The organism is Pseudarthrobacter sp. MDT1-22 (assembly GCF_054511035.1).
Genome location: NZ_JBTNDK010000001.1, coordinates 223,941 through 337,719, shown reverse-complemented (window position 1 = coordinate 337,719; position 113,779 = coordinate 223,941). Strand labels below are relative to the sequence as shown.

Annotated in this window: 113 protein-coding genes, 1 tRNA gene and 1 pseudogene (2 of these 115 only partly in view); 43 read left to right on the top strand and 72 right to left on the bottom strand. The window is 63.0% G+C overall.

Features of this window, described 5'->3' with window-relative positions; all coding sequences use genetic code 11:
- Window positions 1–475, bottom strand: partial view of a GNAT family N-acetyltransferase gene (locus ACX80M_RS01685; RefSeq protein ID WP_459308490.1) — the 5' portion only. Its footprint begins 50 nt before the window's first position; only the first 475 of its 525 coding nucleotides appear in the window; its start codon is at window positions 473–475; its stop codon lies off the left edge, out of view.
- A gap of 119 nt (window positions 476–594) precedes the next feature.
- Here ACX80M_RS01685 and mshA point away from each other — a divergent pair, with 119 nt between their 5' ends.
- The 3 genes from mshA (at window position 595) to ACX80M_RS01670 (ending at window position 4,786) form a co-directional block, all read left to right on the top strand.
- Window positions 595–1,869 carry a D-inositol-3-phosphate glycosyltransferase gene (gene mshA / locus ACX80M_RS01680; protein ID WP_459308488.1) on the top strand — a complete coding sequence of 425 codons (1,275 nt, stop codon included), beginning with the start codon at window positions 595–597 and terminating at the stop codon, window positions 1,867–1,869.
- A gap of 88 nt (window positions 1,870–1,957) precedes the next feature.
- The gene (locus ACX80M_RS01675) at window positions 1,958–3,646 is read left to right on the top strand and encodes a formate--tetrahydrofolate ligase (RefSeq protein ID WP_459308486.1); all 1,689 of its coding nucleotides are present in this window, start codon (window positions 1,958–1,960) and stop codon (window positions 3,644–3,646) included.
- 180 nt (window positions 3,647–3,826) lie between these two features.
- Window positions 3,827–4,786 (top strand): DUF559 domain-containing protein, encoded by a 960-nt coding sequence (locus ACX80M_RS01670; RefSeq protein ID WP_459308484.1) that lies wholly within the window; start codon window positions 3,827–3,829, stop codon window positions 4,784–4,786.
- A 127-nt stretch (window positions 4,787–4,913) separates the two neighbouring features.
- On the opposite strand, the gene ACX80M_RS01665 is transcribed toward ACX80M_RS01670, so the two are convergent.
- The 8 genes from ACX80M_RS01665 to ACX80M_RS01630 form a co-directional block, all read right to left on the bottom strand.
- Complete coding sequence (locus ACX80M_RS01665; protein WP_252608928.1) at window positions 4,914–5,999, bottom strand: inositol-3-phosphate synthase; 1,086 nt, start codon at window positions 5,997–5,999, stop codon at window positions 4,914–4,916.
- 158 nt (window positions 6,000–6,157) lie between these two features.
- A complete protein-coding gene (gene mgrA / locus ACX80M_RS01660; protein ID WP_252598360.1) occupies window positions 6,158–7,195 on the bottom strand; it encodes an L-glyceraldehyde 3-phosphate reductase in 1,038 nt (345 codons plus the stop codon).
- 51 nt (window positions 7,196–7,246) lie between these two features.
- A complete protein-coding gene (locus ACX80M_RS01655) occupies window positions 7,247–9,895 on the bottom strand; it encodes a hypothetical protein (RefSeq protein ID WP_459308481.1) in 2,649 nt (882 codons plus the stop codon).
- A gap of 128 nt (window positions 9,896–10,023) precedes the next feature.
- Window positions 10,024–11,814, bottom strand: coding sequence for a malto-oligosyltrehalose trehalohydrolase (gene treZ / locus ACX80M_RS01650; RefSeq protein ID WP_459308479.1), 1,791 nt, complete (start codon window positions 11,812–11,814; stop codon window positions 10,024–10,026).
- On the bottom strand, window positions 11,811–14,165 hold the full coding sequence (gene treY, locus ACX80M_RS01645; protein ID WP_459308477.1) for a malto-oligosyltrehalose synthase: 2,355 nt from the start codon (window positions 14,163–14,165) through the stop codon (window positions 11,811–11,813). Before treY ends, treZ begins: the two co-directional genes overlap by 4 nt.
- Window positions 14,162–16,417, bottom strand: coding sequence for a glycogen debranching protein GlgX (gene glgX, locus ACX80M_RS01640; protein WP_252576151.1), 2,256 nt, complete (start codon window positions 16,415–16,417; stop codon window positions 14,162–14,164). The genes treY and glgX overlap by 4 nt, the downstream gene beginning before the upstream one ends.
- Window positions 16,418–16,483: 66 nt before the next feature.
- The gene (locus ACX80M_RS01635) at window positions 16,484–18,103 is read right to left on the bottom strand and encodes an NAD(P)H-hydrate epimerase (RefSeq protein WP_459308475.1); all 1,620 of its coding nucleotides are present in this window, start codon (window positions 18,101–18,103) and stop codon (window positions 16,484–16,486) included.
- 37 nt (window positions 18,104–18,140) lie between these two features.
- Window positions 18,141–18,488, bottom strand: coding sequence for a holo-ACP synthase (locus tag ACX80M_RS01630; protein ID WP_252567578.1), 348 nt, complete (start codon window positions 18,486–18,488; stop codon window positions 18,141–18,143).
- A gap of 136 nt (window positions 18,489–18,624) precedes the next feature.
- On the opposite strand from ACX80M_RS01630, the gene ACX80M_RS01625 reads away from it, so the two are divergent.
- Entirely contained in the window at window positions 18,625–18,852 is a 228-nt protein-coding gene (locus ACX80M_RS01625; protein WP_200950725.1) for a helix-turn-helix domain-containing protein, read from the top strand.
- On the top strand, window positions 18,845–20,140 hold the full coding sequence (locus ACX80M_RS01620; RefSeq protein ID WP_459308472.1) for a type II toxin-antitoxin system HipA family toxin: 1,296 nt from the start codon (window positions 18,845–18,847) through the stop codon (window positions 20,138–20,140). The genes ACX80M_RS01625 and ACX80M_RS01620 overlap by 8 nt, the downstream gene beginning before the upstream one ends.
- Here the strand turns inward: ACX80M_RS01620 and ACX80M_RS01615 are convergent.
- Complete coding sequence (locus ACX80M_RS01615) at window positions 20,133–21,287, bottom strand: hypothetical protein (protein ID WP_459308470.1); 1,155 nt, start codon at window positions 21,285–21,287, stop codon at window positions 20,133–20,135. The genes ACX80M_RS01620 and ACX80M_RS01615 overlap by 8 nt on opposite strands.
- 10 nt (window positions 21,288–21,297) lie before the next feature.
- A complete protein-coding gene (gene glmS / locus ACX80M_RS01610; protein WP_459308468.1) occupies window positions 21,298–23,190 on the bottom strand; it encodes a glutamine--fructose-6-phosphate transaminase (isomerizing) in 1,893 nt (630 codons plus the stop codon).
- Window positions 23,191–23,278: 88 nt separating this feature from the next.
- Here glmS and coaA point away from each other — a divergent pair, with 88 nt between their 5' ends.
- From coaA to mscL, 3 genes are all read left to right on the top strand, one after another.
- On the top strand, window positions 23,279–24,244 hold the full coding sequence (coaA, locus tag ACX80M_RS01605) for a type I pantothenate kinase (protein ID WP_459308466.1): 966 nt from the start codon (window positions 23,279–23,281) through the stop codon (window positions 24,242–24,244).
- A gap of 5 nt (window positions 24,245–24,249) precedes the next feature.
- Window positions 24,250–25,116, top strand: coding sequence for a M15 family metallopeptidase (locus ACX80M_RS01600; protein ID WP_459308464.1), 867 nt, complete (start codon window positions 24,250–24,252; stop codon window positions 25,114–25,116).
- A gap of 65 nt (window positions 25,117–25,181) precedes the next feature.
- Window positions 25,182–25,571 carry a large conductance mechanosensitive channel protein MscL gene (gene mscL / locus ACX80M_RS01595; RefSeq protein ID WP_104062597.1) on the top strand — a complete coding sequence of 130 codons (390 nt, stop codon included), beginning with the start codon at window positions 25,182–25,184 and terminating at the stop codon, window positions 25,569–25,571.
- Between the two features lie 60 nt (window positions 25,572–25,631).
- Here the strand turns inward: mscL and glmM are convergent, their stop codons facing one another.
- Both glmM and ACX80M_RS01585 read right to left on the bottom strand, forming a co-directional pair.
- On the bottom strand, window positions 25,632–26,993 hold the full coding sequence (gene glmM, locus ACX80M_RS01590; RefSeq protein WP_459308461.1) for a phosphoglucosamine mutase: 1,362 nt from the start codon (window positions 26,991–26,993) through the stop codon (window positions 25,632–25,634).
- 97 nt (window positions 26,994–27,090) lie between these two features.
- Complete coding sequence (locus ACX80M_RS01585) at window positions 27,091–28,980, bottom strand: DUF6541 family protein (protein ID WP_459308538.1); 1,890 nt, start codon at window positions 28,978–28,980, stop codon at window positions 27,091–27,093.
- Window positions 28,981–29,120: 140 nt separating this feature from the next.
- On the opposite strand from ACX80M_RS01585, the gene ACX80M_RS01580 reads away from it, so the two are divergent.
- Both ACX80M_RS01580 and ACX80M_RS01575 read left to right on the top strand, forming a co-directional pair.
- Window positions 29,121–30,359, top strand: a complete 1,239-nt coding sequence (locus ACX80M_RS01580) for a bifunctional glycosyltransferase family 2/GtrA family protein (protein WP_459308459.1) — start codon at window positions 29,121–29,123, stop codon at window positions 30,357–30,359.
- Window positions 30,360–30,499: 140 nt separating this feature from the next.
- Window positions 30,500–32,290: a glycosyltransferase family 39 protein gene (locus tag ACX80M_RS01575; protein WP_459308457.1), complete on the top strand. Its 1,791-nt coding sequence runs from the start codon at window positions 30,500–30,502 to the stop codon at window positions 32,288–32,290.
- Between the two features lie 316 nt (window positions 32,291–32,606).
- Here ACX80M_RS01575 and rpsI read toward each other — a convergent pair whose 3' ends face one another.
- Both rpsI and rplM read right to left on the bottom strand, forming a co-directional pair.
- A complete protein-coding gene (gene rpsI / locus ACX80M_RS01570; protein WP_056344277.1) occupies window positions 32,607–33,113 on the bottom strand; it encodes a 30S ribosomal protein S9 in 507 nt (168 codons plus the stop codon).
- Window positions 33,114–33,151: 38 nt separating this feature from the next.
- Window positions 33,152–33,595 carry a 50S ribosomal protein L13 gene (rplM, locus tag ACX80M_RS01565; protein WP_015937805.1) on the bottom strand — a complete coding sequence of 148 codons (444 nt, stop codon included), beginning with the start codon at window positions 33,593–33,595 and terminating at the stop codon, window positions 33,152–33,154.
- Between the two features lie 297 nt (window positions 33,596–33,892).
- On the opposite strand from rplM, the gene ACX80M_RS01560 reads away from it, so the two are divergent.
- From ACX80M_RS01560 to ACX80M_RS01470, 19 genes are all read left to right on the top strand, one after another.
- Entirely contained in the window at window positions 33,893–34,558 is a 666-nt protein-coding gene (locus tag ACX80M_RS01560) for a prepilin peptidase (protein WP_459308455.1), read from the top strand.
- Window positions 34,559–34,878: 320 nt separating this feature from the next.
- The gene (locus ACX80M_RS01555) at window positions 34,879–35,070 is read left to right on the top strand and encodes a Flp family type IVb pilin (protein WP_459308453.1); all 192 of its coding nucleotides are present in this window, start codon (window positions 34,879–34,881) and stop codon (window positions 35,068–35,070) included.
- Between the two features lie 96 nt (window positions 35,071–35,166).
- Complete coding sequence (locus tag ACX80M_RS01550) at window positions 35,167–35,361, top strand: Flp family type IVb pilin (RefSeq protein WP_459308451.1); 195 nt, start codon at window positions 35,167–35,169, stop codon at window positions 35,359–35,361.
- A 135-nt stretch (window positions 35,362–35,496) separates the two neighbouring features.
- On the top strand, window positions 35,497–35,862 hold the full coding sequence (locus ACX80M_RS01545) for a TadE/TadG family type IV pilus assembly protein (protein WP_459308449.1): 366 nt from the start codon (window positions 35,497–35,499) through the stop codon (window positions 35,860–35,862).
- The gene (locus ACX80M_RS01540; protein WP_459308447.1) at window positions 35,850–36,902 is read left to right on the top strand and encodes a pilus assembly protein TadG-related protein; all 1,053 of its coding nucleotides are present in this window, start codon (window positions 35,850–35,852) and stop codon (window positions 36,900–36,902) included. The genes ACX80M_RS01545 and ACX80M_RS01540 overlap by 13 nt, the downstream gene beginning before the upstream one ends.
- 48 nt (window positions 36,903–36,950) lie before the next feature.
- Entirely contained in the window at window positions 36,951–37,679 is a 729-nt protein-coding gene (gene cpaB, locus ACX80M_RS01535) for a Flp pilus assembly protein CpaB (RefSeq protein WP_459308445.1), read from the top strand.
- Window positions 37,679–38,878 (top strand): AAA family ATPase, encoded by a 1,200-nt coding sequence (locus tag ACX80M_RS01530; protein WP_459308443.1) that lies wholly within the window; start codon window positions 37,679–37,681, stop codon window positions 38,876–38,878. The genes cpaB (ACX80M_RS01535) and ACX80M_RS01530 overlap by 1 nt, the downstream gene beginning before the upstream one ends.
- Window positions 38,875–40,353 (top strand): CpaF family protein, encoded by a 1,479-nt coding sequence (locus ACX80M_RS01525; RefSeq protein ID WP_459308441.1) that lies wholly within the window; start codon window positions 38,875–38,877, stop codon window positions 40,351–40,353. The genes ACX80M_RS01530 and ACX80M_RS01525 overlap by 4 nt, the downstream gene beginning before the upstream one ends.
- Before the next feature lie 2 nt (window positions 40,354–40,355).
- Window positions 40,356–41,297: a type II secretion system F family protein gene (locus ACX80M_RS01520; RefSeq protein ID WP_459308439.1), complete on the top strand. Its 942-nt coding sequence runs from the start codon at window positions 40,356–40,358 to the stop codon at window positions 41,295–41,297.
- A gap of 9 nt (window positions 41,298–41,306) precedes the next feature.
- On the top strand, window positions 41,307–42,185 hold the full coding sequence (locus tag ACX80M_RS01515) for a type II secretion system F family protein (protein WP_459308437.1): 879 nt from the start codon (window positions 41,307–41,309) through the stop codon (window positions 42,183–42,185).
- 261 nt (window positions 42,186–42,446) lie between these two features.
- Window positions 42,447–42,638, top strand: coding sequence for a Flp family type IVb pilin (locus ACX80M_RS01510; RefSeq protein WP_459308435.1), 192 nt, complete (start codon window positions 42,447–42,449; stop codon window positions 42,636–42,638).
- 158 nt (window positions 42,639–42,796) lie between these two features.
- Complete coding sequence (locus ACX80M_RS01505; RefSeq protein WP_459308433.1) at window positions 42,797–43,171, top strand: TadE family protein; 375 nt, start codon at window positions 42,797–42,799, stop codon at window positions 43,169–43,171.
- A complete protein-coding gene (locus ACX80M_RS01500; RefSeq protein ID WP_459308431.1) occupies window positions 43,159–44,196 on the top strand; it encodes a pilus assembly protein TadG-related protein in 1,038 nt (345 codons plus the stop codon). The genes ACX80M_RS01505 and ACX80M_RS01500 overlap by 13 nt, the downstream gene beginning before the upstream one ends.
- A gap of 39 nt (window positions 44,197–44,235) precedes the next feature.
- Window positions 44,236–44,994, top strand: a complete 759-nt coding sequence (gene cpaB, locus ACX80M_RS01495; protein WP_459308429.1) for a Flp pilus assembly protein CpaB — start codon at window positions 44,236–44,238, stop codon at window positions 44,992–44,994.
- A complete protein-coding gene (locus ACX80M_RS01490) occupies window positions 44,991–46,187 on the top strand; it encodes an AAA family ATPase (protein ID WP_459308427.1) in 1,197 nt (398 codons plus the stop codon). The genes cpaB (ACX80M_RS01495) and ACX80M_RS01490 overlap by 4 nt, the downstream gene beginning before the upstream one ends.
- Complete coding sequence (locus ACX80M_RS01485) at window positions 46,187–47,704, top strand: CpaF family protein (protein ID WP_459308425.1); 1,518 nt, start codon at window positions 46,187–46,189, stop codon at window positions 47,702–47,704. Before ACX80M_RS01490 ends, ACX80M_RS01485 begins: the two co-directional genes overlap by 1 nt.
- The gene (locus tag ACX80M_RS01480; RefSeq protein WP_459308423.1) at window positions 47,701–48,642 is read left to right on the top strand and encodes a type II secretion system F family protein; all 942 of its coding nucleotides are present in this window, start codon (window positions 47,701–47,703) and stop codon (window positions 48,640–48,642) included. Before ACX80M_RS01485 ends, ACX80M_RS01480 begins: the two co-directional genes overlap by 4 nt.
- A gap of 7 nt (window positions 48,643–48,649) precedes the next feature.
- The gene (locus ACX80M_RS01475; RefSeq protein ID WP_459308535.1) at window positions 48,650–49,534 is read left to right on the top strand and encodes a type II secretion system F family protein; all 885 of its coding nucleotides are present in this window, start codon (window positions 48,650–48,652) and stop codon (window positions 49,532–49,534) included.
- A 92-nt stretch (window positions 49,535–49,626) separates the two neighbouring features.
- Window positions 49,627–50,091, top strand: coding sequence for an Hpt domain-containing protein (locus ACX80M_RS01470; RefSeq protein WP_459308421.1), 465 nt, complete (start codon window positions 49,627–49,629; stop codon window positions 50,089–50,091).
- A 4-nt stretch (window positions 50,092–50,095) separates the two neighbouring features.
- Here the strand turns inward: ACX80M_RS01470 and ACX80M_RS01465 are convergent, their stop codons facing one another.
- Window positions 50,096–50,899: a response regulator transcription factor gene (locus ACX80M_RS01465; protein WP_252598393.1), complete on the bottom strand. Its 804-nt coding sequence runs from the start codon at window positions 50,897–50,899 to the stop codon at window positions 50,096–50,098.
- Between the two features lie 252 nt (window positions 50,900–51,151).
- Between ACX80M_RS01465 and ACX80M_RS01460 the strand changes: the two genes are divergently transcribed.
- The gene (locus ACX80M_RS01460; protein ID WP_459308419.1) at window positions 51,152–52,819 is read left to right on the top strand and encodes a sensor histidine kinase; all 1,668 of its coding nucleotides are present in this window, start codon (window positions 51,152–51,154) and stop codon (window positions 52,817–52,819) included.
- A gap of 73 nt (window positions 52,820–52,892) precedes the next feature.
- Here ACX80M_RS01460 and ACX80M_RS01455 read toward each other — a convergent pair whose 3' ends face one another.
- The 8 genes from ACX80M_RS01455 to ACX80M_RS01420 form a co-directional block, all read right to left on the bottom strand.
- The gene (locus ACX80M_RS01455) at window positions 52,893–53,786 is read right to left on the bottom strand and encodes a tRNA pseudouridine synthase A (protein WP_252598395.1); all 894 of its coding nucleotides are present in this window, start codon (window positions 53,784–53,786) and stop codon (window positions 52,893–52,895) included.
- Between the two features lie 32 nt (window positions 53,787–53,818).
- Window positions 53,819–54,502, bottom strand: a complete 684-nt coding sequence (gene rplQ / locus ACX80M_RS01450; RefSeq protein ID WP_459308416.1) for a 50S ribosomal protein L17, sunset domain variant — start codon at window positions 54,500–54,502, stop codon at window positions 53,819–53,821.
- A 77-nt stretch (window positions 54,503–54,579) separates the two neighbouring features.
- Window positions 54,580–55,590: a DNA-directed RNA polymerase subunit alpha gene (locus ACX80M_RS01445; RefSeq protein WP_056344331.1), complete on the bottom strand. Its 1,011-nt coding sequence runs from the start codon at window positions 55,588–55,590 to the stop codon at window positions 54,580–54,582.
- Window positions 55,591–55,722: 132 nt separating this feature from the next.
- Entirely contained in the window at window positions 55,723–56,124 is a 402-nt protein-coding gene (rpsK, locus tag ACX80M_RS01440; RefSeq protein ID WP_018769149.1) for a 30S ribosomal protein S11, read from the bottom strand.
- Window positions 56,125–56,175: 51 nt separating this feature from the next.
- Window positions 56,176–56,550 carry a 30S ribosomal protein S13 gene (gene rpsM, locus ACX80M_RS01435; protein ID WP_028275004.1) on the bottom strand — a complete coding sequence of 125 codons (375 nt, stop codon included), beginning with the start codon at window positions 56,548–56,550 and terminating at the stop codon, window positions 56,176–56,178.
- A 176-nt stretch (window positions 56,551–56,726) separates the two neighbouring features.
- Window positions 56,727–56,840 (bottom strand): 50S ribosomal protein L36, encoded by a 114-nt coding sequence (rpmJ, locus tag ACX80M_RS01430; protein WP_009358722.1) that lies wholly within the window; start codon window positions 56,838–56,840, stop codon window positions 56,727–56,729.
- Between the two features lie 69 nt (window positions 56,841–56,909).
- On the bottom strand, window positions 56,910–57,131 hold the full coding sequence (infA, locus tag ACX80M_RS01425) for a translation initiation factor IF-1 (RefSeq protein ID WP_009358723.1): 222 nt from the start codon (window positions 57,129–57,131) through the stop codon (window positions 56,910–56,912).
- 179 nt (window positions 57,132–57,310) lie between these two features.
- Window positions 57,311–58,273, bottom strand: a complete 963-nt coding sequence (locus ACX80M_RS01420) for a P1 family peptidase (protein WP_459308412.1) — start codon at window positions 58,271–58,273, stop codon at window positions 57,311–57,313.
- A 221-nt stretch (window positions 58,274–58,494) separates the two neighbouring features.
- Between ACX80M_RS01420 and ACX80M_RS01415 the strand changes: the two genes are divergently transcribed.
- The 3 genes from ACX80M_RS01415 (at window position 58,495) to ACX80M_RS01405 (ending at window position 61,788) form a co-directional block, all read left to right on the top strand.
- Window positions 58,495–59,454, top strand: a complete 960-nt coding sequence (locus tag ACX80M_RS01415; RefSeq protein ID WP_252567634.1) for a carbohydrate ABC transporter permease — start codon at window positions 58,495–58,497, stop codon at window positions 59,452–59,454.
- Window positions 59,451–60,371 (top strand): carbohydrate ABC transporter permease, encoded by a 921-nt coding sequence (locus tag ACX80M_RS01410; protein WP_252614130.1) that lies wholly within the window; start codon window positions 59,451–59,453, stop codon window positions 60,369–60,371. Before ACX80M_RS01415 ends, ACX80M_RS01410 begins: the two co-directional genes overlap by 4 nt.
- A 70-nt stretch (window positions 60,372–60,441) precedes the next feature.
- Complete coding sequence (locus ACX80M_RS01405; protein ID WP_252598400.1) at window positions 60,442–61,788, top strand: ABC transporter substrate-binding protein; 1,347 nt, start codon at window positions 60,442–60,444, stop codon at window positions 61,786–61,788.
- Between the two features lie 118 nt (window positions 61,789–61,906).
- Here the strand turns inward: ACX80M_RS01405 and map are convergent, their stop codons facing one another.
- The 23 genes from map to rpsJ all read right to left on the bottom strand — a co-directional run bounded on the left by map (window position 61,907) and on the right by rpsJ (window position 75,352).
- Window positions 61,907–62,734, bottom strand: a complete 828-nt coding sequence (gene map, locus ACX80M_RS01400) for a type I methionyl aminopeptidase (RefSeq protein ID WP_252614217.1) — start codon at window positions 62,732–62,734, stop codon at window positions 61,907–61,909.
- Window positions 62,735–62,804: 70 nt separating this feature from the next.
- Entirely contained in the window at window positions 62,805–63,374 is a 570-nt protein-coding gene (locus tag ACX80M_RS01395; RefSeq protein WP_181037244.1) for an adenylate kinase, read from the bottom strand.
- A gap of 5 nt (window positions 63,375–63,379) precedes the next feature.
- Window positions 63,380–64,690, bottom strand: coding sequence for a preprotein translocase subunit SecY (gene secY, locus ACX80M_RS01390; protein ID WP_252598402.1), 1,311 nt, complete (start codon window positions 64,688–64,690; stop codon window positions 63,380–63,382).
- A gap of 221 nt (window positions 64,691–64,911) precedes the next feature.
- Window positions 64,912–65,394 (bottom strand): 50S ribosomal protein L15, encoded by a 483-nt coding sequence (gene rplO / locus ACX80M_RS01385; RefSeq protein ID WP_104062629.1) that lies wholly within the window; start codon window positions 65,392–65,394, stop codon window positions 64,912–64,914.
- On the bottom strand, window positions 65,395–65,601 hold the full coding sequence (rpmD, locus tag ACX80M_RS01380; RefSeq protein WP_056344352.1) for a 50S ribosomal protein L30: 207 nt from the start codon (window positions 65,599–65,601) through the stop codon (window positions 65,395–65,397).
- 3 nt (window positions 65,602–65,604) lie between these two features.
- Complete coding sequence (gene rpsE / locus ACX80M_RS01375; RefSeq protein ID WP_252598403.1) at window positions 65,605–66,333, bottom strand: 30S ribosomal protein S5; 729 nt, start codon at window positions 66,331–66,333, stop codon at window positions 65,605–65,607.
- Window positions 66,330–66,713 carry a 50S ribosomal protein L18 gene (gene rplR / locus ACX80M_RS01370; RefSeq protein WP_056344358.1) on the bottom strand — a complete coding sequence of 128 codons (384 nt, stop codon included), beginning with the start codon at window positions 66,711–66,713 and terminating at the stop codon, window positions 66,330–66,332. Before rplR ends, rpsE begins: the two co-directional genes overlap by 4 nt.
- Before the next feature lie 2 nt (window positions 66,714–66,715).
- On the bottom strand, window positions 66,716–67,252 hold the full coding sequence (gene rplF / locus ACX80M_RS01365) for a 50S ribosomal protein L6 (RefSeq protein WP_056344361.1): 537 nt from the start codon (window positions 67,250–67,252) through the stop codon (window positions 66,716–66,718).
- Window positions 67,253–67,270: 18 nt separating this feature from the next.
- Window positions 67,271–67,669, bottom strand: coding sequence for a 30S ribosomal protein S8 (gene rpsH, locus ACX80M_RS01360; protein ID WP_056344363.1), 399 nt, complete (start codon window positions 67,667–67,669; stop codon window positions 67,271–67,273).
- 78 nt (window positions 67,670–67,747) lie between these two features.
- Entirely contained in the window at window positions 67,748–68,329 is a 582-nt protein-coding gene (gene rplE / locus ACX80M_RS01355; RefSeq protein WP_056344366.1) for a 50S ribosomal protein L5, read from the bottom strand.
- The gene (gene rplX / locus ACX80M_RS01350) at window positions 68,329–68,688 is read right to left on the bottom strand and encodes a 50S ribosomal protein L24 (RefSeq protein ID WP_056344369.1); all 360 of its coding nucleotides are present in this window, start codon (window positions 68,686–68,688) and stop codon (window positions 68,329–68,331) included. Before rplX ends, rplE begins: the two co-directional genes overlap by 1 nt.
- Window positions 68,689–68,691: 3 nt before the next feature.
- Window positions 68,692–69,060, bottom strand: coding sequence for a 50S ribosomal protein L14 (gene rplN, locus ACX80M_RS01345; protein WP_024366126.1), 369 nt, complete (start codon window positions 69,058–69,060; stop codon window positions 68,692–68,694).
- Between the two features lie 921 nt (window positions 69,061–69,981).
- Window positions 69,982–70,290, bottom strand: coding sequence for a 30S ribosomal protein S17 (gene rpsQ, locus ACX80M_RS01340; protein ID WP_056344371.1), 309 nt, complete (start codon window positions 70,288–70,290; stop codon window positions 69,982–69,984).
- Window positions 70,287–70,616: a 50S ribosomal protein L29 gene (rpmC, locus tag ACX80M_RS01335; protein WP_252569497.1), complete on the bottom strand. Its 330-nt coding sequence runs from the start codon at window positions 70,614–70,616 to the stop codon at window positions 70,287–70,289. Before rpmC ends, rpsQ begins: the two co-directional genes overlap by 4 nt.
- A gap of 2 nt (window positions 70,617–70,618) precedes the next feature.
- Complete coding sequence (rplP, locus tag ACX80M_RS01330) at window positions 70,619–71,035, bottom strand: 50S ribosomal protein L16 (protein WP_056344375.1); 417 nt, start codon at window positions 71,033–71,035, stop codon at window positions 70,619–70,621.
- A complete protein-coding gene (gene rpsC, locus ACX80M_RS01325) occupies window positions 71,036–71,878 on the bottom strand; it encodes a 30S ribosomal protein S3 (protein ID WP_056344378.1) in 843 nt (280 codons plus the stop codon).
- Window positions 71,879–72,244 (bottom strand): 50S ribosomal protein L22, encoded by a 366-nt coding sequence (rplV, locus tag ACX80M_RS01320; protein ID WP_056344381.1) that lies wholly within the window; start codon window positions 72,242–72,244, stop codon window positions 71,879–71,881.
- Between the two features lie 38 nt (window positions 72,245–72,282).
- On the bottom strand, window positions 72,283–72,564 hold the full coding sequence (gene rpsS, locus ACX80M_RS01315) for a 30S ribosomal protein S19 (protein ID WP_056344384.1): 282 nt from the start codon (window positions 72,562–72,564) through the stop codon (window positions 72,283–72,285).
- A 12-nt stretch (window positions 72,565–72,576) separates the two neighbouring features.
- Window positions 72,577–73,416, bottom strand: a complete 840-nt coding sequence (rplB, locus tag ACX80M_RS01310; protein ID WP_056344386.1) for a 50S ribosomal protein L2 — start codon at window positions 73,414–73,416, stop codon at window positions 72,577–72,579.
- Between the two features lie 29 nt (window positions 73,417–73,445).
- The gene (gene rplW / locus ACX80M_RS01305) at window positions 73,446–73,751 is read right to left on the bottom strand and encodes a 50S ribosomal protein L23 (protein ID WP_018773664.1); all 306 of its coding nucleotides are present in this window, start codon (window positions 73,749–73,751) and stop codon (window positions 73,446–73,448) included.
- Window positions 73,748–74,371 carry a 50S ribosomal protein L4 gene (rplD, locus tag ACX80M_RS01300; RefSeq protein WP_056344389.1) on the bottom strand — a complete coding sequence of 208 codons (624 nt, stop codon included), beginning with the start codon at window positions 74,369–74,371 and terminating at the stop codon, window positions 73,748–73,750. Before rplD ends, rplW begins: the two co-directional genes overlap by 4 nt.
- Before the next feature lie 4 nt (window positions 74,372–74,375).
- Window positions 74,376–75,026 (bottom strand): 50S ribosomal protein L3, encoded by a 651-nt coding sequence (rplC, locus tag ACX80M_RS01295; RefSeq protein WP_056344391.1) that lies wholly within the window; start codon window positions 75,024–75,026, stop codon window positions 74,376–74,378.
- Between the two features lie 17 nt (window positions 75,027–75,043).
- The gene (gene rpsJ / locus ACX80M_RS01290) at window positions 75,044–75,352 is read right to left on the bottom strand and encodes a 30S ribosomal protein S10 (protein WP_024366135.1); all 309 of its coding nucleotides are present in this window, start codon (window positions 75,350–75,352) and stop codon (window positions 75,044–75,046) included.
- Window positions 75,353–75,787: 435 nt separating this feature from the next.
- On the opposite strand from rpsJ, the gene ACX80M_RS01285 reads away from it, so the two are divergent.
- Complete coding sequence (locus ACX80M_RS01285; protein ID WP_252608631.1) at window positions 75,788–77,239, top strand: GH1 family beta-glucosidase; 1,452 nt, start codon at window positions 75,788–75,790, stop codon at window positions 77,237–77,239.
- A 42-nt stretch (window positions 77,240–77,281) separates the two neighbouring features.
- Here ACX80M_RS01285 and ACX80M_RS01280 read toward each other — a convergent pair whose 3' ends face one another.
- The 11 genes from ACX80M_RS01280 to ACX80M_RS01230 form a co-directional block, all read right to left on the bottom strand.
- Window positions 77,282–77,407 carry a hypothetical protein gene (locus tag ACX80M_RS01280; RefSeq protein WP_256468624.1) on the bottom strand — a complete coding sequence of 42 codons (126 nt, stop codon included), beginning with the start codon at window positions 77,405–77,407 and terminating at the stop codon, window positions 77,282–77,284.
- Window positions 77,408–77,437: 30 nt separating this feature from the next.
- Window positions 77,438–80,923, bottom strand: a complete 3,486-nt coding sequence (locus ACX80M_RS01275) for a hypothetical protein (RefSeq protein ID WP_459308399.1) — start codon at window positions 80,921–80,923, stop codon at window positions 77,438–77,440.
- Between the two features lie 6 nt (window positions 80,924–80,929).
- Window positions 80,930–81,322 carry a hypothetical protein gene (locus tag ACX80M_RS01270; protein ID WP_459308397.1) on the bottom strand — a complete coding sequence of 131 codons (393 nt, stop codon included), beginning with the start codon at window positions 81,320–81,322 and terminating at the stop codon, window positions 80,930–80,932.
- Between the two features lie 55 nt (window positions 81,323–81,377).
- Entirely contained in the window at window positions 81,378–81,719 is a 342-nt protein-coding gene (locus tag ACX80M_RS01265) for a hypothetical protein (RefSeq protein ID WP_252608611.1), read from the bottom strand.
- A gap of 155 nt (window positions 81,720–81,874) precedes the next feature.
- Window positions 81,875–83,065, bottom strand: a complete 1,191-nt coding sequence (gene tuf / locus ACX80M_RS01260) for an elongation factor Tu (RefSeq protein WP_160673126.1) — start codon at window positions 83,063–83,065, stop codon at window positions 81,875–81,877.
- 263 nt (window positions 83,066–83,328) lie between these two features.
- A complete protein-coding gene (gene fusA, locus ACX80M_RS01255; protein ID WP_058931715.1) occupies window positions 83,329–85,443 on the bottom strand; it encodes an elongation factor G in 2,115 nt (704 codons plus the stop codon).
- Window positions 85,444–85,512: 69 nt separating this feature from the next.
- A complete protein-coding gene (rpsG, locus tag ACX80M_RS01250; RefSeq protein WP_011692813.1) occupies window positions 85,513–85,983 on the bottom strand; it encodes a 30S ribosomal protein S7 in 471 nt (156 codons plus the stop codon).
- 1 nt (window position 85,984) lies between these two features.
- Window positions 85,985–86,359 carry a 30S ribosomal protein S12 gene (rpsL, locus tag ACX80M_RS01245; protein WP_011692814.1) on the bottom strand — a complete coding sequence of 125 codons (375 nt, stop codon included), beginning with the start codon at window positions 86,357–86,359 and terminating at the stop codon, window positions 85,985–85,987.
- 333 nt (window positions 86,360–86,692) lie between these two features.
- Entirely contained in the window at window positions 86,693–90,592 is a 3,900-nt protein-coding gene (locus tag ACX80M_RS01240) for a DNA-directed RNA polymerase subunit beta' (protein WP_104062633.1), read from the bottom strand.
- Window positions 90,593–90,711: 119 nt separating this feature from the next.
- The gene (rpoB, locus tag ACX80M_RS01235) at window positions 90,712–94,221 is read right to left on the bottom strand and encodes a DNA-directed RNA polymerase subunit beta (RefSeq protein WP_058931713.1); all 3,510 of its coding nucleotides are present in this window, start codon (window positions 94,219–94,221) and stop codon (window positions 90,712–90,714) included.
- Window positions 94,222–94,517: 296 nt separating this feature from the next.
- The gene (locus ACX80M_RS01230; protein WP_459308392.1) at window positions 94,518–94,988 is read right to left on the bottom strand and encodes a hypothetical protein; all 471 of its coding nucleotides are present in this window, start codon (window positions 94,986–94,988) and stop codon (window positions 94,518–94,520) included.
- A 243-nt stretch (window positions 94,989–95,231) separates the two neighbouring features.
- On the opposite strand from ACX80M_RS01230, the gene ACX80M_RS01225 reads away from it, so the two are divergent.
- Complete coding sequence (locus tag ACX80M_RS01225) at window positions 95,232–96,431, top strand: acetyl-CoA C-acetyltransferase (protein WP_459308390.1); 1,200 nt, start codon at window positions 95,232–95,234, stop codon at window positions 96,429–96,431.
- A gap of 33 nt (window positions 96,432–96,464) precedes the next feature.
- Window positions 96,465–96,962, top strand: coding sequence for an aminoacyl-tRNA deacylase (locus tag ACX80M_RS01220; RefSeq protein WP_459308388.1), 498 nt, complete (start codon window positions 96,465–96,467; stop codon window positions 96,960–96,962).
- 134 nt (window positions 96,963–97,096) lie between these two features.
- On the opposite strand, the gene rplL is transcribed toward ACX80M_RS01220, so the two are convergent.
- The 9 genes from rplL to ACX80M_RS01175 form a co-directional block, all read right to left on the bottom strand.
- Entirely contained in the window at window positions 97,097–97,474 is a 378-nt protein-coding gene (rplL, locus tag ACX80M_RS01215; protein WP_056344416.1) for a 50S ribosomal protein L7/L12, read from the bottom strand.
- Window positions 97,475–97,554: 80 nt separating this feature from the next.
- Window positions 97,555–98,154, bottom strand: a complete 600-nt coding sequence (rplJ, locus tag ACX80M_RS01210; RefSeq protein ID WP_252598412.1) for a 50S ribosomal protein L10 — start codon at window positions 98,152–98,154, stop codon at window positions 97,555–97,557.
- A gap of 296 nt (window positions 98,155–98,450) precedes the next feature.
- Window positions 98,451–99,569, bottom strand: a complete 1,119-nt coding sequence (locus ACX80M_RS01205; RefSeq protein ID WP_252598413.1) for a GNAT family N-acetyltransferase — start codon at window positions 99,567–99,569, stop codon at window positions 98,451–98,453.
- A gap of 8 nt (window positions 99,570–99,577) precedes the next feature.
- Entirely contained in the window at window positions 99,578–100,534 is a 957-nt protein-coding gene (locus ACX80M_RS01200; protein WP_459308385.1) for a GNAT family N-acetyltransferase, read from the bottom strand.
- Window positions 100,535–100,682: 148 nt separating this feature from the next.
- Window positions 100,683–101,390, bottom strand: a complete 708-nt coding sequence (gene rplA / locus ACX80M_RS01195; protein ID WP_058931708.1) for a 50S ribosomal protein L1 — start codon at window positions 101,388–101,390, stop codon at window positions 100,683–100,685.
- A gap of 142 nt (window positions 101,391–101,532) precedes the next feature.
- Window positions 101,533–101,964, bottom strand: a complete 432-nt coding sequence (rplK, locus tag ACX80M_RS01190) for a 50S ribosomal protein L11 (RefSeq protein ID WP_024365990.1) — start codon at window positions 101,962–101,964, stop codon at window positions 101,533–101,535.
- A gap of 130 nt (window positions 101,965–102,094) precedes the next feature.
- Window positions 102,095–102,961 (bottom strand): transcription termination/antitermination protein NusG, encoded by an 867-nt coding sequence (nusG, locus tag ACX80M_RS01185; protein ID WP_252608577.1) that lies wholly within the window; start codon window positions 102,959–102,961, stop codon window positions 102,095–102,097.
- Between the two features lie 116 nt (window positions 102,962–103,077).
- Window positions 103,078–103,362: a preprotein translocase subunit SecE gene (gene secE, locus ACX80M_RS01180; protein WP_056344431.1), complete on the bottom strand. Its 285-nt coding sequence runs from the start codon at window positions 103,360–103,362 to the stop codon at window positions 103,078–103,080.
- 81 nt (window positions 103,363–103,443) lie between these two features.
- Window positions 103,444–103,516: transfer RNA gene (locus ACX80M_RS01175), tRNA-Trp, on the bottom strand.
- A gap of 274 nt (window positions 103,517–103,790) precedes the next feature.
- Between ACX80M_RS01175 and ACX80M_RS01170 the strand changes: the two genes are divergently transcribed.
- Window positions 103,791–105,008, top strand: a complete 1,218-nt coding sequence (locus tag ACX80M_RS01170; RefSeq protein ID WP_459308381.1) for a pyridoxal phosphate-dependent aminotransferase — start codon at window positions 103,791–103,793, stop codon at window positions 105,006–105,008.
- Window positions 105,009–105,151: 143 nt separating this feature from the next.
- Here ACX80M_RS01170 and ACX80M_RS01165 read toward each other — a convergent pair whose 3' ends face one another.
- Window positions 105,152–105,850 carry a LuxR C-terminal-related transcriptional regulator gene (locus ACX80M_RS01165; protein ID WP_210412321.1) on the bottom strand — a complete coding sequence of 233 codons (699 nt, stop codon included), beginning with the start codon at window positions 105,848–105,850 and terminating at the stop codon, window positions 105,152–105,154.
- Window positions 105,847–107,265, bottom strand: coding sequence for an ATP-binding protein (locus ACX80M_RS01160; RefSeq protein WP_459308379.1), 1,419 nt, complete (start codon window positions 107,263–107,265; stop codon window positions 105,847–105,849). The genes ACX80M_RS01165 and ACX80M_RS01160 overlap by 4 nt, the downstream gene beginning before the upstream one ends.
- 124 nt (window positions 107,266–107,389) lie before the next feature.
- On the opposite strand from ACX80M_RS01160, the gene ACX80M_RS01155 reads away from it, so the two are divergent.
- From ACX80M_RS01155 to ACX80M_RS01130, 6 genes are all read left to right on the top strand, one after another.
- Window positions 107,390–108,940, top strand: a complete 1,551-nt coding sequence (locus ACX80M_RS01155) for a PspC domain-containing protein (protein WP_252608562.1) — start codon at window positions 107,390–107,392, stop codon at window positions 108,938–108,940.
- Between the two features lies 1 nt (window position 108,941).
- Window positions 108,942–109,226 carry a hypothetical protein gene (locus tag ACX80M_RS01150; RefSeq protein ID WP_252569547.1) on the top strand — a complete coding sequence of 95 codons (285 nt, stop codon included), beginning with the start codon at window positions 108,942–108,944 and terminating at the stop codon, window positions 109,224–109,226.
- Window positions 109,227–109,229: 3 nt separating this feature from the next.
- Entirely contained in the window at window positions 109,230–109,481 is a 252-nt protein-coding gene (locus ACX80M_RS01145; protein WP_056344450.1) for a PspC domain-containing protein, read from the top strand.
- 197 nt (window positions 109,482–109,678) lie between these two features.
- Window positions 109,679–109,819, top strand: a complete 141-nt coding sequence (locus tag ACX80M_RS01140; RefSeq protein WP_374209980.1) for a response regulator transcription factor — start codon at window positions 109,679–109,681, stop codon at window positions 109,817–109,819.
- A 97-nt stretch (window positions 109,820–109,916) separates the two neighbouring features.
- Complete coding sequence (locus ACX80M_RS01135; RefSeq protein ID WP_252569560.1) at window positions 109,917–110,942, top strand: ATP-dependent 6-phosphofructokinase; 1,026 nt, start codon at window positions 109,917–109,919, stop codon at window positions 110,940–110,942.
- A 90-nt stretch (window positions 110,943–111,032) separates the two neighbouring features.
- On the top strand, window positions 111,033–111,749 hold the full coding sequence (locus ACX80M_RS01130; RefSeq protein WP_252598421.1) for a GNAT family N-acetyltransferase: 717 nt from the start codon (window positions 111,033–111,035) through the stop codon (window positions 111,747–111,749).
- A 37-nt stretch (window positions 111,750–111,786) separates the two neighbouring features.
- Here ACX80M_RS01130 and ACX80M_RS01125 read toward each other — a convergent pair.
- From ACX80M_RS01125 to ygfZ, 3 genes and pseudogenes are all read right to left on the bottom strand, one after another.
- Window positions 111,787–112,889, bottom strand: a pseudogene (locus tag ACX80M_RS01125) (MFS transporter); the annotation flags it as partial.
- 28 nt (window positions 112,890–112,917) lie between these two features.
- The gene (locus tag ACX80M_RS01120; RefSeq protein WP_459308375.1) at window positions 112,918–113,355 is read right to left on the bottom strand and encodes an ankyrin repeat domain-containing protein; all 438 of its coding nucleotides are present in this window, start codon (window positions 113,353–113,355) and stop codon (window positions 112,918–112,920) included.
- On the bottom strand, window positions 113,352–113,779 hold the final stretch of the coding sequence (gene ygfZ, locus ACX80M_RS01115) for a CAF17-like 4Fe-4S cluster assembly/insertion protein YgfZ (protein WP_252598423.1). 658 nt of this gene lie beyond the right edge of the window; 428 of the gene's 1,086 nt are visible here — the last part of the coding sequence; its start codon lies off the right edge, out of view — the gene reads right to left on this strand; the stop codon is at window positions 113,352–113,354. The genes ACX80M_RS01120 and ygfZ overlap by 4 nt, the downstream gene beginning before the upstream one ends.

The following is a 113,779-nucleotide window of genomic DNA, read 5'->3' as shown; positions in this document are numbered from 1 at the left end:
GGTTGAACGCCTCGGGGATGGTGGCGAGGATTTCGAAGCCCATCCCCTGCCAGGCGGCCACCGCGCGGACATTGCTTTCCACCACGGCGTTGAACTGCATGGCCCGGAAGCCCGCGTCCCGTGCCGCGTCCAGGGAGTATGCGCACAGGGCCCGTGCCACGCCTTTGCCGCCGTGGCCGCTGTGGACCATGTAGCCGGCGTTGGCCACGTGGCTGCCCGCGCCGCCCTGGTTGGGGTGCAGTTCGCCGGTGCCGATCACGCCGCCGTCGGGCGTCACGGCCACAAACGCCTGGACGGGGGCATCCTTGAACCAGCGGGCCCGGGCGTCGGCCTCAGTTGTGTCCCGGTCCCAGGTGAACGTCTCGCCGGACCGGATGACGGGCTCCAGCACGGCCCACATGCCGGGCCAGTCGGCGTCCGTGGCGGGGCGGATCGAGTATTCCGCGGAACTGTGCGGTGTTGTGGCTGCATTCACACGCGCCACGTTAGCAGCCGGCCACGTGCCGGGAGGCCGCCCGGGAGCGGCTGGAGTAGTGTTTTACCGAGTGGGCAACAGCGGGGCCCACGCCGCGCCAGCGGTGGGAAGGAGAAGTCATGACATTGATCCGCAGGGTCGCGTTACTCTCCCTCCACACCTCCCCGATGGAGCAGCCAGGCTCCGGCGACGCCGGCGGCATGAACGTCTACATCCGGGAACTGGCGTCCGCGCTCGCCGAGACCGGCGTAGAGGTGGAGATCTTCACGCGCTCCACGTCAGCCAACCAGGCCGCCGTCGAACATCCGGACCCCGGCGTGTGCGTCCACAACGTGCTGGCCGGGCCGCCGCGGAAGATCCCCAAGGAAGAACTGCCGGGGCTGCTGCACCACATGGTGGCCGAGATCGAGCAGATCCGCCAGCGCCAGCCGCACGGCCGCTACGACGTTATCCATTCGCACTATTGGGTGTCCGGAATCGCCGGCCTGGAGCTCTCGGAGCTCTGGGGTGTGCCGCTGGTCCACACCATGCACACCATGGCCAAAGTAAAAAACCTCCTGCTGGAGTCCGGCGAACAGCCCGAGCCACGGTGGCGCGAAGAGGGCGAGCACCGGATCGTCGACGGCGCCGCCCGCCTGATCGCCAACACCACCGCCGAAGCCGGAGAGCTGGTGTCCCACTACGGTGCCGATTACGACCGGATCGACGTCGCACCGCCGGGCGTGGACCTCAGCACCTTCACTCCCGCCTTCCGGGCGCGGTCCCGGGCCGAACGGGGTGTTTCGCCGGAGACATTCCACCTGGTCTTCGCTGGCCGGATCCAGCGGCTGAAGGGCCCGCAGATACTGCTCAAGGCCGCCGCATTGCTGCGGGCCCGGCGGCCGGAGATCGATCTCCGGCTCACCATCCTTGGTGCCCTCAGCGGCAACAAGGACTTCAACCTCCGGCACCTGATCGCTGAGTCTGGCATGGACGACGTCGTCACGCACCTTCCCCCGGTCAGCGCGTCTGACCTGGCGTCCTGGTTCCGGGCGGCGGATGTTGTGGTGATGCCTTCCTACAGTGAATCGTTCGGGCTGGTGGCCATCGAAGCGCAGGCCTGCGGGACGCCGGTGGTGGGCACCCGGGTGGGCGGGCTGTCCCGCGCCATCTGCCATGGCCGGACCGGGCTGCTGGTGGACGGGCACCATGCCAAGGACTGGGCGGACGCGCTCGAAGCGATGTACGACGATCCGGACACCCGTGCAGATATGGGGCGGGCTGCGGCCATCCGGGCGGAGAACCTGGGGTGGAACCGCACTGCCGCCATCACGCTGGAAACGTACCACGCCGCCGTCGAACAGCAGCTGGCCAGCCGGCTGACCCCAACTTCCCCAACCCTCTCTCACCTTTGAGCCGTTTCCCCCCAACCCTCTCTCACCTTTGAATCGTCGGCTGATAGATTGTCGCGCACAGTGTTCCGCACAGAGCCAAAGGACATCGATGTCTGAAAACAAGGTCCTCACCGATCTTGAGATCGCGCAAAGGGCCGCCATCCTGCCCATCGGGGAGATCGCGGAGCGGGCCGGTATCAATGCCGATGCCGTGGAGCCGTATGGGCGGTACAAGGCGAAAATCGACCCCGCCCGGCTGCGGCTCCCCGCGGGAAAGACCGCCGGGAAAGTGGTCCTCGTCTCGGCCATGTCCCCCACCCCGGCCGGCGAGGGAAAGTCCACCACCACGGTGGGACTGGCCGATTCGCTGGCACGGGCGGGCCACAAGGTCATGATCGCGCTGCGCGAACCGTCCTTGGGCCCCATCCTGGGCATGAAGGGCGGGGCGGCGGGGGGCGGCTATTCCCAGGTTCTGCCCATGGACGAGATCAACCTGCATTTCACCGGTGACTTCCACGCGATCACTTCGGCCAACAACGCGCTCATGGCCCTTGTGGACAACCACATTTTTCAGGGGAATGAGCTGAACATCGATCCGCGGCGCGTGACGTTCAAGCGCGTCCTGGACATGAACGACCGCTCGCTCCGAGAGGTGATCATCGGCCTCGGCGGACCGGCTCAGGGCGTGCCGCGCCAGGACAGTTTCGACATTACAGCGGCCTCCGAGATCATGGCCATCTTCTGCCTGGCCACGGACCTGAACGATCTGCGCGAGCGCATGGGCCGCATCACTGTGGGCTACAGCTACGACCGCCGGCCGGTCACGGTGGCGGATCTGGGTGTCCAGGGCGCACTGACCATGCTGCTCAAGGATGCCCTCAAGCCCAACCTTGTCCAGTCCATCGCCGGCACGCCCGCCGTTGTCCACGGCGGCCCGTTCGCGAACATCGCGCATGGCTGCAACTCCCTCATCGCCACCCGCACAGCGCAGCAGCTGGCCGACATCGTGGTCACGGAGGCCGGCTTCGGCGCGGACCTCGGGGCTGAAAAGTACATGGACATCAAAGCGCGCATCGCGGACGTGGCACCGTCGGCCGTCGTGGTGGTGGCGACGGTCCGGGCGCTCAAGATGCACGGCGGCGTCCCGAAGCACCAGCTTAAGGAGCCGAACGTCGAGGCGGTGGCCGCCGGCGTCGGAAACCTGAAGCGGCACGTGCACAACGTCGAGAAGTTCGGCATCGCGCCAGTGGTGGCCATCAACAAGTTCGCCACAGATACCGCCGAAGAGCTGGAGTGGCTGCTCGCCTGGTGCGCCCGGGAAGGCGTGCAGGCCGCGGTCGCCGACGTCTGGGGCCGGGGCGGGGGTGGCGACGGCGGCGATGAGCTCGCGGCGAAGGTCGCCGCCGCGGTGGCGGCGCCGTCGGACTTCCGGCACTTGTATCCGCTGACCCTGTCTGTGGAGGACAAGATCCGGACGATTGTGCAGGAGATCTACGGGGCCGACGGCGTGGAGTTCTCGGTGCCGGCACTCAAAAGGCTGGCCGACATTGAGAAGCATGGCTGGGGCGGAATGCCCGTGTGCATGGCGAAGACGCAGTATTCGTTCACCGACGACGCCTCGCAACTGGGCGCACCCAAGGGCTTCACCATCCACGTGCGCGACCTAATTCCCAAGACCGGCGCCGGCTTCATCGTGGCCCTGACCGGTGCCGTCATGACCATGCCCGGCCTACCCAAGGAGCCCGCCGCGATGCGTATGGACGTCGACGCGCACGGCAACCCAGTCGGCCTCTTCTGACCTATCCCTCTCCCCCACCCCGGACGCTCTCTCACATATGGCGGGTTTCCAACGAACCCTCTCTCACATATGGCGGGTTTCCAACGAACCCTCTCTCACCTTTGGGGCCTTTCCAGGCAACGCTCTCTCACCTGTGGATAACTTCTGCGGGCACCGGCGACTCTGAGGAACAATGCCGGTATGCACACGCAGACTGCGCTTCCCGCCACATTGGCATCCGGCCCGTTCACGCTCACGGACGCCACAGCCGAAGGCGTACCTCGGAATCGTCTCCTTCGGCCCGACGTCGCGCATGTCAGCCGCGGACTGTACCGTCCCGCAGACTGGGATTTCGAACTTGAGGCTGCCGCCCGCGCGCTCTCGGCAGCCACTCCGGGTGCCTGGATCTCGCACGTAACGGCGGCACGTCTTCGCAGTTCGTGCCTTCCACCGTGGCTCTCCGACTCCACGGAACTGCATCTGAGCAAGCCGCGGTCCCTGCCGAGCGTTCGCCGCAAAGGCGTGATCGGACATACGGTGACCGCGGCTGATGACGAGGTCGAATCGGTTGACGGAATCCGCATCAGCACGCGTCCGCGCACATGGCTGGACATGGCCCGCGTGCTGCCGTTGAAGGACCTCATATGCCTGGGTGACGAGTTGATCCGGTTGCCCCGGCAGGCGTTTGAAAACCGCGATGTACCGTTCACCACCATTGAGGAATTGCGCGCCCTGACGGGTCGGCACAAAAACCTCCAGGGAATTGTCCGCGCCCGCGAAGCCCTGGAACTCATGCGAGTCGGAGCGGATTCCGGCCCGGAGACCCTGCTCCGGCTGGCAATGCTCGACGCCGGGGTCCCTGAGCCCCAGCTTCAGCTCACGCTGCGCGAGGCAGACCCGCTGTCGCCGTCGGCGGATCTGGGATACCGCCATCGGCGCGTGGCCATCCAGTACGACGGCGGGCATCACCTCATGCCCAAACAGCAACTCAGCGATCGGCGACGGGACAAGGCCTTCGAAGCCGCCGGCTGGACGGTCCTCATTTTCGGTAAGGAGGATCTGGCCGATGGATTCGAACGCGCCGTCAGCATTCTCAAAAGGGAACTGCGGTCCGCCTGGGTGGATCCCGCGGTCGTGTCCGGCTTTTCGCATTCGATGTAGTGATAGAGCGTCCGCCAGAAACGCCCCAAAGGTGCGAGAGCGTCGCACGGGGCTTTAAACGCCGGACGCTCCCCCACCAAAAAGTGAGAGAGCGTCCGGCAAAAACCCACCAAAGGTGAGAGAGCGTTTAGCGCTCGAGGTCTCCGCGGATGAAGGCCTCGACCTTGTCACGGGCGAGGTCGTCGTTGAACTGCTCCGGCGGGGACTTCATGAAGTAGCTCGAGGCCGAGAGCAGCGGGCCGCCGATGCCGCGGTCCAGGCCGATCTTGGCGGCGCGGATGGCGTCGATGATCACGCCGGCGGAGTTGGGTGAGTCCCAGACTTCCAGCTTGTATTCGAGCGATACGGGGGCATCACCGAAGTTGCGGCCTTCGAGGCGGACGAAGGCCCATTTGCGGTCGTCGAGCCACTGGACGTAGTCGGACGGGCCGATGTGGACGTTGCGCGGTGCAATCTCGGCTTCAACGTTGGAGGTCACGGCCTGGGTCTTGGAGATCTTCTTGGACTCGAGGCGGTCGCGCTCCAGCATGTTCTTGAAGTCCATGTTGCCGCCGACATTCAGCTGGTACGTGCGGTCCAGCGTGACGCCGCGGTCTTCGAAGAGCTTGGCCATAACGCGGTGCGTGATGGTGGCACCGATCTGGCTCTTGATGTCGTCGCCCACGATCGGCACGCCGGCGGCGGTGAACTTGTCGGCCCATTCCTTGGTGCCGGCGATGAACACGGGGAGGGCGTTGACGAACGCCACGCCGGCGTCGATGGCAGCCTGCGCATAGAAGTGCGCTGCATCCTCGGAACCAACCGGGAGGTAGCAGACCATAACGTCGGCCTTGGATTCGCGGAGCGCGGCGACGATGTCAACGGGCTCTTCGGTTGACTGTTCGATGGTCTCGAGGTAGTACTTGCCGAGGCCGTCCAGGGTGTGGCCGCGCTGGACGGTCACGCCGGTCGGGGGCACGTCGGCGATCTTGATGGTGTTGTTCTCGCTGGCCAGGATGGCGTCGGCGAGGTCCACGCCCACCTTCTTGCCGTCAACATCAAAGGCGGCAACAAACTGGACATCGTTGACGTGGTACTTGCCGAACTCCACGTGCATCAGACCCGGGATCGTGGCCTGGGGATCGGCGTCACGGTAATAATGCACGCCCTGGACGAGCGAGGCGGCGCAGTTACCCACACCAACGATGGCAACACGAATCGGATTTGCAGACACGGAGCTCCTTTGAAGACAACTTCAGCCGCCAGGACGGTTAGTACCGGAAAGTACGACGGCGGCACGCTGGCAGTGCGCCATTCGGCGCCTTTTCATCTTACCCAACCATGCGGGGGCCGGGATTGTTCCCGGCCCCCGCCAGTTGAAGCGTTACGTTGTTACTTCTGCTTCCATAGGTTGATGTCCGACTCGACGGCGAACTCGTCGATGGCATTGACCTCGTCTGCGGTGAAGTCCAGGTTGTTGATGGCGGACAGGGTGTCTTCCAGCTGCCGGACGCTGGAAGCGCCGACGAGTGCGGAGGTCACGGAGGAGCCCTCGCCCTGCTCGCGGAGGATCCAGGCGATCGCCATTTGCGCGAGGGTCTGGCCCCGGCCCTCGGCGATCCGGTTGAGCCCGCGGACGCGGTCCAGGTTCTCGGGAGTGATCATGGCTTCGTCCAGGGACTTGTGCTGCGCTGCCCGGGAATCCGCGGGCACGCCGTTGAGGTAGCGGCCTGTGAGCATTCCCTGGGCCAGCGGCGAGAAGGCGATGCAGCCGGCGCCCACCTGCTCCAGGGCCTCGTACAGGTTGGGGCTGCCGTTCTCGGTCCAGCGGTTCAGCATGGAGTAGCTCGGCTGGTGGATCAGCAACGGCGTACCGAGTTCCTTCAGGATCCGCGCGGCCTCGAGGGTCTGCTCCGGAGTGTAGGACGAGATGCCCGCGTACAGCGCCTTGCCCGAGCGGACGGCCTGGTCCAGCGCGCCCATGGTCTCTTCCATCGGCGTTTCCGGGTCCGGGCGGTGGCTGTAGAAGATGTCCACGTAGTCCAGGCCCATGCGCTCCAGGGACTGGTCCAGGCTGGCCAGCAGGTACTTGCGGGAGCCAAAGTTGCCGTACGGGCCCGGCCACATGTCGTAGCCGGCCTTGCTGGAGATGATGAGTTCGTCGCGGTACGGCTTGAAGTCGTCCTTGAAGTGGCGGCCGAAGTTGGTCTCGGCGGCGCCGTAGGGCGGTCCGTAGTTGTTCGCGAGGTCGAAGTGGGTGACGCCCAGATCGAAGGCGCGGCGCAGGATGGCCCGCTGCACTTCGAAGGGCTTGTCGTCGCCGAAGTTGTGCCACAGTCCCAGGGAAATGGCCGGCAGTTTCAGTCCGCTGCGTCCGACGCGGCGGTAGGGCATGGATTCATAGCGGTCTTCCGCGGCTGAATAAGTCATACATACCATCCTGCCATCTGTGACGCGCGCTACAGACCGCAAGGCCCCGGGTTACGTCTCCGGAGCCGGCAGGGAATTGACGACGGCGGCAATCGCCGCGTCGTATTGGGGCGCCTGCAGGTAGTCGCTGTGGCTTACTACGAGGAACTGGTACGTGAAGGGATCCATCTCCTGCGCGTAGGGGTCTGTCCCGACGTTCTCGGCACCTCCCGGACCTTTATAGAGAACCGGGAAGCCGAGGTAATCGGTCTTGCGGTACAGATTCACCCATCGATTCGGACCGGCCCCGAGGACGTGGCTGAGGTTCACGTCGAACTGAACCGCCGGTTCGCCGGTCACAATGCGCTCATCGTCCGGGCTTCCGGCCGCGGTGAGCTTTGTCCGGCCCGCCGGGGCGGTGGCGAGCACGGCCGGACCCAGGAGTTCCGGGAAGAACCGGCCGAAATAGGACCTCAGCTGCGTGCCGTAGGTCAGCAGCCCGATCCGGTTGAAAGGCAAATCCGGCCGGGTTGACTTTAGATGGAACAGGGCGCTTACGGCGATCACCGCACCAAGGCTGTGCGCCGAGATCGCCACCATGCCGGTTTTGGCAGGGGGCGCGCCGTCCGTGCCATCCAGCCACGCCGCAATCCTGGCGGCAAATTCGGGGACCGCCCGCTCGCCGTAGCTGGGGGGACCGAACGGGTGGGCGGTCTTGGGCATAAAGCACATCAGGTCCCAGAGCAGTGCCAGTGGCCGGGAGTTCGGTTTGGCCGACATCACGGCAAGCGCAACAATGGTGGCGCCAGCCGCAGCGAGACCCAGGACACCCATGCTTTCGATCAGCCCGTAAAGCCCTGCCACCGGACCGGAATTCCACCAGTCCTTGAAGGTGCCCAGAATCAAGGCTGACAGCAGCCCCAGGAAAATGAGGACGGCCAGCAGCGACACCACGGCCTCTGCCCGGTGAGCGAGGGACGCGGTCCGCCGGGCGGCCACTAGTTTTCGGCCGGCCGCTTCCTGCTGCGGCAGGGGCGGATCGGCAGAGTAGGCCAAGAGCAGCTCCGAGACGGCGGCTTCCTGCGTATTCCAGGTCATCGATCGCACGGCCCGCCACGTGCACAATCCCCAGGCGACGGCACCCGCGACGATCACTCCCAGCAGCAGCCCGCTGAAGAGCGAAAAGACCGACGGCGGCATCAGGACGTCACCGGCCATGGACCCGTACCGCCACATCCCGTCAGCCGTGGCAGCCCGCCGCTCGAGGTTGCGCTGGAGTACGGTGGCGGCAGCCCCCACAATTGCGCAGCTCAGAATGGTTGCCGCTCCCAGGGCAAGGGTGGAGAAGACCGCCGAGCCCTTGCCCCGCCAGCCGAGAGTCCGTTTGTCGTAGCCCTCCCTTCGGAGCCGGCTCATGGTGAGGATCAGCACCAGCATCACGAACATGAGCCCGGCCGGAGCGGTGCCCAGGCCCAGCATTCGCGTTGCGCCCGGGACCCCGCCGTCGGGAGCACCTGAGAGAACGGCTGCCAGACCGGCCGCGAGGACGCTGATGATGGCTCCGCCGGAAATCCAGCCCATCAATGATGATCCGTCCCGGGACGGCATGTCCGGATTGTCCGGGGACTTCCGGACCGTCTCAATCCCCGCAAGCACCACCGCGCCGGCCGCGACCAGCCACGCGAAGACCATCGCGATGCCAGTCAGGCCGATTCGCCCGGGCGCCATACGAAGGGCGCACTCCGTGAAGAATGTGCCCAGGCTTCCGCAGGCAACGCCATCGATCCGTGTCCAGAGCCCGTCCCAGGCGATGATGGCGCCAACCGCGGCAAGCGCCGCCCACACGTGCAGCCACCCGTTGTAGCGGATCTCCTTACGCGCTTCCCACAGATTCCGGATCATCAGCGTAGGGAGCGCTGCTATTTCCTCGACACTGCTGCCGGCCACTACCTGGGTATCATTGCCGAGGTTCGGCCGGGGGTGGAACCGGGTCCGCGCCAAGTAGGCGATGGCTGCCAGGACGGCCACCGACACGATGGGCATCAGGGCAAACATGACGACGCGTTGTCCGCGGGTCCGGCCGGCCAGGCCGTCCAGGAAGGCCGGCAGCGCGGAGCAGACGCGGCGTTCCTGGTCCGGGACGTCGGCGGGAAAACACTGGACCGCGATCAGGTCCATCGAGACCACGGCCGCCGTCACCACAAAGTACAGGGTCAGACCCAGCGCGAAGAGCCTGATCCGTCCCGCTCCGTCGTGCCCGCGAGGCTTGTTGTCCGCGTAGTCGATGCGCGGTTCCGCCTGCCTGGTCACTGGATCGGTAACCGCCTGCTGCTTAACGGCGGGCAGCGGCCGGCTCCAGTAGGCGGCGTTGGTCAGCCCGAAGGGCATCAGCAGGAACCAGGCCGTCCGTACCGCGGCGTCGGCGACCTTCCCGGCCATTCCTACTCCAGTGAAGCGAGCCAGCCGCCCCCACGAATACGCCTCCACCACTCGGCGGCTGCCACCGTTTGCCGCGGCACCGGCACCTGCGCTTGCACCGGCATCGGAGTCCACAACGGCGCCTTCGGCCCCGGCGCCCACCCCGACTTTGGCCCGGTAAAAGCCCGCGAGCTTGTCACCCCAGGAGAGCTCCACGTCGTCGGGCTTGAGTGACCGCTTCCCCGATCGGAGGAGCTCGTGGGGCGGGGTGTTGCGGATGCCATGGATCCGCAATTCAAGCATGGGCGGAACCTTCGACGCGCTATTCGCTGGGTCACCCATGACGGCCTCCATCGCCCGCACACCACCGAGCCGCCCATCACGGCTGGTCAGTACGCGAATAGTACGCCCGGGTAACTCCAGTGTCTACGTTAACTCGAGGTTACTTCTGCCCCAGTAGTCAGAACCGCCCCACTGTGTGCCGAAAGCAGGAACGCATCCCCGTCCAGCAAAGTGTCCTGGTCCGTTGAAAACAGCACCGTGCCCCGCACACCGTCCACGCGCACAGGCGACGCCGAGAAATTCAGCAGCACCTCCACGGACCCTCGCCGGAAGCGCAGCCAGCCGGCGTCGTCGTCGAACGTCACGTCCGTTTCCGCGAACCCCAGGCCGGCCAGCTCGGGGTAAGCGCGCCGCAGCGCGGTCAACGAGCGGTAGAGCGAGAGGAGGCGCGCATGGTCACCGTCAGCAGCCTCCGCCCAGTTGAGCTTGGAGCGCCGGAACGTTTCGGGATCCTGCGGATCGGGGACGACGGCGGGATCCCACCCCATGCGCTCGAACTCGCGGATCCTGCCCTCCGCCGTCGCCTTGCCCAGCTCCGGCTCGGGGTGCGACGTGAAAAACTGCCAGGGCGTGGAGGCACCGAATTCCTCACCCATAAACAGCATGGGCGTAAACGGCGAGGTCAGCGTCAGCACTGCGGCCACGGCCAGCGGACCGTACGGCAGGGACTGGGACAGCCTGTCCCCGATGGCCCGGTTGCCGATCTGGTCGTGGTTCTGGCTGCACACCACCAGGGCAGCGGGGTGAACCAGCGAGGTGTTGATGGGCCGGCCGTGATGGCGTCCGCGGAAGCTGGAGTAGCTGCCGTCGTGCAGGAAGCCGTCCTTGAGGACCTTGGCCAGGACGCCGAGCGACGCGAAGTCGCCGTAGTACCCAGCGGTCTCGCCGCTGACGTTGACGTGCACCGCGTGGTGGAAGTCGTCGCTCCACTGCCCGGCGAGGCCGTAGCCGTTGGCGTCGCGGGGGTAGATCAGCCGCGGATTGTTCAGGTCCGATTCCGCGATGAGGGTCTTGGGAAGCCCGGTCTCCGCGGAGATCGCATCGCCCAGCGCGCCGAACTCTTCCAGGAGGTGCACGGCCCGCTCGTCGCGCAGCGCGTGGACGGCATCCAGGCGCAGGCCGTCCACGTGATAGTCGCGAAGCCACAGCGCGGCGTTGTCCAGGATGTATTCACGCACGACGTCGGACCCCGGGCCGTCGAGGTTGACCGCATCGCCCCACGTGTTGGCGTCGCCCTGCTTGAGGTACGGGCCGAATCTGGACAGGTAGTTGCCGCTGGGTCCCAGGTGGTTGTAGACCACATCCTGGATGACGCCCAGCCCGGCGGCGTGGGCGGCGTCCACAAAACGCTGGTAGGCCGCAGGACCGCCGTAGCCTTCGTGGACCGCGAACCACTGGACGCCGTCGTAGCCCCAGTTGTGGGTGCCGTTGAATCCGTTGACCGGGAGCAGCTCCACAAAATCGATGCCGAGGTCCGCGAGGTAGCCGAGTTTGTCCGTGGCTGCATCGAGTGTTCCCGCGGGCGTGAAGGTTCCCACGTGGAGTTCGTAGATGACCGAGCCGCGCAGTTCCTTCCCCTGCCAGCCGGCGTCCTGCCAGGCGTAGGAGGCGGGATCGTACGTGCGGGACAGGGCATGGACGCCGTCCGGGAGGCGGCGGGACCGGGGGTCGGGCAACGGGTTCGTATCGCCGTCGAGCAGGTAGCCGTAATCCACGTCGACGTCCGCCGGCGCGTCCGGCGCGGACCACCAGCCATCCGCGCCGGGGGCTCCCGCCACCTGCTTCATGGGGTAGTGGTGCCCGTTGGCGAGCAGCGAGACGGCCGAGGCGTCCGGGGCCCATACGTCGAACCGGCCGGAACCGTGGTGCGTCAGGCTCATGCGTTGTCTCCGTTCACGGGCGCGAGCAGCGCCACAGGGTATTGCTGGAGGATGCCGGCCACCGGCACCGGGCCGGGGCCGTGCGTCCGTCCCGTGAGTTCGTCCCGCATGGCGGTGGAAAGTTCGACGGCGGTATCCCGCCACCCGCCAGCGCGTTCCAGTCCGACGGGAAGCCGCGTCGCAAGGGTCAACGCACCGGGCGCGCCGCCAGTTCTGCTGCCGTCCGCCCCGCGGTCGAAGGCCACCAGGTGGTCCGCCGCAGCGTGGGAAGCCAGAACGGGCCGGTAGCCCTGGAAGAGGTCCGGCCGGTTCCGGCGGAGCCGGAGCGCCCGGGAGGTCACCAGCAGTTTGGTGGCCTCGTCCCGAAAGTCCGCCGGACTCGTGCCGGCATCCAGTGCGGCCAGGGCGGTTTCGCGGCGTTCGAAGTCAAATGCCCGCCTATTGTCCGGATCCGCCAACGAGCGGTCCCAGAATTCGGTGCCCTGGTAGACGTCCGGCACTCCCGGCATGGTCAGCTGGAGCAGCTTCAGGGACAGCGAGTTGGCGGCGGCAAACCGATCCGTCCTGGCGACGAAGTCCTCGATCACCGTGGCGACCCGGGCGTCGTCGAACACTGCATCCACCGCTGCCTTGACCCGTGATTCGAACTCCTCGTCCGGATCCGTCCAGGTGGTGGAGTTGGCTGCTTCCCGCGCAGCCTTCTCCGCATAGGCCTGCAGCCGCTCCCGCGACGCCGGCCACACACCGATGACCGCCTGCCACAGCAGGTTCTCGAATGGGCCGTCGGGCACCGGGGCTAGCCCGCGAAGGGTGTCCAAAGTCGCTGCCCACTGGTCCGGCAGCTCGGCGATGACGGAGATCCGTGCCCGCGTGTCCTCGCTGCGTTTGGTGTCGTGGGTGGTCAACGTGGTCATGGACAGCGGCAAAGACTCCTGGCGCTCGGCCATCCGCCGGTGGAATTCGTCCGGGGCGAGCGAGAAGTGGGACGGGTCCGCTCCCACTTCGGTCAGTGTCCCCAGCCGGGTGTAGCGGTAGAACGCCGTATCCTCAACGCCCTTGGCCATCACCATGCCGGACGTCTGCTGGAAACGTCGGCCCAGTTCAGTCTCGGGCTTCAGCAGCAGGGGCATCAGCGCGTCCAGCACGTCGGCCAGGTCAGGGCGCTGGCGAGCCGCAGCCGCGCATGCCTCGCGCAGCACTTCCTGACCCGTGGGCAGGTACGTGCGGTACACGGGGAAGGCCGCGATGACCTGCGCCAGGGCATCCGCTGCGACGTTAACGGGCAGGCCACCCGACAGGTCTGCGAAGGCAGGGACAAGCCGCGCCAGCCGCAGGATTTCGGACCGCAGCATGCCGTCCGCCACGGCGCGCTTGGTCCCCAAAATCATGGCCGCATAGTCGGCAGGCTCGCCGGAGCGCAGCCGTGCATCCAACGCGTCCAACGCAGCCTCGCCGGCCGGGTCCACCAGCAGGCGGTCCAGGTCGGCCAGAGCGTCGTAGCCGGTGGTGCCTTCGCAGGCGAATTCCGCCGGCAGCTCCTCGCCCGGCTCCAGGATCTTCTCCACCAGGACGTAGGCTCCGCCGCTGAGGTCCTTGAGCCAGCGAAGATAGCCGGCAGGGTCCGCCAGGCCGTCCGGGTGGTCCACACGCAGCCCGTCAACCAGGCCGTCGTCGAACCAGCGCTTCACCTCTGCATGGGCCTGGCCGAAGACCCCGGGGTCCTCCACCCGGATGCCCGCCAGGGTGTTGACCGCGAAGAACCGGCGGTAGTTCAGCTCGCTGTCCGCCCGGCGCCAGGAAACCAGTTCGTAATGCTGCCGGTCATGCACAGCCCGCGGCGAGTCGCCGTCGGCGTATGAACCTGCGGCCAATGGAAAGCGGTGGCCGTAATAGTGGAGCTCGCCATCTGCAACCTCCAGAAGTCCGAGGTCGTCATCGCTGCCCAGGACGGGGATTCGGATCCGGCCGGCACCAAAGTCCCAGTCGACGTCGAACGCTTCCGCGTAAGGCGAGCCACGCCCTTCCTGCAGCAGCGACCACCACCACGGGTTCTGCGCCGGCGAGGCCACGCCCACATGGTTGGGGACGATGTCCACCAGCACGCCCATCCCATGGGCGCGGGCAGCCTCGGAGAGTGCCCGCAGCCCTTCCGGTCCGCCCCGCTCCGGATCCACCGACGACGGATTCGTCACGTCATAGCCGTGATCCGACCCTTGTTCCGCGGTCAGGATCGGAGACAGGTAGACCCAGTCAACGCCGAGTGATTTCAGGTACGGAACGGTCGCAGCAGCATCAAAGAGCGTGAAGCTGCTGCGGATCTGGAGCCGGTAGGTGGACGCCGGAGCCTTCACTTTGCCTGGTCTTTCGGTTTGCTGACCTTTTTCGTTTTCTTGGGCTCGGGCACGGTGGGCGTACTGAGGGCCTCAGTTTCACTGGTGCTGGTCTGCGTCAGGGCAGCCAGCGATGCAGCTACTGAGTGGTCCGGCTCCGCTTCCTGCATCATGTGCGCTCTGAGGACCACCAGTGACTTGGCATCCACAGGAAGGGTCTGGCCGGCTTTCACCGGAGCAGTGTCCGCGTTATGCCCGGCGGTGTCGATGATGATGTCCCACGCCGGTGCGTACTCGTCGTTTGGAAGGGTGAAGTCCACCATGTCGTCGTGCGCGTTGAAGTACAGCACGAAGTTCACGTCGGTAATCCGGCGGCCTCGGGCGTCCTTGCCCTGGATGCCGTCGCCGTTGAGGAATACACCTACCGAGCGGCCGAAACCGCTGTCCCAGTCCTCCGGCTTCATGGTGTCGCCGTCGAGGTCCAGCCATACGATGTCCGGCAGCCGCTCACCTTCGCCTCTGCGGACAGGGCGGCCGTCGAAGAACCTGCTCCGGCGGAAGGTGGGGTGCTTGGCGCGGAGCGCGTTGACGGCGGCGGTGAATTCGACGAGCGGCTGGTCGATGTTCTCCCAGTTGATCCAGGTCAGTTCCGAATCCTGGCAGTAGCCGTTGTTGTTGCCCTGCTGGGTGCGGCCCAGTTCGTCACCGTGCAGCAGCATGGGCACACCCTGGGACAGCAGCAGCGAGGCGATGAAGTTCCGCTGCTGGCGGGCGCGCAGCCCCAGGACAGCCGGATCGTCGGTGGGGCCTTCGGCGCCGCAGTTCCAGGACCGGTTGTGGGATTCGCCGTCGTTGTTGTCCTCGCCGTTGGCGTCGTTGTGCTTCTCGTTGTAGGACACCAGGTCCGCCAGGGTGAAGCCGTCATGGGCGGTGACAAAGTTGATCGATGCCACGGGCCGGCGGCCCGAGTGCTCGTACAGGTCAGCGGACCCGGTGATGCGGGAGGCGAATTCGCCCAGGGTGGCCGGTTCACCGCGCCAGAAGTCGCGGACGGTGTCGCGGTACTGGCCGTTCCACTCCGTCCACTGCGGCGGGAAGTTGCCCACCTGGTAGCCGCCGGGACCCACATCCCAGGGCTCGGCGATGAGCTTGACCTGGGAAACCACCGGGTCCTGCTGGATGAGTTCGAAGAAGGTGGAGAGTTTGTCCACATCGTAGAACTCGCGGGCCAGGGTGGACGCGAGGTCGAAGCGGAAGCCGTCGACGTGCATTTCGGTGACCCAGTACCGCAAGGAATCCATGAGCAGCTGCAGCGAGTGCGGCTGGCGGACATTGAGCGAGTTGCCCGTGCCCGTGTAGTCCATGTAATGCTTCTCGTCGCCCTCCATGAGCCGGTAATAGGAGGCGTTGTCGATGCCCTTGAAGGAGAGCGTGGGGCCCAGGTGGTTGCCCTCGGCGGTGTGGTTGTAGACCACGTCCAGGATTACCTCGATGCCCGCACGGTGCAGGCTGCGGACCATGGCCTTGAAGTCCTGGACCTGCTGGCCCGTGTCGCCGGTGGAACTATAGGTGTTCTGCGGCGCGAAGAAGCCGATGGTGTTGTAGCCCCAGTAGTTGCTCAGGCCCTTGTCTTTCAAGGTGCCCTCGTTGACGAACTGGTGCACGGGCATCAGTTCGATGGCGGTGACGCCCAGCTTCTGCAGGTGCGAGATAACCGACGGGTGCGCAACGCCGGCATAGGTGCCCCGCTGCTCCTCGGGGATCTCGGGGTGGAGTTGGGTCAGGCCCTTGACGTGGGCCTCATAAATGACCGACTTGTGATACGGAATGCGCAGGTTATGGTCGCCGTCCCAGTCGAAGAACGGGTTGATCACCACGCCCATCATCATGTGCGGCGCGGAGTCCTCATTGTTGATAGAGTCCGGCTCGCCCAGGTTGTAGGAGAAAAGTGCCGGCTCCCAGTCCATCTGCCCGTGCACGGCCTTGGCGTACGGGTCCAGGAGCAGTTTGTTGGGGTTGAAGCGGTTGCCGGAGTCCGGGTCGTAGGGCCCGTGGACGCGGTAGCCGTATTTCTGGCCGGGCTGGACCTGCGGGACGTAGCCGTGCCACACATAGCCGTCCACCTCATCGAGCCTGAACCGGGTTTCCACGCCGTCGTCATCGAAGAGGCACAGCTCCACCTTTTCGGCGCGTTCGCTGAACAAAGCGAAGTTCGTGCCGGTCCCGTCAAAAGTGGCGCCAAGCGGATATGCCGTTCCGGGCCAGATTTCCATGCGTGCTCCTCATCGTTGTTCGACCGCGGGTGTGTGGACACAAAACCGCCCCTGCCGGTACAAAACCTATGCCCACGGTAGCGGGTGGGTGTGACTATTACGTTTCCGGCCCGCCGGTTTACTAAGCAGGCTGACTTTATACCAAACGTCAGGTATTGCGTCCGCAATCCGGCCGGCCGTCAGCGGCCCGCTGCCGGAGGCGGCCGCTCCCGCGCGGCCGTGGAGGCTGGCCCCGAGGGCGGCAATCGCCGCCCAGCGCTCGTCCGGATCGATGCCCGCATCACGGAAGCGCCCGACGTCGGACCCCAGTTGGGCGAGCAGCGCACCGATGATCCCGGCCAGGACGTCGCCGCTTCCGGCGGTGGCGAGCCACGCCGTGCCGTCCGCCTGGCTGTAGAAATCCTGGAAAGGCGACGCGACCAGGGTGGTGGCACCCTTCAGCAGGACGGTGGCCTCGGTCAGCACGGCGGCGTGCCGGGCAGCACCAAGGGTGGAAGCCTCGACGGCGGTGCGGTCGGGGGCGGGATCAAAGTCCGGGCTGTCGGGGGACGAGGCGAGCCGCTGGAGGAGGGCCGCCAGCTCGCCGGCGTGCGGCGTGAGAATCACCTGCGGCGCCAGGACCGCAGGCAGGGCGGGTAGCGCCCCGGCGTCGGCGATCACGGGCAGGCCGGATTCCACGGCGTCACGGGCGCGCCGGAGCTGTTCGGTGTCGCCAGGACCCATGCCCGAACCCACCAGCCACGCCTGGACGTGCGTCTCCGCCACGGAGCCGGTGCTGCAGACAACTTCGGGGCAGGACTGCCGCACCAGGTCGGCCACCTCAGGCGGGCCCAGGTAGCGGACCATCCCGGCGCCGGCAGCCAGCGCACCCCGGCAGGCGAGCACGGCGGCGCCTGGATAATCGGCGGATCCGGCCACGACGCCCAGGACGCCGCGGGAATATTTGTGCGAGCGCCTCCCGGGCTGCGGCAGGAGCCGGGCCAGGTCCACCGGCTCAAACCTGCGCAGCGCCGGCCAGGGCAGCTCCTCTTCGATGCCGATAGGCACCACGTGGATGCGGCCGGCGTGATCGGCGCCCGGGTCCGCCAGCAGCCCCACCTTGGCTGCGCCGAAAGTTACGGTCGCATCCGCGGACAGCACCGGCGCATGGGCTTCCCCGGTGTCGGCATCAACGCCGCTGGGGACATCGCACGCCACCACAATGCCTGGCTCTCCTACCGCCAGGCGCAAATCCGAAAGGCCGTTCACGAGATCGGCTTCCGCGCCCCTAAGGCCGCCACGGGCGCCCGTCCCCAGGATTGCGTCAATTACGACGTCGGCACCCGCCACGTGTGCGGCCAGCTGGCTGGCGTTGGAGTCGGCGAGGAGGTGTACGCGCCCGCCGGCGCGCTCAAAGGCAGCCAGCGCCCCGGCGTGGGCCGTTCCGGCGGTGAGTACCGCCGTCGTACGCATTCCCCTGGCGGCCAGGAACGAGGCGGCGAAGAGGCCATCTCCCCCGTTGTTACCCTTGCCTGCGAGGACGGCCACGCTGGCGCCGTAAAGCCGCCGGCTGCGTGCTTGAAGCTCGTGGACCACTGCGTTGGCGAGCCCGTAGGAGGCACGCTGCATCAGAACATCGCCCATCCCGGCAGCCAGGAACGGCTGTTCTGCCGCCCTGATCTGGGTTCCGGTATAGGCGCTGATCATGGTGTCTGGTCCGTCGTTGGGCGGAGCAGTAAGTGACTCAGCCTTCGGCCAGGACCGTGGCGGTGGCGATGCCGCCGTCGTGACTCATGGAGACGTGCCAGCGTTTGACGCCCTTGGACTCGGCCACCGCAAGGACGGTGCCTTTGACCTGGATGATGGGTCCGTGCTGGTCCAGGCCGATCCAGCAGTCCTGCCAGTTCATGCCGGCCGGCGCGCCGAGGACCTTGGCCACGGCTTCCTTGGCGGCGAACCTCGCGGCGAGCGAGCGGGTGTTCAGCTCGCGTTCCGCGGGCACGAACAGCCGGTCCCGGAGCCCCGGGGTCCGCTCAAGCTGGCGGCCGAACCGCTCGATGTCTACAACGTCTACGCCAATGCCAACGATCATGGCGCTATTCTACGGGGACGCTCACCGCCTGCCGCGCACACAGGGCCCCGCCATTACGTTTTCGTAATCACGCTGGTATGATTACGAAAAGGTAATCACCACGAACCTATTACGAGTAACTCATCAAGGAGGCCGCGTGCACGGCGTCATGAAGTCAGTGGCCGACCTGGGCCTGATGGTCTACGGCGTCCGCCAGCGCAGCGGGCTCTCCCAGCGCGAGCTGGCCAGCCGGCTCGGAGTCAGCCAGCGGTACCTCTCCGAACTGGAGACGGGCAAGCCCAAGGTGCTCAACGACCAGTTCTTCGCCGTCATGGAAAAACTCGGAATCGAACTGACGTTCCGGGAGGGCGCCGACCGTGGCTGAAGTGCAGGATGTCCACCTCTACGGCACCGTCGTCTGGCGCATGGTCCGCCACGGCGCGACCACAGTGACGTTCGAATCCTCCGACGCCGGGATGGCCCGGTTCGGGATCGGCTCGCGGATCCTGTCCGCCAACCTGCCACTTGGGCCCCGCCCCTCGACCCCGGAGGCGGCCACTGCGTTCTTCGGTGGACTGCTGCCGGAAGGATCTGGCAGGTCGAACCTTGCCAAACAGGCGCAGGCCAGCCGCGATGATGTCTTCGCGCTGGTGTCGTATGCCGGCCGCGACGTCGCCGGTGCGATCCGCGTCGGTGGGGACCCCGGGGAACCGGCCGAATCCTATGAGGCACTGACCGATGAGCAGGTCGCCGAGAGGTTAACCCTTATCAACGACTATGCGCTTGGTGCCGTGGGCGGCGGCGGCTCTCTGGCCGGATACCAGCCCAAAACCACGCTTGCCCTGCTGGACGGGGTGTGGCACGCGGGGGTCGACGGCGCCGCCTCCACCCACATCCTCAAGCCGGTGGCGGGCGGAAACGAAGGCGCCCTGCACGCCGAGGCGTTCTGCCTGGAGCTTGCGCGGCGGATCGGGCTGACCACGTTCGCCAGCGACGTGCGCACCTTTGCAGGCCGGACCGTCCTCGTCCTGGAACGCTACGACCGCCGCGTCTCTGGCCGGAGCGTGGAGCGTATCCACCAAGAGGACGGCGCCCAAGCCCTTGGCCTGGCTTGGGACACGGACAGCAAGTTCGAAGGTGTCAATGCCGCCGCAAACCTGAAGAACCTCGCCGGACTTCTGCGACGACGCCGGGACATCCTCGGCGCCGGGCCCGACGACCGCGAGACGCTGCTCGCGCACACGGCCTTCAACACCGCCATCGGCAACACCGACGCCCACGCCAAGAACTTTTCCACCCTCCGAAGCCCCGACGGTGCCGTCAGGCTGGCGCCGCTCTACGACGTGTCAACGCACACCCTGGCGCCCAACGGCCAGCTGAACATGTCCCTCCGGATCAACTCCCGCGCCTATCAGCCGTCGTTAACAATGGAGGACCTGGTTGCAGAAGGCGTCTCCTGGGGACTCGATGAACGGCATGCATGGCGCGCAGTCACCGGAACGCTCGAAGAGCTGGCGCACGCCCTCGAACAGGCCGACGGATCGGCCGTCGGGGAAAAAGTGGCACGGTACATCGGCCACGGGACGAGGAATCTTCTGGACGGCAAAGCCGCCGGGATCGGCGGCGTACACCCGTCTTTGGTCACACTCGGTCCAGGTCCTGGCTCTAGCTGAGCCGGCGGTATTCATCGATCAGCGATGAAGGCACCGGCGAGACGCCGGGAACGTCCTTACCGGGACTAGAATTCGGCCTGTAACGGCGGAGCAGAGCTGCGCCATCAAGTTCCCATCGGAATCCGGGGTTGGACAAGGCAGCCTCGTACGCGGCGTCGACCGTGTCCGGGTATTTCGCTGCAAGATCCTCCAGGACGTAACCGGGAACCGTCTTGTCCTCCACATAACCACGCAGGAGTTCCGCAGCCGGGTCCTCCGCATCAGCCGGCGGCGTACGGTGGGCTGCCTCGACCTGCCCGTAGCAGACGAGGAAGGACACACCCATCAGCGGATGATGGTAGAGCGCTACGTCGTCGGACTCTGCCAAATCCGGCGGGAAGGAATCATCCGGTGCGATCTGTTCGGCCGCGGTCACCAGTGCGGAAGCCTCGGGATTTGCAGCGACCGACGCCTCGCTGCAGGCATTCAGGAAACCGCGGTAAGCCGCGATGATGTCGGCCCCGGTACCGCTCACCATATGCGCGTCAAAGAGGTTCAGGAACGTGGTGTGGTGCTCTCCGACGATCCTGCGTCCCTGCTCGACCTTCGCCGGATTATTGAATACCAAGGTGGGAAAGCGTTTGAGCAGGGACGCCGCCAGGGTCTGGACTCCGGGGAGGTCTCGCGGACCGAACAGGCGTATGGTCCCGCTGATGGTCCAGATATCCCCGATGGGCACCAGGCGCGTCATGACGTAGCCGCCTCGCTGGACGACGCTGATCGCTTCCGCCCCGACTGTGGAGTAGGCCGGGTAATCCATTTCATCGATGAGGTTATGCAGGCTAAGCCGGGCACCCTTGCGGGCATCGACGCGGAAGACGCCGAGTACATTGCGCTCCCGCCACCCCTCGTAGACGAGTCGCTCCTCCCGCGCAATGGTCTTATTGGTGCGCAGATAGCGGTCGAGCAGCGGCTCGCGTCCGTCCTGGTCTGGATCATAGAGCAGCGACTCGACGGCCTCCGCCCATTGATCATGCGCCGCACTCCCTAGCCCGGAGAAGTCTGACAACGCCTGCGAAAGACGCCGGGCGAACCCCGGTGAGCAAGCGTAGTCGACCAGCGCTTCCTTGAGGTTCCCCGCCCGGTCCAATAGTTCGTCGATGCCCATCGGTCTGCGGTTACTCTACGGTGACGCTCTTGGCGAGGTTGCGGGGCTGGTCCACGTCGTAGCCCTTGGCCGAGGCGAGGGCCAGGGCGAAGATCTGCAGCGGGACCGTGCTGAGCAGCGGGGCCAGCAGGGTGGGGGTTTCCGGGATGTAGAAGACGTGCTCGGCATAGGCCTTGACGGCCTCGTCGCCCTCTTCGGCGATCACAATGGTCTTGGCGCCGCGGGCCCTGACTTCCTGGATGTTCGAGACGACCTTGGCGTGCAGCGAGTCGCGGCCGCGCGGGGACGGGACCACCACAAACACGGGCTGGCCCTCCTCGATCAGCGCGATCGGGCCGTGCTTGAGCTCACCTGCGGCGAAGCCCTCGGCGTGGATGTAGGCGAGCTCCTTGAGCTTCAGCGCACCTTCCATGGCCACAGGGAAGCCGACGTGGCGGCCCAGGAACAGCACCGACTTCGCGTCCGCCATGGAAACGCCGAGTTCCTTGATCTGCGCCTCGTTGTCCAGGATCCGCTGGATCTTGGCCGGGATCTTGTTCAGGTCCGCCAGGATGTCCTTGATCTCGCCCTGGAACTTGTTCCCGCGCAGCTGCGCCAGGTACAGGCCCAGCAGGTACGCGGCGGTGATCTGCGCCAGGAACGCCTTGGTGGAGGCCACCGCGATTTCCGGGCCGGCGTGCGTGTACAGCACGGCATCGGATTCACGCGGGATGGTGGAGCCGTTGGTGTTGCAGATCGAGACCGTCTTGGCGCCCTGTTCCTTGGCGTAACGGACAGCCATCAGGGTGTCCATGGTCTCCCCGGACTGGGAGATCGAGACGATCAGGGTGTTCTCGTCGACGATCGGGTCCCGGTACCGGAACTCGTGGGAGAGCTCCACCTCGGTGGCGATCCGGCACCAGTGCTCGATGGCGTACTTGGCCACCTGCCCGGCGTACGCGGACGTGCCGCAGGCCAGCACAATGATCTTGTCGACGTTCTTCAGCAACTGCGGGTCAATGCGGAGCTCATCCAGGGTCAGTCTGCCGTTGACGTCCGAGCGGCCCAGCAGGGTCTGCAGCACGGCGTCGGGCTGGTCATGGATTTCCTTCTCCATGAAGGACGGGAAACCGCCCTTTTCCGCCGATTCCGGATCCCAGTCCACGTGGTATTCCTTGCCCTCGGCCGGAGCGCCATAGAAATCGGTGATCTCCACCGTGTCAGCGGTGATGGTGACAATCTGGTCCTGGCCAAGCTCCACCGCGCGGCGGGTGTAATCGATGAACCCGGACACGTCCGAGCCCAGGAAATTTTCGCCCTCGCCCAGGCCCACCACCAGGGGTGAGTTACGGCGTGCAGCAACCACAACATCCGGCTGGTCCGCGTGCACGGCCAGCAGCGTGAAAGCACCCTCAAGGCGCTGGCAGGCGAGCTGCATCGCCTTCGTCAGACCGCCGTCGGACGCAGCACCACCCAGCTTGTTGCGGAAGATATCGCCCAGCAGCACGGCGGCGACCTCGGTGTCCGTCTCGGACTCGAACGCGTAGCCCTTGGCCACCAGCTCACGTTTGAGCTCGGCGAAGTTCTCGATGATGCCGTTGTGGATCAGGGCCAGCTTGCCGCCGTCGGACAGGTGCGGGTGCGCATTCTGGTCCGTGGGACCGCCATGCGTGGCCCAGCGGGTGTGGCCGATCCCGGTGAACGTCTCCGGCAACGGACGCTCCTCCAGCTCGGCGAGGAGGTTGCTCAGCTTGCCGGACTTCTTCCGGGACTCGATGGCACCTTGCGAGACCACCGCAACCCCCGCAGAGTCGTAACCCCGGTACTCCAGACGGCGCAAACCCTCAAGGACTACATCCAACGCACTGTGACCGGCATTCACACGGCCAGCAGAATGGCCCACATATCCAACGATTCCACACATGGGCTCCAGCTTATCGGCAGCCGGGTTGAGATCTACACTTAGGGTGCTCCATTTCGCTCTCAGCCGCGCGAGGGGCAGAATCTCTAAGGTGACTTTGCAACGCAATGAAGCGAACGGTGAGGGTGTCTCCCCGTTCGTTGAGCTGGACCGCCAGACCTGGTCCCGGCTCGCCGCCCAGATGGAGCAGCCCCTTAACGAAGAGGACATTGTCCGTCTGCGTGGCCTCGGCGATCCCCTGGACATGAAGGAGATCCGCGAGGTCTACCTGCCCCTGTCCCGGCTCCTGCACCTTTATGTGGAGGCCGCGGGCCAGCTTCACGCGGCCACCACCACCTTCCTGGGTGAGCAGACCCAGCGCACTCCGTTTGTCATCGGTGTGGCCGGCTCGGTGGCCGTGGGCAAATCCACCATCGCCCGCGTGCTCCGGGAGATGCTGCGGCGCTGGCCCGGCACCCCCAACGTTGAGCTGATCACCACGGACGGCTTCCTCTATCCCCTGGCCGAGCTCAAGCGCCGCCAACTGCTGGAACGCAAAGGCTTCCCCGAGTCCTACGACCGCCGCGCCCTGCTGCGTTTTGTGAGCGAGATCAAGGGCGGCGCCGAGGAAGTCCGGGCGCCCTGGTACTCCCACGTCACGTACGACATCGTTCCGGACAAGGAAGTGGTGGTCCGCCGCCCGGACGTGCTGATCGTGGAGGGCCTGAACGTGCTGGCCCCCGCCCGCCCGCGCCATGACGGCAAGCAGGGCCTGGCGCTGAGCGACTTCTTCGACTTCTCCATCTATGTGGACGCCAAGACCTCCTACATCGAGGAGTGGTACGTGGAGCGGTTCCGCAAGCTCCAGAGTACCGCGTTCGCGCAGCCGGAATCTTACTTCCACCGCTACGCAACGCTCTCCCCCACCGAGGCCGAGAGCACGGCCCGGGACATCTGGAAGCGCATCAACGAGCCCAACCTGGAGGAAAACGTCCTCCCCACGCGTGGCCGCGCCCAGCTGGTTCTGACCAAGGACGCGGACCACTCCATCCGCCGCATGCTTTTGCGGAAGGTTTAACACACGTGTGCCACGTCTGCGTGGCAGGCGGCCCCTCGGGGGCCAGCCGCCGCTCCTTCGCCCGCTTCCTCGCCGCCGGAGCCGGGCTGACGGTCCTGGCAGCGTGCACGCCGGAGGCACCCGCCGCCGTGGCGCCGTCGTCCTCCCCCGCACCTGCGGCGACCTCCGCGTCCCCTACCGCCGTAGCGGTCCCTTCAGTGGAAAGCACGACGGCGGCAGCTGAGCCGCCGCCGCCGGCTCCCGTACCGCCGTCGGCAGCGCTGCCCCGTCAGTTCTCGCTGACGGATCCGGCCAGCCCGTGGCTGGTGGTCAACAAACACCGTCCGCTGGCGCCGGCGGACTACGTTCCGGCAGATCTGGTCCAGCCCAACGTCACACTGGCCGTTTCGGGCGAGGCGGCCCTGCTGAACAGCACGACGGCGGCGGCCGCGGAAGCGATGTTCGCCACGGCCGCGCAGGACGGCGTGAGCATGACGCTCGCCAGCGGTTACCGCTCCTACGGCACACAGGTTGCCACGTACAACGGCTATGTGGCAGCGCGCGGACAGTCCGATGCCGACACCGCAAGCGCCCGGCCCGGCTACTCGGAACACCAGACCGGCTGGTCGTTCGACATCGGCGACGGCGGCGGGGCGTGCGGCTTCCAGCCGTGCTTCGCCGACCAGCCGGCAGCTGTGTGGGCCAAGGCGAACGGCCACCGCTTCGGATTTGTGGTGCGGTATCCGTGGATGCTGCACCCGATCACCGGCTACTACTACGAGCCGTGGCACCTGCGGTACACCGGCGTGGAGGCCGCCACCGACATGGCAACGCGGGGCATCGGCACCGTGGAGGAGTACTTCGGGGTGGACGCGGCGCCGGGGTACCCCTGAACACCGTGCTGATGTGTTGCAGGGGCGTCATCCCCTGTTAACGGCAATGCGCTAGCTTGGTACTCATGCTGACAGGATTCAAGAATTTCATTATGAAGGGCAATGTCGTTGACCTTGCCGTAGCCGTTGTGATGGGTGCCGCATTCAGCTCCGTCGTGACCTCTATCGTCCAGGGCCTGCTGACGCCCCTGATCGGACGTCTGTTCAGTGCCAAGGGCGTTGAAGAGATGCAGTGGGAGGGATTCATGTATGGGTCCGTCATCTCCTCCATCATTTCTTTCGTGCTGGTGGCCGCCTCCATCTACTTCGTGGTGGTACTTCCCATGAACCACATGATCGAGCTCCGTAACCGCAAGCTGGGAATCAACAAGGACGTCAAGGAAGAGGCTGCGGAAGACCCGCAGATCGCCCTGCTTACCGAAATCCGGGATGCGCTGAAGGTCAGCGACCGCTGACAAAGGAGAATGGCCAGTCTCCCTGCGGAGGCCGGCCATTCTTTTTTGGTGCTTTCCGGGTCAGTCCGCCACAAGCTCGAGGGCAAGTTCGGTCCTGACCACCTGGGCCAGGCGTTCAGCGATGGAGTGGGCTGTTGCCTCATCCCCTGCTTCCACCATGACCCGCACTACGGGCTCGGTGCCTGAGGGGCGGAGCAGGACACGTCCGGTATCGCCCAGCTCGGCTTCGGCCAGGACCACGGCCTGCGCCAGCGCGTCGGAACTACCCACGCGGGTGCGATCAACGCCCTTGACGTTGATGAGTACCTGCGGAAGCTTGGTCATCACAGTGGCGAGCTGCTTGAGCGTCCGGCCCGTCAGGGCGACCTGCGCGGCCAGCTGGAGCCCGGTGAGGACTCCGTCGCCTGTGGTGGCGTAGTCAGCGAAGATCACGTGGCCGGACTGCTCGCCGCCGAGGTTGAATCCGCCGTCGCGCATCTCCTCAAGGACGTAGCGGTCCCCGACTCCTGTTTCGCGGATCGTGATGCCTGCTTGGCGCAGTGCGATCTTGAGACCGAGGTTGCTCATCACGGTGGCCACCAGCACATCGTCGGTGAGCTTGCCCGATGCTTTGAGGGCCACGGCCAGGATCGCCATGATCTGGTCGCCGTCCACTTCGGTGCCTTCGTGGTCCACGGCGAGGCAGCGGTCGGCGTCGCCGTCGTGGGCGATGCCGAGGTCGGCTCCGTGCTTCACCACGGCGGCTTTGAGCGGACCGAGATGGGTGGAGCCCACGCCGTCATTGATGTTGTGGCCGTCCGGCTCGGCGCCGATCACGATAACGTCGGCGCCGGCGTCCTTGAAGACCTGAGGCGAGCAGCCGCTGGCGGCCCCGTGGGCGCAGTCCAGGACAACTTTCAGCCCGTCGAGGCGGTGCGGGAGCGTCTGCAAGAGGTGGACGATGTAACGGTCCTCGGCGTCGGAGAAGCGCTGGATCCTGCCCACGTCGCTGCCGACGGGCCGCTGCGGCTCCTTACCCATCTGCTCCTCGATGGCGTTCTCCACGTCATCTGGAAGTTTCTGGCCGCCGCGCGCGAAGAACTTGATGCCGTTATCAGGGGCAGGATTGTGCGACGCCGAGATCATGACGCCGAAGTCGGCGTCGAGGTCTGCCACGAGGTAGGCCGCGGCCGGCGTCGGGAGAACCCCGGCGTCGTAGACGTCGATACCTGAGCTGGAGAGCCCCGCCTCAACGGCGGCGGCGATGAATTCCCCGCTGGCGCGCGGGTCACGCGCCACCACGGCGCGGGGCCGGGTGCCACTGGTATTGCGGTCATGACCAAGCACGACGGCGGCCGCCTGGGCCAGGTTCATCGCCAGCTCGGCAGTCAACAGGCCGTTAGCCAGGCCCCGGACACCATCTGTTCCAAATAATCTAGACATCGTGGACAAGTCTAGGCGATGGAGGCGGGGCGGCGGGTGTAGGTCCCTGACGTCGTGCTTCGCAGCGAGACCATCTCTGTGTGGTCCTGTCGTACTTCTAGGTGCCACAGCCGACAAATCTGTAGAGGACCGCCGCGCCTTGCTGGTCAACCTTGACGAAGGCCGGTGAACTTTCTGCACCGTCCAAGCCTGGGAAGTCATTGACTTCCTTGCGTTCCGGATCAATGTAGCGCCCGCCGAAATCGAGGAGGAATCGAACGTTCTCCCGCCTGGCTGCCGCGCACACCTCGGAATTCGAACGAGCTTGATTAAGCTTCTTCGATGCCAGCAGCCTGTCCTCGTTGGAACCCGTATAAGCGTGGGCAAACAGAACGCGACGATCCGCTATTGCATATGCCGTAGAACTTCCATCCCATGGGTTATTGGCCACGACAGCGCCCTCCGGTACATGGAAACTGAGCCGCTTCAACAATTCGAGCTCGTCCGGAGTCAACAGAGGTGAAGACTCATCTAGAGCGTAGGTGCGTTCTCGGCCAGGCGTCGTGTCGGAATTCGTCGGCCAGATAATGATGGATGCCGCCAGAGCGGTGATACCAATTGAAACCGCCCACTTGATCCCATTGTTTGAAAAGCGGTCGACTATCCATCCACCTGCTGCTCCGGCAAGAACCGCCCAAAACATGGGCAAGAGCGCAGCTAGGCGAGGTGGATCGCCATACCAAGCGCCAATAACAATCTGTCTAAAAATTGGATCTGGAACCGCCGCAGAGACTACGTAGAGCACAAACGCACCAGTATAGGACGCCAGGAACCACCACTCAGCACGTCGCCGGAGCAGGATCACAGTCCCAAGGAGCGTTAATGCGGCGAGCACCCATTGGATATTGCCATGGGTTGGCGAATTTACGAGGACGCTCCCAGCGGCGACCGGAAGCGAGTCGAATGGGTCCCACGTGGAGGTCCAAGGCCGCACCACAGCCCAGATCACCAGACCGGCGCTGAATAGGCTGACCCAAATCGCTGTCCACTTCAAGTATGCGTAGAGATCCGACTTTTGTTTCTTGAGGGTCCGGAACGACCGCCACGCTGCCATAACAGCGAACATGGATGAAAGCCCTACAAGAGCGACCACTCCAGACATATGCGTAAGGACCAGTCCCGGAAGACCTATGGCTACCGTAATTGCAGCCAAAGGCCATGGCATGAGGCTAGTCTTGCCGAATCTCAGGCCCGTTGCCAGAACTGCGATGAGGGGAGGTAAAAGAGCCACCGACAGCATGTAAGGAAAGAGCGGACCGAAGTCGCTCTTCTGGCTCTGCATCACGGTGAACGGGAAGGCAAAGAAGCCAGCGCTGGCAACGGCAGCGCACTGCAGTGCAATAACTTTTGGGCCAATCACCATATAGACCAGTAGCAGGACTCCAAGCGGCCAAGCGACGGCCACTATCGCAAGGTTGAGCGCATTGACCGCTTCAACCAAAGGCAATCGCGTCGCTTCAGTAATCAAAGCCGCCAGCGCGTGCCAGATCTGCGGGTACAGTCCGGACGATTCGCCCATCAGAGAGCGTACGGCGAATGGCGATCCATCGCCGGAATCCAGGATGTGCCGTACCAAATTGAGGTGGAAAGGTGTATCTATGCCCTGATTGACATTGCCCGGATGCTCGACAATCTGCACATAGCGCAGGCTCAGCAGGGATCCGCTGGTCACGAGAGCAAGCCCGTACCCGACGCCTGATCCCTGATCAACGCTCGACCAGGCAAGACTTCTCGGCCAACATCTGCGAGCCAAGGAGGCTGCGACGAGAACGAGGCCAGCCAGCATCACCGTTGCAACAGCGAACACGGCGATATTCCAGTCAACCCGCAACCACCAACAGGCAAGCGTGGAAACTGCTACGAGTGACGCCGTCAGGACGGGTGCAAGTGAAATCACCCAAACGTGCCGAAGCCCTAGCGTCCAGCCCAAAAGTAGCCCGGGTATCATGAGTACTGCGATTGCCCCTGCGAGGCCCGGTACGGCAGCAAACCAATCCATCAAGGATTACCCAAGTAATTCATAAGTATTTCCCCAAGTTCCCACTTACTGCTAGCCAGGCCCCCACGCGTGTCTATAGCATACACATTATGAAACCTAGCCATGGGGGCCTGGCGCTTGAAATTGTTGTACCGGTTTTCAATGAGGAAACTGTACTCGAAAAGAGCATCACTACGCTCGCGAACTATCTGACACTCGAAATGCCATCAACATGGAAAATTACAATTGCTGACAACGCCAGCACAGACAATACGCAGAGTATTGCCACTCGCTTGGCCGAAGCCTTGCCCAACGTATCTTATCGACGTCTAAACGCTAAGGGACGGGGCCACGCTCTTCGCGATGCCTGGAGCGCATCCGAAGCTGAAGTTCTGGCTTATTTGGATGTAGACCTCTCGACAGATCTTGCGGCCCTGCCGCCGTTGGTCGCGCCCCTGCTATCCGGCCATTCCGATATCTCCATCGGCACACGACTCGGTCAAAACTCCCGCGTCAGCCGCGGTCCGAAGCGCGAGTTCATCTCCCGCTCGTACAACTTTTTACTGAAACGCACCATGCAGGTGCGGTTCTCCGATGCGCAGTGTGGATTTAAGGCCATCCGCGCAGATGTTGCCAGAAGATTACTTCCTCATGTGGAGGACAACGGCTGGTTCTTTGATACTGAGCTCCTGATTATCGCGGAACGATCGGGCCTTCGGATTCATGAGATTCCAGTGGACTGGGTAGATGACCCCGACAGCCGAGTGGACATCCGGCAGACTGCGATCGATGACGTCCGCGGACTCATCCGCGTCGCAGGTTCCTTGGTAAGGGGCTCGATTCCCGTTCAAGCAATCTACGCCGAGCTAGGACGGCGTCCTATCGTTCCCCAGTCACGGCCTAGCTTCTTTGGTCAGGTGATTAGGTTCGGCATGGTGGGAACCATTTCCACCATGGCCTTCGCTCTTTTGTTCATGCTATTCCAAGGCCCCCTTGGGGCACAGCAGGCCAATTTCTTGGCTCTCCTCCTGACCGCCGTTGGCAATACGGCGGCCAACCGCCGCTTCACATTCGGTATCAATGGGCCAGAGAAACTTTTCACCCAGCAGTTCCAAGGCTTGGTAGTGTTCGCTTTGGCTTGGTCAATCACTTCGTCATCCCTGTTAGTCCTCCATGCCATCTCGCCAAACTCTTCGTCTAGCATGGAGCTCGTGACCCTCACCGCTGCCAATGTCCTCGCGACGCTCATGCGCTTTGCGCTGCTACGGATCTGGGTATTCCGTGTTCGCAGCTCGGAGGGCACTTCCAAAGTTGCATCCCCTGGCGTCAAAACGGCGCCAGTCGCTTGAAGGCTTCAACCGACGGCCCGATGGGTTCCAATCAGATTTCGACGGAAATGCCCCCTGCCGCGAGCACACCCAAGGAACGGCGTCGATTCTCCGGACGACTGACTCGGCCGTCGTGGGACCGTGGAGCGCTATGGGCGCTTATGGCCGTCACAAGCCTGCTATATGTGTGGGGCCTGGATCATAACGGCTGGGCGAATTCGTACTATTCTGCGGCAGCCATGGCAGGTTCTCAGGACTGGACAGCTTTCTTTTTCTCCTCTTCTGACCCCGGCAACGCAATAAGCGTGGACAAGCCTCCGCTCAGCCTTTGGGTGATGTCCGCTTCTGTGTGGGCCTTTGGTCTGAGTCCTTGGAGCATCTTGGTACCACAAGCAGTCATGGGCGTCGCGAGCGTCTATTTGCTTTACCGGATGGTACAATCTTATGTCAGCGCGGCCAGCGGACTGCTGGCAGCGGCATTTTTCGCTGTGACGCCGGTGGCAACGGTAATGTTCCGCTACAACAACCCGGATGCACTGCTCACGCTACTGATGATCGGAGTGGCCTACTCGGCGCTGGAATCAATCCGCCGTAGCAGCCCCCGGTGGCTTATCTTGGCAGGGGCCCTCACCGGGGCCGCTTTGCTAACCAAGCAGCTGCAAGTAGCACTGGTGCTGCCAGCTGTTGGCGTGGCCTACCTGATGTTCGCCACTGCACCCTTCGCAAAGCGCGTGCTTCATCTCTCGGGCGCCCTTCTCGCGGCTGCCATTGCGGGGGGCTGGTGGTTCGTGCTTGTGCAACTGACCCCTTCTTCAAGTCGTCCTTTCGTTGGAGGATCACGCCTCAACAGTGCGGTGGAACTGACGCTGGGCTACAACGGCTTGGATCGCCTTACCGGCGAGGACGCCAGCCGCACCATGTCTCCCGCAGCGGTCGACTTAGCGGAAAAACTGGAGCCAGGGTTCCAACGGTTCCTTCAGCCGCAGTTCACCGGACAGTTCGGGTGGTTTCTGCCGCTCGCCATCGCTGGGCTGTGCATTGCCATCTGGCATGTGCGACGACGTAGTGGCAGCAGGCCGTATCGTGCATTCCTCGTACTTTGTGGAGTCTGGTTCTTGTGCTCCGCCATCGTGCTCGCCTTCATGTCTGGCATCGTCCATCCCTATTACGCACTCACGGCAATCCCCCCGTTGTGTGGCCTCGCTGCCATAGGTCTCATGCACATGTACCGCCTGCGGAGCCTCCGGAATATTCGGTTAGCGCTGGCCGTCGCGCTCCTCGGCACCATGGTCCTCGGCTTCCTTTCCGCCGTTCGCTCGACTGCTGATTTCCCAGTGGGCCCTCAAATTGTCCTGGTCCTGTGGTCAATCACTATCGCGCTTCAGCTCGTTCCTCCACCTAAGCCTGTCCTTCGAACCATCTCCACGGGCCTCCTCGCAGTCACACTGATGGCTGGGCCAGTGCTGTGGTCGGTCAATACAGTCCTAAGCCCGCACGCGGGTGCAGGAGTCGTCGCTGGGCCAAGTATTCTGGGCATCCGAACGGACCATCCTGATCGCCAGCAATTGGGATCGAATGTGCCGCCAAGCTTCGTGGCAGTGATGTTTGGTGAACTACCGGAAACGGGAGTCGTTTCCCGGCTCCTCGAAACACCCACCAGCACAACCTGGGCAGCCGCCATGGTGGGATCAGAGACAGCAGCGAATTACCAACTGGAGAGCAAACGATCGATGCTACCCATTGGTGGCTTTGATGGCACGGATCCGTTTCCCACACTCGAACAGTTTCAGACAATGGTGGACGACAGACAAGTGGGCGCACTGGTCATCCAGGAACTACCTCCCTTGACGCTTGAAGGCCGTGGCGAGTCCGCAAGAATCGTCGAGTGGGTCAGAGCTCGGTACGATGCAGAGCAAATCGGCACCGCCCAGTACTTCAACCTGGTGCCGTGACCCTCGAAGTTGGGCAGGTGGGCCGGGATTCCGACCTTCTGCTCACACCAGTTCATATGCACATCGCGTCGTTCGCCAACGAGCGCCCCTGCTGCTACTCCAGTGGGCAGGTCAGGTTTTTCCTGAACCTTCCGCAGGCTCCTTACGCCCGAACAGAAATCATCTCAAGACTCGGGTAGACCCGCTGGCATCAGCGGACCATTCTCGGTCCACGTTCGCATCAATACCGTTCACACAAAAGCAAAATGCCGTTTTCGGAGCATACGCGCAGAAGCCCGCCCCACCAATGGCGGGACGGGCTTCTGTATAAGCGGGTTTAGCGCTTGGAGTACTGCTGAGCCTTGCGGGCCTTCTTAAGACCGGCCTTCTTACGCTCGATGACGCGTGCGTCACGGCGCAGGTAACCGGCCTTCTTCAGGGTGGCGCGGTTGTTCTCGGTGTCGATCTCGTTCAGTGAACGGGCGATGCCGAGGCGCAGGGCACCGGCCTGGCCGGAGATGCCGCCACCGTGGATGCGGGCAATGACGTCGTAGGCGCCGTCAAGATCTAGGATCTTGAAGGGCTCGTTGACATCCTGCTGATGCAGCTTGTTCGGGAAGTAGTTGTCCAGCGCGCGGCCGTTGATGGTCCACTTGCCGGTGCCGGGTACGATGCGTACGCGGGCAACAGCTTCCTTGCGGCGGCCAACTGCGGCGCCGGCGACGGTCAGTGCCGGGCGTTCCTTCTTCGGCGCTTCTGCTTCTGCAGGACCGCTCTCCGAGGTGTAGCTGGTCGGGTTTTCCTCAGCCACAACGGCCTCGGTGGTCTCTTCGTTCTGAGCCACGATTCTCCTTGTATAGATAAGTTGTTTGGTGGCCAGGACTACTGGGCGACCTGGGTAATTTCGAACGTCTTGGGCTGCTGGGCGGCGTGCGGGTGCTCTGCACCGCGGTACACCTTCAGCTTGCCCAGCTGCTGTGCAGCGAGGGAGTTCTTCGGGAGCATGCCCTTGATGGCCTTCTCAACGGCGCGGACCGGGTTGGATTCCAGGAGTTCCGCGTAGTTGACGGAGGTCAGGCCGCCCGGGTAGCCGGAGTGGCGGTATGCGCGCTTCTGCTCCAGCTTGGCGCCGGTCAGGGCTACCTTCTCAGCGTTGATGATGATGACGAAGTCGCCCATGTCCATGTGGGACGCAAAGGTGGCCTTGTGCTTGCCGCGCAGCAGGATTGCGGTCTGGCTCGCGAGACGACCAAGGACAACGTCTGTGGCGTCAATGACGTGCCACTGGCGGTTGATATCGCCGGGCTTCGGGGTGTACGTACGCACGGTTTTTGCCTCGTTCTTGTTCTGGCGTTCTTGTTTAGGTGTCACTCAAGCGTGTGCACCTACTATCTATGCGCTACCGGAACAGAGGTGAGGGCTCCATGTAACCAGTCATCCTGAGGTCCCGAATGTGCCCTTTGAGTAGTTATCCTGCAACCGGATTCTCAAGCGGGCACGCATCATCGAGAAAGGACACGCACAACGACTACCAATGTTAGCTTGAACCGGGCCCCAGGGTCAAAATGGGGTAGCCGGATGCTCCGTCGCCACACTCCGGCCTGACAAAAGCGGGGGAACTCAGTGATTTCTTTGGACAATGCCGGTCCGGCCGGCCCGCTGCTGGTGGCCGGGATCGCACTCCTGGGACTCATTCTTTCACCCCTGGCCGAGCTGGCCATTGCCAGGCTCCTCCCCCGCCTCGGCGGACTGCCTGCGATCCGTACCAGGATCACGACGGCGATCATCACCTCCATAGTCTGCGCCGCCTTCACACTGAGGTTTGGGGCTGAGCCCTGGCTGCCGGCGTTTATCTTTCTTGCCGTTCTGGGTGTCCAATTGGCAAGAATTGACATCTCGCTTCATTTGCTGCCGAATCCACTCGTTCTATTCCTGCTTTTGGGTGGCCTTTCGTTATTCCTAGCCTCCCTTCTTGCCGAATTACAGTGGGCCAACATCCTTCGAGCAGCGGCCGGCGCTGCAATTTTGTTCGCGATCTACCTGATTCTGGCCCTTATCTCCCCCGGCGGCATTGGAATGGGTGACGTCAAGCTGGCAGGACCGATCGGGCTCTACTTGGGGTACCTAGGTTGGACGCAACTGCTGTACGGCGGCCTGCTGGGGTTCGTACTGAACGGCGTTGTCACCTTGCTCGTAGTACGCAAGAACCGTGTTGAACGGGCCTCAGAAGTGGCTCACGGTCCCTCCATGCTCGCTGCAACCGCGGGCGTCGCAGTCTTTTTGCTCTAGTCCGGGGTCCCTGCAGCACGCTAATCCTCCCTGTTGCACTCGAAGTAAATCCAAGTGGAGGACTGGGCGTTAATGCCGTTTATGTGAGTACTGGCGCGGGGGTTTCGAGTACGCGCTCAAGACACCCTTCGGAAAGTCGAGTACTACTACGCATTGTTGCCCGCGTTACGCCGGTGCCAATCTTTTCTTAGCGAAGTCCAGCCGCTAAGGAATTATGGGGGCAGCTGGAAATTCGTTGAAAAAAATATCCCAATCAATTTCATCGAATTAAGGATTCTTAAAATGACTTCTCTTATNTCATCGAATTAAGGATTCTTAAAATGACTTCTCTTATGGTCTCAATGACTGCTTTCATTGCCGGCGTCAAGAACCGACTCACGTCAGAAAAAGGCGCAACCATGGTTGAGTACGGCATCATGGTCGCCTTTATCGCCGTCGTCGTGATGGCTGCAGTCATCATCCTGGGTCCGCAGATCGCCGGCCTCTTCACTCGGGTATCAAACGCCCTTTAGGCTCCGACGCCGGCGGTGGACGAACAGCGGAATCGCTGACCTTCGTTCTCACCGCCGGCCCAGGACCTTCCTACATGTATGTAAGGGGAAGAAGAAATGAACGCTTTCATCGCCACTATCAGTTCCGTTTTTCACACCGCCAAGGCCCGGCTCAGCGCCGACGAAAAAGGCGCAACCATGGTTGAGTACGGCATCATGGTCGCCTTTATCGCCGTCCTGGTCATGGCCGCAGTCATCATCCTGGGTCCGCAGATCGCCGGCCTCTTCACTTCAGTTTCCAACGCCATCTAGCAGTGCAGCGGCTCTGGTGGTGGCCAATAAGGGAGCCACCAGAGCCCGCCAATCCATTGTCGAAATTCTTACTGGGCATTCTGGGAGACCGACGTGAAGTCAAGTACGAAAGAAAGAGGCGCTGTAGCAGTGGAGATGGCAATTGTCCTTCCACTGCTGCTGCTGATCCTCTTAGGAATCATAGAGTTCGGCCGGGCTTACAACGTCCAAGTCTCCCTCACCCATGGGGCACGCGAGGGCACGCGCCACGCGGCCATCCACTACAACAAAGCAACCCTGGACGTAGAAGGTGCGGTACTCGCAGCAGCGCCCTCACTCCAGGATCTAGGCGTAGCGGTCGCGGACAACGCAAGCGGCTGCCCCTCAAGTTCTGACGTGCAGGTAACTACCAACGTGACCTTGCCGTCACTCACCGGCTTTCTAGATGCCGGCTTCTTCGGTGCCCCTGGCATCTTCCCATTGACATTGACTGGAGTAGGGGTGATGAGATGCGGTGGCTAACCCGGCACTCTTTGTCGAACACAAAGTCTTCAAGCAAGATTCAAGACTCCCAGAAGGGCGCGGCAACCGTCATGGTCGCCGTGCTCATGGTGGCGCTCCTGGGCATGGCGGCCCTTGCTGTGGACGTGGGGGCGATGTACTCAGAAAGAGCGCAGCTGCAAAACGGCGCCGACTTTTCTGCCCTGGCGGTCGCCGACGACTGTGCGAACGGGGACTGCGGCGATTTCATGGCAACAGGCAACGACTTGGCCAACGGTAACGCCAACGACAGTTCCAGCGGAATCGCAGCCATAACGTTCCCAGACGCCAACACGGTCCGCGTCGAAACGAACGCCCGTGAGGCTGGCTCCGGCGATGATCACTTTTCACTCTTCTTTGCCCGTGTCATGGGCATCGACACTGCGGAGATCACCGCCGTCGCTGAAGCTTCCTGGGGCCCACCGAACGCTGGTTCCACGTTGCCATGGACTGTCAGTGAGTGCGTCTTTAGAAAGCAGCTCTCCGCGAGCCAGCTCGCAGAATTGGACTCCACGGGGGATTTCACTGGAGATCCCTCCGCAACCCACATTCTGCTGCGGTACGACGAAAGGGCGCCAGTGGTCCCCGGGTGTGCCGCAGAAAACGGATACCGACCTGGCGGCTTCGGATGGTTGGAGGTTTCTCGTGGCTGTTCGGCGGACATTGACCTTAATTCCGACGTTGACGGTCAGCCCGGAAACCACTTTCCAACGGAACATGAGTGCGATGCCATCCTGGCCAACATCATGGACGAGCCTGCGTTGATTCCACTCTTCGATTCCAATTCGGGCAACGGCAACAACACCGTCTATTCGCTAATAGGCTTCGCCGCCTTTCAAGTAACGGGTTACAAGTTTGGCGGCCCCTCAGTCACCCACGTCGACCCGGCCGCCCCGAGCTGCACAGGCAACTGCCGAGGCCTCCAGGGCTTTTTCGCCCGCTTCGTTTCTCTCGGGGAGTACTCCCTTTCGACCGGTGGCGGTCCCAACTACGGAGGAACCGTGGTGGCTCTCACCGAATAACGGAATGTAGTTTCTCTCATCCAACACATCTATGAAGGAGTTACTGAAGTGAAAACACGCCTACTGGGAGGCTTAGCCGCATTACTGCTGGCAGTAGTTGGAGCCGTTCTCCTCTTTGTTTACGTACAAGGCGCGGCAGCCCGCGCCCAAGAAGGGCTTGAACCTGTAAACGTCCTCGTCGTTACGGAACGCGTTCCTCTTGGAACGAAAATCTCGGACCTCGCGGGAAAGGTCAAGACCGAGGCCCTGCCGAAATCGGCCGTGCCGGAAGGCGCTCTCGTGACGTTGGATGGCCAGGACGGGAAGGTCACCTCCGCTGGCCTTGAGCCAGGAGAGCAATTGCTGGCCGCGCGCCTCGTGGATCCCCGCGACCTGGTGCCGGGTACAGTGCCGGTGCCGGAAGGAATGGAAGAAGTTACTTTCCTGCTTGCTCCGGAACGTATCCTTGGCGGCAGAGTGGATGCTGGCGACACGGTCACTGTCTATTCATCGTTCGATAGCGGAGACCAACCGTCCACAGGACTTCTTTTCCACGACGTCCTTGTCACAGCTGTACAAAAAGCGGCAACCGAGACGAAGAACAGCACCGGTTCAAGCTCCACGGAGAAGACGGTAGAGATGCCAAACGGTTCGGCCTTCATCACCGTCGCCAGGAGTGACGCAGACGCAGCAAAACTGGTCTTCGGTGCTGAATTCGGAACCCTCTGGCTCGCCAAGCAAACCGACACCACAGCTAAGACGGATCCCCCTGTCACAACTTTCGGTGGTCTGTACTGATGAGCCGCTTTGTGGCTATCACCGCAGTCCGCGATTTTGAAGGACGTGTTCGCCAGGCAATCACGGGGGCGCTCCACGGGGAGTTGCAGACCCTCTCTCCTGAGGTGCTGTCGGGCGGTCCCGACGATGTTTTCAAGCAACTCAACGGGGCACCGCCTGAGGTACTTATCCTCGGCCCAGGAGTCACCTCTGACGATGCATTGAAGCTGGCAACGGTATTCGACCTTCAGTATCCCGAGATCAGCCTTCTTCTCATCGCAGAACCCAACCCCGACCTGGTACTGCGCGCGATGCACTCCGGAATAAGGGACGTTGTCACATCAGAGATCGGCGTCAACGAACTCCGGGTACTCCTGGAGCGGGCCTGTCTTGCATCTGCCAGTCGGCGCCGCGGCATGGGTCCTGCGGCTGAGGGAGGCCAGGATCGTGGAAGGGTTATAGCGGTGATGTCGCCCAAGGGCGGCGTTGGCAAAACCACCGTTGCCACAAATCTGGCCATCGGTCTGGGCAAAGTAGCTCCGATGAGTGTGGTCATAGTCGATTTGGACCTTCAGTTTGGTGACGTTGCTTCGGGCCTGCTTCTGGAACCGGAACACTCGATCACCGAGGCAGTTCACGGGGCCGCGTCACAGGACTCCATGGTGTTGAAGGCGTTCCTTACCGTCCATCCTGCAGGGATCTATGCCTTGTGTGGACCCAGAACGCCAGCGGAGTCGGACTACATCACGGCGGACCACGTCAGCCGCCTCATCAATCAGCTGGCCAGCGAGTTCAAGTACGTAGTGGTGGACACTGCCCCAGGACTCGGCGAGCATTGCCTGGCCACACTGGAGCTGGCCACGGACGGAGTCTGGGTATGCGGGATGGACGTGCCCAGTATCCGTGGCCTCCATAAGTGCTTTGGAGTGTTGAGAGAACTTCAGCTTCTCCCCCAGGGCCGTCACACTGTATTGAATTTTGCCGACCGGAAGAGTGGCATATCAGTCCAGGATGTTGAAGCAACGATTGGCGTGCCAATTGATGCAGTGATTCCCCGCTCCCGGACGCTTCCATTTTCAACGAATCGCGGCGTACCAATACTCCAGAGCAACACAAGGGATTCAGCCTCCAAAGGCCTCAAGAAACTGGTGGATCGGTTCGATCCGGCGTGGGTTTCTTCCACACACAATAAGCTGCACCGACGGGTGGTTGTCTCGTGAAACTGTCAGATCGCCTTTCCAAGATAAGCAATAACGTTGAGGTGTCCACGCCGTCCGGACCCGAGACTGAGCCGCCCGTAGCTGCTCCAGTCCCGTTCTCGCTCCCGGCACCATCGTCGCCATCCCCGGTTCTCGGAATGTTGTCGACGTCGGCGTCCCCTGGTGGGGGGAACCCAGCACCTGCTGTAGATGCCCTCGCTGGCCTCAAGCAACGGGCCGCGCAGGCCCTGTTTGAGCGCATGGGCACCCGCTTCGGTGATGCGACGTCATCCGAGGATGGACTTCGCGCCAAAGCGGTGGAGGAACTTTCAACAGTCATCGACCAGGAACAGGTTCCGTTGTCTCCTGAAGAGCGGCGGCGGCTGATCCGCGAGATTGCGGACGAGGTGATGGGCTACGGCCCCCTGCAGCGTCTGCTGGAAGATCCGTCCGTCACAGAAATAATGGTCAACCGATTCGACCAGATCTACGTCGAACGTCACGGACACATCACATTGACGGGTTCGCGCTTCAGCTCCGACGACCACCTCAGGACTGTCATCGAACGGATCGTGTCGCGGGTTGGGCGCCGAATCGACGAAAGTTCGCCGCTGGTTGATGCCCGGCTTGAGGATGGCTCCCGCGTCAACGCGATAATCCCGCCACTCGCCGTCAACGGGCCGTCCCTCACCATCCGAAAGTTCAGCCATGTGCCTTTGACGGTCCAGAACCTGATCGATTGGGGCTCCATTACACCGGACATGGCCGAGTTGCTCAGCGCCTGTGTGCGGGCGCGTCTGAATATCATCGTCTCGGGCGGAACAGGCACGGGCAAAACTACGCTGCTCAATGTGCTGTCCTCGTTCATCCCTGAGGATGACCGCATCGTGACCATAGAAGATGCTGTCGAGTTGCAACTGCAGCAGGAGCACGTAGTCCGTCTGGAAAGCCGGCCGCCGAACATTGAGGGCAAGGGCGCAGTCGGCATCCGCGATCTCGTGCGTAACTCTCTTCGTATGCGCCCGGACCGCATTATCGTCGGTGAAGTTCGTGGCGGAGAGTCGTTGGACATGCTCCAGGCAATGAACACCGGTCACGACGGCTCATTGTCAACCGTCCACGCCAATTCTCCCCGGGATGCGATCGCTCGCTTGGAGACCCTGGTGCTGATGGCGGGGATGGACCTGCCACTTCGCGCCATTCGGGAACAAGTGTCATCGGCCGTGGACCTGATTGTTCAAGTCACCCGCCTGCGGGATGGGTCCAGGCGCGTCACTCATGTGACCGAGGTCCAGGGGATGGAAGGCGAGATCGTCACGTTGCAGGATGCCTTCCTCTTCGACTATTCCGCGGGAATGGACGCACAGGGGCGCTTCCTCGGGAAACCAGTTCCCACCGGCATACGCCCGCGATTCCTGGATCGATTCTCTGAGCTTGGGATTGGGGTTTCTCCTGCGGTATTTGGAGCTGCAGTGGCACCTATAGGGAGGCGATAGGTGTGGATACTCCCATCGTTTTCGTCCTGGCGGTTGCGCTTTGCCTCATCGCCCTGGTTCTGGTGATCTTCGTCGTCTTCAAGCCCCGCTACGGATCAATCCCCGCGGACCGACGGCGCCCGAGTACGCAGCCAGACCAGTCCACAGTGTCAAGGATGTCCCAGTCTGCTGTTACGGCAGTGGAAGGTGTGATCGGTGATTCAGGAGGTCCGTACAACCGGGAAGTACTCTATAACGCGGGCGTGAAGATGGCGCCGGCTGACTTCACCGTGGCCGTGGCCGTGGCCTCGATCCTGGTGGCCGCCTTCGGAGCTTTGATAACACATCCCATAACCGGCATCTTGCTCGGCGTCGCGACGCCATTCCTGGCAAAAGTCGGACTCAGTGTCCTCAGGGACAAACGACGGGCTAGGTTTGAAGCTCAACTCACCGACACGATCCAAATGCTCATCGGTGGGTTGCGTGTGGGACATAGCGTCCTGCGCTCCGTCGAGGCCGCTGCCCAAGAAGCTGACGCACCCACTTCGGAGGAATTCCTACGTATCGTGAACGAAACCCGGATCGGCAAGGACGCGCGTCAGGCCTTCGACGATGTGGCCGATCGCATGGACAGCGAGGATTTTCGGTGGATCTCGCAGGCCATCCAGATCAATCGCGAAGTCGGCGGTGATCTGGCGGAAGTGCTAGAGCAGGTTGCGGGAACCATACGGGAACGCAGTGAGATCAAAGGCCAGATTCGCTCCTTGAGCGCAGAAGGAAAGATGTCTGCTTATGTCCTGATGGCCATGCCAGTTGGAGTGGCCGTGATACTCGCCTTCATCAACCCTGGATACCTGAACGTATTCGTTGAGCATCCTATCGGCCTAGTGATGCTTGTCGGAGGCTTGCTGATGTTCGCGGTTGGCGGCCTCTGGATGAGCCGCGTCGTCAAGATCAAGTTCTAGGGGGACCAAATGACACCTATAGCCTTGCTACTTATTTCACTCGTAATAGTGCCTTCGTCTTACCTTGTATGGGCGCTCGTCAGTTCGGACAGGAAAGCACTCCTGGCCGTTCAAAGTAACCTGTCACAGGGTTTCGTGCAGGAAGGCAGCGTGTCCGCGCAGCGCGCCCCGGTTTTGTTGGATCTTTCCAAAAGACTGACGCCGGCGGGCTACGAAGCCAAGCTCGACCGCTGGCTGTCCTTGGCCGGGCGACCCACATCCATGCCACTGGACAGGCTGGTTATTGCAAAACCCTTGCTAGCGCTGGCCGGAGCAGCCTTCGGACTGCTCCTGTACTCCAAGGCTCCGACGCCGCAGAACATCGGTTGGGGACTCTTCCTCACGGCGTTCTTTTACTTCGTGCCTGACTTGCTGATCTACAACAAAGGCATAAAGCGCCAAAAGGATATTGAGCAAGAGCTACCTAACACCTTGGATCAGATGCTCATTTCAGTGGAGGCCGGGTTGGGCTTCGAAGCTGCAATGGCAAGGGCCGGAGGCTACGGGGGTGGAGCCCTGGCCCAGGAACTCATGCGCACGCTGCAGGACATTCAGGTAGGACGCCCTCGCCAGGAATCCTACGAGGCGATGGCAGATCGTTCTTCCGTTCAGGATCTCCGCAGCTTCGTGCGAGCAGTGGTGCAGGCGGACAAATATGGGATTGGAATTGCAAGAGTCCTGCGGACTCAGGCCAAACAGGCACGCGTAAAGCGGCGCCAGCGGGCCGAAGAAAAGGCAATGAAGCTGCCGGTGAAGGTCCTCTTTCCCCTCCTTTTGTGCATCTTCCCCGTTCTGTTCATCGTTCTCCTAGGACCGGCCGCGATCAAGATCATCGAAGCCTTCAGCTAGGCGTCACTCCCCAAGCGCCACCCGGCGCCCCAATACCGGACCCCCTCGGCACCCAGAACCGAGGGGGTCCGTTTGCGCGCCCTCACGGTGTCGATTCCAAGCATCACCGCAGAAAAGTCGCAGAGTAAGTGAAGGAAATACGCAGCTGTAGAAGCCTTTGCGCAGGATGTAGCGAGATCCGATCAACGTTGTATCAAGGGTTGCTAACTTCGTTCTAGAGCTGGTGCAGGGCCAGCCATCCGACTCGCTCAGGAGTACGAAATGCTTTCTCTTATCGCCACCCTTCAGACACTCGGTTTCAAACTCAAGAACCGCCTCGATAACGAGAAGGGTGCAACTGCTGTCGAATACGGCATCATGGTTGGCCTCATCGCCGTCGTCATCATCGTAGCTGTGAGCCTTTTGGGCACAAACCTCGACGCGCTCTTCGACAAGGTGAACGTCGCAATCTAAGCCGTCGTCGTTCCCATGTATCAATATGTGGCATCTGGCCCGGCGACGTAACCCACTCAAAACCGTTGTGCGGTGCAGTCCTAAACCTGCGCCGCACAACCTGTTTTCGCTGTTCGAACACACGCGGTTGACCAGAAGACAAGAGAGGCACGCAGAGAATGCTCGAGCCATCCGAACGCGGGGCAGCGGCCGTTGAGTTCGCGATACTGCTTCCTGTGCTCCTCCTGCTTGTCCTTGGAACCATAGAATTCGGCCGGGCCTACAACTCCCAGATCACTCTCACGAACGCGGGCCGAGAAGGAGTGCGGGTCATGGCGATTGCCAATGACCCCGTTGCCGCCAAGGCAGCAGCCAAGAACGCTGCAGCGTCGGTCAGCACAACGATCTCGGATTCAGACATCACCTTGAGCACTGATGTTTGCAGCACGGGGAGCCAGGTCACCCTCACCATCAAGTACAACTTGTCCACCATCACCGGCATCGCGGGCCCCTTCCCGATGACAGGCAAGGGAGTTATGCTGTGCGGCGGCTGACCGGGAACAACGAAAACGAGCGCGGCGCCCTCAGCGTCATCATTGCAATCCTCATGGTGACTCTCCTCGGCTTCGTGGCGATCGCCGTCGACGTGGGCGTCATTTACTCAGAACGCGCGCAGCTGCAAAGCGGCGCGGACGCCTCCGCCATTGCACTGGCCCAGAAATGCGCCCGCCAGGCCAGCAGTGAATCTTGTTCCACGACGTCGACGCTCGCCACCAGTCTCGCCAACCAGAACGCCCTCGATGGCATGAGCACGGTCCACTCTATTGCACTCGATAAGACCGCCCGGACCGTATCGGTGACCACGTCCGCGAAGGAAGCCGGCGGCGTGGATAACTCGGTGTCCCTCTTCTTCGCGGACATCTTGGGAGTGCCCACCAAAGAGGTCGGCGCACGGTCCTCCGCCGTTTGGGGAAGCCCAAAGGCTGGACGCACCGCCTTCCCCCTCGCATTTTCCATTTGCCAGGTTAAGGACAACATCGGCGCCGGGCTGCAGTTGCTCCAGGAACACGGCAAGAACGCCAACGCGGACTGCAACTACGGCCCGTCCGGAGCAGCAGTGCAGGGCGGTTTCGGCTGGTTAGTCCAGGACACAGGCGCCTGCGGCGGCACCATTGACCTCGCGGTTAGTGAAGGCGGCAGCGACCCCGGCAACAACGCTCCTGGAAACTGCTCAACCGAGCTCAACCGCTGGGCAAGTGAAATAACAGCCGGGCGCGACGTCATCATCCTCCTGCCCGTTTTCAATAAGGTCACCGGAACCGGTGCCGGTGCCATTTACGGAATGGTGTCATTTGCCGCTTACAAGGTATCCGGCTGGAAGTTTAGCGGCAGCACGGGTTTGCCCTACGAGTTCCAAAGTGAGGGATCTACGACAACGGGCGTCACCACCGCGACCGAATGCAAGGGCGAGTGCCGCGGAGTTATCGGCAGCTTCGTCAAGTATGTGTCCCTCGCGGATGGTTACACTCTCGGGCCCGTGGACGAATACGGCGCCACCATCGCCCGCATGACCCTATAGTCCACTCGCACCCGCCGATCCCCAACCCAGGAGTAAAAAGTGAAGTCTCGACTGCTGGCAGGAACGGCTGCGATTGCGTTGGCGATCGTGGGCGCACTTCTCATCATCTTCTATGCGCAGGGGGCCGACCAGCGTGCCATGGCGACGATGGAGCCAGTGAACGTCCTCGTGGTCAAGGCAGCAATTCCCGCCGGAACCCCCGTTAACGAGATGGCCGCCTCTCTCGTCATCGAGCAGGTTCCCGCCGCCGGCGTCGCCGACACTGCGCTCAGCAACCTGGACAACTCCGCCGGCACTGTCAGTGCCGTACCCCTCGTCCCGGGTGAGCAGCTCCTCGCCGAACGGCTCGTCGCCCCGGAACAAGTCAAACGTGAGGGCGCCCTGAAAGTCCCGGCCGGCTTCCAGGAAGTCTCCTTCGAAGTGGAGCCGAAGAGGGTTGTCGGAGGACGCATCGACGTCGGCGACCACGTCGGGTTTTTCCTCTCGTTCGAGAAGGGAGCCTTCAAGGCCAAACCCGAAGATGAAACTACACAGCTAACGGTCCACAAGGCTCTGGTCACTGCAGTCCAGCGCGCGCCGCAGACCACGCCAGCCGAAAAGCCTGCGGAAGGCGCACCCGACCCGCAGGACACCACCCTTCCGGAGGGCTCGCTCATGCTCACCGTCGCGGTCAACGACGTCGACGCCGGCAAGATCGTTTTCGCCTCCGAGTTCGGCCGCATCTGGCTCACCAAGGAACCTCTTGACGCCCAGGACAACGGACCCCGCATCGAGCGCAAGGAAGTGGTGCACAAGTGAGCCGCTTTGTCCTCCTCTCCCCCAACACAGATTTCGACCGCAAAATTCGCCAGGCCGTAGCGAACGGAATCCGGGGCACGGTGCAGACCATCGCCTCGGACATCCTCCCAGCCGGCCCGCAGGAACTCTTTGCCCTCCTCAACCAGGAGCAGCCCGAGGTTCTCATCATCGGGCCGGATGTTTCCGCTGATGAAGCGTTGCGTTTTGCAAAGGTCTTCGACGTCCAGCTGCCGGGGCTCAGTATCGTCCTCGTCAGCGATGCCGATCCGTCCGTCCTTCTCCACGCAATGCGCGCGGGTATCCGGGACATTATGAGCCCCAGCGCCGATGCCGCTGAGATTCGCGTCCTACTGGAACATGCCTGCCAGTCCTTCGCGACCCGAAACCGCACTCTGGATGCACCGCCGGCCGAAAATGCCGGCAAGGGACTGGTGGTCGGAGTATTCTCCCCCAAGGGTGGCGTGGGCAAGACCACCCTTGCCACTAACATCGCCATCGGGCTTGGCCAGATCGCACCCATGAGCGTTGTCATCGTTGACCTGGACCTCCAGTTCGGCGATGTCGCCTCCGGCCTGTACCTCAATCCCGAGCACACCATCACGGACGCCGTGACACCGGCCGCAGCGCAGGACTCCCTTGTCCTTAAGGCCTTCCTGACCGTCCATCCGGCCGGTATCTACGCTCTCTGTGCGCCGCCAACCCCGGTGGATGCAGACCACATCACGCCCGATCAGATCACGCACTTGCTTGAGCAGCTGGCCAGGGAGTTCCAGTACGTGGTCCTGGACACCGCACCCGGTCTCCCCGAGATCGGGATTGCGGCCATGGAACAGTGCACCGATGTGGTGTGGGTGAGTGCCATGGACATCCCCAGCCTCCGCGGCCTGCGGTCCGGCTTGGAAGTCCTCCGGCAATTGGAAATCACGCCAGAGTCACGGCATGTAGTCCTGAACATGGCTGATGCTAAAGCAGGCCTGACCGTCCAGGACGTCGAGTCCACCATCGGCGCTCCCGTGGACATCAGCATCCCGCGTTCCCGCGCCGTTGCGCTTTCCACCAATCGGGGCATCCCCGTCCTGCAGGAATCCAAAAAGGATCCCGCTGTCAAAAGCCTCAAGCAGCTGGTTGAACGCTTCAACCCCGCTTGGCGGACCCAGGCCCAGCGCAAGCTTCACCGAAGGGTGGTCATCTAATGAAACTCTCCGACCGGATCAACGCAGTCCAGGACAGGAACCAGGCCGCGCACCCTGCGCTCCCCGTGAGCCCTGCCGTCAAAGGCACGACGCCGGTCCGCACCACCGTACCCCAGCGTGCGGTGTCCGCGACGAGGGTGGAGGAATCCGCTGGATTGCACCCAGCCGCGGTCGTACCTTCACCAGCCACTGCATCGGAACCGGCGGCCCAGACACCCAAGTCAAAACCGGTGGATGTCTTTGCTGCGATGAAACTGCGTGCCGCGAACGCCCTCTTTGAACGGATGGGTACGCGGTTCAACGATACGTCAGTGACAGAACACGAGCTCCGGAGCACTGCTAAGGAAGAGCTCACCAAGATCATTGATGCGGAACAGGTTCCGCTGTCCGCGGAGGAACGCATCCGGCTGGTCCGCGATGTCGCCGACGACGTCCTCGGTTATGGCCCGCTGCAGCGGTTGCTGGACGATCCGGCCGTCACGGAAATCATGGTCAACCGGATGGACCAGATCTACGTGGAACGCAAAGGCAAGCTCATCCTTACCGAATCGCGCTTCAGCTCTGAGGAGCACCTGCGCAAGGTCATTGAGCGCATCGTGTCCAAGGTGGGGCGCCGGATCGACGAGTCGTCCCCGCTGGTGGATGCCCGGCTCGAGGACGGCTCACGCGTCAACGCCGTCATCCCGCCCCTGGCCGTTGGCGGATCATCGCTGACGATCCGAAAATTCAGCAAGGTACCCCTTACGGTCCGCAACCTGATTGACTTCGGCACACTGACCCCGGAGATGGCTGAACTGCTGGACGCGTGCGTGAAAGCCAAGCTGAACATCATCGTGTCCGGCGGCACCGGAACCGGCAAGACCACGCTGCTTAATGTCCTGTCCTCGTTCCTTCCGGGAGACGAGCGGATCGTGACCATCGAGGACGCCGTGGAGCTGCAGATCCAGCAGCAGCACGTGGTCAGGCTTGAAAGCCGTCCGCCCAACACGGAAGGCAAAGGCGAGGTGACCATCCGCGAATTGCTGCGCAACTCCCTGCGTATGCGGCCGGATCGCATCGTGGTGGGTGAGGTCCGCGGTGGTGAATCCCTTGACATGCTGCAGGCCATGAACACTGGCCACGATGGGTCTCTTTCCACGGTGCACTCCAACTCGCCCCGCGACGCCGTCGCCCGTCTGGAAACGCTGGTGCTTATGGCCGGCATGGACCTGCCGTTGCGGGCCATCCGTGAACAGATCGCGTCCGCCGTGAACCTTATTGTCCAGATCTCGCGCCTGCGGGATGGGTCCCGGCGCATCACTCATGTGACTGAGGTTCAGGGCATGGAAGGGGACATCGTGACACTCCAGGACGCGTTCGTGTTCGATTACTCTGCGGGGGTGGACGCCCACGGCCGGTTCCTCGGCAAGCCGGTCGCCACCGGCATCCGGCCGCGGTTCATTGACCGGTTCGAAGATCTCGGCATCCACGTCTCACCGGCGGTGTTTGCCGGTTCTCTCTCCCCGGTCGCGAAATGACCATCGTGACACTGTACGTGGGGATCGTCGTCCTGCTGGCGGCGATCAGCCTCCTCAGCCTCGCGGTACTGGCCCCCGGCACCCCCGAGGTGCCGATGGACCGCCGTCGTCCGTTCGAAACGAACCCGCCGACCACGTTGACGCGCCTCGCGGCCTCTGCCGTGGCCTCCTTCGAGCGGATGTTAGGGGGACGCGCCGTTCAGCTCTTCTCCCGTGCGCAGCTTGAAAACGCCGGTCTCCGGTTGAGCCAGGCAGAGTTCTTCATTCTGGTGGCGGCCGGCGCTTGTGTGGGATTCCTCGTAGGCATCGTGACCGTCGGGCCCCTCATAGGGTTGCTTCTGGCGATGCTGTCGCCCTTCGTAGGGCATCTCGTGCTGAATTATCTGGCGGGGAAGCGGCGGGCTAAGTTTGATGCCCAGCTTGGCGATTCGCTTCAGCTCCTCTCCGGCGGACTGCGCGCAGGTCACAGTATCCTCCGCGCGATCGACGCAGCCGCGGCGGAGTCGCAGAAACCGACGTCGGAAGAGATGCGGCGTGTGATCACTGAGACGAGCCTTGGCCGTGACCTGCTGGCAGCCCTCAACGACACCGCTCTCCGGATGAAGAACGAGGACTTCGTGTGGGTCTCCCAAGCAATCCAGATCAACCGCGAGGTGGGCGGCAACCTCGCGGAGGTCCTGGACCAAGTGAACGAGACCATCCGGGAACGAGGCGAGATCAAGGGCCATATCAAGGCGCTTGCCGCGGAAGGAAAGTTCTCCGCCTACATTCTCATTGCCATGCCGTTCGGCATTGTGCTTATGCTCATGACACTGAACCCCGGCTACATGAATCCAATGTTCAGCCATCCCTTGGGCTGGGCCATGCTGGGTGCCTCGTTTGTCCTTATGACCATCGGCTCGCTGTGGATGCGCAAGATCATCGACCTGAAGTTTTGAGGACATGATGAACCCCCTGATACTCCTCTCCGTGGTCCTGGTCTGCGTTCCCGTGGCCGCGATGGCCTGGTCAGTCCTGACAGCCGATCCGAAGGGCCGGGTAGTAACCGCCGAGCTCCTCAGCCGTGGCGCCGCACTCTCAGGCTCAGTACCCGAGCCCAAGACAGGCTTGCTCGAATCCATCGGGCGGCGGCTGACTCCGCCCGCTTACGTCGCATTCCTAGACAGGCTCCTTTCGCTGGCAGGACGGCCGGTATCGATGCCGCTGGAAAAGGTTCTTGCCGCCAAGATTGCCCTTGGCATAGCCGGCGCATCCCTCGGCCTTTACCTGAGCGCCGTCGGCAGCACGCCCATCATGAAGCTCGCGGGCATCTTCCTGCTCTTCCTGGGTTATTTCATCCCGGACCTGATGCTCTACAGCAAGGGCATGGAGCGCCAGAAGGCCATGCAGCTGGAACTGGCCAACACCCTGGACCAGATGCTGATCTCGGTGGAGGCGGGCCTTGGGTTCGAAGGGGCCATGGCCCGCGCCGGCGAAAACGGCAATGGGCCACTGGCCGACGAACTGGTCCGCACCCTGCAGGACATGCAGGTGGGCCGCAGCCGGCGTGAGTCGTACCAGGCACTGGCCGAGCGGACCAACATCCCGGAGCTGAGGAGCTTTGTCCAGGCAGTGGTCCAGGCAGATACCTATGGCATCGCCATCAGCCGGGTGCTGCGGATCCAGGCCAAGGTGATGCGCGTAAAACGCCGCCAACGTGCCGAGGAAAAGGCCATGAAACTCCCCGTAATGATCCTTTTTCCCCTGCTGTTCTTTATTTTTCCCGTGCTCTTCATCGCCATTCTGGGGCCGGCGGTTATCAACGCGGTTGTCACATTCAGCGGGCAATGACGGCAGATACGTCAAGTCAAGGATGACTCAAGGTTTCCACAGGTTCTACTCAAAACGGACTCACAAGTAACTACAGAAAGTAGCCTTGAAGCATGGATAGTCCACGACTCACCTCCAGCAGCGGGGGTGTCCCTGCCGAACCGTCGGCTGCGGGGGCTGCTGCGGGCGTGGGCGCTGGCCTGCCGATGATGGGCGAAGAGCCAGCGCGCTGGGTCGAACCGGACATCCTGGCAGAGCTGGAAGCAGAACTGGACGGCCCCGAACTTGCCCTTGGATTCGCCCGCGATTACGCGTCTTTGTGGGACCAGCGCTTCAGCCGGCTGGCGGCAGCGGTCCACACCGAGGACCGCCCCATTGCTTTGGACGCCGTCATCAGCCTGCGGATCGCTTCAGCCATGGTGGGCGGGATCCGTTTGTCAGTCCTGGCTCAAGCACTGGAGGATGCCATCCGCCGCAGCGACTTCGTCCAAGGCCAGGCACTGCTGGCAACGCTGGCCGAGCACGGAGTGCATACAGTCTCAGAACTCCAGACGAACTACATCCTGAAAAACGACTAACCCTTCAGTGACCAGCCCCCGGCCAGCCCTGCAGGTCGGTCCTTGTTGGTGCGAGCCGGTAGCCCACTCCCCGCACAGTCTGAAGCCAGCGCGGTGACTGCGGATCCTCCCGGAGCTTACGGCGCAGGTTGCCGACGTGGACCTCAACAGCCCGTTCGTCGGCCTCACTGATATAGGCATCCGGCTCGTAAAGGTCACCGCGGACTGCTCGCACCAGATCGGACCGCGTACACACCTCCCCCTCGCCGCGGAGCAAAGTGTGCAGGAGGTCGAACTCGCTGCGCGTGAGCCCAAGGTTGACCTCTCCAATCACCACCGTGCGGGTCCGGTAGTTCAGAATGAGCCCGTTGTGCTGGAGAACTCCCGTGTGGGTGAAGCTCGCCGGCGCGGCCGGAGGCTCGGCCCATGTAGCCGCCTGGGGTGGACTGGCGACCTCATGGCGCGGCCTGCGCATCATGGCCGCCACCCTGGCCCGAAGTTCACGCGGCCTGAAGGGCTTCGCAATGTAGTCGTCCGCACCGGCGTTCAGGGCCGAGAGCAGATCGGGTTCCTCGGTCCGGCCGGTCAGCATTACTACATAGGCATCACTGAAATTCCGGATGCGCCGCAGGACCTCAAAACCGTCAATGTCCGGAAGGCCGATGTCCAGCGTGACCACCTGGGCCTTGTTATGTCGCACCACCTCAACGCCCTCCCGCCCCTCGGCGGCGGTATGGACCTCAAACCCGGCCTGACGGAGGATCCCCTCAAGGAGGTTCCGCACATCGGCGTCGTCCTCGATTACTACTGCTACCCCAAGATCTTCCATGTCTATCCCCGATGCCAGGTGGAAGAGGCCCCCATCAGCCCAGCGCCAATCCCTCATCCACTCCAACTCTCTATACGGTACAAGTATGAACGTCGGATGACACGCCTTCCCGCGTTTAGTTTTGGAAAGTCAATTACCATGACAACACATGCATATCCGGATTCTGAAGATAGACCGCGTCAGCCTTCAGATATTCGGTTGCATCAATTCATTGGGGACGGAATGGGGGCCGTCAGAAAAGGTGGAGATCCTATGCCCATACGTCCCTCGCCCCGGGCGGTGGCGCTCTATTTCAAAAAACTTGGCCCCCGGACCCAGGTTGCTTTGTGCCAGCTTCCGCTGTCGCTCATTGTCACCATCCTCGGCGTGATGACACCCTTCACCTGGCCATCTCTGCTGGTCAGTCCCCTCTACATGGCTGCAATCGCCCTTCATCTCATTCTTTTCGTGGCCTGTTTCCTCACTCCCTGGGAGCGCCTGCACCATAGCTCCTACCTGTTAATTCCGGTTCTTGACCTGCTGGCGATCGCGCTGCTGCGCAACGGAGCCGCGCCCCTTCTGCCGGGCCTGGCAATTCTGGTCGTCTTTCCGGTCATCTGGTTGGCCGCTTCCGGCATCATGGTCCGCACAAGCCTCGTGCTCAGCGCAGTAGGGCCACTGCTGATCATGCTCCCGTCAACGGTTGGAAAACTCCCCAACCTCACGGCAGCGGATATCACTTCACTGATCCTATTTCCACTCATGATGCTCGCCGTCTCGCTCGCAATCCGGTTCGCCAGCGTCAATATGCGCGTCCAGCAGCGCGAGCTGCAGGCCATGGGCGAGGAACTGCGGGAGCTGCTCGCCGCGAGCCGGGAACGCGAGAAACTCCTGATGACCATCCTGGACGCCACCGACGTCGGCATTGTTGCCGTCGATTCGAACGGTGACCAGCTGCTGGCCAACAACATGATGCGCCGGTGGCAGCAGGCTGCAGCACCCGCCGGCGTCGTGCCTGCCGACCACAGCGAACAGCGGGTCTTCGCCCAGGACAAAGTGACTCCACTCCCGCCGGACAAGCGTCCCCTCCAGCGCGCCATCGAGGGTGAATCGTTCGCGGACTATCTCGTCTGGATCGGCGATGTCCCGCAGCAGCGCGCTGTGTCCACAGCCGCCAGGCCCTTAATGGACGACGACGGCCGCCTCACCGGAGCGGTGGTCGTCTACAGCGACGTGACGGGGCTGGTTGAAGCCATGGCCGCGAACGAGGAACTTGTCTCGAACGTGTCCCACGAATTCCGGTCGCCGCTGAATTCCATCCTGGGCAACATCGACCTGGTCCTCGAGGACAGCGACGGGCTCTCCGCCCTCACGTTCCAACGCCTGGACGTGGTGCAGCGCAACTCCGAACGGCTGCTTGCCCTGGTCTCGGACCTGACGCTCGAGGCGTCCGCCGCCCTGAACGTCCACCCGAAACGCACGGACATTTCCGGCCTCGTCGAGACCAGCATCGGCTCAGCCCAGGCGCACGCGGAGCGGTCAGCCGTAGTCCTCGTGGCCGATGTTCCCTCCCCGCTTTGGGCCTATGCAGACCCGCTGCGGATCGGGCAGGCACTGGACAATCTGGTGTCGAACGCCATCAAGTACTCACCCGACGGCGGCACGGTGACCATCAGCGCTTCCGGAACCGAGGGGTGGGTGAAGCTTGTCGTGCAGGACACCGGGATAGGCATGGCGCCGGAGGATACGGCCAAGGTTTTCAGCCGGTTCTTCCGCGCCGAGTCGGCCCGGGACGCTGCCATTCCGGGAGCCGGACTGGGCCTGTCGATCACCAAGACCATCCTGGAACGCCACGGCGGTGCCATCGCCTGCGCCAGCGACTTAGGCGGCGGCAGCACCTTCACAATGACCCTGCCCACCCCTTCATCGATTGCTCCGTAGAAGCCCTTTTCGAGGCCCAAAAGGGCGCTCACGGGGCAGTCGATGGGGTCAGGGGCTCGACCACCGGACCGGACTAGTGCTTGCGGACTGCCCTTGTCAGCTCGGCACGGGCCAGCATCTCGTCGTCTGACGGGTAGGCCACTTCTTCAAGGACCAGAGGGTGCGGGGCGGCCAGGACGGACTTGGCGTCACGCTTCTTGGCCAGCAGCCGCTCATGCAGCCACCCCGGCTCCTCGATGCCCTCCCCCACGAACAGCGCCGAACCAACCAGGGAGCGCACCATGTTGTGGCAGAAAGCATCGGCCTGGACGGTGGCCACAATAACGCCGTCCTCACCGCGGTGGAATTCGAACCGCTGCAGCTCGCGGACGGTGGTGGCACCCTCCCGCGGCTTGCAGTAGGACAGGAAGTTCTGCAGCCCCAGCAGCTGCGCTGCACCTTCGTTCAGCAGGTCCACGTCCAGGGGGCATTGGTGCCAAAGCGTGAAGTACCGTTCGAGCGGATCCCAAAGGGCAGGACCGTCCGCGATGCGGTAGCTGTAGCGCCGCCACAGCGCAGAGAAGCGGGCGTCAAACCCCACAGGCGCCAAGGACACCAGGTGAACCTCGATGGCACCGGTCAGGTCGCCCAGCCCCCTGCTGAGGGCACCGCGAATCCGCCGTTGGAACGCGACGGCGGGATCCAGTTCGTGCCCGCGCGGCAGCTTCAGCCACTCGGCCTCGGTCAGGTCCAGGTGGACCACCTGGCCGCGGGCGTGCACGCCCGCGTCGGTACGCCCCGCCACCGTGACCCGGATGGGCCGGCGGATCAACAGCGCCAGCGCCTCTTCCAGGATGCCCTGGACGGTCCGCAATCCCGGCTGCACTGCCCACCCGTTGAAGGGGCCGCCGTCGTACGATAAATCAAACCGGACACGCAAAAACCCGCCGCCCCCCAAAACGGGGGCAGCGGGTTTTTGGTCGTTCATAGACCTAAGTCTACTGGAGCGTCAGCGCCTGATTACTCAGCTTCGACGGCCTGCGCAGCATCGCCGCCGGCAGGCACGAAGCCTGCGGCTGCAGCGGACTCTGCAGAGTCGAACCAGACTTCAGCAACCGTGGCGTCGTACCAGCGTGAGCCGGGGACGTGGTACTTCATGGAGTCCTCGTTGCCCTTGACCTCGAAGCCCTCAGGGGCGACGTTGTCAGCCGTAGCAGGCTTGGAGCCGGCGTACTTGGCTTCAGCAGCTTCGGTCTCGGCAGCTTCGGTTTCGACAGGCTCAGCAACCGGAGCAGCCTTGGCGGCAGCCTGAGTAGCCTCGGCCACAACAGCCTGCTTGGCGGAAACCGGCTCGAGAACCAGTTCGATGACAGCCATGGGAGCGTTGTCGCCCTTGCGGTTGCCGATCTTGGTGATGCGGGTGTAGCCGCCGTCGCGGTTCTCCACTGCCTGTGCAATGTCGGTGAACAGCTCGTGGACGATGCCCTTGTTGCTGATCAGGCCGAGTACACGGCGGCGGGAAGCCAGGTCGCCACGCTTGGCGAAAGTCACCAGACGCTCGGCGTACGGCTTCAGTCGCTTGGCCTTGGTCACCGTGGTGGTGATCCGCTTGTGCTCGAACAGTGCGGCGGACAGGTTCGCGAGCATAAGACGCTCGTGAGCCGCTCCGCCTCCGAGGCGCGGACCCTTAGCGGGGGTAGGCATAATAGTTTCTCCTCATATGGAAGCCAGTGGGCTGCGCACACCGTGGTGCATCCAGCCAGCCGGCCAAGATCTGTTTGTTAGAGTTCGTCGTCGCCGAAAGCGGCGTCGTCCTCTTCAATTGCTGCGGCGCGTGCTGCGAGGTCAAAACCGGGAGGCGAGTCCTTGAGGGACAGGCCCAGTTCAACCAGCTTTGCCTTGACCTCGTCAATGGACTTCGCACCGAAGTTACGGATGTCCATGAGGTCAGCCTCGGAGCGTGCAACGAGTTCACCCACGGTGTGGATGCCCTCACGCTTGAGGCAGTTGTAGGAACGGACGGTGAGGTCCAGATCCTCGATCGGCAGTGCCATGTCTGCTGCCAGGGCAGCATCCGTCGGCGACGGGCCAATCTCGATACCTTCAGCTGCGGTGTTCAGCTCGCGGGCAAGACCGAAGAGTTCCACCAGGGTGGTACCTGCGGAAGCAACAGCATCGCGCGGGGCGATGGCCTGCTTGGTCTCGACGTCGACAATGAGCTTGTCGAAGTCGGTGCGCTGCTCAACACGGGTTGCTTCCACGCGGAAAGTAACCTTCAGTACCGGCGAGTAGATCGAGTCGACCGGGATACGGCCGATCTCGGAGTCGCCGGACTTGTTCTGAGCTGCCGAAACGTAGCCGCGGCCGCGCTCTATGGTCAGTTCGAGTTCGAACTTGCCCTTCGAGTTCAGCGTGGCAATGTGCAGATCCGGGTTGTGGAATTCGACGCCGGCCGGCGGAGCGATGTCCGCGGCGGTGACGACTCCGGGGCCCTGCTTGCGCAGGTAAGCCACAACCGGCTCATCGTGCTCGGAGGAAACCGACAGGCTCTTGATGTTCAGGATGATCTCAGTGACATCTTCCTTGACACCCGGAACCGTGGTGAACTCGTGCAGCACGCCATCGATCCGGATGCTGGTTACAGCGGCACCGGGGATGGAGGAGAGCAGGGTACGGCGGAGGGAGTTTCCGAGGGTGTAGCCGAAGCCCGGTTCCAGCGGTTCAATGATGAAACGCGAGCGGTTATCGGAGACTACCTCTTCGGAGAGGGTGGGGCGCTGTGCAATGAGCACTTAGGTTTCCTTTCGGCGAGCATCCGCTATATGACGCAACACAGGTGGTGGAAATTCGGTCTGAAGACTTAACGCGGCTGGGCTTGCCCGGACCATTGACGGTCCGGGCAAGCTCAAGCTACTGGAAAAGCCTTAGACGCGGCGGCGCTTCGGCGGACGGCAGCCGTTGTGCGCTGCGGGGGTGACGTCCTGGATGGAGCCAACCTCCAGGCCAGCGGCCTGCAGCGAGCGGATTGCGGTCTCGCGTCCGGAACCCGGTCCCTTGACGAAAACGTCAACCTTGCGCATGCCGTGCTCCTGCGCACGCTTGGCAGCAGCTTCGGCAGCCATCTGGGCTGCGAACGGGGTGGACTTGCGTGAGCCCTTGAAGCCAACCTCACCTGAGGAAGCCCAAGAGATAACAGCGCCGTTCGGGTCCGTGATGGACACGATGGTGTTGTTAAAAGTGCTCTTGATGTGCGCCTGGCCCAGCGCGATATTCTTTTTGTCCTTCTTACGCGGCTTGCGAACCGCGCCACGAGTCTTCGGGGGCATTTTTTCTCCTACAGAAAGTTATTGGGGGAAGACGAGTCAATCCCGAGGGATTTAACGAGCCTTCTTCTTGCCTGCAACGGTGCGCTTCGGACCCTTACGGGTACGTGCGTTCGTCTTCGTACGCTGTCCGCGCACTGGCAGGCCCTTGCGGTGGCGAATACCTTCGTAGCTGCCGATTTCAACCTTGCGGCGGATATCAGCTGCTACTTCGCGGCGAAGGTCACCCTCAACCTTGTAGTTGCCTTCAATGTAGTCACGAAGTTCTACCAGCTGGGCATCGGTGAGGTCCTTAACGCGGACGTCAGCGCTGATGCCAGTGGCAGCCAGGGTTTCGTGTGCACGGGTCTTGCCCACGCCGTAGATGTAAGTAAGCGCAATTTCCAACCGCTTTTCGCGGGGAATGTCTACGCCAGCGAGACGAGCCATAGAGGCAGTGCTCCTTGAATAAACCGGAGGTCGTAGGCAGTACACCCGCACGTTCTGTGCGGCCCCAGCCTCCGACCGGGGGTTAGCTGTCCGGGCTCATACGTCCCAGTTCAGCTTGTGCTGCCTTTTATTTACTTGCGTGGGTTAGCAACCCAGGATTTCCCTCAGGAGGGAAATTAGCCCTGGCGCTGCTTGTGGCGCGGGTTCTCGCAGATCACCATGACCCGGCCATTACGGCGGATCACTTTGCACTTTTCGCAGATCTGCTTGACGCTCGGCTTGACCTTCATGGCATTCCTTTGCGTGTGGCAGTTGGTCAACTGGAGCAGCCGTCAGCTCATGCTGAGGCCGCCCAGAATTTACTTGTAGCGGTAGACGATACGACCCCGAGTGAGGTCATAAGGGCTCAGTTCCACCACTACCCGGTCCTCAGGGAGAATCCTGATGTAGTGCTGGCGCATCTTGCCTGAGATGTGCGCGAGTACGATGTGCTTGTTGGTCAGCTCAACGCGAAACATCGCGTTAGGCAGCGCCTCAGTCACAACGCCTTCGATCTCAATGACCCCGTCCTTCTTGGCCATACCCTCCGCTAACTGTTGTTGCCGCAGCCCTGCCGGATTGCACCGGACATGACCACGAACGTTTTTGTTGGATCGGTTATCGCCTCCGGCCCCAAACAGGGCACAGCTGGGCAGACAACCAACAATCCACTTTACTGTAAGTGGGTAGAAAGTCCAAACCAAATATGAAAGTAGACACCTTACCCGGAAATTGGACTTCCCGAAATCCCGTCGAGGATCGCCAAGCGTACGACGTCGGCTGCCGCACTCTGTAGGGTAATGAGACTCACCTGCCGGGCAGTTTCAGTACTCCGGTCCAAAGCCACCTCACCAGTGGCAAGGCAAAAGACAGTATCCCCATCAGCCAACGTGTGCGACGGATTGAGCGCCCGGGCCAGCCCAGCATGCGCAGCAGAAGCAGTCCGATAGCATTCGGCAGGATCCAAGACAGCGTTTGTCGCCACAACTACAAGTGTCGTGTTGAGCGGCGGTGGGCCGCCATCACGGTCGGCTGGTTCCGGAGCCCGGAAGCGCGCGTCTAAGGGAGGCACGACCGAGCGCGCGGAGGGCTGCGGCTCCTGCCGCCCGTCGACCACAGGAAAGCCCAGTGCGTTCACCACGGCCAACGCCCCCACAACAACGCCGTTCTCAAGCGTGACCGAAGCCGTACCCACCCCACCTTTGAACTGTCCCCGCCCAATGAGAGCTCCGGTGCCGGCACCCACACTGCCGCGTCCGACGTCGTGCCCGTCCGTTTCGGCAGCAGCGGCAACGGTGGCCGCATAGCCCATGTCCGCCGTCGGGCGCGCTGAGAAGTCGCCTCCCCGGCCCAGATCGAAGATGGCGGCGGCGGGAACGATGGGCACCACTCCCCCGGTGACAGCGAAGCCCCGGCCGTTCTCCTCGCACCAACGCTGTGCACCGTGGGCCGAGACGAGCCCGTACGCGCTGCCGCCGGTGAGGACCACTGCGTCCACCGTGGACACCAGCGTGGTGGGATCCAGCGCGTCAGTCTCATGCGTGCCCGGGCCACCGCCCCGGACGTCCACCGACCCGACAGTGCCCCGCGGCGGCAGCACCACGGTGACTCCTGTCAGCCAGCCGTCGCCGGACTTCTGCTCATGGCCAACCCTGATCCCAGGCACATCCGTGATTGCTCCCATGCGATCCATTCTGCGCTATCGCAGTACAGCACTTCCCGCCCGTCAGGCAAACACTATGCAATACTGCAAGCAACACAGCGTTAATGGGCAATAAAGCCTTCAATAACTATCCTCTGACGAGGGCTTATGCGGGATTCTGCCCACCAGCCGTGTGGTGAAGTATGCCTAGATCCCCTGCCCATCGGCCAGCCATTGCAGGCCCCGATCCGTTAGAGACACCAATGACCCGGCAACTCGCTTCCACGTCACCGGCCAGTCCGCCCGACCAATCCGGTCCGCCCGGCAAACACCAGACCCGGCGCTGGTCCGGCCGGGCCCGGCGGGACTTCTTCGTCTTCCTCGCCCTGGCACTCCCCAACCTGATACTGATCGCAGTATTCACGTACCGGCCCCTCATCAGCAACATCTACTACTCAACCCTCGACTGGACCCTTGGCTCCGCATCGGCCACCGTGGTGGGAATCGACAACTACGTCACGTTCTTCACCAGCGACGACGCCCCCAAGGTACTGGGCACCACCGCCGTGTTCACACTGGTGACCGTCGGCGGCTCCATGCTGCTGGGGCTTGTCATCGCGTTAGCGCTGAACTCCAAGGTACGGGGCACCACGTTTGCCCGGTCCGCTGTCTTCGCTCCTTATGTGCTCTCCGGGGTGGGGGTTGGCCTGGTCTGGCTTTTCATCTTCGATCCGGGATACGGCGTCCTGGCCTGGATTCTCCGCGGCATCGGCCAGCAGAGCCCGCAATGGATCAACGATCCCCAGCTGTCGCTGGTGATGGTCATCCTGGTTTATGTCTGGAAAAACCTTGGCTACTGCGCCGTGGTATACCTCGCGGGCCTGCAGTCACTGCCGCAGGACGTCATGGAGGCTGCCTCGCTGGACGGGGCGAACGGATTCAGGCGCTTCCTCAGCATGTCCATCCCGCTCCTGTCCCCCACCACCTTCTTCCTCCTGATCACCACCATGCTGAGCTCACTCCAGGCGTTCGACCTGATCCGGATCATGACACCCCTCGGAACCGGCACCAGTACCCTGATCTACGAGGCCTACCTGCAGGCGTTCGGCGCGTTCAACAGGGCAGGGTACTCCGCAGCGATTTCCGTGGTCCTCTTCGCCATCCTGCTGGTCATCACTGTCCTGCAGTTGCGTTTCGTGGAACGGAAGGTGCACTACTCATGAGTTCGCTCTCTCCGGTCAACCCTGACCCAACGGCTCCCCCTGTCGCACCGTCCGAAACTTTCATCCCCCGGGACCGGCCCTTCTCGGCACGGAACCTCATCCAGACCATCGCCGGCGGCTACGTTCCCCTGCTGCTGGCAACGCTGGTGGTTTTCCTGCCCTTGCTGTGGATGATCCTGAGCTCCTTCAAGCTGCCCGGGGAAATCATCACCATGGACCTTAAAATCCTGCCGGCGAGCCTGAACCCGGAGAACTACAACATTGCGATGACTACCGTGCCGTTCGCGCAGTTCTTCATCAACAGCACCATCGTCACGGTGGTGGGCTCAACTATTAAAGTCCTGCTGGCCATCCTCACGGCCTACGCACTGGTATTCGTGCGCTTCCCCTTCAGGAACGCCATCTTCATCCTCATCCTTGTGGCCCTGATGGTCCCGCCGCAGGTCTCCATCCTGCCGAACTACATCCTGATCGCCGGGCTAGGCGGCAAGAACACCCTGTGGGGCATCATCCTGCCGGGGCTTGGCACAGCGTTCGGGACGTTCCTGCTGAGGCAGCACTTCCTGACGCTGCCTGCCTCCATCCTCGAGTCCGCCGAGATCGACGGAGCCGGGCACTGGCGCCGCCTGTGGCAGATCGTGGTCCCCGTGTCCATTCCCTCCATTGCCACCGTGGCGCTGGTGACGGTGGTCAGCGAATGGAACGAATACATCTGGCCGCTGATCATCACCGACCGTCCGGAAACCATGACGTTGCCCGTTGGCCTGACGCTGCTGCAGAACTCCGAAAGCAACGCCTCCGGCTGGGGCATCCTCATGGCCGGCGCCGTGCTGGTCATCGTGCCCATCCTGGTGGTCTTCGCAGCGCTCCAGCGTTACATCGTCGCGGGCCTCACCCAAGGCAGCGTGACCGGCTGACCCCGGCTCCGCCGTCGTTCTTCCACCCCAACAGCAAGACCTTCCTAGGCAACAACCGAAAGGAACCATCATGGCAACAAATCTGGACCGGAGGCATTTCCTGGGGCTGGCTGGCGTAACGGCCGGCGCCGCAGCGCTTTCCGCCTGCGGGGGGCCTGATACCGGCGGCACCACCACCTCAACGGAAGCCGCGGAAATCGACTTCAGCGGCGTGAAGCCGGCGGCGAAGATCGACTTCTGGACCAACCACCCGGGCAAGTCCCAGGACGTCGAGAAGGCCATCATCGAAAAGTTCCACGCGAAGTACCCGGATATCCAGATCAACCTGGTAACGGCCGGCGCGAACTACGAGGAAATCGCCCAGAAGTTCCAGACGTCCCAGGCCGCCAAATCGGGACTGCCCGGAGTAGTCGTGCTGTCCGACGTCTGGTGGTTCCGCTACTTCACCAACGGCAGCATCATTCCGGTCGACGGGCTCATCAAGGAACTGGACATCAAGGTTGACGATTTCCGCCAGTCCCTGGTGGATGACTACAAGTACGATGACCGGCAGTGGGCGCTCCCGTACGGGCGGTCCACGCCGCTGTTCTACTACAACAAGGACCACTTCGCCGCCGCCGGCCTGCCGGACCGGGCACCGGCAACATGGCAGGAATTCGGCGAATGGGCCCCCAAGCTGAAAGCGTCCTCCGGGGCGCAGTACGCCTACATCTATCCCGCCCTGGCTGGCTACGCCGGCTGGACACTGCAGAACAATCTCTGGGGCTGGGGCGGCGCGTGGTCCAAGGATTGGGAGATCACGTGCGATTCACCCGAAGCCGTGGAAGCCCTGCAGTGGGCCCAGGACTCGATCTACAAGCACAACTGGGCCGGCGTCTCGTCCAAGGAAGCCGCTGACGACTTCTCTGCCGGCCTGACGTCCTCCACCATTTCCTCCACGGGCTCGCTTCTGGGCGTCCTGAAGTCCGCCACGTTCAACGTCGGCGTCGGCTTCCTGCCAGGCGGGCCTAAGGAGACCAGCGGCGTGTGCCCCACCGGCGGCGCAGGGCTGGGCATCCCCAGCGGCATTAGCAAAGAGGAACAGCTCGCCGCAGGAACGTTCCTGAAGTTCATGACCGAGCCGGAAAACACGGCAGCGTTCTCCGCTGCCACCGGTTACATGCCCACCCGTACGTCGGCGGACATGGCCACGGTGCTGGCACAGACTCCCCAGATCAAAACCGCCATGGACCAGCTCGCCGTGACCAAGGTCCAGGACCGGGCCCGCGTGTTCCTGCCCGGGGCTGACCAGGAGATGGCCAAGGCCGCCGCCAAGATCCTCACCCAACAGGGCGACGTGAAGGCCACCTTGACCGAGCTGAAGAAGACCCTCGAAGGCATCTACACCAAGGACGTCAAGCCCAAGCTCAAGGCCTGACCCTCCCCTCCACCTGCGACACGCAAAATCCTTGCCGCTACCGGCATTCAGGTAGCGACAGGGATTTTGCGCGTCGGGAGCGCATTAGCGCGTCGGGAGCGCATTAGCGCGTCGAAACCTACGGGATCGGAACCGGTACGACGCCGAGCGGCACCAGGTGCTCCGCTCCGCCGTCGGGGGCTGAGAGTACCCAGATCCCCTTTTCGTGGACCGCAACCGAGTGCTCCCATTGGCAGGAGCGCTTGCCGTCGGTGGTCACCACGGTCCAGTCGTCCTCCAGCACGGCGGTGTCGATGCTGCCGCAGACCAGCATGGGCTCGATCGCCAGGCAGAGTCCGGGCTTGATCTTGGGACCGCGGTGGCTCGTGCGGTAGTTCAGGACATCCGGGGCCATGTGCATCTCGGAGCCGATGCCGTGGCCCACGTAGTCCTCCAGGATGCCCAGCGGCTTGCCCGGCACGGAGGAGACGTAGTCGTCGATGGCGGCGCCGATGTCGCCCACATGGCTTCCCGTGGCCAAGGCGGCGATGCCGCGCCACATGGCTGCCTGAGTGACGTCGGAAAGCCGCTGGTCCTCGGGGTCGGCCTGGCCCACAATGACGGTCCGTGCAGAATCGGAATGCCAGCCGTCAACAATCGCGCCGCCGTCGATCGAGATGATGTCGCCGTCCTTGAGGACCTTGCCGCCGGGGATGCCGTGCACCACTTCCTCGTTCACTGAGGTACAGATAGTGGCGGGGAAGCCGTGGTAGCCGAGGAAGTTCGACTTGGCGCCGGCCTCGTTCAGCACTGCGGCGAAGACGTCGTCCAGCTGCTTGGTGGTAACGCCTGGAGCGGCTGCGGCCACCGCTGCGTCCAGCGCACGGTTCAGCACCAGCCCGGCGTCACGCATGATGCGCATCTGGGCGTTGGTCTTGTATTCGATACGGGGCTGGCCGAAGGCCATGGTGTGTCCTCTCAATGGCTGAGGCTCCTCCCGGATGCCGGGAGGAGCCTCGGAAAAGCATGTTGCGGGCTTAGGCGGCCTGGGCTGCCTTGATGGCCTGCATCACGCGGTCGGTGACCTCGTCGATGCCGCCGATGCCGTCAACCTGGGTCAGGATGCCGCGTTCGGCATACTTGGCCACAACGGCCTCGGTCTGCTCGTGGTACAGGTCCAGGCGGTGGCGGATAACGGCTTCGTTGTCGTCGCTCCGGCCGGTTTCCTTGGCACGGCCCAACAGGCGCGAGACGAGTTCCTCGTCGTCGGCCGTGAGCTGCAGGACGACGTCGAGCTTTTCTTCGCTGTTCGCGAGGATCCCGTCCAGGTAGTCCACCTGCGCCGTGGTGCGCGGGTAGCCGTCCAGGAGGAAGCCGTTCTCGACGTCGGACTCGCTGAGGCGGTCGCGGACCATCTTGTTGGTGACGCTGTCCGGAACAAAGTCCCCGGCGTCCATGTACTTCTTGGCCTCGATGCCAAGAGGAGTTTCGCCCTTCACGTTGGCGCGGAAGATATCACCGGTGGAAATCGCCACGACGCCGAGGCGCTCCGAAATACGTTCCGCTTGCGTTCCTTTTCCGGAACCGGGGGGTCCAATAATCAACATTTTCGTCATCGCAAAAGCCCTTCGTAGTGACGTTGCTGTAGCTGCGCATCTATTTGCTTGACGGTTTCAAGGCCAACGCCCACCATGATCAGGATCGAGGTGCCACCGAACGGGAAGTTCTGGTTCGCGTTGATCAGTACCAGCGCCACCAGCGGAATCAGTGCCACGAAGCCCAGGTACAGGGCTCCGGGCAGCGTGATCCGGGAGAGCACGTACTGCAGGTAATCCGCGGTCGGTTTTCCGGCACGGATACCCGGGATGAAACCGCCGTACTTCTTCATGTTGTCCGAGACCTCTTCAGGGTTGAAGGTGATCGCGACATAGAAGTAGGTGAAGAACACGATCATGGCGAAGTACAGCGCCATGTAGATCGGGTGGTCTCCTCGGGTCAGGTTGTTGTTGATCCACTCAACCCACGGCGCGAGCGCCTCGCCCGCTTTGGGCTGGTTGAACTGTGAGATCAGTCCCGGCAGGTAGAGCATGGAGGATGCGAAGATCACGGGGATCACGCCTGCCATGTTCACCTTGATGGGGATGTAGGTGTTGGTGCCGCCGACGGTCCGGCGTCCGATCATTCGCTTGGCGTACTGCACCGGGACACGGCGCTGGGACTGCTCCACGAAGACCACCAGGGCAACCGTCACCAGGCCGATGACCAGGACCATAAAGAACGTGCCCGGGCCCTGTGAGCTCCAGATGGCGCCCAGGGACGTGGGGAACGTTGCGGCGATGGAGGTGAAGATGAGCAGCGACATGCCGTTGCCCACACCCTTTTCGGTGACGAGTTCGCCCATCCACATGATGAGTCCGGTACCGGCGGTCAGCGTAATGATCAGCAGGATGGTGGTGATGATGCTGTCGTCAGGAATGATCGGCAGGGCACAGCCCGGAAGCAACTGGCCTGAACGTGCCAGCGACACCAGCGTCGTGGCGTTCAGCAGGCCTAGGGCAATGGTGAGGTAACGCGTGTACTGGGTGAGCTGGGACTGCCCGGAGGCGCCCTCCTCGTACAGCTCCTGGAACCGGGGAATGACCACCCGGAGCAGCTGCACGATGATGCTGGCCGTGATGTACGGCATGATGCCCAGCGCGAAGATGGACACCTGAAGCAAGGCACCGCCGCTGAACAGGTTGACGAGCTGATAAAGCCCGCCAGCGGTCTGACCGTTCTGCAAGCATTGCTGGACATTCTGGTAGTTCACACCAGGCGAGGGGATGAATGCACCCAAGCGGAAGATTGTGATGATTGCCAGCGTGAACAACAACTTGCGTCGCAGGTCAGGCGTGCGAAAGGCCCGGCCAAATGCGCTAAGCAAGCGTCCTCCTGTGTTGTTTATAAGCGTGGTGTGATGGGGGACAATAATCCCAACAACAGAGTCTAACGGGTGGATTGGCCATGCGAACAATCCAAGAACCCGCGCTTGCGGCGAACGGCCGGAAATGGTCGGCCAGTGGATGTGAAAAAAAACTCCCGGCGTGCAGGGCCCTGGGGGCCTTGCACGCCGGGAGTTCACAACGGGCGTTCGCCCACCGTCTACTAGAGAGCGGTGGTGCTTCCGCCTGCTGCTGCAATCTTTTCTGCGGCGCTGGCCGAGAATGCGTGGACGGTGACGTCAACCTTGACGGTGATGTCGCCGGTGCCAAGCACCTTGACGGGCTGGTTCTTGCGAACGGCACCCTTCTCGACCAGGTTCTCCACGGTGACTGTGCCACCTTCGGGGAACAGCTCGTTGAGCTTGTCCAGGTTTACAACCTGGAACTCAACCCGGAACGGGTTCTTGAAGCCGCGCAGCTTCGGCAGGCGCATGTGCAGCGGCAACTGGCCGCCGGCAAAGCCAGCCTTGATCTGGTAGCGGGCCTTCGTACCCTTGGTACCGCGACCAGCGGTCTTACCCTTGGAACCTTCACCACGACCAACTCGGGTCTTGGCGGTCTTGGCACCCGGGGCGGGACGCAGGTGGTGAACCTTCAGTGTGTTCTGCTTCTCAGCAGTCTCTGCGGCGATCTTTTTCTCTGCCATTTACTTCGCCTCCTCTACCTTTACCAGGTGCGGAACCGTGTTGAGCATTCCAACAGTCACGGCGTCCGCGGTGCGGACAACGGTGTGTCCGATCCGCTTCAGGCCGAGGGACCGAAGGGTGTCGCGCTGGTTCTGCTTGCCGCCAATGGCGGACTTGATCTGAGTGATCTCCAACTGAAGGTCGGAGGGAATCAGGTTCTTAGCCATGGCTTAGACACCCGCCTTCTGGTTCAGGATTGCCTTCACCATTGCCGGCGGAGCAACCTCGTCCAGCGGCAGGCCGCGGCGTGCTGCCACTGCTGCCGGCTCTTCGAGCTGCTTCAGCGCAGCAACAGTCGCGTGAACGATGTTGATGGCGTTGGAGGAACCCAGCGACTTGGAGAGGATGTCGTGGATGCCCACGCACTCCAAGATGGCGCGGACCGGACCACCGGCAATAACACCGGTACCGGCGGAAGCCGGACGCAGCATTACGACGCCGGCAGCGGCCTCACCCTGAACGCGGTGCGGGATGGTGTTCCCAATCCGGGGAACGCGGAAGAAGGACTTCTTGGCCTCTTCAACGCCCTTCGCGATTGCGGCGGGAACTTCCTTAGCCTTGCCGTAGCCGACGCCGACCATGCCGTTACCGTCACCAACGACGACCAGAGCGGTGAAGCTGAAGCGACGACCGCCCTTGACCACCTTGGAAACGCGGTTGATGGTGACAACGCGTTCAATGAACTGGCTCTTCTCGGCTTCGCGGCCGCCGTCGCGGCCACCACGGCCACCACGGCCGCCGTCGCGACCGCCCTGGCCCTTGTCGCCACGCTCGCCACGACGAGCGCCACCACGGCGGTCATCGGCAGCAGCTGCGGGCGCAGTGGCCGGAGCAGCTACGGCTTCAGTAGCCTTCTGATCTGCAGACACAGTGTCCTTTTCCTTGTTTGCTTCCGTCACAGTGACAGCCCACCTTCACGTGCGCCGTCAGCGACAGCAGCAATCCGGCCGTGGTACTTGTTACCACCGCGGTCGAAGACAACAGCTTCGATACCGGCAGCCTTGGCACGAGCGGCAACGAGCTCGCCAACGCGCTTGGCCTTGGCGGTCTTGTCGCCTTCGAATGCACGAAGGTCGGCTTCCAGTGTGGAGGCGCTTGCTACGGTCAGGCCCTTGGTGTCATCGACAACCTGGACGAATACGTGGCGTGCGGAGCGGTTGACGACCAGACGAGGACGTACAGCCGTGCCGGAGATGCGCTTGCGGATACGAAGCTGGCGGCGGCTGCGCGAAGCAGACTTGCTCTTGTTCGTACGCTTCTTGTTAATTGAGATGGCCATGGTTACTTACCAGCCTTTCCGACCTTGCGGCGGATGACTTCGCCTGCGTAGCGGATGCCCTTGCCCTTGTAGGGGTCCGGCTTCCGCAGCTTGCGAATGTTGGCAGCAACCTCGCCGACCTGCTGCTTGTTGATACCTGAAACAGAGAGCTTGGTCGGGGTCTCAACTGCAAAGGTGATGCCGTCCGGTGCGGTGACATTTACCGGGTGGCTGTAGCCGAGAGCGAACTCAAGGTCAGATCCCTTGGCCTGAACGCGGTAACCAGTACCAACGATTTCAAGCTTCTTCTCGTAGCCCTTGGTAACGCCCTCGATCATGTTGGAGATCAGGGTGCGGGTCAGGCCGTGGAGTGAACGGGAGGCGCGCTCGTCGTTCGGGCGGGCGACAGTCAGGGTCTCTGCTTCCAGGGAAACCTCGATCGGGCTGGCCACAGTGTGGTTCAGCTCGCCTTTGGCACCCTTGACGCTGACGACAGAGCCGTCAACCTTGACCTCAACGCCGGCAGGAACGGTGATGGGGAGACGTCCAATACGTGACATTATTCTCTTCCTTTCCCGTTACCAGACGTAGGCGAGGACTTCGCCGCCCACGCCCTTCTTGCCGGCTTGCTTATCAGTCAAGAGGCCGGAAGAGGTGGACAGGATTGCGACACCCAGGCCACCGAGCACGTGCGGGAGGTTGGTGGACTTTGCGTAAACACGCAGGCCCGGCTTGGAAATACGGCGAACGCCAGCGATTGAACGCTCGCGGTTCGGTCCGAACTTAAGGTCCAGGGTCAGCTTCTTGCCAACCTCTGCGTCTTCTTCTTTCCAGGAGGCGATGTAACCTTCAGCCTTCAGGATGTCGGCAACGCGTGCCTTGAGCTTGCTGTACGGCATGGACACGGAATCGTGGTAAGCCGAGTTTGCATTGCGCAGACGCGTAAGCATGTCTGCGACCGGATCAGTCATTGTCATTTGGGCTCTTGCCCTTCCTCATAACGGTTTCCTCGCTGCTGCATGAAGCATCAGCGAAGGACCTGTTACGTAGTTAGATTAGTCTTCGGCCTTGAACGGGAAACCAAGCGCCTTGAGCAGCGCGCGGCCTTCGTCATCGGTCTTGGCGGTGGTTACAACCGTGATGTCCATGCCGCGAACGCGGTCAATGGAATCCTGGTCGATTTCGTGGAACATAACCTGCTCGGTCAGACCGAAGGTGTAGTTGCCGTTGCCGTCGAACTGCTTGCCACTGAGGCCGCGGAAGTCGCGGATACGGGGCAGAGCCAGCGTGACCAGACGATCCAGGAATTCCCACATGCGGTCTCCACGCAGAGTTGCGTGTGCGCCGATGGGCATGCCTTCGCGCAGCTTGAACTGTGCGATCGACTTGCGGGCCTTGGTTACCTGCGGCTTCTGGCCGGTGATCAGGGTCAGATCGCGGACAGCGCCGTCGATCAGCTTGGAGTCCTTAGCGGCATCTCCAACACCCATGTTCACAACGACCTTCACCAGGCGGGGAACCTGGTTAACGTTGCTGTACTTGAATTCCTCAACGAGCGTGCTCTTGATGGAATCGGCGTACTTGGTCTTCAGACGAGGAACGATCTTCGCTGCCGGAGTCTCGAGAGTCTCAGTCATTAGATGTCCTTCCCGGAGCTCTTGGCCACGCGGACACGCACGTCGCGCTTCACGCCATTGCGCTCCACGGTCTCGGTGCGGAAACCAACGCGGGTGGGCTTCTTGGTGGACGGGTCAACCAGAGCCACGTTGGAGATGTGGACCGAAGCTTCTACGACCTCGATGCCACCAGTCTTGGTGCCGCGCTGCGACTGACCGGCCTTCGTGTGCTTGGTTACGCGGTTAATGCCTTCGACCAACACGCGGTTGGTCTCCGGGAATACGCGCAGAACCTTGCCCTGCTTGCCTTTGTCGCCGCCGCGCTCAGCCTTGGCGCCAGTGATGACCTGAACGAGGTCACCCTTTTTGATCTTAGCCATGGACTAGAGCACCTCCGGAGCCAGAGAAACGATCTTCATGAACTTCTTGTCACGAAGTTCACGACCAACCGGTCCGAAGATACGGGTACCGCGGGGGTCACCGTCAGCCTTCAGGATCACAGCTGCGTTCTCGTCAAACTTGATATAGGAACCATCCGCACGGCGGCGTTCCTTCTTGGTACGGACGATGACTGCCTTAACAACATCGCCCTTCTTTACGTTGCCGCCCGGAATTGCATCCTTGACGGTAGCGACGATGACGTCGCCAATGCCTGCGTAGCGACGGCCAGATCCACCGAGAACGCGAATGGTAAGGATTTCCTTAGCACCCGTGTTGTCGGCGACCTTGAGTCGCGACTCCTGCTGAATCACTATTTACTCCTTGCGTCGCGCCGGTTCTCAGACCGAAAATCTTCCTACGGAATGAGCCTTGCGGAACGGTTGATCGGGGTGTCTCTTGACCTGCCTGGATTTTGCCAGACCAGGCCTAAACGCCCGTGCCAAAAACATTTGCTTCCCAAGCGGATCCGGACAGGTCCAAAGCACGAGGGGGCACTATGCCGTGGCACGATTGTTTACGAGGTTGATGACGGCGCACAGAGGGCGCCATACAAACTCAATATCCTAGCACAGTTGGGGCCATCTCCCATATCACACGGCGGCAGCCACAGCACAACCGCTACCCTCCAGAGCCGGCAACGCACGACGGCGTCACGCACGGTTCGCTTACGGCCCACCGGCAGTGCCACTCCCCCGGAAACCCGGCCTCCCGCCGTCGGACGCTCTCTCACTTGATGCAGATTTTTGAACGACGCTCTCTCACTTTCCTAAGAAAAGTGAGAGAGCGTCCGGGATTTCCCGCATTAAGTGAGAGAGCGTCCTGATGCAAACGCGGACGACGGCGTCACGCACGGCACGCTTTCGGCCCACCGGCAGTGCCACTCCCCCGGAAACCCGGCCTCCCGCCGTCGGACGCTCTCTCACTTGATGCAGATTTTTGAACGACGCTCTCTCACTTTCATAAGAAAAGTGAGAGAGCGTCCGGGGATTTCCCGCATTAAGTGAGAGAGCGTCCTGATGCAAACGCGGACGACGGCGTCACGCAAGGCACGCTTTCGGCCCGCCGGCGGTGCCGCTCCCCCGGAAACCTGGCGTCCCGCCGTCGGCCGTCCCCCAAAAACCTGCTCCGCGTGGCACACCCAGCCAGCTCAACCGCCGCCAAATACGGAAACCCCCGCTCCCAAAAGGGAACGGGGGTTTCCGGTGCAGTACCTGCAAGCAGGCTGCGGGGTGTTACTTGGCCTTTTCGAGGATCTCGACCAGACGCCACCGCTTGGTAGCGGACAGCGGGCGGGTCTCGGCGAGGAGAACGAGGTCGCCGATGCCGGCGCTGTTCTCTTCGTCGTGAGCCTTGATCTTCGTGTTGCGGCGGATGACTTTGCCGTACAAAGCGTGCTTTACGCGGTCTTCTACCTGGACAACGATGGTCTTTTCCATCTTGTCCGAGACTACGTAGCCACGCTTCGTCTTACGGTCACCGCGTTCGCCAGCCGTAGCTGCTGCGGAAACAGTTTCCGTCACGTTCTCGTCCTTTTCACTCACTTGGCATCCTCCTCGGCCTCAACCGTTTCAGCCGTTTCGGCTTTCTTGGTTGCAGCCTTTTTGGACTTCTTCTCTTCCTTGGCTTCCACAACCGGTGCGGCAACCTCGGCACGAATGCCCAGCTCGCGCTCACGGAGAACGGTGTAGATACGTGCGATGTCCTTCTTTACCGCGCGCAGACGACCGTGGTTCTCCAGCTGACCGGTGGCGGACTGGAAACGCAGGTTGAACAGCTCTTCCTTAGCCTTACGGAGTTCTTCAACGAGTCGCTCGTTGTCGAACGTGTCCAGCTGTGCGGATGCAAGTTCCTTGGATCCTACTGACATTTCTATTCACCACCTTCGCGACGCAAAATGCGTGCCTTCAACGGGAGCTTGTGGATTGCCAGGCGCAGGGCCTCGCGAGCTACCGATTCCTCGACGCCGGAGATCTCAAAGAGAACCCGGCCCGGCTTGACGTTTGAGACCCACCATTCCGGCGAACCCTTACCGGAACCCATGCGGGTTTCGGCCGGCTTCTTGGTGATCGGACGGTCCGGGTAAATGTTGATCCAGACCTTACCGCCACGCTTGATGTGGCGGGTCATCGCGATACGGGCAGACTCGATCTGACGGTTAGTGACGTATGCCGGGCTCAGAGCCTGGATACCCCACTCACCGAAGGAGACCTTGGTGCCGCCCGTAGCAGCGCCGGAACGGCCCGGGTGGTGCTGCTTACGGTGCTTGACTCGACGTGGGATAAGCATTTAAGCCTGTCCTCCTTCTACTGCAGCAGGTGCAGCCTCAACTGCCGGAGCCTCGGCAGCCGGAGCTGCCTCTGCTGCCGGACGGTCGGTACGACGGCGGCGGTCACCACGGTCAGCGCCGCCGGCGCCACCCGGGCGGCCCGGACGGTCGCTGGGACCGCGGCCACGGGACGGAGCAGCAGCTGCCTGCTGAGCCAGTTCCTTGGCGGTGACGTCACCCTTGTAGATCCAGACCTTCACGCCGATGCGGCCGAAGGTGGTCTTGGCCTCGTAGAAGCCGTAGTCGATGTTCGCACGGAGGGTGTGCAGGGGCACACGGCCTTCGCGGTAGAACTCCGAGCGGGACATTTCTGCGCCACCCAGTCGACCGGAGCAGGCGATACGGATGCCCTTGGCACCTGCACGCTGAGCGGACTGCATGGCCTTCTTCATCGCACGGCGGAAAGCCACGCGGGAAGTCAGCTGCTCAGCAACGCCCTGGGCAACAAGCTGTGCTTCCATCTCGGGGTTCTTGACCTCGAGGATGTTCAGCTGGACCTGCTTGCCCGTCAGCTTCTCAAGCTCGCCGCGGATGCGGTCTGCTTCAGCGCCGCGGCGGCCGATAACGATACCGGGACGTGCCGTGTGGATATCCACGCGGACACGGTCACGGGTGCGCTCGATCTCAACCTTGGCGATACCGGCGCGCTCCATGCCAACTGACATGAGCTGGCGGATACGGATGTCTTCGCGAACGAAGTCCTTGTACCGCTGTCCGGGCTTGGTGCTGTCAGCGAACCAGTGCGATACGTGATCGGTGGTGATGCCGAGTCGGAACCCGTGCGGGTTAACTTTCTGTCCCACTTAGCGAGCCTCCTCTTTCTCAGGTGTAGCGACTACCACAGTGATGTGGCTGGTGCGCTTCTTGATCTGAAATGCACGACCCTGAGCACGCGGCTGGAACCGCTTCATGGTCGGGCCTTCATCAACGAACATTTCGCTGATGATGAGGTCGCTTTCGTCAAACGAAACACCGTCGCGGTCCGCGAGGGACCGGGCGTTTGCGATTGCCGACTGTACTACCTTGAATACCGGCTCCGAAGCTGCCTGGGGGGCAAACTTCAGAATTGCCAGAGCCTCATTCGCTTGCTTACCACGAACAAGGTTGACGACGCGCCGGGCCTTCATAGGCGTTACGCGGATGTGACGCGCAATTGCCTTGGCTTCCATTGCTTTCCTTCTCTCGTCTTTGACGTAAGTGCAGGCGCCTAGCGGCGCTTGCCCTTACGGTCGTCCTTGACATGGCCGCGGAATGTCCGCGTGGGAGCGAATTCGCCGAGCTTGTGCCCGACCATCGACTCAGTGACAAACACCGGAATGTGCTTGCGTCCGTCGTGTACGGCGATCGTGTGCCCAAGCATGTTGGGGATGATCATCGAACGGCGGGACCAGGTCTTGATGACGTTCTTGGTGCCCTTTTCGTTTTCCCTGTCCACCTTTACAAAGAGGTGCTGGTCAACGAAAGGACCTTTTTTCAGGCTGCGTGGCATGTGTCCAGGCTCCTATCGCTTGTTCTTGCCAGTACGACGGCGACGAACAATAAGCTTGTCGCTCTCTTTGTTGGGACGCCGGGTGCGGCCTTCCCGCTTACCGTTCGGGTTGACGGGGTGACGTCCACCGGACGTCTTACCCTCGCCACCACCGTGCGGGTGGTCAACCGGGTTCATCGCGACACCACGGACGGTCGGGCGAACGCCCTTCCAGCGCATGCGGCCGGCCTTACCCCAGTTGATGTTTGACTGCTCGGCGTTGCCGACCTCGCCGACGGTTGCGCGGCAGCGCACGTCAACGTTGCGGATTTCGCCGGAAGGCAGACGCAGCTGGGCGAAGCGGCCTTCCTTTGCTACAAGCTGGATCGATGCGCCGGCGGAGCGGCCCATCTTGGCGCCGCCACCCGGACGCAGTTCAACTGCGTGGATTACGGTACCAACCGGGATGTTGAGCAGCGGCAGGTTGTTACCGGGCTTGATATCAGCACCGGAACCTGCCTCAACGACGTCACCCTGGGAGAGCTTGTTCGGCGCGATGATGTAACGCTTGGTGCCATCAACGTAGTGCAGGAGGGCGATGCGAGCCGTACGGTTCGGATCGTACTCGATTTCGGCAACGCGGGCGTTGACGCCGTCTTTGTCGTGGCGACGGAAGTCGATCAGACGGTACTGGCGCTTGTGGCCACCACCCTTGTGACGGGTCGTGATCTTACCGGAGTTGTTACGGCCGCCCTTTTTGGGCAGCGGACGTACCAACGACTTTTCCGGCGTCGACCGCGTGATTTCGGTGAAGTCCGCTACGCTCGAGCCACGACGGCCCGGGGTAGTCGGCTTGTATTTACGGATTCCCATAATTTATTTCCTCGTTAAAGTGGTCTCCGCTACGAGAGCGGACCGCCGAAGATGTCGATGGTGCCTTCTTTGAGGCTCACAATTGCACGCTTGGTGTTCTTGCGGGTACCCCATCCGAATTTGGTGCGCTTGCGCTTACCGGCACGGTTGATGGTGTTGATCGATTCGACCTTGACGGAGAAAATCTTCTCCACGGCCAGCTTGATCTCGGTCTTGTTCGAGCGGGGGTCCACCAGGAAGGTGTACTTGCCCTCATCGATCAGGCCGTAGCTTTTTTCCGATACGACGGGTGCAAGCACGACGTCGCGCGGGTCTTTGATGGTGGCTGCACTCACTTGGCATCCTCCTCGTTCTTTGCTACTGCCCGGTCAGCAACGAATGCTTCGTAGGCAGCCTTGGTGAAGACAACGTCGTCAGAGACGAGTACGTCGTAGGTGTTCAGCTGGTCTGCGTACAGAACGTGAACACCGGCGAGGTTGCGCACGGAAAGTGCTGCAACATCGTTGGCGCGCTCGATGACAACCAGCAGGTTCTTGCGCTCGGAAACTCCGCGCAGCGTTGCCAGTGCGTTCTTGACGGACGGCTTGGTGCCCTCCACCAGTTCGGCAACAACGTGGATGCGTCCGTTGCGTGCCCGGTCAGAGAGTGCGCCGCGCAGTGCAGCAGCAATCATCTTCTTGGGGGTGCGCTGGCTGTAGTCACGCGGTGTGGGACCGTGGACTACGCCACCACCGGTCATGTGAGGAGCACGGATTGAACCCTGACGGGCGCGGCCGGTGCCCTTCTGCTTGAACGGCTTGCGACCTGCACCGGAAACTTCGGCGCGGGTCTTGGTTTTGTGGGTACCCTGGCGAGCAGCAGCGAGCTGGGCTACGACGACCTGGTGCAGCAGCGGCACGTTGGTCTGAACATCGAAGATCTCTGCAGGCAGGTCAACCTTGACAGTGCTAGTCATTGAACTAGGCTCCCTTCACGGCGGTGCGTACGAGTACGACCTGGCCGCGGGCGCCGGGGACGGCACCCTTGATCAGGAGCAGCGACTTCTCGACGTCAACTGCGTGAACCGTGAGGTTCAGCGTGGTGTGACGAACGGCGCCCATGCGGCCGGCCATTTTCATGCCCTTGAAGACGCGGCTCGGGGTGGATGCGCCACCGATTGAACCGGGCTTACGGTGGTTCTTGTGAGCACCGTGTGAGGCGGGAGCACCGTGGAAGCCGTGACGCTTCATAACACCGGCGAAGCCCTTACCCTTGGTGGTGCCGATAACGTCGATCTTCTGGCCGGCTTCGAAGAGCTCAACAGAAAGCTCCTGGCCCAGCTCATAAGTGTCAGCATCTGCAGTGCGCAGTTCGACGACGTGGCGGCGAGGCGTGACGCCTGCCTTTTCAAAGTGACCAGCCAGCGGCTTGGTGACCTTGCGGGGATCGATCTGGCCGTAGCCGATCTGAACAGCTACGTAGCCATCAGTGTCTGCGTTGCGCAGCTGCGTGATGACGTTCGAATCTGCCTGGACCACAGTGACGGGGATGAGCTTGTTGTTCTCGTCCCAGACCTGGGTCATGCCGAGCTTCGTGCCCAGCAGGCCCTTTACGTTACGGGTTGCGGTCATAGTCTCTCAGCACCTCCCTACAGCTTGATTTCGATGTTCACGTCGGCCGGCAGGTCGAGACGCATAAGCGAATCAACAGCCTTCGGCGTGGGATCGATGATGTCGATAAGACGCTTGTGCGTGCGCATTTCAAAGTGCTCGCGGCTGTCCTTGTACTTGTGCGGAGAGCGGATAACACAGTAAATGTTCTTCTCCGTCGGCAGCGGCACGGGGCCAACTACCGTTGCGCCTGCGCGCGTGACCGTCTCAACGATCTTCCGTGCTGAAGAGTCAATGACCTCGTGGTCATATGACTTCAGCCGGATGCGGATTTTTTGTCCCGCCATGTCGCCTGACTCTCTTTCAGTTAGTGCTGCTCCCGGTGAGGGCTGCTCTGTTCACTTTCTTGTTGCATGTGGCTGCCGAAGCATTTGAAGTCTGAACTACCACCCGCCGCACAAGCTGAATCCGGATGAATCCGGGTTCCTCAGCCTGCCGACGTAACCGACCCCCGCGGTCGGGCGTGTCGCGCTTAGCACGCATACAAATCCGCAGTTCCATGGGGAGTGGGTTATGTTTGGGCTTCCACTTGGACCCTGACACCCGGCATTATCCGGATCGGGACACGAAGAAGCGCTTGAACAACTCATCTAGTATGCCGGATATTATGCCCAGAAGCGAATCTGCAGGCTGACACCTCCCCCCTCCGGCCCAGTGCGCATTCGGGCCCTGCACGGCCTGTGGTCATTGCCTTCGGCAACATCCGAATGGATGATGGGGGAATGACCGTCGAAAATGACGTTTCCGTCCAGGATCTGGCCGACCGACTGCCCAGCTCGTTTACCCTCGGTGTTGCCGCGGCCGCCTTCCAGATCGAAGGCTCCCTCTCCGCTGACGGACGGGGTCCCTCCGGTTGGGACGCCTTCGCGGAGAAACCCGGCGCCATCATCGATGGACACTCCCCAGCAGTGGCCTGCGACCACTACAACCGCTCGCCCGAAGATGTGGCTCTGATGCGGGACCTCGGCGTGGATTCCTACCGCTTTTCCATCTCCTGGCCGCGGATCCAGCCGGACGGCCGCGGTGCATTCAACAAACAGGGCCTGGACTTCTACGACCGCCTGATCGACCAGCTGCTCGAAGCCGGCATCTCCCCCATGGCCACCCTCTACCACTGGGATACGCCACTGCCCTTGGAGCACCGTGGCGGCTGGATGAACAGGGCCACCGCCGAACGCTTCGCTGAGTACGCAGGCGAGGCCGGCCGGCGTTTTGGTGATCGCGTAGACAAGTGGGTAACCCTCAACGAACCAGCCTCGGTAGTCCTCAACGGCTATGCGCTGGGCGTCCATGCCCCCGGACGGGATCTCCTCTTTGATGCCTTTCCTGCTGTCCACCATCAACTGCTGGCGCATGGCATGGCCACCCAGGCACTGCGGGCGGAAGGGGTCCGCGGCGGAATTGGCGTGACCAACCTGCATTCCCCCGTCCAGCCGGCAACGCGGAAAATTGCCGACAGGGCCGCTGCGAAAGTCTTCGACATTATGCTGAACCGGATCTATGCCGATCCGGTCCTCCTGGGCCGGTACCCCCGCTCCTTGCGGTTTGCCAAGCCGTGGCTGCCGTCGTTCGGCAAGATTTCCGACGCCGATCTGCGCACCATCCATCAGCCCGTGGACTTCTACGGCGTGAACTACTACCAGCCCGTGAAGGTAGCAGCCGGGCAGGGCACCGGCGAAGACCTTACGGTGCCAGCGGAAGCCATGGTCCGGATACCTGCCCACCAGATGCCGTTCGACGAGTACGGCACCACAGGCTTCGGCTGGCCGGTGGCTCCGGAGCACCTGGGATTCCTGCTGCGCGAGCTGAAGGACCGCTACGGGGATGCCTTGCCGCCGATCTACATCACCGAAAGCGGTGCCAGCTTCCCTGAACCCGAGCATGTCACCGGCCCCGTCCAAGACCAGCAGCGGATCGATTACATCGCGGGCCACTTGCGGCACGCCCTGGAGGCGACGGCTCCGGGCGGAATTGCCCACGACGTGGACCTCCGCGGGTACTACGTCTGGACCCTGATGGACAACTTTGAATGGGCCGCGGGGTATTCACAGCGCTTCGGCCTGGTGCACGTGGATTTCGACACCCTGGAGCGCACACCCAAGGAATCGTTCTACTGGTACCGGGCGCTCAGTCAGGCGCGGAAATCACTGGCCGGCGAAGGCCAGCCCGGCTGAACACCGGCGAACACTCCTGCCGGCTGAGGCCCAGTGGCCTTGCTACTTGTCCTTGTTTGCCCGGTTGATGCGCTTGGCGCGGTCAATCTCGGTGCGGAAATGCTTCTTGGCCCAGAAAACTCCGGCGACCACGGCGACCACGATGATCAGAAAAATCAGCCATTCCATGATGTACTCCTCTCGCTGTCAGCAACAGTATCAGTGCCGGCGGGAAGGTTCCCTGCGGTCGTGGGACGGCGGGCTGGACTCAGGACCCGGGGTCACCTCTGGTCCCGCCTCCGGCGCCTGACCGGCCGTTCCACGGTTCAGCCGCCAGACGGCAAAGACGATCAGCCCCACAGCGATGAACGCCAACAGCAGGAACGTGTACTGCCGCATGGCCCACAGAATGCAGGCGGCCACCCCTGCCGCGCCCCACCAGACGAAGAGCCGTTCCCCCAGTCCAAGGCCTGCCATGAGCAGCAGGGCGAGGAGCACCAGGACCCACAGCTGCTGCCCAGCGTTCCCGCCGAACACTATGCCCAGGCCGCTCAGCGAGAGCAACGCAGAGGCCGCGCCCACCAGGAACCGGCCGGCAGCTTGGTTGCCGGCGAAGTAGCGCAAGCCACCGAGGACAGCGGCCAGGACCACGTACCACTGGACAACCCAGAAGGGACTGGGAAGATCGGTCAATAGCCGGCCCGTGCGATCCTCAGGCGCGTCCAGTTCGAAGATGGCAGCGCGCTGGATGGCTACGGTGAGGAGCAACGCACCCACTTCGAGGGCGATCCGTCGCGCCCTTGCGGGTGCCTCCCTGTAGGACACCCCGATGGCGGCGGCCAGCACGGCGGCCGCCGTCCAGGACGTTGCATCGTGCCGGATTCCGACGAAGACCACCAGCACGAGGCCGAGGAACGCCGCACCGGCAAGCGACCAACGACGCACCGGCTCGGCCTGCAACGGGCCGCTGCGCATGAGCCGCACGGCATAAAGGGCGGCCGAAGCCACGCCCGCGCCGGTCAGCCATGGCAGGAATCCGTCCCAGACGCCGGGGACATCCTGATACGCCTCCGCCGCCAAGGCGACGGACCCGCCGAGCGCGGCCACGGCTGCCGGCGGATACAGCACCGGCAGATCCTCGATATGCGACGCGGTAAAGCACACGGCTGACAGGACCAGGACAGCCGCTCCCGTCACCCAGTCGGCCGCCAACGGCGAGATCAGCAGCCCAACACCGGCAAACGAGCCGGCGGTAACCAGCCAGAGCCAGTGCTCGACGTCCGCGTCGCCAGCGGTCTGTTGGTGACCATTCTGCTCATGCCCGCTCTGAGTGAGCCCGTTCTGAGTAAGCCCGTTCTGCCGGCCGGCGTTCTGCCGGTGCCGCAGGATGCCGGCAGCGGTTGCAAGCAGCGCACCACCCAGCAGCGTCACGGCAGTGCCGGTGTGGCTCAGCACCGCGGTCACAAGGAACGTCCCGTCGAACGTGAACAGCGGGCCCAGGGCGAGCACGCCGAACAGTGCCGTATACACAGCGAAGTAACGGGCTCCGTAGGCACTGAAGAGTCTCCTGGCCACCACAGCAGAGACCAGCAGCAACAGCAGTTCCAGCAACACCACCCAGCGGCCGCCGTCGTCGTCCTGCGCCAGCAGCCCGACGCCGCCCGGCCTCGTCACGTAGACCAGCGGCAGCAATGCCTGCCCGGCCAGGGTGATCCAGACTGCAGCCTGCTGGAAAGGGATGTCAGCCAGCCGTGAGCGCATCACCCAGCGGACGGCATGCTGGGCCGCGAGCACCAGGGCAAAGGTCACCGAAACCACTGTGGGCGAGGCGGTGACGTCGTAGCTGAGGACCACCGCGAGGCCTGCCGTCAGCACGCGGGCCGCCACAAAGTACCAGCCCTTCCTGGCCCGCCGTTGCTCTGCCACCACCATCAGCGTGGAGTAGACCGCGAAGATACCCAGGATCAGTTCCACCCGAAGTAGATCGCCATCGCTGAAGACCAGCAGCACAACAAATGCAAACGGAGCCAACCAGACTGCACCCGCCACTCTGCGAAGGAAGTACCCCGAGGCCGCCGCGCCTAGGGCCACGAGTCCTGCAGCGTACGTTTCCTGCCAGTCTGCGGAACCTGACTGCAAGAGGCTGGCAATGCCGGCTAACTGGAGAAGGAGCACTGCGCCTGCGTCAGCAAGAATCCCGCGGGGAGCACGACGGCGGACGGCAGCCACCAGCGGAAAGCACAGCTGGAGTGCCAGCACGGTCACCAGGACCGTTGCCGGGTGGACCACTTCGTCCGCGATGACCACCGGGCCGCCGTCCCGCCGCAGCTGGTGAAAAGCTGTCAGGGCAAGTACGGTGGCTGCCGCCCTGGCGAACCACCAGTAGGCCCAGCGGTGTTGGCGCAGGGGCAGACGAACCGCAGTGATGAGCAGATATGCAACCACCAACAACAACGCCAGGTTCCCGGCGCCTTGTGAAACGGCTTGGAACGCGACCGTCGCGGCGACCACGGACATACCCAGCGGCAAGGCCTCCCACACCGTTGCAACCCAGTCCGGTTCCGTAGCCGGCCGTGGAACCACCACGGCTCCGATGACAAAAGCGGCAGCAAGCTGGATGATCACGCAGACGGCTGTCAGGCCGTAGTCCGGCGAGGTCTCAATGAACGGCATCCCGACCAGAACCAGTGCACCCCCGGCACCGAAGACGCCCAAGGTTGCCTCCGGCGCCAAGGTCCGCACCCCGAAGCGCTGCACGAACGCCGTAAGGAGCTGCTGGAACACCAGTGCCACCAACAGTGCGAACACTGACGCCTCGGCCCGCCCAGGACCGTCATCCAGCACGGCCGCGACAGTTACGGGGACCGCAAACGTGATGGCCAAACGGGCTCCCAGAACCAGCCGGCCACGGAAATCACCTGCCGTGAAGGCCCCGCGGATCGCCCAGAAGCCGGCGGCCAGGAGCAGCATGCCGGCCAGCGGCCACGCGCCCAGCGAAGGAGAAACGATGCCGGCCAAGGCCAGTGCGGCCACTGGCGCCCATTCGGCCCGGCCGGCCCACCCAGCGGCCAGCACCATGCCCGCGGCCAGCAATAAGGCCACCGGCACCCACAGCGGCACCGTTATGCCCGCTTCGACTGAACCGTAGCCGTAAATAGCGCGGAAGAAGCCGGCAGCGGTCTCCTGAACGCTGAACGCCGCGGCGGCCGCGAGTTGCAGGCCAAAGGTCACCGAGCCATCAATCCGCCAGCGTTCCCCAGCGGCGCTTGGGCTGTTGCCGGCGGCGGACGACTCTGCCTGCTGCTGAGGGAACCAGCGGGTCAGCCTTGCCGACAGCAACACCAGCCCCATTGCCTGGGCGGCGAACAGCACGCCGGCGGCGAGCAGGGCGTCGGTCCCCCGGCCGGTCAGGTGCCAAATCTCGACGGCGGCAGCTACTGTCAGGGCGGCCCGCGCCGTGTAGAAGTTGATCAGCCGGAACAGCCCCGGCACAGCGGCCATCAGGGCGAAATAGATACCGCACATCCCGATGACCAGCGCGTACTCTGCTTTGTCCAAGAGCAACGGTACGCCGGTCGCGGCGACGGCAACGGCGGGAACCACCAACGGGTGCAAGACCATCAGCGGCCTGACATACACCGGCGGCAGCCAGCGCGGCCGGGCGAGGGCAAGGCCCGTCAGCAGCGCGGCCACGGCTATGAGCACAGCGAATTACCAGACGAGCGCCCCACCCAGGATTGAAACGCCGGAGAACGCCGTGGAGGCCACAAACGTGAGGGAAAGGTACACCAGAACCCTGCTCTCCAGCCGGACCGCCGCCGCAACATAAGCCGCAGTACCAATCAGCGAGGTGATCAGCCAGGCAGCCGGGCCGTCATGCAGCGCAAAGTTGAACAGGGCCAGGCCGGTCACAGGAACCAGGGCGAGCCCGGTGCCGGTGAACGCCACCGCGGCGGGCTTCAGCCGCGGGACCCGGGCGTGCAGTACAAATCCCGCGCCATAGAACAGCGCCGTAACGGCGCAGACGCCGGCAAAGCGCAACATGGGCGGAAGGCTGGTGCCGATGAAGAGTGCTGCGGCAGCCACCAGCAGCAGGCTGGCCACGTACAGCGTGATGTTGATGTTCTGCCGGTCACGCTTTTCACGGCGGGCCTGGCGCTCAGCCGGTGTCTCCGGAAATGTCTGGAACGAGGCGGCCGGAGACTGCGGCGGAATCCTCGGTGGCACCGACGCGGTGGGCGACGGCGACGATAAGGGCGCCAAAGGCGACGCCGGTACCACCGAGATGCTGACGTCGGCGGGCCCGGACGGCGCCGGCGTAGGCACCCTGTTTGGCTGCCGCCGTCACGCCCTCGCCCAGCGGCGGGTCCGCAGCGCCGGAACTGAGCGATTCAGTGACCGCCGGACTGGGCTGACCTGATGCCTGAAGTTTGGCCAAAGCGTCAAGCCACCCTTGAAGGTGACCGGCGCGGTAGCCCGCTTCATAAGATTCGTCCCTCACGGCGATCCCTCTCCAAAGGGCAGGCCTGCCTGCACAGTTAATCCAGTGATTGGATTAACTGTAGCAAAGAACAGCCCCGCTGCACTAGCAGCGGGGCTGTTCCAAACTTCGCGTCAGGCTGTCAGACGGCCATCAGCTCCGTGCTCAAGAAGTAATTACTTGATGATCTTGGTAACGCGTCCTGAACCAACGGTGCGGCCGCCTTCGCGGATAGCGAAGCCGAGGCCCTCTTCCATGGCGATGGGCTGGATGAGCGCAACGGTCATCTCAGTGTTGTCGCCAGGCATAACCATTTCCGTGCCTTCCGGCAGGGTGATAACGCCGGTTACGTCCGTGGTGCGGAAGTAGAACTGCGGGCGGTAGTTCGAGTAGAACGGGTTGTGACGTCCGCCTTCGTCCTTGGAGAGGATGTAGACGTTGGCCTCGAAGTCGGTGTGCGGGGTGATGGAACCCGGCTTGACAACAACCTGGCCACGCTCTACGTCATCACGCTTCAGACCGCGGAGCAGGAGGCCACAGTTCTCGCCGGCCCATGCTTCGTCGAGCTGCTTGTGGAACATCTCGATACCGGTGACGGTGGTCTTCTGAACCGGACGGATGCCGACGATCTCAACCTCAGAGTTGATGCCGAGGGTACCGCGCTCGGCGCGACCCGTCACAACGGTGCCACGACCGGTGATGGTGAAGACGTCTTCGATCGGCATCAGGAAGGGCTTGTCCTTGTCGCGGATCGGGTCCGGGACATTCTCGTCAACCGCTTCCATGAGGTCCTCGATGGACTTGACCCAAACCGGGTCGCCTTCGAGAGCCTTCAGGCCGGAGACGCGAACAACGGGAGCGTCGTCGCCATCGAAGCCCTGAGCAGAAAGCAGCTCACGAACTTCCATTTCAACGAGGTCCAGCAGTTCTTCGTCGTCAACCATGTCCGACTTGTTCAGCGCAACCAGCAGGTAGGGAACGCCAACCTGGCGGGCAAGCAGAACGTGCTCGCGGGTCTGAGCCATCGGGCCGTCAGTGGCGGCAACCACGAGGATTGCACCGTCCATCTGGGCAGCACCGGTGATCATGTTCTTGATGTAGTCAGCGTGACCCGGAGCGTCTACGTGTGCGTAGTGGCGCTTCTCGGTCTGGTACTCAACGTGAGAGATGTTGATGGTAATGCCGCGCTGACGCTCTTCGGGAGCAGAGTCAATAGACGCGAAGTCGCGCTGCTCGTTGAGAGTCGGGTACTTGTCATACAGCACCTTGGAAATGGCGGCCGTCAACGTCGTCTTACCGTGGTCAACGTGACCAATGGTGCCGATGTTAACGTGCGGCTTAGTCCGCTCGAACTTTGCCTTTGCCACAGGTTCCTCCTAGAACGTTTTCAAATGACTTACCCTTCAACCGCGCTTATCGCGGCAGAAACTCAGGCAAGTCTACTTGGGGGGCTTTGGATTGGTGAAATTGCAGATTCAGGAACTAATACTAGTCCCTCGAGCCTGTTCGTGCAGGTGGCCGGCGCCCGGCTTGACCGGACTGCATCTAACCGGGACCCGGCCACCTGCACCAGGTGTGCTTCCGTCAACCGGAAACGCACCCGAGTTTTTTGCTGCGAAAGTCCGAAAGACTACTCGCCGCGGTTCTTCTGGATGATCTCGTCGGCAAATGCCTTCGGGACCTCGGCGTAGCTGTGGAACGTCATGGAATACACAGCGCGGCCCTGGGTCTTGGAACGCAGGTCACCGATGTAGCCGAACATGCCGGACAGCGGGACGTGCGCACGGATGACCTTGACACCCTGTGCATCTTCCATGGACTGCATCTGGCCACGGCGGGAGTTGAGGTCACCGATAACTTCACCCATGTATTCCTCAGGGGTGCGGACCTCTACATCCATCAGCGGTTCGAGCAGGATGGGGTTTGCCTTACGTGCGGCTTCCTTGAAAGCCATACGGCCGGCAATCTTGAACGCCATTTCCGAAGAGTCAACATCGTGGTAGGCACCGTCAATCAGCGTCGCCTTGATGCCAACAACCGGGTAGCCGGCCAGGACGCCGTCGTTCAGTGCATCCTGGATACCGGCGTCAACCGACGGGATGTATTCGCGCGGAATACGGCCACCAGTGACCTTGTTCTCGAACTCGTACAGCTCGCCCTCGGAAGTGTCCAGCGGCCCGATCGCAATCTGGATCTTTGCGAACTGGCCAGAACCACCGGTCTGCTTCTTGTGCGTGTAGTCGTGACGCGCAACAACATTCTTGATGGTTTCGCGGTAAGCGACCTGCGGCTTGCCGACGTTGGCCTCGACCTTGAACTCGCGGCGCATGCGGTCCACCAGGATGTCCAGGTGGAGCTCGCCCATGCCGGCGATGATGGTCTGGCCGGTGTCCTCGTTGAGGGAGACCTGGAAGGTCGGGTCCTCAGCGGAGAGCTTCTGGATAGCCAGTGAGAGCTTCTCCTGGTCACCCTTCGTGTTCGGTTCGATGGCAACCGAGATCACGGGCTCCGGGAAGCTCATGGACTCGAGGACGATCTGGTTGCTGGAGTCACACAGGGTGTCACCCGTGGTGGTGTCCTTCAGCCCGATCGCTGCGTAGATGTGGCCGGCGGTAGCGCCCTCAACGGGCATTTCCTTGTTGGCGTGCATCTGGAACAGCTTGCCGATGCGCTCCTTCTTGCCCTTGGTGGAGTTGACCACCTGAGCACCCGCTTCGACGTGACCGGAGTACACGCGGATGAAGGTGAGCTGGCCGAAGAAGGGGTGCGCAGCAATCTTGAACGCCAGAGCCGAGAACGGCTCCTCGGAGGAAGGCGCGCGCGTGAGTTCCTTCTCTTCGTCGCGAGGATCGTGACCGATCATCGGCGGGACGTCGAGCGGGTTGGGCAGGTAGTCAACCACGGCGTCAAGCATCGGCTGAACGCCGCGGTTCTTGAACGCGGAGCCACAGAAGACCGGGTAGAGCTCAGAGTTGATCGTCATCTTGCGGATGCCGGCCTTGAGCTCCTCGACGGTGAGTTCTTCACCTTCGAGGTACTTCTCCATGAGCTCTTCGGTAGCGTCAGCCACCGTCTCAACGAGGGCAGCCCGGTATTCCTTGGCCTTCTCCAGCAGATCCGCGGGGATCTCCTGGACCTCGTACTTGGCACCCATGGTGACGTCACCCTTGGAGTCGCCCGGCCAGACCAGCGCGCGCATTTCCAGGATGTCGACAACACCGACGAAGTCGTTCTCGGCACCGATCGGCAGCTGCATAACGAGCGGCTTGGCACCGAGGCGGCTGATGATGGTGTCTACCGTGTAGTAGAAGTCAGCGCCGAGCTTGTCCATCTTGTTGACGAAGCAGATGCGCGGAACGTTGTACTTGTCAGCCTGGCGCCAAACGGTCTCAGACTGGGGCTCGACACCTTCCTTACCATCGAACACGGCAACGGCGCCGTCGAGGACGCGCAGTGAGCGCTCAACCTCAACGGTGAAGTCAACGTGGCCGGGGGTGTCAATGATGTTGATCTGGTTGTTGTCCCAGAAGCAGGTCACGGCGGCAGACGTGATGGTGATGCCGCGTTCCTTTTCCTGTTCCATCCAGTCAGTCGTCGAAGCGCCGTCGTGCGTTTCGCCGATCTTGTGGTTCACACCTGTGTAGAACAGAATGCGCTCGGTGGTGGTGGTCTTGCCAGCATCGATGTGGGCCATGATGCCGATGTTGCGGACCTTACTAAGGTCTGTAAGCACGTCCTGTGCCACGGTGTCTCCCTTTCGGATGGACTACGCGTTCGCCGCCGGCTCAGTCGAGCCGGCGGCGTCCGGGAAGTATTACCAGCGGTAGTGTGCGAAGGCCTTGTTGGACTCGGCCATCTTGTGGGTGTCTTCGCGACGCTTGACAGCGGCACCGAGACCGTTGGAGGCATCCAGGATTTCGTTCTGGAGGCGCTCGGTCATGGTCTTTTCACGGCGGGCCTTGGAGTAGCCAACCAGCCAACGCAGGGCGAGGGCGGTGGAGCGGCCCGGCTTGACCTCAACCGGAACCTGGTAGGTAGCGCCACCGACGCGGCGTGAGCGGACCTCAAGTGAAGGCTTGACGTTCTCCATGGCCTTCTTGAGGGCTGCTACGGGGTCGCCGCCGGACTTGGCGCGGGCGCCTTCGAGGGCACCGTAAACAATGCGCTCTGCGGTGGACTTCTTACCGTCAACCAGCACCTTGTTGATCAGCTGGGTAACCAGCGGGGAGCCGTAAACGGGATCTAGTACGAGCGGCCGCTTGGGGGCCGGACCCTTGCGAGGCATATTACTTCTTCTCCATCTTTGCGCCGTAACGGCTGCGTGCCTGCTTACGGTTCTTCACACCCTGGGTATCGAGGGCGCCACGGACGATCTTGTAACGAACGCCGGGGAGGTCCTTCACGCGACCGCCGCGAACGAGCACAATGGAGTGCTCCTGCAGGTTGTGGCCTACACCGGGGATGTAAGCGGTAACTTCAACGCCACCGTTGAGGCGCACACGTGCAACCTTACGAAGAGCCGAGTTCGGCTTCTTGGGGGTGGTGGTGTAAACGCGGGTGCAAACACCGCGGCGCATCGGGCTGCCGTTAAGCGCGGGAGCCTTGGTCTTTTTGACCTTAGGCGTGCGGCCCTTGCGGACCAGCTGGTTAATCGTAGGCACTCTCGTGTTCTCCGTTGGTTTGATCTCTACCTTCACGCTCAGGCGCCAGCCTGAACACAATGGTTTGGCGTTGCTCCTTGCAGCTGCGGCCTCTGGAAACTTGCGTAGGCGTGCAAAAGCGTGGCATTCGTTGCGCACCTTACCCGCAACCCGGAAACAAGCTCCACCCAGCATCATGAGAACAAAACCAAAATGATGCTGCGGCGGCCTTCATCCACTGCCACACAGAACAATTACACAAAGTTTAGCACGGCTGGACCCGGGCCCTTAATCGGGTGTAGACGAAAGGCCCCGCCTCCACAGAGTGGAAGCGGGGCCTTTCAATGCAATCGACTAGCGGAAATCGTTGCCGAGATCGTAGTCATCCAGCGGGATGGCGTGGAACTCAGGAGCTCCGTCGCCGCCCAGGGAGTCGTACGAGAAGTCACTGAAGGCGCTGGGGCCGGTGAACAGGTTGGCCTTCGCTTCCTCAGTGGGCTCCACGGTGACCTCGGTGTAGCGCGGGAGACCCGTGCCGGCCGGGATCAGCTTACCGATGATGACGTTCTCCTTGAGGCCGAGCAGCGGGTCGCTCTTGCCTTCCATGGCCGCCTGCGTCAGGACGCGGGTGGTCTCCTGGAAGGAAGCTGCCGACAGCCAGGACTCGGTGGCCAGGGACGCCTTCGTGATGCCCATGAGCTCAGGACGTCCGGAAGCCGGAGTCTTGCCCTCGGACACAACGCGGCGGTTGGCCTCCTCGAAGCGGCTGCGCTCGGCGAGCTCGCCGGGGAGCAGATCCGATTCGCCGGACTCGATGACCGTGACGCGGCGCAGCATCTGGCGAACGATAACCTCGACGTGCTTGTCGTGAATACCGATGCCCTGGCTGCGGTACACGCCCTGGACCTCGTCCACCAGGAACTTCTGCGCAGCACGGGGACCCATGATGCGCAGAACCTGCTTGGGATCCACCGGACCGTTGATGAGCTTCTGGCCCACTGTGACGTGCTCGCCGTCCTCAATGAGGAGGCGTGAACGGCGCAGTACCGGGTAGGCGATCTCTTCAGAGCCGTCATCCGGAGTGATGACCAGGCGCATCTGACGCTCGGACTCTTCGATGGCGATGCGGCCGGCTGCTTCAGCAATCGGTGCGACACCCTTCGGAGTACGGGCTTCGAAGAGCTCCTGGATACGGGGCAGACCCTGGGTGATGTCGTCGCCACCGCTGGCGGAAACAGCACCACCGGTGTGGAACGTACGCATGGTCAGCTGGGTACCGGGCTCACCGATCGACTGTGCGGCGATGATGCCGACGGCCTCGCCGATGTCCACGGTCTTGCCGGTGGCCAGTGAACGGCCGTAGCACAGGGCGCAGGTGCCGACGCTGGACTCACAGGTGAGTACTGAGCGGACCTTGACCTCGGTGATGCCGGCTGCGAACAGCTCAGCGATAACGACGTCGCCGCAGTCGGTGCCGCCGGCCGCAAGGACATTGCCCTTGGAGTCCACAACATCAACAGCGAGCGTACGGGCGTAGGCGCTGTTCTCGACGTTCTCGTCCAGGACCAGCTCGCCGTTGGCGTCCGGCACGGCGATTGCCGTGACCAGGCCGCGCTCGGTGCCGCAGTCCTCTTCGCGAACGATGACGTCCTGCGACACGTCCACCAGACGACGGGTCAGGTAACCCGAGTTGGCGGTACGCAGCGCGGTGTCAGCCAGGCCCTTACGGGCACCGTGCGTGGCGATGAAGTATTCCAGCACCGACAGGCCCTCGCGGTAGGAGGACTTGATGGGACGCGGGATGATTTCACCCTTAGGGTTGGCCACCAGGCCACGGATACCCGCGATCTGACGGACCTGCATCCAGTTACCACGTGCACCGGAGGACACCATGCGGTTGATGGTGTTCATCGGCGACAGGTTGTCACGCATCACCTGGGCGATCTCGTTGGTTGCCTTGTTCCAGATCTCGATCAGTTCCTGGCGACGCTCGTCGTCGTCGATCAGGCCCTTGTCGTACTGGCCCTGGATCTTGGCAGCCATGGTTTCGTAGCCGGCGAGGATCCGCGGCTTGTCCTTGGGTACCTCGATGTCCGAGATGGCGACTGTAACGCCTGAGCGGGTGGCCCAGTAGAAACCGGCATCCTTCAGGTTGTCCAGCGTTGCCGCCGTGACCACCTTCGGGTAGCGCTCGGCGAGATCGTTGACGATCGTGGACAGTTCGCCCTTGTCCGCAACGTTCTCAACCCACGGGTAATCCGCCGGCAGCGTCTGGTTGAAGATGACCTGTCCCAGGGAGGTCTGGACGATCACCGGCTGGCCGGCTTCCCAGCCTTCCGGAGCTTCCCAGCCCGCGTACGGAACGAAGCCTTCGAGACGGATCCTGACCTGCGAGTTCAGGTGCAGCTCGCGGAGGTCGTAGGCCATGATGGCTTCGGCAACCGAGGAGAAGACGCGTCCTTCGCCAGCTGAACCGACACGCTTGGTGGTCAGGTGGTAAAGACCGATGATCATATCCTGCGAAGGCAGGGTGACCGGACGGCCGTCGGACGGCTTCAGGATGTTGTTCGAGGACAGCATCAGGATGCGTGCCTCGGCCTGGGCCTCGGGGCTCAGCGGCAGGTGGACTGCCATCTGGTCGCCGTCGAAGTCAGCGTTGAAGGCGCCACAAACCAGCGGGTGGAGCTGGATTGCCTTACCTTCAACAAGCTGCGGTTCGAAAGCCTGGATGCCAAGGCGGTGCAGGGTGGGTGCACGGTTGAGCAGCACCGGGTGTTCGGTGATGATCTCTTCCAGCACGTCCCAGACCTGCGGACGGTAACGCTCAACCATGCGCTTGGCCGACTTGATGTTCTGTGCGTGGTTGAGGTCAACCAGGCGCTTCATCACGAACGGCTTGAAGAGCTCCAGTGCCATCTGCTTGGGCAGACCACACTGGTGCAGCTTCAGCTGCGGGCCGACGACGATGACCGAACGGCCGGAGTAGTCAACGCGCTTGCCGAGGAGGTTCTGGCGGAAACGGCCCTGCTTGCCCTTGAGCATGTCGCTCAGGGACTTCAGCGGACGGTTGCCAGGACCGGTGACCGGACGGCCGCGACGGCCGTTGTCGAAGAGGCTGTCAACAGCTTCCTGAAGCATGCGCTTCTCGTTGTTGACGATGATCTCCGGGGCACCGAGGTCAAGCAGGCGCTTGAGGCGGTTGTTGCGGTTGATCACACGACGGTAGAGGTCGTTGAGGTCGGAGGTCGCGAAGCGGCCACCGTCCAGCTGGACCATCGGGCGCAGTTCCGGCGGGATCACCGGGACGGCGTCCAACACCATGCCGAGCGGGCTGTTGTTGGTGGTCAGGAACGCGTTGACCACCTTCAGGCGCTTCAGGGCGCGGGTCTTGCGCTGGCCCTTGCCGTTGGCGATGATGTCGCGCAGCAGGTCAGACTCGGCCTGCATGTCGAAGTTCTCAAGACGCTTCTTGATGGCTTCGGCACCCATGGAGCCTTCGAAGTACATGCCGTAGCGGTCGCGCAGCTCGCGGTAGAGGCCTTCGTCGCCTTCGAGGTCTGCGACCTTCAGGTTCTTGAAACGGTCCCAGACCTGCTCGAGCCGCTCGATCTCGGCGTCGGCACGCTTACGCACGTTGGCCATCTGACGGTCCGCGGAGTCGCGGGCCTTCTTCTTGTCGGCAGCCTTGGCACCTTCACCTTCGAGGCGCGCGATCTCGTTTTCGAGGTCACGGGCGATCGTGGCGATGTCGGAGTCGCGGTTGTCGATCAGCTGCTTCTTCTCGATGTCGTGCTCAACCTGCAGGTTGGGCAGTTCCTCGTGGCGGCTGTCGGCGTCGACGCTGGTGATCATGTAGGCAGCGAAGTAGATGACCTTTTCGAGGTCCTTCGGTGCCAGGTCAAGGAGGTAGCCCAGGCGGGACGGAACACCCTTGAAGTACCAGATGTGCGTGACCGGGGCGGCCAGCTCGATGTGGCCCATGCGCTCACGGCGGACCTTCGCACGGGTGACTTCAACGCCACACCGCTCGCAGATGATGCCCTTGAAGCGCACACGCTTGTACTTACCGCAGTAGCATTCCCAGTCGCGGGAAGGGCCGAAGATCTTCTCGCAGAAGAGGCCGTCCTTCTCGGGCTTGAGCGTGCGGTAGTTGATGGTTTCCGGCTTCTTAACCTCGCCGTAAGACCAGCCACGGATGTCATCCGCGGTGGCGAGGCCGATCTGCATGAGGCCGAAGGAGGATTCGCTGGACATATGGTCCCTGTTCTCTCTTGTTCTCTAAATTCTGAAGTCTTGGTTACGGGAAGAGGGAGGTGATGCCGGGGAAAAGGCAGCGCGGCGGGGCCGCTTGCTTTTCCCCGGACATCAACCTGCTAAACCTCTTCTACGGAACTGGGCTCTGCACGAGACAGATCGATGCCCAGTTCTTCCGCAGCCGTGAAGACTGCGTCATCAGAGTCACGCATTTCAATTGTGGTTCCGTCCGTGGAGAGTACTTCCACGTTCAGGCACAGCGACTGCATTTCCTTGATCAAGACCTTGAAGGACTCAGGAACGCCCGGCTCGGGGATGTTCTCGCCCTTGACGATTGCTTCGTAGACCTTGACACGACCGTGGATATCATCCGACTTGATGGTGAGGAGTTCCTGGAGCGTGTACGCGGCGCCATAAGCTTCCAGCGCCCACACTTCCATCTCACCGAAGCGCTGGCCACCGAACTGTGCCTTACCACCCAGCGGCTGCTGCGTGATCATGGAGTACGGGCCAGTGGAGCGGGCGTGGATCTTGTCGTCCACCAGGTGGTGGAGCTTCAGGATGTACATGTAGCCGACCGAGATCGGATCCGGGAACGGCTCGCCGGAGCGGCCGTCGAAGAGGCGGGTCTTGCCTGAGGAGTTGATCAGGCGGTCGCCGTCGCGGGTGACGTTGGTGGAGTCCAGCAGACCCGTGATTTCCTCTTCACGGGCGCCATCGAACACCGGCGTTGCAACAGTGGTCTGGCCACTCTCGCGCGGCAGGTTCGGCAGCTGCTTCATCCACTCGGGCTCGCCTTCGATCTTCCAACCGGTCTTGGCAACCCAGCCGAGGTGCGTTTCCAGCACCTGGCCGACGTTCATACGGCCCGGAACACCCAGCGGGTTCAGGACAATATCAACGGGGGTACCGTCGGCGAGGAAGGGCATGTCCTCGATCGGGAGGATCTTGGAGATAACGCCCTTGTTGCCGTGACGGCCGGCGAGCTTGTCGCCGTCGGTGATCTTGCGCTTGGCGGCCACGTAGACGCGCACCAGCTGGTTCACGCCCGGGGGCAGTTCGTCGTCGTTGTCGCGGTCGAAGACGCGGACGCCGATGACGGTGCCGGACTCGCCGTGCGGAACCTTCAGGGAGGTGTCGCGCACTTCGCGGGACTTTTCACCGAAGATGGCACGCAGCAGGCGTTCTTCCGGGGTCAGTTCGGTTTCACCCTTCGGGGTGACCTTTCCGACCAGGATGTCGCCGGCTTCAACTTCGGCACCGATGTGGATGATACCGCGCTCGTCCAGGCCTGCCAGGACTTCCTCGGACACGTTGGGGATGTCACGGGTGATTTCCTCGGCACCAAGCTTGGTGTCGCGGGCATCGATCTCGTGCTCCTCGATGTGGATGGAGGAAAGAACGTCCTCGGCAACAATGCGCTGCGAGAGGATGATGGCGTCCTCGAAGTTGTGGCCTTCCCATGACATGAATGCCACGAGCAGGTTCTTACCGAGGGCGAGTTCGCCCTGGTCCGTTGCCGGACCGTCGGCGATGATGCCGCCGACCTCGAGGCGCTGGCCTTCGTTCACCAGGACACGGTTGTTGTAGCAGTTGCCCTGGTTGGAGCGTGCGAACTTGTTGATGCGGTAGTTGGTTTCCGTACCGTCGTCGTTGAGCATAATGACGAGCTCAGCGGAGACCTCGGTAACCACACCGGCCTTCTTCGCAATGGTGACATCACCGGCGTCGACGGCTGCGGCGCGCTCCATGCCGGTACCCACGAACGGGGCCTCGGAACGGACCAGCGGCACGGCCTGGCGCTGCATGTTGGCACCCATGAGTGCGCGGTTAGCATCGTCATGCTCGAGGAACGGGATCAGGGCGGTAGCCACGGACACCATCTGGCGCGGGGAAACGTCCATGAACTCGACCTCGCCGGCGGGAACGAGCACAGGCTCGCCTCCACCACCACGGGCGCGGACCAGGACGGTCTCTTCGGCGAACTTCTTGTTCTCATCCAGCGGAGCGTTGGCCTGGGCGATCAGGACCTCTGCCTCGTCGTCGGCCGTGAGGTACTGGACCTCGTCGGAGACAACGCCTTCAGCGACGAGACGGTAAGGAGTCTCGATGAAGCCGAACGGGTTGATGCGGCCGTAGGATGCCAGCGAACCGATCAGACCAATGTTCGGGCCTTCAGGGGTTTCGATGGGGCACATACGTCCGTAGTGGGACGGGTGAACGTCTCGAACTTCCATGCCTGCGCGGTCACGGGACAGACCACCCGGGCCAAGCGCGGACAGACGGCGCTTGTGGGTCAGACCCGACAGCGGGTTGTTCTGGTCCATGAACTGTGACAGCTGGGAAGTTCCGAAGAACTCCTTGATGGCTGCAACAACAGGGCGGATGTTGATCAGTGTCTGCGGCGTGATGGCCTCGACGTCCTGGGTGGTCATCCGCTCGCGGACAACGCGCTCCATACGGGACAGGCCGGTGCGGACCTGGTTCTCGATGAGCTCGCCGACGGCGCGGATACGACGGTTGCCGAAGTGGTCGATGTCATCGATCTCAACGCGCAGCTCGTGGTCCTGGCCGTCGCGCTTGCCGGTGAGGGTCTTCTCGCCGGCGTGCAGGGCAACCAGGAACTTGATCATGGCCACGATGTCTTCAACGTGCAGGACAGAAGCTTCCTTGTCGCCAAGGGAGCGGTCGATGCCAAGCTTGCGGTTGATCTTGTAACGGCCAACCTTGGCCAGATCGTAGCGCTTGGAGTTGAAGTACAGGTTGTCCAGGAGTGACTGGGCAGCCTCGACTGTGGGCGGCTCGCCCGGTCGCAGCTTCCGGTAGATGTCCAGCAACGCGTCTTCGCGGGTCTCGGTGGCGTCCTTCTCCAGCGTTGCACGCATGGAGTCGTACTGGCCGAACTCTTCGAGGATCTGGCCTTCGGTCCAGCCGAGGGCCTTCAGCAGAACGGTGACGGACTGCTTGCGCTTGCGGTCGAGGCGAACGCCGACCTGGTCGCGCTTGTCGATTTCGAGTTCAAACCATGCACCGCGGGACGGGATGATCTTGGCAGTGAAGATGTCCTTGTCACTGGTCTTGTCGGCGGTGCGCTCAAAGTAGGCGCCCGGTGAACGGACCAGCTGGGAGACGACCACACGCTCGGTGCCGTTGACGACGAAGGTGCCCTTCTCCGTCATGAGGGGGAAGTCGCCCATGAACACGGTCTGCTGCTTGATTTCGCCCGTGTTGTTGTTCATGAACTCGGCCTTGACGTACAGCGGTGCCGAGTACGTTGCGTCCCGGTCCTTGCACTCGGCCATGGTGTACTTCGGGTCAGCGAACTCCGGATCGGAGAAGCTCAGGGACATGGTGCCCTGGAAGTCCTCGATCGGGGAGATCTCTTCAAAGATGTCCGACAGTCCGGACGAGGTGGCGACGCTGAGATCGTTTTCTTCGACGGCCTTCGCTACGCGCGCCTGCCAGCGTTCGTTTCCGACCAGCCAGTCGAAGCTGTCCGTCTGCAGGGCAAGGAGATTCGGAACGTCCAGCGGTTCGTGAATCTTTGCGAATGAGAGCCGGCGAGTGGCACCATCAGTGCTGTCGGCGGTGTTAGCGGTTTCGTTATTAGAGGTGCTCGAGGCGACCAAGAGGGATCCTTCCACAGACCTTCAGGCGTTTTCAGATCTCCCCCGCTGTGCACCCTGCGGAATGACTCCGCAGTGCTACCATCCGGTTCCGCTATATGACCCGGGCCGGGGCTTTCCATACAATGACGTTGTTGACGGCACGTTGATGGTCAGCTGCCAGGCAAAGCCCACCGCTATATGAAGGCTGAAGGTAAACAGGGAAGACGCAAATATCTACGATACGGCAAAACCAATTACGTGTCTACCCCACAACCGGACTTATTGCAAGCACTGATTTCTTGATACCGGAAGCGGCATCAGAGCCGCAGCGTAACGTCCTCAGCCGTGCAGGCCTGGGCGTTTGCGAAGACAGCATCACGCACACCATCCTTGGAAGTCTGCTCGGGATCGCCGCCGCTTTTCGCGGCCGTGGAGTGGTCAAGCGCGAGGACGCTGAGCGAGGTAAACAGTCCCACCAGGTTCCCCGACACCGTGTCCTTGGCGTCCTGGGCGGCAAAGTAGATGTCCTCGTAGGCGTTGGAATCGTCCTGGATGGCCTTGTAGTCGGCGTAGAGCGAGTTGAACGTCTCGCAGGCTCCCTTAACACCGCCGGCCTGGGGCGCTGCTGACGGAATGGAAGAGCGCGACGGCGATGCGGTGGAAGGTGCCGACGTGGACGCAGTGGGGGCTGCTGTGGATGAAGTGCTGTCCGGCGCAGGAGTGGCAACGCTGCAGGCGGTGAGTCCGGCGAGGCTGGCCATGGCTGCCGTGGCGAGGATTTTCTTCAAGATGCTGCTGCTCCCTGTTTTGCGTTGCTCTGATGTTCTTGCGTCGCTCTGTTGCTTTCGTCTTCGCCGTCCACCCTACGCACCACCGCGACCTCGCGCACAACCGGCGGATGGGTAGTTCTCCCCTGGTGGCCACGGCCGGCAGGATTGGAATCATCGGCACCCCTGCGGCGTTTGGATAAATAGGTGACATGCCTCACGGTAGCCTTGGAAGTACATCGATTCAGAGCGGAAGAGATCACAATGGGCAACTCCAACGACAACACTGACGTGGTCATCCTGGCCGGTGCGCGCACCCCGCAGGGCCGGCTCAACGGGCAGTTGGCGAGCTTCACCGCCGTCGAACTGGGAGCGCACGCGATCAGGTCCGCGGTTGCAGCGAGCGGCGTGGACGCCGGCCAGGTGGACGCCGTCATCATGGGCCAGGTACTGCAGGCCGGCGCCGGGCAGAACCCCGCACGCCAGAGCGCCATCGGAGCGGGAATCGGCTGGAACGTTCCGACCGTCACCATCAACAAGGTGTGCCTGTCCGGGCTGACCGCGGTGATCGACGCCGCCAGGATGATCCGCAGCGGCGACGCCACCGTCGTCGTGGCCGGCGGCCAGGAATCCATGACCCGTGCGCCTCACCTGCTGCCGGGTTCCCGCCAGGGCTGGACCTATGGCGCCATCCAGGCGCTGGATGTTGCGGCGCACGACGGCCTCACGGATGCGTTCGACGGCCAGTCCATGGGCCTGTCCACCGAAACCAAGAACCTGACCCTGGGCATTGACCGGACCTCGCAGGACAACGTGGCCGCCCACTCGCACCAGCGTGCGGCGCTGGCGGCGAAGAACGGCGTCTTCGAAGACGAGATCGCACCCATCAGCGTCAAGCAGCGCAAGGGAGATCCCATCGTCGTCTCCACGGATGAAGGGGTACGGCCCAACACGTCCATCGAGTCCTTGGCCGGGCTCCGGGCAGCCTTTGTCAGCGACGGAACCATCACCGCCGGCAACTCCTCTCCCCTGTCCGACGGCGCCTCCGCACTGGTGCTGGCATCGCGCCGATTCGCGGAGGAGAACGGCCTGGAATACCTGGCTGTGGTGGGAAAGCCCGGACAGGTTGCCGGTCCGGACAATTCCCTGCATTCGCAGCCGTCCCACGCCATCATGAACGCACTGCAGCGGGCGGAATGGAGCACCGCCGACCTTGACTTCATCGAAATTAACGAAGCGTTCGGTTCGGTCGCGGTGCAGTCGCTGAAAGACCTGGACTACCCGCTGGAGAAGTGCAACATCCACGGGGGCGCCATTGCCCTGGGCCACCCGATCGGGGCGTCCGGTGCGCGGTTGGCGCTGCACGCGGCCCATGAACTCAAACGGCGGGGCAGCGGCAGGGCCGCGGTCTCCCTGTGCGGCGGCGGCGGTCAGGGCGAAGCGCTCCTGCTGTACCGGGACTGATGGCGGGCACGGAATAATGGTGGGCAGGAACTGATGGTGGGGCAGGTCCACAACGCGGGCGCCGCCGTCGGACGTCAGCGCTTCCTTGCCGACGCCGCCGCGCGCGGCGTGGACGTGCAGCTGGTGGAGCGGCTGGCCGCGCGGAGCCTCGAGGAGGCTGCCGGGATTCTGGGCATCACGCCCGCAGACATCGTGAAGTCCCTGGTGGTCAAGCACAAGGACGGGACGTTCCTGTTCGCGCTGATTCCGGGCGACCGGCAGATCTCCTGGCCAAAACTGCGGACCCTTGTAGGCGTCAACAAGCTCTCGTTGCCGCCCGCGGACGTGGCGCTTGGTGCGACCGGCTACGAACGCGGGACCATCACCCCGCTCGGCAGCACCACCGCCTGGCCGGTGTACGCGGACGCCACAATTGCCGGCCGCCGGATCTCCATGGGCGCCGGCGAACACGGCTACAGCGCGTTTGTGGACGCCGACGCCCTAACCGCAGCGCTGGGCGCCGTCGTCGCCGATATCTCCGAACCGAACTAGGCGCCACACGCAAGTAGGTCGCACTAACTGTCGTTTTGAGCGCTCATAACGACAGTTAGTGCGACCTACTTGGGTTAAATGCAGGAAAACCCCGCCCACCGAAGTGGACGGGGTTTTCCGTGAAGCGGCGTGAGTTACTTGAGGGTAACGGTTGCGCCGGCAGCCTGGAGCTGCTCCACTGCCTTTTCGGCAGCTTCCTTGGTGACGCCTTCGAGGACAGCCTTGGGGGCGCTGTCAACAACGTCCTTAGCTTCCTTCAGACCCAGGGAAGTGATTGCGCGAACTTCCTTGATCACTGCGATCTTCTTTTCGCCAGCTGATTCGAGGATAACGTCGAATTCAGTCTGCTCTTCAGCTTCTTCAGCTGCGCCGCCACCGGCGGGGCCAGCAACAGCAACTGCAGCTGCAGTAACTTCGAAGGTCTCTTCGAAGAGCTTGACGAACTCGGAGAGCTCGATGATGGTCAGTTCCTTGAAAGCTTCAATGAGCTCTTCGTTGGTGAGCTTCGCCATGGTGTGGCGTCCTTCCTATAGGTGGTGCTTGGCGGCCTGGGCCATTGCCTTCACACCGGAGTCTGGTGGGTGAAGAGAAACTAGTTCTCTTCGGCAGCGGGTGCTTCGGCGGGAGCCTCTGCAGCTGCTTCGGGGGCTTCGTCTGCGGCCGGAGCTTCTTCCGCGGCGGGAGCCTCGGCAACTGCCGGTGAACCGTTCGCTTCTTCGAGCTTGAGGCGCAGTGCGTCAATGGTGCGTGCAGCGGCGGCAGCAGGTGCCTTGAGGATGCCTGCAACCTTGGCGAGCTGCAGCTCGCGGGACTCGAGTGCTGCCAGGGCAGCGACTTCGCTCGCGTTCAGTGCCTTGCCCTCGAAGTAACCGGTCTTGATAACCAGCTGCTTGTTGGCCTTGGCAAAATCCGTCAGGCTCTTGGCAGCGGCAACTGCGTCACCCTTGATGAACGCGATTGCAGTGGGGCCGGAGAGCTGGTCGTTGAATGCTTCGACACCAGCTTCCTTGGCTGCAATGGCGGTCAGGGTGTTCTTGACGACCGAGAACTTGGTGTCCTGGCCGAGAGAAACACGCAGCTGCTTGAGCTGTGCAACGGTGAGCCCGCGGTATTCGGTCAGGACAGCGGCGTTCGATTCCTTGAAATCGTTAGTGATCTCAGCTACTGCTGAAACCTTTGTAGGCGTTGCCATAACCCTCCTTCCGGGGATAGTGCCGGTATGCGACGGTCCCCGCTCAGATGAGCTAAAACTAAAAAACGCCCCGCGCAGATGCACGGGGCTTGGCTCAACACGGCTTTCACTGTGGAGCGTTGCTTCGTTCACCTGCGCCGGCCGCCCTATGTTCAGGGTCCTTCGTCCAGAAATACATTTGGCCTCCCGCACGCAACTGCAGAGTTGAGCTGTGTTCAGGAGAATGGATTTCCAACAACCGACGGTCTTTGGTACTGCAAGCTTACGGGACCGGCCGCCTGACCACCAAATCGGCCTTAGCTCTTGCTGGTCCCCAGGTACGGGAGTTCCTTCTGCCAGATGCCGGTCACGCCGGCGGTGGTGAAGCCGAGCTGCTGGTTGACAGTCAGCAGGTACCTGTTCTCGGGGGCGTTCCAGGTGTAGATGACACGGGCATCGGGGAACTGCTCGGTGAGCCGCTCCATGTTGGCCACCTTGATCAGCAGCCCCAGCTTGTTCCCCCGGTGCTCCTGCAGGACCAGGGTGTCGTCCTGGAACACCACATCGGGCCGGTGGGCCAGGACGCTGATGGTGGTCAGGCCCACCAGGGCCCCGGTGGCCAGATGCTCGACGGCGGTGACCACCGTCCGCCGCCCCTGCGCGATGGTGACCTCTTCGGCCTCGCGGAGGATGCCGCCGTCGAACACCATGTCCTGCTCAACGGGAGTCTCGAGGGAAGGGTCGACGTCGGCGCCCGCCTGGTTCTCGAGCACGGCCACGGCTTCCAGCCACTCATCCGGGCAGCGGTCCGTCCAGTGATGGAGCCGGTACCGCCCGCTATTGGCTTCATCCGCCTCGGCCTGGAGGTCGGCCACGAGTTTGGTGTCCAGCGGCAGTGCACAGGAGCTGAACTGTTCGATGTGCTGAAGTGTGTAGCCGGTCCGGCGCGCGAATTCGACTTCCCGGCTGTCCAGCGGCACAAAGCCCTGGCCTGAACCCGGCACCAGCTGGCCGGTCTCGAACTCGTGCAGGGACGCGCCGGGATGGTTGGTGTCAACGAGGATCAGCGTGCGGCCCTCGCTGCGGGCAAGGTGTTCAGCCGCGAGGAGCAGCTTGCGGCCCACTCCCTGGCGCTGGAATTCCGGCAGGATGTCCAGGGTGAACTCCGCCATATCCAGGTTGTCGGTCAGCGGCAAGGCAATGTCAACCGTACCGATGATCTGCTCCCCGGCCTTGGCTACCAGGATGACCTGGCGCTCATAGGGATCGGCCAGCTCCAGGAGCTTCTCCAGCGGCGTGTACGCGAGGTCGTCGCTGCCCCAGGTTTGCATCCGGACTTTGCGGCCCACCTCTACGGCAGCCAGGAAATCCACCGCGTCAGGTGCGTCCAGGGTGTCCGGGATCCACAGCTGCTCTATCCGTACGTCTTCTGCCATAAGGTGCGTCATCCCAGCCGTTTCTGCCATTCGCCCTCATAACCAGCAGGTTTGAATCCAAACAAATTATTTATCGCCAGCATATGCCGGTTTTCCACGGCGTTCCATGTCAGCACCGACCGCGCCGCCGGCCATCGATGCTGCGCGGTGCGGAGGTTCGCGGCCTTGATCAGCAGTCCCAGCCTCTTGCCGCGGTGCCTGGCAGGGTCCCAGTCCCCGGCTTCCCAGTCCAGTCCGGCAATGGGGACATCCTTGCTCATCCGGTTCTTGAGAACTGCGCATTCAGCCAGGAGTTCGTCAGGACACGTATCAGACCAGCCCACCAGGACGTAGCCGGTTGCCCGTGAACACGCCTCCATCTCCAGCGTGTCCAGCTGGTTCGCCGGGACCGGCAGCGTTAGCCGGCTAGACCTCTCCACCTGCTCAAGTTCGTAGCCCGCACCGGCTGCAAAGGCCACGGCAGGATCATCTGCGGGGAGCCCGACCGCGCCGGATTTGGCGGGGATCAACCGGGCCGCGTTCTCCACCGGCCCGGCGGGCAGCTCACAGTACGCATCCAAGGAAGTGCGGACGCTGTCCGCGGCCACCGCCTCGGCGTGCTCCAGCAGCCGGCGGCCCCAACCCCGCCGCCGGAAGGCTGCCGCCACGTCCACCATGATCCCTGCCGTGGACGTGTTCTCACGCAGGGGCAGGGTTACGGAGCAGGTACCCACGGTTTCCTGGCCCAGCCGTGCTACGAAAAGGCGGCGTTCCTCATACTCATTGCCGCGCCAGTATTCCAGGCTCTCCATGGCCGTGGGGCAGCGGTCCAGGTCGCCCCATTTCTCCAGTTCATGCTTCTCGCGCAGGGCGTGGCACTCGAAGAAGTCCATCACGCCGCCGGTGCCGCCGGCACTGTGGTCTGTCCCGGCGTCGAGCGCTGAAGGAATGGCCCCTGCGGTGATCATCAGCTGCTGACCGGTCATGCCCCATCCTAACCATCCGTTGGGTTTGGTCGAGGGCAGGCGGAGGCCGTTTGGTCCAGGGTCCTTGGGTAAGCAAAAGGACCGTCCGGCGCAGTGCCGGACGGTCCTTAGGTGTGTCGGGATAAACCGGCCGAATTGCTGTTGAGGACTAGACCTCGGTCAGGACCTTCGTGACGTTGGGGTCGACGGAGATGCCGGGACCGAACGTGGTGGCCACGGTGGCCTTCTGGATGTAGCGGCCCTTGGAAGCGGACGGCTTCAAACGAAGCACCTCTTCCAGTGCTGCTGCGTAGTTCTCGGCCAGCTTGATGGCGTCGAAGGAAACCTTGCCGATGATGAAGTGCAGGTTCGAGTGCTTGTCGACGCGGAAGTCGATCTTGCCACCCTTGATGTCGTTGACAGCCTTGGCCACGTCTGCGGTCACGGTGCCGGTCTTCGGGTTCGGCATCAGGTTACGGGGACCCAGGACCTTACCAAGACGGCCAACCTTGCCCATGAGGTCAGGGGTGGCTACGGCTGCATCGAAGTCGGTCCAGCCGGCTGCGATCTTTTCGATCAGGTCATCGGAACCAACAAAGTCGGCGCCGGCAGCGATTGCTGCCTCAGCCTTGTCGCCCGTTGCGAAGACCAGGACGCGGGAGACCTTACCGGTGCCGTGGGGCAGGATAACGGTGCCGCGGACCATCTGGTCAGCTTTGCGAGGGTCAACGCCCAGGCGGAAGGCAACCTCAACGGTGGCGTCGAACTTGGACGGGTTGGTGTCCTTGGCGAGCGTTACTGCCTCGAACGGCGCGTAGAAGTTCTCCGCGTCGATCTTGGCGGCTGCTGCCTCATATGCTTTGCTGCGCTTTGCCATGCTGCTTATTTCTCCTTGTGCAGTTGTGGTCTGCGGACCGCGCTGGGCCCTGCCACAGCCGAGGATCCTGGGAGGACCCTGCGGCATTACGGTTTGTGCCGGTTGTCCGGCAGTGGTGCCGGTTTCCCGACGGTGAAGGCTATTAGCCCTCTACGGTGATACCCATGGAGCGGGCGGTACCGGCGATGATCTTCGCTGCGCCTTCGAGGCTGGTGGCGTTGAGATCTTCCATCTTGGTGGTGGCGATCTCGTTGACCTGGGCCTGGGTCAGCTTGGCAACCTTGACGGTGTGCGGGGTGGGTGAACCCTTGGCAACGCCTGCAGCCTTCTTGATGAGCTCTGCAGCCGGCGGGGTCTTGGTGATGAACGTGAAGGAACGGTCTTCGTAGACCGTGATTTCCACGGGGATAACGTTTCCGCGCTGGGCTTCTGTGGCAGCGTTGTACGCCTTGCAGAATTCCATGATGTTGACACCGTGCTGGCCAAGCGCAGGACCGATCGGCGGGGCCGGGTTAGCGGCGCCTGCCTGGATCTGCAGCTTGATGAGGCCGGTGACCTTCTTCTTGGGAGCCAATGTAAGGTCCTTCTCTCAATATCTTCCTGGGACACAGGAGCGTGCCTCAGGTTGTTGGCCGCCATGGCGAGGCGACCGGCCGTTCCGGGGCTGCTAAGCGGGCAGTCCGGAACGAATTCTGTGCGGGTAACTAGATCTTGCTGACCTGGTTGAATGCCAGCGTGACCGGGGTTTCGCGTTCGAAGATCGACACGAGCACCACGAGGGTCTGGGATTCCACCTTGATCTCGGAGATCGTGGCGGGGAGGGTCTCGAACGGACCTTCCTTGACGATGACCGATTCGCCGACCTCGAAGTCGACGTCGATCTGGGCGGCAGCGTGCTTGACGGGCTTGCCCTTTTCGGCCTGCTCTTCTTCGAAGACCGGCGCGAGCATGGAGAAGACTTCGTCGAGGCGCAGCGGCACCGGGTTGTGGGCGTTGCCCACGAAGCCGGTAACACCGGGAGTGTGGCGGACGGCGCCCCAGGAGGCATCCGTCAGGTCCATGCGGACCAGGACGTAGCCGGGGATCCGGACGCGGTTGATGACCTTGCGCTGAGCGTTCTTGATCTCAACGACCTCTTCCATGGGCACCTGGATTTCGAAGATGTAATCTTCCATGTCCAGGGTCTGGATGCGGGTCTCAAGGTTGGCCTTGACGCGGTTTTCGTAGCCGGCGTAGGAGTGGATGACGTACCAGTCACCCTCCTGGCGGCGCAGCTTGGCTTTGAATTCGTCGGCGGGGTCAACCTCGGCCTTGGCGGCCGCGGCTGCCAGGGCGTCTGCATCAGCGTCGTCGCCCTCCGAGTCGCCCTCAGCAGGTTCGCCTTCTACGGCGTCACCCTCTGAATCGGCACCCTCTGAATCGTCTGAATCGTCGGCGGAATCGGCGTCGGCGGATTCGGGCGCAGCGGACTCAACCTCGGACTCTTCACCGGCTTCAGCCGTGGGGGCCGCCGTGTTGTCCGTGGACTCTTCCAGCTCAGTCTCGGTTACCTCGAGCTCCTGCTCAGACACTTGGTCTCCTGCTTCCTCATTGCCTAACATGCCTATTTAAATGGCTCAATTCCGCACACCGCGTGGATTCTTCCGGTTTACCCGGACAAGGCCACGCGGCCTGCGGACGATATGCCTTAGCGGTCTCCGGGAGCTATCCCGCCGAAGACCCAGCTGACCGCGGTTCCAAAACCGATGTCCAGCAGGCTGACGATCACCATCATGATGGCCACGAACACCAGCACCACGAGCGTGTAGTTGATCAGTTCCTTGCGGGTTGGTGCAACAACCTTCTTCAGTTCGCCGATGACCTGGCGAATGAAGAGTGCAATACGAGCGAAGAAGTTTGCCTTGGCGTCCTTCTTAGCTGGGCGGCCCTTGGAGCTGCTGGCAGCTGTTTCGGTCACCTGGTCCTCGCTCATCTTTGCAATGTTGGATTACCCGGTTCTGATCAGAACCATGGTTGCTGCGCTTGCTCCGGCATTCCGCCGGAACAGCTTGCGCAGGGCAGACAGGACTCGAACCTGCAACCTGCGGTTTTGGAGACCGCTGCGCTACCAATTGCGCCACTACCCTATGGATCGAAAACAGCATCCTGACAAACTTCCGCAGTTTGCACTGGGGCGCACGTCATCATCCGTGTTTTCAACACCGGAGAACCAGTCTACGCAACAACTTCGTCTACGTCGAACCAGCCTCATTCCGGACCGTCCAATCCGCCCTGGTGGGTGACTTGACCTGCAGTCACATCCACGCCGGCAGCCCGAACGATCCGCTGAACAGCATAGAGTAGATCACGTCGAATTCCACCATTCAGCCTCCGGGCTGCAAGCGAAGAACGGACCCTGCCATGTCTGCCGCCCGCGTTTCCAAGCGCATTTCCGCTATTGCCGAATCCGCAACCCTGGCCGTTGATGCCAAGGCCAAGGCGCTGAAGGCAGCTGGCCGGCCCGTTATTGGCTTCGGGGCAGGGGAACCGGACTTTCCCACCCCGGACTACATCGTCAAGGCGTCCATTGAGGCCGCCGGCCAGCCCAAGTACCACCGCTACTCCCCCGCCGCCGGCCTGCCGGAGCTCAAAAAAGCCATCGCCGAGAAGACTCTCCGCGACTCCGGCTACGCCGTGGATCCGTCCCGGGTGCTGGTGACGAACGGCGGCAAGCAGGCCGTGTACAACACCTTCGCCACGCTGTTGGATCCTGGCGACGAAGTGATTGTCCCCACGCCGTTCTGGACCACCTACCCGGAGGCCATCAGGCTCGCCGGCGGTGTCCCCGTTGAGGTGTTCGCCGGACCTGAGCAGGACTACCTGGTCACCGTTGAGCAGCTTGAGGCCGCGGTGACGGACAAGAGCAAGATCCTGCTGTTTGTCTCGCCGTCCAACCCCACCGGCTCCGTCTACAGCCCCGAGCAGGTCTCCGAAATCGGCAAGTGGGCCGCCGCCAAGGGGCTCTGGGTGGTCACCGACGAGATCTACGAGCACCTGACGTACGACGGCGTCCCGTTCACCTCCATCGCCACCGCAGCCCCGGAACTGGGCGACAAAGTGGTCATCCTCAACGGCGTCGCAAAGACCTATGCGATGACCGGCTGGCGCGTCGGCTGGATGATCGGCCCGGCCGACGTCATCAAGGCAGCCACCAACCTGCAGTCGCACGCCACCTCCAACGTTTCTAACATCATGCAGATCGCAGCCCTCGCCGCGGTCTCCGGACCGCTGACCGCCGTCGACGAGATGAAGGTGGCATTTGATCGCCGCCGCAAGGCGATCGTTGCCGGCCTGAACGCGATCGACGGTGTTGAATGCCCGACGCCGAAGGGTGCGTTCTACGTCTACGCGGACGTCCGTGCGCTGCTGGGGAAGGAATTCCCGACGGCGGCAGGCACCGCAACGCCGTCGACCTCCGCCGAACTGGCTGCTTTGATCCTGGATGAGGTTGAAGTTGCCGTGGTACCGGGTGAGGCGTTCGGCCCTTCAGGCTACCTGCGGCTCTCCTACGCCCTGGGCGACGATGACCTCGCCACCGGCGTCGCCCGGCTCCAGGACTTCCTGGGCCAGGCCAAGTAGGGACGCTCTCTCACTTCCTGCAGGAAATACTCAAACGCTCTATCACTTTCTTTAGGAGTGATAGAGCGTTTGCGCTTAAGCCGCATCAAGTGAGAGAGCGTTGGGGGAAAAGGCACATTATGTGAGAGAGCGTCCGGGGTGGGCTAGAGGAGGCGGCGTTCGGCGGCCCACTTGGTCAGCTCGTGTCGGCTGGAGAGCTGGAGTTTGCGCAGCACCGCTGAGACGTGGGTTTCCACGGTTTTGATGCTGATGAACAGCTCCTTGGCCACCTCCTTGTAGCTGTAGCCCCGGGCGATCAGACGCATCACTTCAAGCTCGCGGGCAGACAGCCTGTCCAGCTCGTCGTCGGCAATATCGGCCGGAGCGGTGCCGAAGGCGTCCAGCACGAAGCCGGCCAGCCGGGGCGAGAACACAGCGTCGCCACCGGCGACTCGGAACACGGCGTCGGTGATCTCGGCCCCGGAAATCGTCTTGGTGACATACCCCCGGGCACCGGCGCGGATGACTGACACCACGTCCTCGGCGGCGTCGGAGACGCTCAGGGCCAGGAACTTGGTGGTGGCCAGGAGCGACGCGGAACCCGCGATGACTTCCCGGCCGCCGCCACCCAGACCACCGGGCAGGTGCACGTCCAGGAGCACCACCTCCGGACGCTCCTGCGCGATCACCGCGATGGCCTGCTCAACCGTTGCCGCTTCCCCCACTACTTGGATGCTCTCAGAGAGGTCGGCCTTGAGTCCCGAGCGGAAGATGGCGTGATCGTCCACGATGACCACCCTGACCGGCGTTGCGGGGCGGATGGGCCCGGTCCCCTGTATGCCGGTCCCCTGTACGTTGTTCATGATTTCCCTTCCGCGTTTTCCGGTTGGAGTGCCGGCATTCCCAGCCGCACCTCAGTGCCGTTGGGCGTGCTGGTGATGGAGGCGGACCCGCCGTGGCGTTTCATGCGTCCGATGATCGATTCGCGGACACCGAGACGGTCTTCGGGCACCTCCTGCAGGTCGAAGCCCGGCCCCCTGTCCTTGATGAAGATTTCCGTCCGACCATCGGAAACTTCGAGGTAGACAGAGACGGTCCCGCCGCCGTGCCGGGAGGCATTGAGCATCGCCTCACGGCTGGCCTGGACCAGGGCTTCATGGGATTCGGTCATGGCTGTGTCCCCGACGCTCACCACCTCCACAGCGTTGCCGAGCGAGTCTTCCACTTCGGCACCCACGGCCTTGATGCGGTCCGAAAGCTGGCCCGCCTCCTTACCCGGGTCCTGGAACAGCCAGCTCCTGAGCTCACGTTCCTGCGCCCGGGCGAGCCGGACAACGTCGTGCTCGTTTCCCGCCCGCCGCTGGATCAGGGCGAGGGTCTGGAGGACGGAATCGTGCAGGTGGGCAGCGATCTCGGCCCGCTCCGTTTCACGGATACGGCCCGCCCGCTCAGTTTCCAGGTCCCGCCAGAATTTGAGGGCCCACGGAAGAAGTACCAGCACCACGCCGCCCAGCACCGACACCGACGCCAGCAGCGCCAGCCAGGTCTGTTCCCAGGATCCGGAACCGGACACCATCACCAGCACGCCGGCAACCACCAGCGCCAGACCGGCGGCCAGGCGCGCCCAGCCGCCTGCCTGATCGGCCTTGGTTTTGTCCACGAGCCCCGCGCGGCGGGTTTCGTCGAGCTGCATCCAGGCGATGGCTGCACCGCCCAGCACGGCAGCCGCGGGGATAAGGGTCTCCAGGGGCACGTCCACGCCCAGGAGCCGGGCAATCATGATGCCCGCCACGAGGAGGAGTCCGGCGCCCAGCAGAATCTCCTTGCCATAACGCATGCTGCGGACCCGGAACCACGGCGGCCGCACGGGGGCCCCGTAGCTCGAACCGTAGCCGGCAGCGGGCCCGCCGGAAACACCCCCCGGGGCGAAAGCACCGGCGTCGGGATTTCCCCACCAGGGAGCGGCCGCGGGCGAGCCCTGCGACGGCGCCGCCGAGTGCGGCCCGGCGCTGAATGCCGGGTCAAGGCTGACGGCCGGGGCAATGGGCGACGCCGGACGCCTGGCATTGCGCCGGGCACTTTCGTCGGCGGTGGGGACCATGATCCACAGCCACGCATAGAAGGCCAACCCGGCGCCACCGGCGAGCGTCGCGAGTGCCATGCCGATCCGCACGCTTTTCACCGGCCAGCCCAGATGCGCCGCGAGGCCGGCACAGACGCCCGCGATGACGCGGTCGCTGCTGCGGACAAGCGGTGGGCGGGTGAGGGCGGTGGTCATGTGTCAATCCAAGCACGGATCAGGGTTCCCCGGACCCGATTCCGGCCTGAACCGGGGGTAACTCAGGGGCGAGTCAGGGTGTTCCCCAGTAGAGCTGCGCCGCCCCGGACGGCAGGATCGAAGTATGAACTCCCAGACCCCCACCCCCGATGACGGCCAGCCCACCGAACCGCTCCCCCCAAGCGACCCGGACCAGCCGACCGAACCCCTGCTGCCACCCCCGGCTGCTTCGCAGGACACACCCCCGACCGCCGGTCCCTATGCCGGCCCGTACGCAAGCCCGCATGCCGGCCCGTATTCCGGCCCGTACTCCAGCGCCAAAGCGCCGGGGCAGTCCGGTGACTTCTTCACCTGGGTCCGGAGCCACGGTATCCAGCGCGGACGCGACCGGTGGATCGGCGGTGTCTCCAGCGGCATCGCGCACCGGATGGGCATCGATCCGCTGATTGTCCGCGGCATCTTCATTGTCCTCACCCTCTTCGCCGGAATCGGCGTCCTGCTCTACGGCCTGGCCTGGGCAGTCCTTCCCGAACCCGACGGGCGCATCCACGTCCAGGAAGCCGGCGCCGGCCGCTGGTCCAGCGGCATGACAGGCGCCCTGATCACCACTGTGGTGGGGCTCACCGGGCTGGGCGGCGGATTCTGGGGCTGGAGCCGCAACGGCTTCGGCGGATTCCTCTGGACCGTCTTCTGGGTGGGCGGCGCCATCTACTTCATCTACTACCTGACCCAACGCAACAAGGCCCGGAATGGAGCTCCCATGAACGCCGCACCGCAGCCGGCCGGCGCAAACTCCGGTTACTCGGCCGACCCCACCGCCCCCTATGCCTCGCCGTTTGCGGCCACGGATTCCGCCTCTGCCCGCACGTCGAGCACGTCCGGCGCGACCGGCAGCGCGCCTTACCTTCCGGTCCCGCCGTCGAGCGTCAACCCGCCTTACGGTGGGGGCAGCTACGGCGGCGGCAGCTACGGCGGGGGCGGCAGCGACGGCGGTGCCTACGGCGGCTACCAGCCTCCACAGGGCCCGGCACGCGCACCCAAGGTCCGCCCGTCCGGCCCCGGCGCCCCGGCAGTAGCCATTACAGCCGGAACAGCGCTCCTGGTGGGTGGCGGGCTCAAAGCCCTGGACGCCGGCAACGTGATCAACCTCGGCGACGCCGCCAACGCGATCGTCTGGGCCAGCGGTGCAGCCGTCCTGGGCCTGGGCATCCTGGTCGCGGGCCTGCGCGGCAGGACGTCCGGAATCCTCGGATTCTTCGCCGTTGTTGCCCTGGTGATTGGCAGCATCTTCAACGTTGTGGGCAACGGCGACAGGGTCCGCTTCACCCAGGTCGACTGGGCACCGACGAGCCAGCAGCAGGCGGCCGATGGCTTCAGCGTCACCGGCGGCAGGGGAACCGTTGACCTCACCCAATTGGGCGCGCAAGCCCCGCTGGACTCAGAAGTCGTGGTTCCCCTGGACATCACGGCGAGCAACGTCACCGTGATCCTCCCCAGCAACATTCCCGTGGACGTGAGGGCAGACATGACGCTGGGGAACCTCAACGAAGGCACCAACCACCGGGGCGGCATTACCTCCCAGGAAACCAGCTACAACACCGACAAGCCAGGCGGCCACCTGATCATCCGGATCGACGGCACCCTCAGCAACGTCACCATCCAGGAAGGAAACTGACATGAGCAGCTTCGATCCGGCACCGGATTCGTCTACCCCGCAAACCCCGACGACGGTGCACACCGACGCGGCCGGACCCTCACCCACACGGGTGGGCACGATAGTCTGGGGCCTGATCGTGATGGCGCTGGCCGCCCTGATCATCATCGCCCAGTTGGGCGTGGTAACCCTGAACGGCACCTACGTACTGATCGGCCTTATGATCGGCGCCGGCGCCGCGCTGGTGATCGGCGGGCTGCTTTCGGCCCGAAAGCGTGACAATGAACCCACAACAGGGAAGTCTTGAACCATGGACAAGTTCTTCAGCATCGTCAGGGGCTTCGGCCTGAAACGTGGACCCCAACGCTGGCTGGGAGGTGTGTGCGGCGGCATTGCAGCAAAGCTCAACGTGGATGTGGCATTCGTCCGGATCGCTTTCCTGGTCTTCTGCCTCCTCCCCGGCCCCGCCGTCGTCCTCTACATCGCAGCGTGGCTGGTCCTTCCTGACCAGCAGAACTCCATCCCGCTGCAGAAATTCCTGGACCGCCGCTCCATCAGCTGACCTCAGGTCAGAACCGCAAGGCCCCCGCTCCCCGGAGAATTCCTTCCAGGAGCGGGGGCCTTTCTGCTGTCCTTGTCCACCGGCCGGTGGACAACAGATTCAACCGGCCGGGCCTGTTGACCGGCACCCCGGGACTGCAACGCTGGAAGCATGAACACTTCCCTCATCCCCGGGCAGCGGCAATCGCCTGATGCCATCTGAGCAATCCCGAGGTGGCCACCGCGCTCCATATCGCCGAGGCGACGGTCAAGACCCACCTGCTGCGGATCTTCAACAAGCTGGACGTGGACGACAGGACCCGTGCCGTGGTCCTTGCCATGGAGCGGGGCGTTTTGTAACCGGTTTGTGTCGTAACGCACACCGCCGACTACAATCTAGGTGAGCTCAGCGTGGCGCTCTGCCTGTAAACCTTCACACCAGGATTTGAGCCGAGACATGAAAATTGGAATTCTTACCAGCGGCGGCGACTGCCCCGGACTGAACGCTGTCATCCGCGGAGCCGTCCTCAAGGGCATCGCCATCCACGGCCACGAATTCGTGGGGTTCCTGGACGGCTGGCGGGGTGTCGTCGAAGGCGACATCATCGACATCCCCCGCAGCATGGTCCGCGGCATCGCCAAGCAGGGTGGCACCATCCTGGGCACCTCCCGCACCAACCCCTTTGAAAACGGCGGCGGGCCGGAGGTCATCAAGGCCCACATGGACCGCCTCGGCATCGACGCCATCATCGCTATAGGCGGCGAAGGGACCCTCGCGGCCGCGAAACGCCTTACCGACGTCGGTCTCAAGATCGTGGGTGTCCCCAAGACCGTGGACAACGATCTTGACGCCACCGACTACACGTTCGGTTTTGATACGGCCGTCCAGATCGCCACCGAGGCCATCGACCGGCTCCGGACCACGGGCGAGTCCCACCACCGCTGCATGATCGCCGAGGTCATGGGCCGCCACGTTGGTTGGATTGCCCTGCACGCCGGCATGGCCGCCGGCGCCCACGCCATCCTGATCCCCGAGCAGAAGGTCAGCATCGAGCAGATCACCGAATGGGTCCAGGAAGCCCATGACCGTGGCCGCGCCCCGTTGATTGTTGTTGCCGAGGGCTTTGTTCCGGACCACATGGAATCCCCGCACTCCGAGCGAGGCCTGGACACGTTCGGCCGGCCCCGTCTGGGCGGCATCGCGGACCAGCTCGCCCCCGAGATCGAAGCCCGCACCGGCATCGAGACCCGTGCCACGATCCTGGGGCACATCCAGCGCGGCGGCGTCCCGTCCGCGTTCGACCGTGTGCTCGCCACCCGGCTGGGCATGGCCGCAATCGACTCCGTGGTGGAGGGCTACTGGGGCACCATGGTGGCCCTCAAGGGCACCGACATTGTACACGTGAGCTTCGACAAGGCCCTGGGCCAGCTGAAGACCGTACCGCAGAACCGCTACGACGAGGCTGCGGTCCTGTTCGGCTAAGCCTGATCAGCGCGAACGGACACTTGAGGCCCTCCGCTGTGGGGCCTCAAGTGTCCGTTCGCGCTTCCCTGTGCTGGGTAGGCTGGGGATATGACTCTTGACCCCGGTTCCGCCGCCATCATCCAGCTCGCTTGGGCCCGGCATTTGGGGCTCGACGACGGCGCTTTCGCTGCGTCGCTGACTTCCGGCGAGCGTTTGGTCAGGGCCGACGACGCTGCAGGGACTGTGGAGTTCGTCAGGCTGTTCGGCAGCTCGGCACTGGTGGGACCCCAATGGGTCATTGACGCCGCCGCCGGAATTCCGGATGAGGAGATGGCCCAGCATGTGACCCTCCTGACCCTGACCCGGTCCCACGGAGGCCACGGCCTCGGCGCCGCGGCATTGTTCTTCGCCGACGACCTGCCCCTTCGCCAGCCCTCCGAAGAGCTGACCGTGTCCCACGGAAACCCGGAGGCGATCGAGCTGGAAGGCCTGTGCCCGCCGGACGACGTCAACGAAGTGCACCTGTCAGAACTTGGGCACCGCTACACGATTCTCCACGAGGTGGACGGGCGGCGCTTCCCGGTGGCCTGCGGCGCCTACGGGGAATGGGAAGGACTTCTCGCGCAGATGGGAGTCCTGGTGGACCCCGAGTGGCGGCGACGCGGGCTCGGATCGGTGGCGGCATCGATCGCCGCCCACGCGGCCCTCGCGGCGGGCCTCACCGTCCAGTGGCGCGCCGAGGTCAGCAACACCGGCGCCGTGGCCCTGGCGCGGCAGCTGGGCCTGTCCACCGGCGGCATCCAGACCAGCGTGCACCTGGGCTGACGCCGCCTGGGACGGCTGCCTACTTTTGGGACGCCGCCTAGGACGCCCGGGTGGCACCCTCTACGGCCGGAGCCGCCGGCTGACCGCCCCAGCCCGCTGCTACCTTGGGCTTGGCGAAGAACAGTGCCACGGCTGCGCCCACCAGGATCACACCGGCAGGAAGCAGGATGGACTGTCCCATCGCCGTCGAGAATCCCTCATGGAGCGCCTCAGGCAACAGTCCGGAGAATTCCATTCCGCCCGCCCCAGGACCTTGCGCGGGAAGCTCCGCGGCCAGGCGCGCCTGGATGAGCACGGCGATGGCCGCGCTGCCCAGTACCGCGCCGATCTGGCGGGTGGTGTTGTAGACCCCGGAACCTGCCCCGGCCTGACGCGGGGGCAGATTGCGCGTGGCCGTGGCGCTCAGGGGCGCCCAGATGCCGGCATTCGCGAACCCCAGGACAGCACTGGGCAGGAGGAAAAGCAGGATGGGAGTATCCGGGTGCATCAGGTGAAGCCAACGGTGGTGATGCCGATGTTTGCCAAGGAGAAATTGCGGTCCCGGAACAGGCCCAGCGGCAGGAGCGGCTCGCCCTTGTTGAAGCGCTGCCAGAGTATGAACACCCCAAGCACCAGCAGGCCGGAGATGATGAGACCCCAGACGCTGACGGGGCCAACGATGGTCCCCCAGTTGTACGTCTCGCCTTCCTGGATGCCGAACACCAGGAGGAACAGCCCGGCGGCGCTGAGCAGCACGCCCGGGATGTCGAACTTATGGGGGTGCGTGCTGAGGGTGGGGACGAACCGCCAGGCGAGGATAAATCCAACGATGCCGACCGGCACGTTGATGAAGAAGATCCATTCCCAGCCGAGGCTGTCCACGATCAGGCCGCCCAGGATTGGTCCCACCAGCGTTGCCAGGCCCGCGGTGGCGCCCCACAGGCCCATGGCGGCGCCCCTTCGGTCCGGCGGGAAGATCCTGGTGATCACCGCCATGGTCTGCGGCGTCATGATGGCGGCGCCCAGGCCCTGGAAGATCCGGGCCGTGATCAGCGTCTGGACGTCACCGGCCAGCCCGCACCAGAGGGAGGCGAGCGTGAAGACCACGAGGCCGGAGAGGTAGAGCTTCTTGGGTCCGAAGCGGTCGCCGAGCCGGCCAGTGCCAAGGCCGCGCTACATTTTCCAAGCCTCAGTTGCCCAACAGATCGAGGATGTCGGTACGGGCGAACATCTGCGCGGCAGCCCGGGCGGAGGGGCTGCCGGCGTCGGGATCTGCTCCGGCGTCGAGCAACACGCGGGACACGTCCGTGTACCCCTTGAATGCTGCACCGGCCAAGGGGGTCTGGCCGCGGTCGTTGGCCGTGTTGGCCTCTCCGCCGTGCTCCAGGATCAGCTGTACCGTCTCAGCGTGGCCGTGGTATGCGGCCAGCATCAGAAGCGAATCGCCCGCGGTGTTGGTCATGGTGGCGGGCGCTCCGGCCTCGAGATAACTCCGCAGCAGACCGGTGTCCCCCTCCCGGGCAGCCTGTAAGAGCCGGTGCGCCAACGCCACCGCTTCGTCGTCGGTCGTGGCCTCGGGTTTGGCGGCGCCGGGCGTAGCGGCGTCGGGTGCGGTGTTCTCGGTCATGAGCGGGTCCCCCTCAGGAATCCAGTCTGGCGTCCCACTACCTGGCCGGCGTCGGGAGCAACAATTACTTCCTGGGCAGCGATGTAAGGCTCGTCGCCGTCCAGCACGGTCAGCATTTCGTCCGGTGCGACGGACCGTTTGATGACGGCCAACGCCACCGGGCCCATTTCGTAGTGCTGCGCAACGGAGGTCACTGTTCCGACCTTCCGTTCGCCGAGCATGACCTGGCTGCCGGGCGCGGGCATGGTGTGCTGCGATCCGTCCAACTGGAGGAACACCAGGCGCCGCGGCGGATGGCCCAGGTTGTGCACGCGGGCGATGGTCTCCTGGCCTTTGTAGCAGCCCTTGGACAGGTGCACGGCGGTGCGGAGGAGGTCCAGTTCGTGCGGAATGGTTTTGTCGTCGGTTTCGGCGCCCAGCCTGG

Bases quoted from the DNA above. Each gene is read 5' to 3' on its own strand.
- mshA (WP_459308488.1), top strand. From the start codon at position 595: ATGACATTGATCCGCAGGGTCGCGTTACTCTCCCTCCACACCTCCCCG.
- ACX80M_RS01675 (WP_459308486.1), top strand. From the start codon at position 1,958: ATGTCTGAAAACAAGGTCCTCACCGATCTTGAGATCGCGCAAAGGGCC.
- ACX80M_RS01670 (WP_459308484.1), top strand. From the start codon at position 3,827: ATGCACACGCAGACTGCGCTTCCCGCCACATTGGCATCCGGCCCGTTC.
- mgrA (WP_252598360.1), bottom strand. From the start codon at position 7,195: ATGACTTATTCAGCCGCGGAAGACCGCTATGAATCCATGCCCTACCGC.
- ACX80M_RS01655 (WP_459308481.1), bottom strand. From the start codon at position 9,895: ATGCTTGAATTGCGGATCCATGGCATCCGCAACACCCCGCCCCACGAG.
- treZ (WP_459308479.1), bottom strand. From the start codon at position 11,814: ATGAGCCTGACGCACCACGGTTCCGGCCGGTTCGACGTATGGGCCCCG.
- glgX (WP_252576151.1), bottom strand. From the start codon at position 16,417: ATGGAAATCTGGCCCGGAACGGCATATCCGCTTGGCGCCACTTTTGAC.
- ACX80M_RS01635 (WP_459308475.1), bottom strand. From the start codon at position 18,103: ATGATCAGCGCCTATACCGGAACCCAGATCAGGGCGGCAGAACAGCCG.
- ACX80M_RS01630 (WP_252567578.1), bottom strand. From the start codon at position 18,488: ATGATCGTTGGCATTGGCGTAGACGTTGTAGACATCGAGCGGTTCGGC.
- ACX80M_RS01615 (WP_459308470.1), bottom strand. From the start codon at position 21,287: ATGGGCATCGACGAACTATTGGACCGGGCGGGGAACCTCAAGGAAGCG.
- glmS (WP_459308468.1), bottom strand. From the start codon at position 23,190: ATGTGTGGAATCGTTGGATATGTGGGCCATTCTGCTGGCCGTGTGAAT.
- mscL (WP_104062597.1), top strand. From the start codon at position 25,182: ATGCTGACAGGATTCAAGAATTTCATTATGAAGGGCAATGTCGTTGAC.
- glmM (WP_459308461.1), bottom strand. From the start codon at position 26,993: ATGTCTAGATTATTTGGAACAGATGGTGTCCGGGGCCTGGCTAACGGC.
- ACX80M_RS01585 (WP_459308538.1), bottom strand. From the start codon at position 28,980: ATGATACCCGGGCTACTTTTGGGCTGGACGCTAGGGCTTCGGCACGTT.
- ACX80M_RS01580 (WP_459308459.1), top strand. From the start codon at position 29,121: ATGAAACCTAGCCATGGGGGCCTGGCGCTTGAAATTGTTGTACCGGTT.
- ACX80M_RS01575 (WP_459308457.1), top strand. From the start codon at position 30,500: ATGGCCGTCACAAGCCTGCTATATGTGTGGGGCCTGGATCATAACGGC.
- ACX80M_RS01555 (WP_459308453.1), top strand. From the start codon at position 34,879: ATGACTTCTCTTATGGTCTCAATGACTGCTTTCATTGCCGGCGTCAAG.
- ACX80M_RS01550 (WP_459308451.1), top strand. From the start codon at position 35,167: ATGAACGCTTTCATCGCCACTATCAGTTCCGTTTTTCACACCGCCAAG.
- ACX80M_RS01545 (WP_459308449.1), top strand. From the start codon at position 35,497: ATGGCAATTGTCCTTCCACTGCTGCTGCTGATCCTCTTAGGAATCATA.
- ACX80M_RS01540 (WP_459308447.1), top strand. From the start codon at position 35,850: ATGCGGTGGCTAACCCGGCACTCTTTGTCGAACACAAAGTCTTCAAGC.
- ACX80M_RS01530 (WP_459308443.1), top strand. From the start codon at position 37,679: ATGAGCCGCTTTGTGGCTATCACCGCAGTCCGCGATTTTGAAGGACGT.
- ACX80M_RS01515 (WP_459308437.1), top strand. From the start codon at position 41,307: ATGACACCTATAGCCTTGCTACTTATTTCACTCGTAATAGTGCCTTCG.
- ACX80M_RS01510 (WP_459308435.1), top strand. From the start codon at position 42,447: ATGCTTTCTCTTATCGCCACCCTTCAGACACTCGGTTTCAAACTCAAG.
- ACX80M_RS01505 (WP_459308433.1), top strand. From the start codon at position 42,797: ATGCTCGAGCCATCCGAACGCGGGGCAGCGGCCGTTGAGTTCGCGATA.
- ACX80M_RS01485 (WP_459308425.1), top strand. From the start codon at position 46,187: ATGAAACTCTCCGACCGGATCAACGCAGTCCAGGACAGGAACCAGGCC.
- ACX80M_RS01480 (WP_459308423.1), top strand. From the start codon at position 47,701: ATGACCATCGTGACACTGTACGTGGGGATCGTCGTCCTGCTGGCGGCG.
- ACX80M_RS01475 (WP_459308535.1), top strand. From the start codon at position 48,650: ATGAACCCCCTGATACTCCTCTCCGTGGTCCTGGTCTGCGTTCCCGTG.
- ACX80M_RS01470 (WP_459308421.1), top strand. From the start codon at position 49,627: ATGGATAGTCCACGACTCACCTCCAGCAGCGGGGGTGTCCCTGCCGAA.
- ACX80M_RS01465 (WP_252598393.1), bottom strand. From the start codon at position 50,899: ATGGAAGATCTTGGGGTAGCAGTAGTAATCGAGGACGACGCCGATGTG.
- ACX80M_RS01460 (WP_459308419.1), top strand. From the start codon at position 51,152: ATGCCCATACGTCCCTCGCCCCGGGCGGTGGCGCTCTATTTCAAAAAA.
- ACX80M_RS01455 (WP_252598395.1), bottom strand. From the start codon at position 53,786: ATGAACGACCAAAAACCCGCTGCCCCCGTTTTGGGGGGCGGCGGGTTT.
- rplQ (WP_459308416.1), bottom strand. From the start codon at position 54,502: ATGCCTACCCCCGCTAAGGGTCCGCGCCTCGGAGGCGGAGCGGCTCAC.
- rpsK (WP_018769149.1), bottom strand. From the start codon at position 56,124: ATGCCCCCGAAGACTCGTGGCGCGGTTCGCAAGCCGCGTAAGAAGGAC.
- rpsM (WP_028275004.1), bottom strand. From the start codon at position 56,550: ATGGCTCGTCTCGCTGGCGTAGACATTCCCCGCGAAAAGCGGTTGGAA.
- rpmJ (WP_009358722.1), bottom strand. From the start codon at position 56,840: ATGAAGGTCAAGCCGAGCGTCAAGCAGATCTGCGAAAAGTGCAAAGTG.
- infA (WP_009358723.1), bottom strand. From the start codon at position 57,131: ATGGCCAAGAAGGACGGGGTCATTGAGATCGAAGGCGTTGTGACTGAG.
- ACX80M_RS01420 (WP_459308412.1), bottom strand. From the start codon at position 58,273: ATGGGAGCAATCACGGATGTGCCTGGGATCAGGGTTGGCCATGAGCAG.
- ACX80M_RS01415 (WP_252567634.1), top strand. From the start codon at position 58,495: ATGACCCGGCAACTCGCTTCCACGTCACCGGCCAGTCCGCCCGACCAA.
- ACX80M_RS01410 (WP_252614130.1), top strand. From the start codon at position 59,451: ATGAGTTCGCTCTCTCCGGTCAACCCTGACCCAACGGCTCCCCCTGTC.
- ACX80M_RS01405 (WP_252598400.1), top strand. From the start codon at position 60,442: ATGGCAACAAATCTGGACCGGAGGCATTTCCTGGGGCTGGCTGGCGTA.
- map (WP_252614217.1), bottom strand. From the start codon at position 62,734: ATGGCCTTCGGCCAGCCCCGTATCGAATACAAGACCAACGCCCAGATG.
- ACX80M_RS01395 (WP_181037244.1), bottom strand. From the start codon at position 63,374: ATGTTGATTATTGGACCCCCCGGTTCCGGAAAAGGAACGCAAGCGGAA.
- rplO (WP_104062629.1), bottom strand. From the start codon at position 65,394: ATGGCAGAGAAAAAGATCGCCGCAGAGACTGCTGAGAAGCAGAACACA.
- rpmD (WP_056344352.1), bottom strand. From the start codon at position 65,601: ATGGCTAAGAACCTGATTCCCTCCGACCTTCAGTTGGAGATCACTCAG.
- rplR (WP_056344358.1), bottom strand. From the start codon at position 66,713: ATGGCCATCTCAATTAACAAGAAGCGTACGAACAAGAGCAAGTCTGCT.
- rplF (WP_056344361.1), bottom strand. From the start codon at position 67,252: ATGTCACGTATTGGACGTCTCCCCATCACCGTTCCTGCCGGCGTTGAG.
- rpsH (WP_056344363.1), bottom strand. From the start codon at position 67,669: ATGACAATGACTGATCCGGTCGCAGACATGCTTACGCGTCTGCGCAAT.
- rplE (WP_056344366.1), bottom strand. From the start codon at position 68,329: ATGACTGAGACTCTCGAGACTCCGGCAGCGAAGATCGTTCCTCGTCTG.
- rplX (WP_056344369.1), bottom strand. From the start codon at position 68,688: ATGGCTAAGATCAAAAAGGGTGACCTCGTTCAGGTCATCACTGGCGCC.
- rpmC (WP_252569497.1), bottom strand. From the start codon at position 70,616: ATGTCAGTAGGATCCAAGGAACTTGCATCCGCACAGCTGGACACGTTC.
- rplP (WP_056344375.1), bottom strand. From the start codon at position 71,035: ATGCTTATCCCACGTCGAGTCAAGCACCGTAAGCAGCACCACCCGGGC.
- rplV (WP_056344381.1), bottom strand. From the start codon at position 72,244: ATGGAAGCCAAGGCAATTGCGCGTCACATCCGCGTAACGCCTATGAAG.
- rpsS (WP_056344384.1), bottom strand. From the start codon at position 72,564: ATGCCACGCAGCCTGAAAAAAGGTCCTTTCGTTGACCAGCACCTCTTT.
- rplB (WP_056344386.1), bottom strand. From the start codon at position 73,416: ATGGGAATCCGTAAATACAAGCCGACTACCCCGGGCCGTCGTGGCTCG.
- rplD (WP_056344389.1), bottom strand. From the start codon at position 74,371: ATGACTAGCACTGTCAAGGTTGACCTGCCTGCAGAGATCTTCGATGTT.
- rplC (WP_056344391.1), bottom strand. From the start codon at position 75,026: ATGACCGCAACCCGTAACGTAAAGGGCCTGCTGGGCACGAAGCTCGGC.
- rpsJ (WP_024366135.1), bottom strand. From the start codon at position 75,352: ATGGCGGGACAAAAAATCCGCATCCGGCTGAAGTCATATGACCACGAG.
- ACX80M_RS01285 (WP_252608631.1), top strand. From the start codon at position 75,788: ATGACCGTCGAAAATGACGTTTCCGTCCAGGATCTGGCCGACCGACTG.
- ACX80M_RS01280 (WP_256468624.1), bottom strand. From the start codon at position 77,407: ATGGAATGGCTGATTTTTCTGATCATCGTGGTCGCCGTGGTCGCCGGA.
- rpsG (WP_011692813.1), bottom strand. From the start codon at position 85,983: ATGCCTCGCAAGGGTCCGGCCCCCAAGCGGCCGCTCGTACTAGATCCC.
- ACX80M_RS01240 (WP_104062633.1), bottom strand. From the start codon at position 90,592: ATGTCCAGCGAATCCTCCTTCGGCCTCATGCAGATCGGCCTCGCCACC.
- ACX80M_RS01225 (WP_459308390.1), top strand. From the start codon at position 95,232: ATGGGCAACTCCAACGACAACACTGACGTGGTCATCCTGGCCGGTGCG.
- ACX80M_RS01220 (WP_459308388.1), top strand. From the start codon at position 96,465: ATGGTGGGGCAGGTCCACAACGCGGGCGCCGCCGTCGGACGTCAGCGC.
- rplL (WP_056344416.1), bottom strand. From the start codon at position 97,474: ATGGCGAAGCTCACCAACGAAGAGCTCATTGAAGCTTTCAAGGAACTG.
- rplJ (WP_252598412.1), bottom strand. From the start codon at position 98,154: ATGGCAACGCCTACAAAGGTTTCAGCAGTAGCTGAGATCACTAACGAT.
- ACX80M_RS01205 (WP_252598413.1), bottom strand. From the start codon at position 99,569: ATGGCAGAAGACGTACGGATAGAGCAGCTGTGGATCCCGGACACCCTG.
- ACX80M_RS01200 (WP_459308385.1), bottom strand. From the start codon at position 100,534: ATGACCGGTCAGCAGCTGATGATCACCGCAGGGGCCATTCCTTCAGCG.
- rplA (WP_058931708.1), bottom strand. From the start codon at position 101,390: ATGGCAAAGCGCAGCAAAGCATATGAGGCAGCAGCCGCCAAGATCGAC.
- secE (WP_056344431.1), bottom strand. From the start codon at position 103,362: ATGAGCGAGGACCAGGTGACCGAAACAGCTGCCAGCAGCTCCAAGGGC.
- ACX80M_RS01170 (WP_459308381.1), top strand. From the start codon at position 103,791: ATGTCTGCCGCCCGCGTTTCCAAGCGCATTTCCGCTATTGCCGAATCC.
- ACX80M_RS01165 (WP_210412321.1), bottom strand. From the start codon at position 105,850: ATGAACAACGTACAGGGGACCGGCATACAGGGGACCGGGCCCATCCGC.
- ACX80M_RS01160 (WP_459308379.1), bottom strand. From the start codon at position 107,265: ATGACCACCGCCCTCACCCGCCCACCGCTTGTCCGCAGCAGCGACCGC.
- ACX80M_RS01155 (WP_252608562.1), top strand. From the start codon at position 107,390: ATGAACTCCCAGACCCCCACCCCCGATGACGGCCAGCCCACCGAACCG.
- ACX80M_RS01150 (WP_252569547.1), top strand. From the start codon at position 108,942: ATGAGCAGCTTCGATCCGGCACCGGATTCGTCTACCCCGCAAACCCCG.
- ACX80M_RS01145 (WP_056344450.1), top strand. From the start codon at position 109,230: ATGGACAAGTTCTTCAGCATCGTCAGGGGCTTCGGCCTGAAACGTGGA.
- ACX80M_RS01135 (WP_252569560.1), top strand. From the start codon at position 109,917: ATGAAAATTGGAATTCTTACCAGCGGCGGCGACTGCCCCGGACTGAAC.
- ACX80M_RS01130 (WP_252598421.1), top strand. From the start codon at position 111,033: ATGACTCTTGACCCCGGTTCCGCCGCCATCATCCAGCTCGCTTGGGCC.
- ACX80M_RS01120 (WP_459308375.1), bottom strand. From the start codon at position 113,355: ATGACCGAGAACACCGCACCCGACGCCGCTACGCCCGGCGCCGCCAAA.